General features: G+C 72.8%; 99 protein-coding genes, 2 pseudogenes and 1 riboswitch (1 of these 102 cut by a window edge). Of the genes and pseudogenes, 70 read left to right on the forward strand and 31 right to left on the reverse strand.

Features of this window, described 5'->3' with window-relative positions; translation table 11 throughout:
- Positions 1-156 carry the start of a cobaltochelatase subunit CobN gene (gene cobN / locus ACIBAD_RS19835; RefSeq protein ID WP_398907886.1) on the reverse strand. Its footprint begins 3,456 nt before the window's first position, so 156 of the gene's 3,612 nt are visible here — the first part of the coding sequence; the start codon lies at positions 154-156; its stop codon lies beyond the left edge, outside the window.
- 32 nt (positions 157-188) lie between these two features.
- Positions 189-326, reverse strand: a riboswitch (cobalamin riboswitch).
- A gap of 139 nt (positions 327-465) precedes the next feature.
- Here cobN and ACIBAD_RS19840 point away from each other — a divergent pair.
- Genes ACIBAD_RS19840 through ACIBAD_RS19850 form a run of 3 tightly spaced genes read left to right on the forward strand, consistent with a single transcriptional unit; the run spans position 466 to position 3,988 of the window.
- Positions 466-1,842, forward strand: coding sequence for a cobalamin biosynthesis protein CobG (locus ACIBAD_RS19840; RefSeq protein WP_398907887.1), 1,377 nt, complete (start codon positions 466-468; stop codon positions 1,840-1,842).
- Positions 1,839-2,486 carry a precorrin-8X methylmutase gene (locus ACIBAD_RS19845; protein ID WP_208328960.1) on the forward strand — a complete coding sequence of 216 codons (648 nt, stop codon included), beginning with the start codon at positions 1,839-1,841 and terminating at the stop codon, positions 2,484-2,486. The genes ACIBAD_RS19840 and ACIBAD_RS19845 overlap by 4 nt, the downstream gene beginning before the upstream one ends.
- The gene (locus tag ACIBAD_RS19850; protein ID WP_398907889.1) at positions 2,483-3,988 is read left to right on the forward strand and encodes a precorrin-2 C(20)-methyltransferase; all 1,506 of its coding nucleotides are present in this window, start codon (positions 2,483-2,485) and stop codon (positions 3,986-3,988) included. Before ACIBAD_RS19845 ends, ACIBAD_RS19850 begins: the two co-directional genes overlap by 4 nt.
- 22 nt (positions 3,989-4,010) lie before the next feature.
- Here ACIBAD_RS19850 and ACIBAD_RS19855 read toward each other — a convergent pair whose 3' ends face one another.
- The 4 genes from ACIBAD_RS19855 to cbiE all read right to left on the reverse strand — a co-directional run bounded on the left by ACIBAD_RS19855 (position 4,011) and on the right by cbiE (position 7,602).
- Positions 4,011-4,676, reverse strand: a complete 666-nt coding sequence (locus tag ACIBAD_RS19855) for a hypothetical protein (RefSeq protein WP_134070139.1) — start codon at positions 4,674-4,676, stop codon at positions 4,011-4,013.
- Positions 4,677-4,803: 127 nt separating this feature from the next.
- On the reverse strand, positions 4,804-5,562 hold the full coding sequence (locus tag ACIBAD_RS19860) for a cobalt-precorrin-6A reductase (RefSeq protein WP_134070137.1): 759 nt from the start codon (positions 5,560-5,562) through the stop codon (positions 4,804-4,806).
- A complete protein-coding gene (cobM, locus tag ACIBAD_RS19865) occupies positions 5,552-6,301 on the reverse strand; it encodes a precorrin-4 C(11)-methyltransferase (RefSeq protein ID WP_134070134.1) in 750 nt (249 codons plus the stop codon). Before cobM ends, ACIBAD_RS19860 begins: the two co-directional genes overlap by 11 nt.
- Positions 6,298-7,602, reverse strand: coding sequence for a precorrin-6y C5,15-methyltransferase (decarboxylating) subunit CbiE (gene cbiE, locus ACIBAD_RS19870; protein WP_134070133.1), 1,305 nt, complete (start codon positions 7,600-7,602; stop codon positions 6,298-6,300). Before cbiE ends, cobM begins: the two co-directional genes overlap by 4 nt.
- A 161-nt stretch (positions 7,603-7,763) precedes the next feature.
- Between cbiE and ACIBAD_RS19875 the strand changes: the two genes are divergently transcribed.
- Together ACIBAD_RS19875 and ACIBAD_RS19880 are read left to right on the forward strand one after the other, a co-directional pair.
- The gene (locus ACIBAD_RS19875) at positions 7,764-8,696 is read left to right on the forward strand and encodes an oxidoreductase (protein ID WP_134070130.1); all 933 of its coding nucleotides are present in this window, start codon (positions 7,764-7,766) and stop codon (positions 8,694-8,696) included.
- Between the two features lie 142 nt (positions 8,697-8,838).
- The gene (locus ACIBAD_RS19880) at positions 8,839-10,254 is read left to right on the forward strand and encodes an NAD(P)/FAD-dependent oxidoreductase (protein WP_398907890.1); all 1,416 of its coding nucleotides are present in this window, start codon (positions 8,839-8,841) and stop codon (positions 10,252-10,254) included.
- A gap of 35 nt (positions 10,255-10,289) precedes the next feature.
- Here the strand turns inward: ACIBAD_RS19880 and ACIBAD_RS19885 are convergent, their stop codons facing one another.
- Positions 10,290-11,375 carry a trypsin-like peptidase domain-containing protein gene (locus ACIBAD_RS19885; protein WP_398907891.1) on the reverse strand — a complete coding sequence of 362 codons (1,086 nt, stop codon included), beginning with the start codon at positions 11,373-11,375 and terminating at the stop codon, positions 10,290-10,292.
- 210 nt (positions 11,376-11,585) lie between these two features.
- Between ACIBAD_RS19885 and ACIBAD_RS19890 the strand changes: the two genes are divergently transcribed.
- The 6 genes from ACIBAD_RS19890 to ACIBAD_RS19915 all read left to right on the forward strand — a co-directional run bounded on the left by ACIBAD_RS19890 (position 11,586) and on the right by ACIBAD_RS19915 (position 17,089).
- Positions 11,586-12,668 carry a phosphatidylinositol-specific phospholipase C domain-containing protein gene (locus ACIBAD_RS19890; protein WP_134070128.1) on the forward strand — a complete coding sequence of 361 codons (1,083 nt, stop codon included), beginning with the start codon at positions 11,586-11,588 and terminating at the stop codon, positions 12,666-12,668.
- Positions 12,669-12,710: 42 nt separating this feature from the next.
- Positions 12,711-13,820 carry a tRNA (adenosine(37)-N6)-threonylcarbamoyltransferase complex transferase subunit TsaD gene (tsaD, locus tag ACIBAD_RS19895; protein WP_398907892.1) on the forward strand — a complete coding sequence of 370 codons (1,110 nt, stop codon included), beginning with the start codon at positions 12,711-12,713 and terminating at the stop codon, positions 13,818-13,820.
- Positions 13,821-13,953: 133 nt separating this feature from the next.
- The gene (locus tag ACIBAD_RS19900; protein WP_398907893.1) at positions 13,954-14,622 is read left to right on the forward strand and encodes an O-methyltransferase; all 669 of its coding nucleotides are present in this window, start codon (positions 13,954-13,956) and stop codon (positions 14,620-14,622) included.
- 40 nt (positions 14,623-14,662) lie between these two features.
- On the forward strand, positions 14,663-15,412 hold the full coding sequence (locus ACIBAD_RS19905; protein ID WP_398907894.1) for a tyrosine-protein phosphatase: 750 nt from the start codon (positions 14,663-14,665) through the stop codon (positions 15,410-15,412).
- Positions 15,413-15,538: 126 nt separating this feature from the next.
- Positions 15,539-16,375 (forward strand): serine protease, encoded by an 837-nt coding sequence (locus tag ACIBAD_RS19910; RefSeq protein ID WP_134070122.1) that lies wholly within the window; start codon positions 15,539-15,541, stop codon positions 16,373-16,375.
- A gap of 111 nt (positions 16,376-16,486) precedes the next feature.
- Positions 16,487-17,089: a DUF421 domain-containing protein gene (locus tag ACIBAD_RS19915; RefSeq protein ID WP_398907895.1), complete on the forward strand. Its 603-nt coding sequence runs from the start codon at positions 16,487-16,489 to the stop codon at positions 17,087-17,089.
- Between the two features lie 314 nt (positions 17,090-17,403).
- On the opposite strand, the gene ACIBAD_RS19920 is transcribed toward ACIBAD_RS19915, so the two are convergent.
- Both ACIBAD_RS19920 and ACIBAD_RS19925 read right to left on the reverse strand, forming a co-directional pair.
- The gene (locus ACIBAD_RS19920) at positions 17,404-18,111 is read right to left on the reverse strand and encodes a response regulator (RefSeq protein ID WP_398907896.1); all 708 of its coding nucleotides are present in this window, start codon (positions 18,109-18,111) and stop codon (positions 17,404-17,406) included.
- Positions 18,108-19,358 carry a sensor histidine kinase gene (locus ACIBAD_RS19925; RefSeq protein ID WP_398907897.1) on the reverse strand — a complete coding sequence of 417 codons (1,251 nt, stop codon included), beginning with the start codon at positions 19,356-19,358 and terminating at the stop codon, positions 18,108-18,110. The genes ACIBAD_RS19920 and ACIBAD_RS19925 overlap by 4 nt, the downstream gene beginning before the upstream one ends.
- Positions 19,359-19,497: 139 nt before the next feature.
- On the opposite strand from ACIBAD_RS19925, the pseudogene ACIBAD_RS19930 reads away from it, so the two are divergent.
- Together ACIBAD_RS19930 and ACIBAD_RS19935 are read left to right on the forward strand one after the other, a co-directional pair.
- Positions 19,498-20,569 (forward strand): annotated as a pseudogene (locus tag ACIBAD_RS19930) (serine hydrolase domain-containing protein).
- A 62-nt stretch (positions 20,570-20,631) separates the two neighbouring features.
- Complete coding sequence (locus ACIBAD_RS19935; RefSeq protein WP_398907898.1) at positions 20,632-21,804, forward strand: serine hydrolase domain-containing protein; 1,173 nt, start codon at positions 20,632-20,634, stop codon at positions 21,802-21,804.
- Between the two features lie 187 nt (positions 21,805-21,991).
- Here ACIBAD_RS19935 and ACIBAD_RS19940 read toward each other — a convergent pair whose 3' ends face one another.
- Complete coding sequence (locus ACIBAD_RS19940) at positions 21,992-23,164, reverse strand: magnesium and cobalt transport protein CorA (protein WP_134070109.1); 1,173 nt, start codon at positions 23,162-23,164, stop codon at positions 21,992-21,994.
- A 117-nt stretch (positions 23,165-23,281) separates the two neighbouring features.
- On the opposite strand from ACIBAD_RS19940, the gene ACIBAD_RS19945 reads away from it, so the two are divergent.
- Complete coding sequence (locus tag ACIBAD_RS19945) at positions 23,282-24,391, forward strand: winged helix DNA-binding domain-containing protein (protein WP_398907899.1); 1,110 nt, start codon at positions 23,282-23,284, stop codon at positions 24,389-24,391.
- A gap of 45 nt (positions 24,392-24,436) precedes the next feature.
- The gene (locus ACIBAD_RS19950) at positions 24,437-26,119 is read left to right on the forward strand and encodes an AMP-binding protein (protein WP_398907900.1); all 1,683 of its coding nucleotides are present in this window, start codon (positions 24,437-24,439) and stop codon (positions 26,117-26,119) included.
- 192 nt (positions 26,120-26,311) lie between these two features.
- Here ACIBAD_RS19950 and ACIBAD_RS19955 read toward each other — a convergent pair whose 3' ends face one another.
- A complete protein-coding gene (locus ACIBAD_RS19955) occupies positions 26,312-26,803 on the reverse strand; it encodes a glutathione peroxidase (protein WP_398907901.1) in 492 nt (163 codons plus the stop codon).
- Positions 26,804-26,909: 106 nt separating this feature from the next.
- Positions 26,910-27,716 (reverse strand): hypothetical protein, encoded by an 807-nt coding sequence (locus ACIBAD_RS19960; RefSeq protein ID WP_398907902.1) that lies wholly within the window; start codon positions 27,714-27,716, stop codon positions 26,910-26,912.
- 292 nt (positions 27,717-28,008) lie between these two features.
- Between ACIBAD_RS19960 and gcl the strand changes: the two genes are divergently transcribed.
- Together gcl and ACIBAD_RS19970 are read left to right on the forward strand one after the other, a co-directional pair.
- Positions 28,009-29,796 carry a glyoxylate carboligase gene (gcl, locus tag ACIBAD_RS19965; protein ID WP_078988771.1) on the forward strand — a complete coding sequence of 596 codons (1,788 nt, stop codon included), beginning with the start codon at positions 28,009-28,011 and terminating at the stop codon, positions 29,794-29,796.
- A gap of 286 nt (positions 29,797-30,082) precedes the next feature.
- On the forward strand, positions 30,083-30,427 hold the full coding sequence (locus ACIBAD_RS19970) for a hypothetical protein (RefSeq protein ID WP_398907904.1): 345 nt from the start codon (positions 30,083-30,085) through the stop codon (positions 30,425-30,427).
- Positions 30,428-30,825: 398 nt separating this feature from the next.
- On the opposite strand, the gene ACIBAD_RS19975 is transcribed toward ACIBAD_RS19970, so the two are convergent.
- The 3 genes from ACIBAD_RS19975 to ACIBAD_RS19985 all read right to left on the reverse strand — a co-directional run bounded on the left by ACIBAD_RS19975 (position 30,826) and on the right by ACIBAD_RS19985 (position 34,299).
- A complete protein-coding gene (locus tag ACIBAD_RS19975) occupies positions 30,826-32,283 on the reverse strand; it encodes a catalase (RefSeq protein ID WP_134070099.1) in 1,458 nt (485 codons plus the stop codon).
- 207 nt (positions 32,284-32,490) lie between these two features.
- A complete protein-coding gene (locus ACIBAD_RS19980) occupies positions 32,491-33,390 on the reverse strand; it encodes a 2-hydroxy-3-oxopropionate reductase (protein ID WP_134070097.1) in 900 nt (299 codons plus the stop codon).
- Between the two features lie 75 nt (positions 33,391-33,465).
- The gene (locus ACIBAD_RS19985; protein WP_134070095.1) at positions 33,466-34,299 is read right to left on the reverse strand and encodes a TIM barrel protein; all 834 of its coding nucleotides are present in this window, start codon (positions 34,297-34,299) and stop codon (positions 33,466-33,468) included.
- A 125-nt stretch (positions 34,300-34,424) separates the two neighbouring features.
- On the opposite strand from ACIBAD_RS19985, the gene ACIBAD_RS19990 reads away from it, so the two are divergent.
- The 7 genes from ACIBAD_RS19990 (at position 34,425) to ACIBAD_RS20020 (ending at position 40,322) form a co-directional block, all read left to right on the forward strand.
- Positions 34,425-34,676 (forward strand): thiamine-binding protein, encoded by a 252-nt coding sequence (locus tag ACIBAD_RS19990; protein WP_398907905.1) that lies wholly within the window; start codon positions 34,425-34,427, stop codon positions 34,674-34,676.
- Entirely contained in the window at positions 34,673-35,056 is a 384-nt protein-coding gene (locus ACIBAD_RS19995; protein WP_398907906.1) for a helix-turn-helix domain-containing protein, read from the forward strand. Before ACIBAD_RS19990 ends, ACIBAD_RS19995 begins: the two co-directional genes overlap by 4 nt.
- A gap of 154 nt (positions 35,057-35,210) precedes the next feature.
- Positions 35,211-35,729: a 2-oxo-4-hydroxy-4-carboxy-5-ureidoimidazoline decarboxylase gene (uraD, locus tag ACIBAD_RS20000; RefSeq protein ID WP_134070089.1), complete on the forward strand. Its 519-nt coding sequence runs from the start codon at positions 35,211-35,213 to the stop codon at positions 35,727-35,729.
- A 2-nt stretch (positions 35,730-35,731) separates the two neighbouring features.
- Entirely contained in the window at positions 35,732-36,121 is a 390-nt protein-coding gene (uraH, locus tag ACIBAD_RS20005) for a hydroxyisourate hydrolase (RefSeq protein WP_048478356.1), read from the forward strand.
- Between the two features lies 1 nt (position 36,122).
- Positions 36,123-37,046 (forward strand): factor-independent urate hydroxylase, encoded by a 924-nt coding sequence (gene pucL, locus ACIBAD_RS20010; RefSeq protein ID WP_134070087.1) that lies wholly within the window; start codon positions 36,123-36,125, stop codon positions 37,044-37,046.
- A 191-nt stretch (positions 37,047-37,237) separates the two neighbouring features.
- Positions 37,238-38,641 carry an 8-oxoguanine deaminase gene (locus ACIBAD_RS20015; protein ID WP_119094988.1) on the forward strand — a complete coding sequence of 468 codons (1,404 nt, stop codon included), beginning with the start codon at positions 37,238-37,240 and terminating at the stop codon, positions 38,639-38,641.
- Positions 38,642-38,936: 295 nt separating this feature from the next.
- On the forward strand, positions 38,937-40,322 hold the full coding sequence (locus tag ACIBAD_RS20020) for a nucleobase:cation symporter-2 family protein (protein WP_398907907.1): 1,386 nt from the start codon (positions 38,937-38,939) through the stop codon (positions 40,320-40,322).
- A 148-nt stretch (positions 40,323-40,470) separates the two neighbouring features.
- Here ACIBAD_RS20020 and ACIBAD_RS20025 read toward each other — a convergent pair whose 3' ends face one another.
- Both ACIBAD_RS20025 and ACIBAD_RS20030 read right to left on the reverse strand, forming a co-directional pair.
- Positions 40,471-41,085 carry a 3'-5' exoribonuclease domain-containing protein gene (locus tag ACIBAD_RS20025; RefSeq protein ID WP_398907908.1) on the reverse strand — a complete coding sequence of 205 codons (615 nt, stop codon included), beginning with the start codon at positions 41,083-41,085 and terminating at the stop codon, positions 40,471-40,473.
- A 66-nt stretch (positions 41,086-41,151) separates the two neighbouring features.
- Positions 41,152-41,958: an SDR family NAD(P)-dependent oxidoreductase gene (locus ACIBAD_RS20030; RefSeq protein WP_398907909.1), complete on the reverse strand. Its 807-nt coding sequence runs from the start codon at positions 41,956-41,958 to the stop codon at positions 41,152-41,154.
- 114 nt (positions 41,959-42,072) lie between these two features.
- On the opposite strand from ACIBAD_RS20030, the gene ACIBAD_RS20035 reads away from it, so the two are divergent.
- Positions 42,073-42,675 carry a TetR/AcrR family transcriptional regulator gene (locus ACIBAD_RS20035; protein WP_134070079.1) on the forward strand — a complete coding sequence of 201 codons (603 nt, stop codon included), beginning with the start codon at positions 42,073-42,075 and terminating at the stop codon, positions 42,673-42,675.
- Positions 42,676-42,731: 56 nt separating this feature from the next.
- Here ACIBAD_RS20035 and ACIBAD_RS20040 read toward each other — a convergent pair whose 3' ends face one another.
- From ACIBAD_RS20040 to ACIBAD_RS20050, 3 genes are all read right to left on the reverse strand, one after another.
- On the reverse strand, positions 42,732-43,922 hold the full coding sequence (locus ACIBAD_RS20040) for a hypothetical protein (protein ID WP_398907910.1): 1,191 nt from the start codon (positions 43,920-43,922) through the stop codon (positions 42,732-42,734).
- 328 nt (positions 43,923-44,250) lie between these two features.
- A complete protein-coding gene (gene aceB, locus ACIBAD_RS20045) occupies positions 44,251-45,879 on the reverse strand; it encodes a malate synthase A (RefSeq protein WP_398907911.1) in 1,629 nt (542 codons plus the stop codon).
- 272 nt (positions 45,880-46,151) lie between these two features.
- Positions 46,152-46,808 (reverse strand): NTP transferase domain-containing protein, encoded by a 657-nt coding sequence (locus ACIBAD_RS20050; protein ID WP_398907912.1) that lies wholly within the window; start codon positions 46,806-46,808, stop codon positions 46,152-46,154.
- A 266-nt stretch (positions 46,809-47,074) separates the two neighbouring features.
- Between ACIBAD_RS20050 and ACIBAD_RS20055 the strand changes: the two genes are divergently transcribed.
- Complete coding sequence (locus tag ACIBAD_RS20055) at positions 47,075-48,562, forward strand: PLP-dependent aminotransferase family protein (RefSeq protein ID WP_398907913.1); 1,488 nt, start codon at positions 47,075-47,077, stop codon at positions 48,560-48,562.
- Positions 48,563-48,580: 18 nt separating this feature from the next.
- On the opposite strand, the gene ACIBAD_RS20060 is transcribed toward ACIBAD_RS20055, so the two are convergent.
- Both ACIBAD_RS20060 and ACIBAD_RS20065 read right to left on the reverse strand, forming a co-directional pair.
- Positions 48,581-49,210, reverse strand: coding sequence for a response regulator transcription factor (locus ACIBAD_RS20060; protein WP_134070071.1), 630 nt, complete (start codon positions 49,208-49,210; stop codon positions 48,581-48,583).
- On the reverse strand, positions 49,210-50,523 hold the full coding sequence (locus tag ACIBAD_RS20065; protein ID WP_398907914.1) for a sensor histidine kinase: 1,314 nt from the start codon (positions 50,521-50,523) through the stop codon (positions 49,210-49,212). Before ACIBAD_RS20065 ends, ACIBAD_RS20060 begins: the two co-directional genes overlap by 1 nt.
- A gap of 133 nt (positions 50,524-50,656) precedes the next feature.
- Between ACIBAD_RS20065 and ACIBAD_RS20070 the strand changes: the two genes are divergently transcribed.
- Both ACIBAD_RS20070 and ACIBAD_RS20075 read left to right on the forward strand, forming a co-directional pair.
- The gene (locus ACIBAD_RS20070; protein ID WP_398907915.1) at positions 50,657-51,745 is read left to right on the forward strand and encodes an ABC transporter permease; all 1,089 of its coding nucleotides are present in this window, start codon (positions 50,657-50,659) and stop codon (positions 51,743-51,745) included.
- Entirely contained in the window at positions 51,742-52,437 is a 696-nt protein-coding gene (locus tag ACIBAD_RS20075; protein ID WP_134070067.1) for an ABC transporter ATP-binding protein, read from the forward strand. Before ACIBAD_RS20070 ends, ACIBAD_RS20075 begins: the two co-directional genes overlap by 4 nt.
- 77 nt (positions 52,438-52,514) lie before the next feature.
- Here the strand turns inward: ACIBAD_RS20075 and ACIBAD_RS20080 are convergent, their stop codons facing one another.
- On the reverse strand, positions 52,515-53,318 hold the full coding sequence (locus tag ACIBAD_RS20080; RefSeq protein WP_134070065.1) for an IclR family transcriptional regulator: 804 nt from the start codon (positions 53,316-53,318) through the stop codon (positions 52,515-52,517).
- A gap of 328 nt (positions 53,319-53,646) precedes the next feature.
- On the opposite strand from ACIBAD_RS20080, the gene allB reads away from it, so the two are divergent.
- Positions 53,647-54,987 carry an allantoinase AllB gene (allB, locus tag ACIBAD_RS20085; RefSeq protein ID WP_134070063.1) on the forward strand — a complete coding sequence of 447 codons (1,341 nt, stop codon included), beginning with the start codon at positions 53,647-53,649 and terminating at the stop codon, positions 54,985-54,987.
- A gap of 3 nt (positions 54,988-54,990) precedes the next feature.
- On the forward strand, positions 54,991-56,103 hold the full coding sequence (gene alc, locus ACIBAD_RS20090; RefSeq protein ID WP_398907916.1) for an allantoicase: 1,113 nt from the start codon (positions 54,991-54,993) through the stop codon (positions 56,101-56,103).
- Positions 56,104-56,292: 189 nt separating this feature from the next.
- Here alc and ACIBAD_RS20095 read toward each other — a convergent pair whose 3' ends face one another.
- A complete protein-coding gene (locus ACIBAD_RS20095; protein WP_134070059.1) occupies positions 56,293-57,030 on the reverse strand; it encodes a 3-oxoacyl-ACP reductase family protein in 738 nt (245 codons plus the stop codon).
- 175 nt (positions 57,031-57,205) lie between these two features.
- On the opposite strand from ACIBAD_RS20095, the gene ACIBAD_RS20100 reads away from it, so the two are divergent.
- The 3 genes from ACIBAD_RS20100 (at position 57,206) to ACIBAD_RS20110 (ending at position 60,237) form a co-directional block, all read left to right on the forward strand.
- Positions 57,206-57,826: a dihydrofolate reductase family protein gene (locus tag ACIBAD_RS20100; RefSeq protein ID WP_398907917.1), complete on the forward strand. Its 621-nt coding sequence runs from the start codon at positions 57,206-57,208 to the stop codon at positions 57,824-57,826.
- 207 nt (positions 57,827-58,033) lie between these two features.
- Positions 58,034-58,951 carry a DMT family transporter gene (locus ACIBAD_RS20105; RefSeq protein ID WP_398907918.1) on the forward strand — a complete coding sequence of 306 codons (918 nt, stop codon included), beginning with the start codon at positions 58,034-58,036 and terminating at the stop codon, positions 58,949-58,951.
- Between the two features lie 92 nt (positions 58,952-59,043).
- Positions 59,044-60,237 (forward strand): cytochrome P450, encoded by a 1,194-nt coding sequence (locus ACIBAD_RS20110; RefSeq protein ID WP_134070053.1) that lies wholly within the window; start codon positions 59,044-59,046, stop codon positions 60,235-60,237.
- Positions 60,238-60,288: 51 nt separating this feature from the next.
- Here the strand turns inward: ACIBAD_RS20110 and ACIBAD_RS20115 are convergent, their stop codons facing one another.
- On the reverse strand, positions 60,289-61,293 hold the full coding sequence (locus ACIBAD_RS20115; RefSeq protein ID WP_398907919.1) for a Gfo/Idh/MocA family oxidoreductase: 1,005 nt from the start codon (positions 61,291-61,293) through the stop codon (positions 60,289-60,291).
- 190 nt (positions 61,294-61,483) lie between these two features.
- On the opposite strand from ACIBAD_RS20115, the gene ACIBAD_RS20120 reads away from it, so the two are divergent.
- The 12 genes from ACIBAD_RS20120 to ACIBAD_RS20175 all read left to right on the forward strand — a co-directional run bounded on the left by ACIBAD_RS20120 (position 61,484) and on the right by ACIBAD_RS20175 (position 71,594).
- Positions 61,484-62,503: a sugar ABC transporter substrate-binding protein gene (locus ACIBAD_RS20120; protein WP_398907920.1), complete on the forward strand. Its 1,020-nt coding sequence runs from the start codon at positions 61,484-61,486 to the stop codon at positions 62,501-62,503.
- On the forward strand, positions 62,500-63,531 hold the full coding sequence (locus ACIBAD_RS20125; RefSeq protein ID WP_134070047.1) for an ABC transporter permease: 1,032 nt from the start codon (positions 62,500-62,502) through the stop codon (positions 63,529-63,531). The genes ACIBAD_RS20120 and ACIBAD_RS20125 overlap by 4 nt, the downstream gene beginning before the upstream one ends.
- On the forward strand, positions 63,531-64,409 hold the full coding sequence (locus ACIBAD_RS20130; protein WP_398907921.1) for an ATP-binding cassette domain-containing protein: 879 nt from the start codon (positions 63,531-63,533) through the stop codon (positions 64,407-64,409). Before ACIBAD_RS20125 ends, ACIBAD_RS20130 begins: the two co-directional genes overlap by 1 nt.
- 16 nt (positions 64,410-64,425) lie before the next feature.
- The gene (locus ACIBAD_RS20135) at positions 64,426-65,670 is read left to right on the forward strand and encodes an ROK family glucokinase (RefSeq protein WP_398907922.1); all 1,245 of its coding nucleotides are present in this window, start codon (positions 64,426-64,428) and stop codon (positions 65,668-65,670) included.
- Entirely contained in the window at positions 65,667-66,254 is a 588-nt protein-coding gene (locus tag ACIBAD_RS20140; RefSeq protein WP_134070043.1) for a hypothetical protein, read from the forward strand. Before ACIBAD_RS20135 ends, ACIBAD_RS20140 begins: the two co-directional genes overlap by 4 nt.
- A gap of 48 nt (positions 66,255-66,302) precedes the next feature.
- A complete protein-coding gene (locus ACIBAD_RS20145) occupies positions 66,303-66,935 on the forward strand; it encodes an MBL fold metallo-hydrolase (protein ID WP_134070041.1) in 633 nt (210 codons plus the stop codon).
- A 30-nt stretch (positions 66,936-66,965) separates the two neighbouring features.
- Positions 66,966-67,754 (forward strand): exodeoxyribonuclease III, encoded by a 789-nt coding sequence (locus ACIBAD_RS20150; protein ID WP_398907923.1) that lies wholly within the window; start codon positions 66,966-66,968, stop codon positions 67,752-67,754.
- A gap of 67 nt (positions 67,755-67,821) precedes the next feature.
- Positions 67,822-68,262 (forward strand): DUF6278 family protein, encoded by a 441-nt coding sequence (locus ACIBAD_RS20155; RefSeq protein ID WP_134070037.1) that lies wholly within the window; start codon positions 67,822-67,824, stop codon positions 68,260-68,262.
- Positions 68,263-68,369: 107 nt separating this feature from the next.
- Positions 68,370-69,113: an amino acid ABC transporter ATP-binding protein gene (locus ACIBAD_RS20160; protein WP_134070034.1), complete on the forward strand. Its 744-nt coding sequence runs from the start codon at positions 68,370-68,372 to the stop codon at positions 69,111-69,113.
- A gap of 11 nt (positions 69,114-69,124) precedes the next feature.
- Positions 69,125-70,051, forward strand: coding sequence for a glutamate ABC transporter substrate-binding protein (locus ACIBAD_RS20165; protein WP_166682022.1), 927 nt, complete (start codon positions 69,125-69,127; stop codon positions 70,049-70,051).
- A 17-nt stretch (positions 70,052-70,068) separates the two neighbouring features.
- Positions 70,069-70,713, forward strand: a complete 645-nt coding sequence (locus tag ACIBAD_RS20170) for an amino acid ABC transporter permease (RefSeq protein WP_053693499.1) — start codon at positions 70,069-70,071, stop codon at positions 70,711-70,713.
- Entirely contained in the window at positions 70,710-71,594 is an 885-nt protein-coding gene (locus ACIBAD_RS20175; protein ID WP_398907924.1) for an amino acid ABC transporter permease, read from the forward strand. The genes ACIBAD_RS20170 and ACIBAD_RS20175 overlap by 4 nt, the downstream gene beginning before the upstream one ends.
- A 36-nt stretch (positions 71,595-71,630) precedes the next feature.
- On the opposite strand, the gene ACIBAD_RS20180 is transcribed toward ACIBAD_RS20175, so the two are convergent.
- Positions 71,631-73,238, reverse strand: a complete 1,608-nt coding sequence (locus ACIBAD_RS20180) for a CocE/NonD family hydrolase (protein ID WP_398907925.1) — start codon at positions 73,236-73,238, stop codon at positions 71,631-71,633.
- Positions 73,239-73,359: 121 nt separating this feature from the next.
- Complete coding sequence (locus ACIBAD_RS20185) at positions 73,360-74,589, reverse strand: Ig-like domain-containing protein (protein WP_398907926.1); 1,230 nt, start codon at positions 74,587-74,589, stop codon at positions 73,360-73,362.
- Positions 74,590-74,875: 286 nt separating this feature from the next.
- Between ACIBAD_RS20185 and ACIBAD_RS20190 the strand changes: the two genes are divergently transcribed.
- The 6 genes from ACIBAD_RS20190 to ACIBAD_RS20215 are packed head-to-tail and all read left to right on the forward strand — an operon-like array spanning position 74,876 to position 81,633.
- Positions 74,876-75,976, forward strand: a complete 1,101-nt coding sequence (locus ACIBAD_RS20190) for a lipid II:glycine glycyltransferase FemX (protein ID WP_398907927.1) — start codon at positions 74,876-74,878, stop codon at positions 75,974-75,976.
- The gene (gene murJ, locus ACIBAD_RS20195) at positions 75,973-77,640 is read left to right on the forward strand and encodes a murein biosynthesis integral membrane protein MurJ (protein WP_398907928.1); all 1,668 of its coding nucleotides are present in this window, start codon (positions 75,973-75,975) and stop codon (positions 77,638-77,640) included. The genes ACIBAD_RS20190 and murJ overlap by 4 nt, the downstream gene beginning before the upstream one ends.
- A 51-nt stretch (positions 77,641-77,691) precedes the next feature.
- Complete coding sequence (locus tag ACIBAD_RS20200) at positions 77,692-78,375, forward strand: response regulator transcription factor (RefSeq protein WP_053693505.1); 684 nt, start codon at positions 77,692-77,694, stop codon at positions 78,373-78,375.
- A complete protein-coding gene (locus ACIBAD_RS20205; protein WP_398907929.1) occupies positions 78,372-79,814 on the forward strand; it encodes an ATP-binding protein in 1,443 nt (480 codons plus the stop codon). Before ACIBAD_RS20200 ends, ACIBAD_RS20205 begins: the two co-directional genes overlap by 4 nt.
- Entirely contained in the window at positions 79,811-80,317 is a 507-nt protein-coding gene (locus ACIBAD_RS20210; protein WP_134070020.1) for a hypothetical protein, read from the forward strand. The genes ACIBAD_RS20205 and ACIBAD_RS20210 overlap by 4 nt, the downstream gene beginning before the upstream one ends.
- Positions 80,318-80,361: 44 nt before the next feature.
- Positions 80,362-81,633 carry a cytochrome P450 gene (locus ACIBAD_RS20215; RefSeq protein ID WP_398907930.1) on the forward strand — a complete coding sequence of 424 codons (1,272 nt, stop codon included), beginning with the start codon at positions 80,362-80,364 and terminating at the stop codon, positions 81,631-81,633.
- Here the strand turns inward: ACIBAD_RS20215 and ACIBAD_RS20220 are convergent.
- On the reverse strand, positions 81,593-82,318 hold the full coding sequence (locus ACIBAD_RS20220) for a hypothetical protein (RefSeq protein WP_398907931.1): 726 nt from the start codon (positions 82,316-82,318) through the stop codon (positions 81,593-81,595). The two genes, ACIBAD_RS20215 and ACIBAD_RS20220, sit on opposite strands and share 41 nt — an antisense overlap.
- Before the next feature lie 120 nt (positions 82,319-82,438).
- Between ACIBAD_RS20220 and ggt the strand changes: the two genes are divergently transcribed.
- Positions 82,439-84,253, forward strand: coding sequence for a gamma-glutamyltransferase (gene ggt / locus ACIBAD_RS20225; protein WP_398907932.1), 1,815 nt, complete (start codon positions 82,439-82,441; stop codon positions 84,251-84,253).
- Between the two features lie 184 nt (positions 84,254-84,437).
- Positions 84,438-85,277, forward strand: coding sequence for a glycosyltransferase family 2 protein (locus ACIBAD_RS20230; protein WP_398907994.1), 840 nt, complete (start codon positions 84,438-84,440; stop codon positions 85,275-85,277).
- Positions 85,278-85,369: 92 nt separating this feature from the next.
- Here ACIBAD_RS20230 and map read toward each other — a convergent pair whose 3' ends face one another.
- Complete coding sequence (gene map / locus ACIBAD_RS20235; protein ID WP_398907933.1) at positions 85,370-86,137, reverse strand: type I methionyl aminopeptidase; 768 nt, start codon at positions 86,135-86,137, stop codon at positions 85,370-85,372.
- 64 nt (positions 86,138-86,201) lie between these two features.
- Here map and ACIBAD_RS20240 point away from each other — a divergent pair, with 64 nt between their 5' ends.
- The 15 genes from ACIBAD_RS20240 to ACIBAD_RS20310 all read left to right on the forward strand — a co-directional run bounded on the left by ACIBAD_RS20240 (position 86,202) and on the right by ACIBAD_RS20310 (position 106,030).
- Entirely contained in the window at positions 86,202-86,453 is a 252-nt protein-coding gene (locus ACIBAD_RS20240; RefSeq protein ID WP_134070010.1) for a helix-turn-helix transcriptional regulator, read from the forward strand.
- 338 nt (positions 86,454-86,791) lie between these two features.
- Positions 86,792-87,172, forward strand: coding sequence for a PPOX class F420-dependent oxidoreductase (locus ACIBAD_RS20245; protein ID WP_134070008.1), 381 nt, complete (start codon positions 86,792-86,794; stop codon positions 87,170-87,172).
- Between the two features lie 46 nt (positions 87,173-87,218).
- On the forward strand, positions 87,219-87,581 hold the full coding sequence (locus ACIBAD_RS20250) for a hypothetical protein (RefSeq protein WP_398907934.1): 363 nt from the start codon (positions 87,219-87,221) through the stop codon (positions 87,579-87,581).
- The gene (locus tag ACIBAD_RS20255; RefSeq protein ID WP_398907935.1) at positions 87,485-88,834 is read left to right on the forward strand and encodes a hypothetical protein; all 1,350 of its coding nucleotides are present in this window, start codon (positions 87,485-87,487) and stop codon (positions 88,832-88,834) included. The genes ACIBAD_RS20250 and ACIBAD_RS20255 overlap by 97 nt, the downstream gene beginning before the upstream one ends.
- A 151-nt stretch (positions 88,835-88,985) precedes the next feature.
- On the forward strand, positions 88,986-89,828 hold the full coding sequence (locus ACIBAD_RS20260) for a nitrilase-related carbon-nitrogen hydrolase (RefSeq protein ID WP_366104874.1): 843 nt from the start codon (positions 88,986-88,988) through the stop codon (positions 89,826-89,828).
- Positions 89,825-91,120 (forward strand): aspartate aminotransferase family protein, encoded by a 1,296-nt coding sequence (locus ACIBAD_RS20265; RefSeq protein ID WP_398907936.1) that lies wholly within the window; start codon positions 89,825-89,827, stop codon positions 91,118-91,120. Before ACIBAD_RS20260 ends, ACIBAD_RS20265 begins: the two co-directional genes overlap by 4 nt.
- 16 nt (positions 91,121-91,136) lie before the next feature.
- Positions 91,137-92,537, forward strand: a complete 1,401-nt coding sequence (gene hydA, locus ACIBAD_RS20270) for a dihydropyrimidinase (protein ID WP_398907937.1) — start codon at positions 91,137-91,139, stop codon at positions 92,535-92,537.
- A 9-nt stretch (positions 92,538-92,546) separates the two neighbouring features.
- Positions 92,547-93,548: a TIGR03842 family LLM class F420-dependent oxidoreductase gene (locus tag ACIBAD_RS20275; protein ID WP_398907938.1), complete on the forward strand. Its 1,002-nt coding sequence runs from the start codon at positions 92,547-92,549 to the stop codon at positions 93,546-93,548.
- A 35-nt stretch (positions 93,549-93,583) separates the two neighbouring features.
- Positions 93,584-95,116 carry an NCS1 family nucleobase:cation symporter-1 gene (locus ACIBAD_RS20280; RefSeq protein WP_398907939.1) on the forward strand — a complete coding sequence of 511 codons (1,533 nt, stop codon included), beginning with the start codon at positions 93,584-93,586 and terminating at the stop codon, positions 95,114-95,116.
- 42 nt (positions 95,117-95,158) lie between these two features.
- Positions 95,159-95,983, forward strand: a complete 825-nt coding sequence (locus ACIBAD_RS20285; RefSeq protein ID WP_134070001.1) for an inositol monophosphatase family protein — start codon at positions 95,159-95,161, stop codon at positions 95,981-95,983.
- 97 nt (positions 95,984-96,080) lie between these two features.
- Positions 96,081-97,499: a phytoene desaturase family protein gene (locus ACIBAD_RS20290; protein WP_398907940.1), complete on the forward strand. Its 1,419-nt coding sequence runs from the start codon at positions 96,081-96,083 to the stop codon at positions 97,497-97,499.
- Positions 97,499-98,011, forward strand: coding sequence for an O-acetyl-ADP-ribose deacetylase (locus ACIBAD_RS20295; protein ID WP_134069999.1), 513 nt, complete (start codon positions 97,499-97,501; stop codon positions 98,009-98,011). The genes ACIBAD_RS20290 and ACIBAD_RS20295 overlap by 1 nt, the downstream gene beginning before the upstream one ends.
- A gap of 65 nt (positions 98,012-98,076) precedes the next feature.
- Entirely contained in the window at positions 98,077-100,086 is a 2,010-nt protein-coding gene (recQ, locus tag ACIBAD_RS20300; RefSeq protein WP_398907941.1) for a DNA helicase RecQ, read from the forward strand.
- Positions 100,087-100,652: 566 nt separating this feature from the next.
- The gene (locus ACIBAD_RS20305) at positions 100,653-103,889 is read left to right on the forward strand and encodes a DUF3376 domain-containing protein (protein ID WP_398907942.1); all 3,237 of its coding nucleotides are present in this window, start codon (positions 100,653-100,655) and stop codon (positions 103,887-103,889) included.
- 74 nt (positions 103,890-103,963) lie between these two features.
- On the forward strand, positions 103,964-106,030 hold the full coding sequence (locus ACIBAD_RS20310; RefSeq protein WP_398907943.1) for a SpoIIE family protein phosphatase: 2,067 nt from the start codon (positions 103,964-103,966) through the stop codon (positions 106,028-106,030).
- A gap of 114 nt (positions 106,031-106,144) precedes the next feature.
- On the opposite strand, the gene ACIBAD_RS20315 is transcribed toward ACIBAD_RS20310, so the two are convergent.
- Together ACIBAD_RS20315 and ACIBAD_RS20320 are read right to left on the reverse strand one after the other, a co-directional pair.
- On the reverse strand, positions 106,145-108,946 hold the full coding sequence (locus ACIBAD_RS20315) for a SpoIIE family protein phosphatase (protein WP_398907945.1): 2,802 nt from the start codon (positions 108,944-108,946) through the stop codon (positions 106,145-106,147).
- Positions 108,943-109,941, reverse strand: a complete 999-nt coding sequence (locus ACIBAD_RS20320; RefSeq protein ID WP_398907946.1) for a GlxA family transcriptional regulator — start codon at positions 109,939-109,941, stop codon at positions 108,943-108,945. The genes ACIBAD_RS20315 and ACIBAD_RS20320 overlap by 4 nt, the downstream gene beginning before the upstream one ends.
- Before the next feature lie 82 nt (positions 109,942-110,023).
- Here ACIBAD_RS20320 and ACIBAD_RS20325 point away from each other — a divergent pair, with 82 nt between their 5' ends.
- Entirely contained in the window at positions 110,024-110,635 is a 612-nt protein-coding gene (locus ACIBAD_RS20325; protein ID WP_134069989.1) for a cysteine hydrolase family protein, read from the forward strand.
- 128 nt (positions 110,636-110,763) lie between these two features.
- On the opposite strand, the gene ACIBAD_RS20330 is transcribed toward ACIBAD_RS20325, so the two are convergent.
- On the reverse strand, positions 110,764-111,912 hold the full coding sequence (locus ACIBAD_RS20330; RefSeq protein WP_134069987.1) for a glycerate kinase: 1,149 nt from the start codon (positions 111,910-111,912) through the stop codon (positions 110,764-110,766).
- A 130-nt stretch (positions 111,913-112,042) separates the two neighbouring features.
- Here ACIBAD_RS20330 and ACIBAD_RS20335 point away from each other — a divergent pair.
- Positions 112,043-112,697: pseudogene (locus tag ACIBAD_RS20335) on the forward strand (BCCT family transporter); the annotation flags it as partial.
- Positions 112,698-112,923: the final 226 nt, after the last annotated feature.

Consider the following 112,923-nt stretch of genomic DNA (forward strand, 5'->3'; position numbering starts at 1 on the left):
GAGGCGTACGACGACCAGGTCGACGCCGTCGAGCAGGGCGGGGAGGTCGTCGAGGGGAAGGCGGGAGGGGTTCGCGAACCGGTACGGCACGGGGCCGTCCGCGGCGGCGCGGGCGCTGAGCAGATCGGTGTCGGACGTCGACAGCAGCAGGATCATGCGGCGGCATGCCTTCCTCGGGGTTTCCGCGCCCCGGGCAGTGTGGACAGCGGGAGTTCCTGACTCACCCGGCGGATCGCTCCGCGGGTTCACAGTGGCGGGACCGCGCCGGATTCGCACCGGGCTTCCTCCCAGCGGGCCACGTGGCTCCGCCGGTGGTCATCTTAGGTGGCGTTCCCCCTGGCCGGGAGTGGGGGTGTCCCGCGCCAGGGGAGCGGATCCGGGCAGGTCGGGCGGAGGGCGGGGCGCAGGGGGCGGGTGGTGACGGACACAGCTCGGGGTCGGGGAATCGTGGGTATGCTCGCCGCCATGCCGCCCCAGCCCCCTTCCGCCGCACCGCGGGACGAACCGGTCATACGTGACCGCGGTGACGCCTGCCCCGGCGCGCTGCGGCTGCACGCGGCGGACGACGGGTACTTGGCCCGGATCCGGATACCCGGCGGGATGCTCGACGCGGACGCGGCCCTGCTGCTGGCCGATGCGGCGGACCGGCTCGGCGACGGGCACGTCGACCTCACCTCGCGCGGCAACGCGCAGCTGCGCGGACTCGGCGCGAGCTGCGGCGGCGAGCTGCAGGCCGTGCTCGTGCGCGCCGGGCTGCTGCCCGCGCCCACCCACGAGCGGGTCCGCAACATCGTCGCCTCGCCGCTGACCGGCCTGGACCGGGGCGGTCTGCCCGACGTGGCGCCCTGGGTGGCAGAGCTGGACGGGCTGCTGTGCGGGAGCGCGCCGGCGGCCGGACTGTCCGGGCGCTTCCTGTTCGCCCTCGACGACGGCCGCGGGGACGTGACCTCGCTCGCAGCCGATGTGAACCTGGCCGCCGTCCGGGGCGGAGGCCGGGCCCTGCTGTGGACCGCCGGCGCGGCGGACGCCCTGCTGGTGGCCGCCGCCGATGCGCCGCGGGCCGCGCTCCTCGCCGCCTCGTACTTCCTCGACTCCGTCCGCCGGGCCGGTACCCGGGCCTGGCGGGTCTCCGAGCTGCCTGCCGAACACGCGCTGCGTTCCGATGAGTTGGGTGCGCGGCTGACCGCCGGCGGCATCTCGGCCTCCGTCGTGCGGAGTTCGCCCACCCTGCGCGGGCCGGCCCCCGAACCCGGCGTGGTCGAAGGCCCCGACGGCGCCGCCGCGCTGAGCGTGTTCGCGCCGCTGGGGCGCCTGACCACCGCCCAGTGGCGCCGGCTGGCCGGGCTCACGGGCCGTGTCCGGCTGACCCCGTGGCGCGGGATCGTCGTGCCCGGCCTGCCGGCCCACGCGGCCGACGGCGCGCTCGCCGCGCTCGCCGAGGCCGGTCTGGTGACCGGCGCCGACGATCCCTGGCGGTCCGTCACCGCCTGTACGGGGCGCCCCGGTTGCGCGAAATCCCTGGCGGACGTCCGCGCCGACGCGCGTGCCGCCGTGGCGCAGCAGGCCCAGGCCCAGGCCCAGTCCGCGGCGCACGCAGGCGCCGGCGCACCCGCAGACGCACCCGCGGGGACGAGCCGCCTGCTGCCCGTGCACTGGTCCGGCTGCGAACGCCGGTGCGGGCACCCCCGCGGCACCGCCTGGGCGGACGTGGTCGCCACCGCCGACGGGTACGACCTCTGCGCGGCCGGTCGCGCCCCGCTCCGCGGTGTCCCGGCCTCCGAACTTCCCGCGGCCCTCGCGGCCGTACGCCGCACCACCTCCCACGACGCAGCGAAGAAATGAGCGAGTACACAGTGTTCGAGTACGAGAAGGACGGCGCCGCGATCTACCGCCAGTCCTTTGCCACGATCCGCGCCGAGGCGGACCTCTCCGGGCTGCCCGCCTCCGTCGCCCAGGTCGCGGTGCGCATGATCCACGCCTGCGGAATGACCGACCTGCCCCAGGACCTCGGCTACACCCCGGACGTCGTGCTCCGCGCGCGGGCCGCCCTGAACGCGGGCGCGCCGATCCTCTGCGACGTGCAGATGGTCGCCAGCGGCGTCACCCGCAAGCGGCTGCCCGCCGGCAACGAGGTGATCTGCACCCTCTCCGACCCCGCCGTGCCGGCCCTCGCCGCCGAGATGGGCACCACGCGCAGCGCCGCCGCCCTCGAAGTCTGGCGCGACCGCGGCCTGCTGGAGGGCTCCGTGATCGCCGTCGGCAACGCGCCCACCGCGCTGTTCCGGCTGCTGGAGATGATCGAGGAGGGCGCACCGCGCCCCGCCGCCGTCATCGGCGTCCCGGTCGGCTTCATCGGCGCCGCCGAGTCCAAGGACGCGCTCGCCGCCCATGCCTCCGGGCTCGACCACCTGATCGTGCGCGGCCGGCGGGGCGGCAGCGCCATCGCGGCCGCCGCCGTCAACGCGATCGCGAGCGAGGAAGAATGAGCACGGGAACGACCTCCGGGAAGCTGTACGGCGTCGGGCTCGGCCCCGGCGACCCCTCCCTGATGACGCTGCGGGCCGTCGAGGTGATCGCCGAGGCCCAGGTCGTCGCGTACCACAGCGCCCGCCACGGCCGCTCGATCGCCCGCTCGATCGCCGCGAAGCACCTGCGCGCCGACCACATCGAGGAGCCGCTGGTCTATCCGGTGACCACCGAGACCACGGACCACCCCGGCGGCTACCAGGGGGCGATGGAGGAGTTCTACGAGGCGTCCGCCGCCCGGCTGGCCGCACACCTCGACGCCGGCCGGACCGTCGCCGTGCTCGCCGAGGGGGACCCGCTCTTCTACGGCTCGTACATGCACATGCACAAGCGGCTCGCCGACCGGTACGAGGCCGAGGTGATCCCGGGTGTGACCTCGGTGAGCGCGGCCGCGGCCCGCCTCGGCACCCCGCTCGTCGAGGGCGAGGAGGTGCTGACGATCCTGCCCGGCACCCTGCCGGAGGAGGAGCTCACCGCCCGCCTCGCCGCCACCGACTCGGCGGTCGTGATGAAGCTCGGCCGCACCTTCCCCGCCGTACGCCGGGCCATGGAGGGCAGCGGCCGCCTCGCGGAGGCCCGGTACGTGGAGCGCGCCACCATGGCGGGGGAGCGGACCGGCGTCCTCGCCGACACCGACCCCGACAGCGTCCCGTACTTCGCCGTCGCCGTGGTGCCCAGCCGCATCGGGAACCGGGGCAGCGTGCCGTCCGGCCCCGGCGGGGTCGTGGTCGTCGGCACCGGCCCGGCCGGGCCGCTCTGGCTCACCCCCGAGACGCGGCGGGCGCTGGCCGACGCCGAGGTGCTCGTCGGCTACACCACGTACCTGGACCGGGTCCCCGTGAAGCCGGGCCAGGTCCGGCACGGCTCCGACAACAAGGTCGAGTCGGAGCGGGCCGAGTTCGCGCTCGAACTCGCCCGCCGCGGCAAGCGCGTGGCAGTGGTCTCCGGCGGCGACCCCGGCGTGTTCGCCATGGCCACCGCCGTGCTGGAGGTCGCCGGGCAGCCGGAGTACAAGGACGTGCCCGTACGGGTCCTGCCGGGGGTGACCGCCGCCAACGCGGCGGCCGCCGCGGCCGGGGCCCCGCTCGGCCACGACTACGCCACCATCTCCCTGTCGGACCGGCTCAAGCCGTGGGAGGTCATCGCGGAGCGGCTGCGCGCCGCCGCCGCGGCGGACCTGGTGCTCGCCCTGTACAACCCCGGTTCGCGCAGCCGGACGTGGCAGGTGGCCCAGGCCAAGGAGCTGCTGCTGGAGCTGCGTTCGGAACAGACCCCGGTGGTCGTCGCTCGGGACGTGGGCGGCCCGGAGCAGTCGGTCCGCGTCCTTGCGCTCGGCGAACTGGAGCCCTCCGAGGTGGACATGCGCACGATCCTGCTGATCGGCTCCTCGCAGACCCAGGTCACGGAGCGCCCGGACGGCTCCCGCGTGGCGTGGACCCCGCGCCGCTACCCGGAGGCCTGACCGGCGGGCCGGGCGGCCCCCCTCAGCACTGCCAGAGGAACGCCGCCCGGCCGCAGGGCTCGCAGGCGTGCGCATAGGCGCTGCCGGAGCCGAAGTTGGGGGCGGTGAGGGGATCCGGGCCCTCCTCCAGCCGGGCGACGAACTCCATCGGGCGGCCGCAGCCCGGGCAGTCGGGCGTCTCGTCGTCCTGGAGCCATTCGGGAGTGCCGCCGAGCTGTCCGAGGACGTGGCGCGTCGGGCGCCCGCTCTGCGCGGACCACGCCTCGGCGGCGGCCCGGTACCCCGGCTCGGCCACCGCCACCGGCTCGACGGTACGGACCGCCCCGAGCTGCCGAACGTCCTCGTCCTCGTCGTAGTCCCCCTCGCCCTCGTCCTCGTCCGCGGCGGTGGGGAGTGCGGGCAGCGGCAGCGGTACCAGCCCGGTCGGCGGGAAGAGGTAGGCCCTGTTGCCGCCGGCCGTTGCGCTCCAGTCCTTGCAACTGCCCGGATCGTTCGCGCACATGAAGACGGCGAGGACCCCGCGCCCGCCGCCGAGGACCAGCTGCGCGATGAATCGGAGCGGCCCGGAGCAGCTCGTACAGCCGGGCCACCGCGTGCCGGCGGGCGCCAGCGGGAGGCCGCCGATGCGGGTGACCGGGGCATCGGGCGCGGCAGAGCCGTTATGGATCAGCAGGGTGGCGGTGCTCATGCCGAGGAGAGTAGGAGACCCCTCTGACAGCGGCCGGGCGGGGCGGCGCGGGGTGCGCGGGGGTGCGTGAGGTGAGCGGGGGTGCGTGAGGTGAGCGGGATGCGCCTCGGGTCTGTCCCCGCCCCTCCTACCCCCCGGGTCCCGCGAGCCACTCCACGGCCGACTCCGGGCTCTGCGCCTCCGCGACGCCCTCCGGGACGGGGGGCCTGCGGACCACCAGGACCGGGATGCCTGCCTCGCGGGCCGCGCTGAGCTTGGGGGCGGTCGCGGAGCCGCCGCTGTCCTTGGTCACCAGCACGTCGATCCGGTACCGGGCCAGCAGCTCCCGCTCGCCGTCCAGGGTGAACGGCCCCCGGGCGAGCAGGACTTCGAGCCGCGGCGGCACCGGCGCGTCCGGCGGGTCGACCGAGCGCACCAGGAACCAGGTGTCGGCCAGGTGCGCGAACGTGTGCAGGCCCATGCGGCCGGTGGTCAGGAACGCCCGGCCGCCGAGTTCCGGCAGCCGTACGGCCGCCTCGGCGAGCGTGTCGGCGAAGTGCCAGTCGTCGCCGGGACCGGCGGACCAGCCGGGGCGGCGCAGCGCCAGCAGCGGGACCCCGGTGAGCGCCTGCGCCTCGGCGGCGTGGAAGCTCATCCGCTCCGCGAACGGGTGGGTGGCGTCGACCACGTGCGTCACGCCGTGGCCGGCGATCCAATCCGCGAGCCCGGTGATCCCGCCGAAGCCGCCGATCCGCACTTCGCCGGGTGGCAGCACGGGCGCCGAGACCCGGCCCGCCAGCGAGGTGGTCACGCGGTACGCCGGGTCGGACGCGAGCGACTCCGCGAGCCGCCTGGCCTCCGTCGTACCGCCCAGGACCAGGACGTGCCGGGGCGGATCAGCAGACATGCCGGTCGCGTTCGGGGGAGTACAGGTGGCTGTCGCGGAACTGCTCGGCGCCGAGCGTGCGGCCCACCACGATGACCGCGGTGCGGACCAGGCCCGCCTCCTTCACCTGGGCGGCGATGTCGGCCAGCGTGCCGCGCAGGATCAGCTCGTCGGGGCGGCTGGCCATCGCCACCACCGCCACCGGGCACTCGGCCCCGTAGTGCGGCAGCAGTTCGGCGACGACCCGGTCCACGTAGCGCGTGGCCAGGTGCAGCACCAGCAGCGCGCCGCTGCGGCCGAGCGTGGCCAGGTCCTCGCCGGGCGGCATCGGCGTGGCCTGCTGGGCGATCCGGGTCAGGATCACGGTCTGGCCGACGGTGGGAACGGTCAGCTCCCGCTTCAGGGCGGCGGCCGCCGCGGCGAACGCCGGTACACCGGGCACCACTTCGTACGGGATGCCCGCCGCGTCGAGCCGCCGCATCTGCTCCGCGACCGCACTGAAGATCGACGGGTCGCCCGAGTGGAGCCGCGCGACGTCCTCGCCCGCCGCGTGGGCCCGTACGCATTCGGCGATGATCTCGTCGAGGTTCAGCTGCGAGGTGTCGACCAGGCGGGCGTCCGTCGGGCACTCGGCCAGCAGTTCGCGCGGCACCAGGCTGCCCGCGTACAGGCAGACCGGGGCGGCGGCCAGCGTCCGGGCGCCGCGCACCGTGATCAGGTCGGCGGCGCCGGGGCCCGCGCCGATGAAGTACACGGTCATGTCGTCTCCTGGTCCGTTTCGTTCTGTTCGTGCGCTGCTGCTGCGGGGTGGTCCGTCCGCGGCCAGGGCTTCGTCACCGACCACTGGGTGACCGGCATCGCCTGCCGCCAGCCCGTGAAGCCGCCGACCGCCGCCGCGTGCGCGACGGCCAGCTTGACGAGGTCGCCGCCGTGGCGCCGGTAGCGCTCGGTGAGGACCGCCTCCGACTCCAGGGTCACGGTGTTGACCACCAGCCGGCCGCCGGGGGCCAGCGCGGCCCAGGCCGCGTCCAGCAGGCCCGGCGCGGTCAGCCCGCCGCCGATGAACACCGCGTCGGGGGCGGGGAGCCCGGCCAGGGCCTCGGGTGCGGCGCCCGTGACCACGCGCAGCCCCGGGACGCCGAGCGCCGCCGCGTTGCGGGTGATGCGGCCGGCCCGCTCGGGGACGCGCTCCACGGCCACCGCCCGGCATGAGGGGTGCGTCCGCATCCACTCGATGCCGATGGAGCCGGAGCCGCCGCCGATGTCCCACAGCAGCTCGCCGGGGGCCGGGGCGAGGGCGCACAGGGTCGCGGCCCGCACGTGGCGCTTGGTGAGCTGGCCGTCGTGCTCGTACGCGGTGTCGGGCAGGCCCGGGGTCGCGCCGAGCCGCGGGACGGCGCTGCCCCGGTCCCGGCGGCAGTCCACGGCCACCACGTTGAGGGGATCGCCGGGCGGGTGCTCCCAGCTGTCGGCCACTCCCTCGTACGTGTCCTCGCGCTCGGAGCCGAGCTGTTCCAGCACCCGCATCCGGCTCGGGCCGAAGCCCCGCTCTCGAAGCAGAGCAGCGATCTCGTCCGGGCTCGCTGCTCCGGCGCTGAGCACCAGCACCCGCCGCCCCTCGTACAGCGCGGCCGCGAGCCGGGCCACCGGGCGGCCGACCACCGTGACCACCTCGGTGTCCTCCACCGGCCAGCCCAGACGGGCGCACGCGTACGAGACCGAGGAGGGGTGCGGATGGACCCGCAGGGCGTCCGGCCCGAGCTCCTCGGCCAGGGCCCGGCCGATCCCGTAGAACATGGGGTCGCCGCTGGCGAGCACCGCGACCCGGCGGCCCGCGTGCTCGGCCATCAGCTTCGGCACGGCGGGCCGCAGCGGGCTCGGCCAGGCCACCCGCTCGCCGGCGCAGTCGCCGGCCGGCAGCAGGTCCAGCTGCCGCGGCCCGCCGATCAGCACCTCGGCCCCGGTCAGCGCGGACCGTGCGGCGGCGGTGAGCCCGGCCCAGCCGTCGGCGCCGAGGCCGACGACCGAGACGGGTAGGGGGAGCGGCGGTGCGGAGCTCACTGCGCGGTACCTCGGGAACGGGAAGGGGAGCGGGCGGACGGACCCGCAGCCTACTGGCCCGGTCGACCGGCCCCCGGATCCACCCCCGCGAAGGAAGAGGTCTACCCTCGGTAACCCCAAGGTGACCGCACCGTGCAACCCACCGTCGCGAGGGAGCTCACATGCCTGGCTGGAACGCCGAGAACATCCCCGACCAGAGCGGCCGCACCGCCGTCGTCACGGGCGCCAACAGCGGCATCGGCTACGTCGCCGCCCGCGAGCTCGCCCGGCGCGGGGCCGACGTGGTGCTGGCCTGCCGCAGCTCGGCGCGCGGGCGGGCCGCGGTGGTCCGGCTGCGCGCCGAAGTCCCCGGCGCCGAGGTGGAGTTCCTCCCGCTGGACCTGGCCGACCTGGCCTCCGTACGGGAGTTCGCCCACGTCCACGGGCAGCGCCGCCGCACCCTCGACCTGCTCGTGAACAACGCCGGCGTGATGGCGCTGCCGTACGGGCGGACCGCCGACGGGTTCGAGACCCAGTTCGGGGTCAACCACCTCGGCCACTTCGCGCTGACCGGACTGCTCCTGCCGCAGCTGCTGGCCGCGGCCCCCGGGGCCCGGATCGTCACCGTCTCCAGCGGGTTCCACGCGCTGGGCGACGTGGACCACGACGACCTGAACGGCGAGCACGGCTACCGGCGCTGGATCGCGTACGGCCGCTCCAAGACCGCCAACCTCCTCTTCACGCACGAGCTGGCCCGGCGGCTCGAAGCCGCCGGCTCCGGGATCGTCGCGGCCGCCGCGCACCCCGGCTACGCCTCGACCAACCTGCACGCCGGGGCCTCGCGGCAGGAGGGCCACCGGCCCATGTCGCGGCTGATGGGCCTCGGCGCCGCCGTCCTCGCCCAGTCCGCCGCCTCCGGCGCGCTGCCCACGCTGTACGCGGCCACCGCGCCGGGGGTGCGGCCCGACGCGTTCTTCGGGCCGCGGCTCGGCTGGCGCGGGGCGCCCGTCCGCTCCTGGCGGGCGAAGTGGACCCTGGACGACGCCTCGGGCGAACGGCTCTGGGCGGCCTCCGAGAAGCTGACCTCCGTCTCGTACGGGTTCCCCGCGCACTGAGCCGACCGCGGGAGCGGACCCCCTCCGCGGGCGTCCCGGTACGGGCGCCCCTCCGTGAGCCCCCCGTCCGCCCCCGGGGTGCCTCGGGGCGCCCCGGGCGGGACCTGATCCGGCGCGCGGCCGTCGCGGGAGACTCGGCGCCATGGACGACGACACGGACAACCACCCAGAAGCCCACGAAGCCCACGATCACGCGGTGGTCCTCGGCGCAGGCCTGGCGGGGCTGCTGGCGGCGCGGGCACTCGCCCAGCGGTTCGCGCGCGTGACCGTGGTGGAACGGGACGAACTGCCGGACGCCGGACCGGCCTTCCGGCCCGGTGTGCCGCAGTCCCGGCACGTGCACGTGCTGTGGTCGCGCGGCCTGGACCTCATGGAGGGGCTGCTGCCCGGGGTCACCCGCGAGCTGCTGGCGGCCGGGGCGGCCCTGATGGAGACGCCGCGGGACTTCCTGTGGCTGAGCCCGGCCGACTGGTTCCACCCGGTTCCCGGTTCCCGGATCCTGATCGGCAGCCGGGAGCTGATCGACTGGACGGTCCGCCGGGAGGTGCTGCGGGACGAGCGCATCCGGGTCCGCTCCGGCTCGACGGCGACCGGGCTCGTCGCCGGGCCCGACGGCCGCTCGGTCACCGGCGTACGGCTGCGCGACGGGGACCCGCTGCCGGCCCGCTTCGTGGTCGACGCGACCGGGCGGACCTCCCGGGCCCCGGCCTGGCTCGCCGCCCTCGGCCACCCGGCCCCGGCGACCACCCGCTACGACTCCCACCTGTGCTACTCCAGCCGCTACTACGAGATCCCGCCCGATCCGGCGCGCCGCTGGCAGGGGATCTACGTCCAGGGCCGCCCCGAGAACCCGCGCGGCGGCGTGCTGGTGCCCCTGGACGACGGCCGATGGCTGGTGACGCTGACCGGCAACGGCGAACACGCCCCGCCGACCGGGGAGGAGGAGTTCCTCGAATTCACCCGGACCCTGCGCAGCCCGGTGCTGTACGACGCCATCCGCGACGCCAAGCCCCTCTCCACGCCGACGGGTTACCGCAACACCGCCAACGAATGGCGCCACTTCGAGCGCCTCGACCGCTGGCCGGCCGGATTCGTCGTCCTCGGCGACGCCGTCTGCCGGGTCAACCCCGTGTACGGGCAGGGGATGACGGTGGCCGCCCTCGCGGCGGACGCACTGGCCGGCGCCATCCGGGGCCTGGCCCCCCGGGAGATCGCCGCGGCCGCGCGCCGGATCCAGCGGCGCACGGCCGCCGCCTCCGACGTGGCCTGGCAGATCGCCACCAGCGAGGACATGCGCTACCCGGAGACCGAGGGGCCGCCGCCCGACCGGGCGACCAAGGTGCTGCAGGCCTACATGTCCCGGGTGATCGTGGGCGCCAACGCCGACCCGGAGATCTCGCGGCCCTTCTTCGGCGTGCTGTCGCTGGCGGTCTCGCCGAACGTCCTGCTGAGTCCGGGCACGGTGGTCCGGGTCCTGTCCAAATGGCGGCTGCCGACGGCCCCGAAGACCGCCGACTACCCGCCGCACCACAAGGCCCCGGCAGATTCCGGGTCGTAGGGTCTGACGGGGTACGAGCCGCGCTCGCGACCGCGCTAGCGGGCCGCCACGGCGCGCTCGTACACGGCGCGTACCCCGTCGCCGAACAGGCTGCTGTACGAGGTCGTCTCGTCGCCGCCCCCGTCGCGGCCGCCGACCACCCCGATCAGGGTGTGCGCGTCGGTCAGCACCGGACCACCGCTCGTGCCGTCGGGTACGTCCGCGCAATCCAGCCGCAGCTGCGCGGGCCCGTCGGCACGGGCGGTGTTGAAGCACTCCACGGGGTACTCGGTGGCGTTCGGGTAGCCCACGACCCGGGCCGGCGCGGGCAGTTCGGTCCCGAACCGGATCGTCTGCGCCCCGGTGGCGCCCTCCAGCCGCTCGCCGGGGTGGCCCGGCCGGCGCATGCGGAGGAAGGCCACGTCGTAGTCGGGGTCCTGGTCCTCGATCCAGCGGGGGTCCACGTCGATCCGGGTGGGCACCCACACCCCGTAGGGGGCCTCGCCGTCCCGGTAGCCGGGGGCGAAGGCGAGGTTCGTACGGAAGCCGAAGACGCCGCGGTACACGCAGTGGGCGGCGGTGGCGATGAGGTCTCCGCCGGGGGAGTGGACCACGCTCGCCGAGCAGTGGTGGTCCTGGTCCGCGTCATCCCCGGGCGAGAACAGCGCGCCGATCGCGGGCTCCGCGGCGGCGGGCCGCGCGACCAGCGGGTCGGAGGGCCGCCAGCCGCCCGACTGCCAGGGCAGGCCGGCCGGGGGGCCGACCGTGCCCGGTGCGGCCGTGCCTTGCGCGACCGTGCCCGGTGCGGCCGTTCCCGGTGCGGCGGGATCCGGGGAGGCCTGGGACGCCGGGGACGTCGGGGACGTCGGGGGTGTCGGGGGCGCCGTGGTCACCGGGGCCACCGGAGACGCCGGGGCCACCGGTGGGACCTCCCGCGCCGGTCCCTCCAGTACGGCCGCCGCCGCGCGGTCGGCCTGCTCGGCGTCCTGTACGTAGCTCCCCTCGCCGGGATCCCCGTCCGCCAGGTACGCCGCCACGCCGTGCAGCTTCCACAGGAGCCCGGCGCACCCCATCAGCACGGCGCAGCCGACGCCGACGAGCAGGGAGACCCGTACGACCCGCCCGCGAACCCTGGTGAACATGTGGTCCTCCCCGCCCGGAAAAGCCGGTCGCGCCCCGATCGGCTCCCTGTCCGACGGACGGCGTGGCGGCGCCGGTTCCGGGTCGGAACGTGTCCGTCCTCACAGCCGGGACGCCCGTCATCCGCCGTCCTTCCGTCCGTCACCCAACTCGCCTACTCTCCCGCCGAGTTGTGACATGGCGCACCGACTGGGCGGACAGGAGCCGAAAGCATGGGATTGCGGAACCGGATGGCGGGCGCGGTGACGGCGGGCCTGGCGGCCCTCACCCTGGCCCTCGTACTGGGCACGGCCCCGGCGGGGGCGGCCGGCAAGGCGGCAGCGGCAGGGGCTGGGGCGGGGGCCGCCGATCTCCCGTACGCGGGATCGACCGGCGTCGGCGTGCACAACGCGTACGAGAAGGCCAAGTACCCGTACTTCGCGGACGCGCTCGACTCGGGCGCAGCGATGCTGGAACTCGACGTGTGGACCAACTTCTTCGGCAGCTCCTGGCGGGTCTCCCACGACAACCCCTTCGGCAACGACAACAACTGCGAGAACGCCACCAGCCCCGCCCAGCTGCGCACCAAGTCCCGCAACCAGAACCTCGCGGGCTGCCTCTCCGACATCCGCAGCTGGCACGACGCCCACCCCGGCCACCGCCCGGTCGTCCTCAAGCTGGAGCTCAAGGACGGCTTCGCAGCCAACCTCGGGCGCGGCCCGGCCGAGCTCGACGCGCTGCTGAACTCGAAGCTCGGCGACGCCGTCTACCGCCCCGGCCGGCTCGCCGCCGGCCACCCCGACCTGGACACGGCCGCCCGGGCCGGCGCCTGGCCGAGCCGCGCCGCGATGGCCGGGAAGTTCCTGGTGGAGCTGATCCCCGGCACGCTGGAGGAGGGCAACGCCGGCGACACCCTGTGGACCGACCGCGAGTACGCCGAGCACCTGCGCTCCCTCGCCGCCGCCGGCCGGCTCGACCAGGCCGCCGCCTTCCCCGCCGTGCACCGGGCCGAGGCCGGGGACCCGCGGGCCCGGTACGCCGACGCCTCGCTGCGCCCCTGGTTCGTGGTCTTCGACGGGGACGCGAGCGCGTACGCGGGCGGCTCGATCGACACCGCCTGGTACGACCGCAACCACTACCTGCTGATCGCCACCGACGCGCACGGCGTGGCGCCCGCCATCGACGGGGTGCACCCGACCGAGGCCCAGGCCCGGGACCGGGTCGCCCTGATGGCGGCGCACCACGCGTCCATCGCCTCGGCGGACTGGTACCCGCTGCCGTCGGTGCTGGCGACGGTGGTCCCGCGCGGCCAGTAACCTTATTGCGAACTATTCGCAATAAGGGTGGGTGCGGGTCTGATGGCTGCTTCTCCGGTGGTGCTCGGCATCGAGTCCTCCTGCGACGAGACGGGCGCGGGCATCGTGCAGGGCGGCCGGCTCCTCGCGCACGTCGTCGCGTCGAGCATGGACGAGCACGCCCGGTTCGGCGGTGTCGTCCCCGAGATCGCGGCCCGCGCCCACCTGCACGCCTTCAACCCGGTGGTCCGCCAGGCCCTCGACCGGGCCGGACTGCGCGCCGAACAGCTCGACGCGGTGGCCGTCACCACCGGCCCCGGCCTCTCCGGCGCGCTCCAGGTCGGACTGGCCGGGGCGAAGACCCTCGCGTACTCGCTGGGCGTACCGCTCTACGGGGTCCACCACCTGGCCGGGCACGTCGCCGCCGACACCCTGGAGCACGGGCCGCTGCCCGAACCCTGCGTGGTGCTGATCGTCTCGGGCGGGCACACCTCGCTGCTGCTCGTACGGGACCTCGTGCGCGCGCCGATCCTGCACCTCGGGGACACCCTGGACGACGCGGCGGGGGAGTGCTTCGACAAGGTGGCCCGGGTGTTCGGCCTGCCGTACCCGGGCGGGCCGGCCATCGACCGGGCGGCGCGGGGCGGTGACCCGGAGGCGGTCCCGTTCCCGCGTCCGCTGACCGGCGGCCCGCGCGCGAACGACCCGTACGCGTACTCGTTCTCCTTCTCGGGGCTGAAGACGGCCGCGGCCCGCTGGGCCGAGGGGCACCGGCAGCGCGGGGAGCGGCTGCCGGTCGCCGACGGCGCGGCCTCGCTCCAGGAGGCGGTGGCCGACGTACTGACCCGCAAGGCGGTCGCGGCCTGCGCGGAGTACGGCGTGAAGACGCTGGTGGTGGTCGGCGGGGTGGCGGCCAACTCGCGCGTCCGGGCCCTGGCGGAACGGCGCTGCGCCTCGGCGGGCATCGAACTGCGGGTGCCGCCGATGACGTTGTGCACGGACAACGGCGCGATGATCGCGGCGATCGGCGACCTCCTGGTCCGCGCCGACGCGGCCCCCGCCCCGCTCACCGTCACGATCGACCCTTCGGCCCCGCTGGAGTACGCGGCCCTCCACCCGACTCCCCTCCACCCGAGGCCCCTCCGCCCGACGCCCCTCCACCCGACGGCCTGACGGTCCTCACCTCCTCGGCGGTCGGCCGAGGGGGCCGGGCCGTTGCCGACCGGGGGCGGATTCGTTGGGCAGCGGGGTGGTCCCGGGCCGGGGCCGTCCCGGAGCACACGGGACTCGCGAAGGGACGTGCGACATGGACAGGGCCGCCGGCGACGTGAAGACGGTGCACCTCACCCCCGAGGTGTACGGGTACCTGGTCGCGCAGGCCGAGCCGCCGAGCCGCGTCCAGGAGGAGCTCGTCGAGCGGACCCGCGCGCTCGGCGGCCCGGCGCGGATGCAGGTCCCGCACGAGCAGGGGGTCTTTCTCACCCTCCTGGGCAAGATGGTGGGCGCCCGCCGGATCGTCGAGGTCGGCACCTTCACCGGTTACTCCACGCTCGCCCTGGCCGCGGGACTGGCCGCCGGCGGGCGGGTCATGACCTGCGACGTCTCCGAGGAGTGGACGTCGATCGCACAGGAGGCCTGGAAGGCAGCCGGGGTCGACGACCGGATCGAGCTCGTGATCGCCCCGGCGCTGGAGACGCTCCGCGCACTCCCGCAGGACCCGGTGATCGACCTGGTCTTCCTGGACGCCGACAAGCCCGGCTACCGCGCGTACTGGGACGAGCTCGTGCCGCGCCTGCGTCCCGGCGGGCTGATCCTCGCCGACAACGTCCTCTACGGGGGAGAGGCGGTGGACGCCGGTGCCCGGGGGAACGCCCTGGCCATCCGGGAGTTCAACGCGCACGTGCGCGCGGACGGGCGCACGGAGTCGGTGATGCTCCCGATCGCGGACGGGCTCACGCTCGCGCGCAAGCGCTGAGGCATCCTGGGCCACTCAACCGCATTCCGAGGAGCCCCAGTTGCCCGACCAGACCGTGCACCCGCACCGCCGCCACGTCGACTTCGACCGCCTGCACAACTTCCGCGACCTGGGCGGCTACCGCTCCGCCGACGGCCGTACCGTCGCCTGGGGCGCGCTCTACCGGTCCGATTCCCTGGGCAAGCTCACGGGAGCCGACTGGGACCGCTTCCTCGGCCTCGGCATACGTACGGTCATCGACCTGCGCTACCCCTGGGAGATCGAGGCCAAGGGGCGGATCCCGGAGCCCGAGCGGTTCACGTACGCCAACCTCAGCATCGAGCACCGCCCGTACGACCAGGCCGCGATCGACCCCGACATCGACCCCTGGCGGTACCTGGCCGACCGGTTCGCCGAGGTGACCGAGGACGGCGTGGAGGAGATCCGCGGGGCCATCGAGCTCATCGCCGCCGGTCCCGGACCGGCGGTCTTCCACTGCACCTCCGGCAAGGACCGCACCGGCCTGATCGCCGCTTTCGTCCTGACCCTCCTCGACGTGTCCGAGGAGGAGATCCTGGCCGATTTCGCGCTCACCGAGCTGGCCACCGCCCGCCTCACGGCCGACTGGCACGCCGCCAACCCGGGCCGCACCATGCGCTGGCCCTCGTACGGCCGCGCTCCGGCCGAGATCCTGTCCCTCGTCCTCGCCGACCTGGCCACGCGCTACGGCTCCACGGCCGACTACCTCGCCACGCGCGTCGGGATCACGCCGGCGACGGCGGCCCGCCTCCGGGACCGCCTCCTGCACTGACGGGCCTCCTGGACCCGAAAACCGCCAACTCTGGCCACATCCTTGCCTGTTGATGCGCGTGTCCCAACAATGCACATGACAACCGGAGGATCTTCGGTTGCATCGTCATCAGAGGGGAACCCCCACATGCGCAAGCCTCTCGTCGGCGCCGTGCTCTCGCTGCTCCTGATAGGAGCGGCGGCAGCACCGGCCGTGGCCTCGACACCCCGGGACGAGGCCGCCGCGGCCGTCGCCGTGAACTACGCGGGGACGGTCGCGCTCAGCAACTGCTCCGGCTCCGTCGTCCGCGCCCCCGGCTCCCAGCCGAACGACCCCGCGCTCGTGCTCTCCAACGGGCACTGCATCGAGACCGGCTTCCCGGGGCCGGGCGAGGTCGTCAAGGACCAGTCGTCCAGCCGCTCGTTCTCGCTGCTCAACGCGTCGGGCTCGCGGGTGGCGACGCTGCGGGCCAGCAAGATCGCGTACGCGACGATGACCGACACGGACATCTCGGTCTACCAGCTGACCAAGACGTACGCGCAGATCCAGAGCCAGTACGGCATATCCGCGCTCACCCTGAACGACGCCCGCCCGGTGCAGGGCACGGCGATCAAGGTCGTGTCGGGGTACTGGAAGCGGACCTACAGCTGCAACGTGGACGGGTTCGCGTACCGCCTCAAGGAGGGCGAGTGGACCTGGAAGGACTCGGTCCGCTACACCTCGTCCTGCAACACGATCGGCGGCACCTCGGGCTCCCCGGTGATCGACACGACGACGGGCAAGGTCGTCGCGGTCAACAACACGGGCAACGAGGACGGGCAGCGCTGCACGGAGAACAACCCGTGCGAGGTGGACGAGGCCGGCAACGTCACGGTCCGCCAGGGCATCAACTACGCCCAGGAGACGTACATCATCGTCCCGTGCATCGGCGCCGGCAACAAGATCGACCTGAACCGCGCGGGCTGCACCCTGCCGAAGCCGTAGCGCAGGAGGCCGCCCGCCCCACCCCGGCCCCGCCGCGGCCGGGGCGGGCGGCCGCCCCCACGCGGTGACGCGGCGGGTCGGTGACACCGGACACGCGCCGGATGTGCCAGCGTGGACGGGGTGTATTGCGCCCACGACGCCCTCACCCCGTTCCTGCACGGTGACATCCCGTACCCGGAGAAGGCGCTCCGCACCATCGGGGTCTACGTGCTGATTCTGGCGCTGCTGCGGATCGTCGGGAAGCGCCAGCTCGCGCAGCTCAGCACCTTCGACCTGGTGGTGATGCTGCTGCTGGCCAACGTCGTGCAGAACGCCGTGATCGGCCCGGACGACTCCGTCATCGGTGCGGCCTTCGGGGCCGCCGTACTGCTCGGGGTGAACTCCGTGGTGGTCCGGACGGCCGCCCGCTACGAATGGCTGGGCCGCCTCCTGGAGGGCAGCCCCACCACCCTGGCCCGCGACGGCCACTGGCTCAGCCGGGTGATCCGCCGCAACGGCCTGCGCCGCGCAGACCTGGACGCGGCGGTCCGCCACCAGGGCGGCGACGACGTCACGGAAACCACGGAGGTCACCCTGGAACCGGGCGGCGCCCTGGTGGTCCAGCTGGCAGAGGCGAACCAATCCGCGGACAAGTCCGACATCGCCGCCCTGAAGGCCGCGCTGGCCACCCTGACCCGCAAGGTCGACGCCCTGACCCCCCGCAACGCCCCCTGACGAACCGGCCGCCGGACCTCTCCCCGCCAGGGCCCCGGCGGTGGGGAGCCAGGACTCCTCCCCGGCCGTCCGGCGCTACAGCGGAATGCCCTTGCTCCGCTCCAGCAGTCGGTTCGCCTTCGGCTCGAACTCGTCGGCGATACGCATGAATTCATGGTTGTCCTTGCAGAAGCGCCGGCCGGTTTCGGCTACTGCGAGGATTCGACGGAGGGTGTCGTCGACCTGGCCCGCGGACAGCGATACTTCGCACGCCTCCAGAGGCGCCGCCGTGGACCGCAAGGCGGAGCCGCGTCGTGGCCCGTACTGAAGCCGGTTCAGCCGGCGAAGCCCGGGACCACCAGGCCGGACTCGTACGCGATCACCACCGCATGGGTCCGGTTCTGTGCGGCGAGCTTGGTCAGCACATTTCCGACGTGGGTCTTGACCGTCTCCAGGCTCACCGTGAGGGACTCCGCGATCTCCGGATTGGAGAGCCCTGTGGCCATCAGGCGCAGTACCTCCTCCTCCCGGCCGGTGAGGGCGGCCCGCGGCAGGGCCTGTGCGGAGCCCAGCGGGCGGGGGGCGACCATGCGGCCCAGTGCGGCCGGGAAGAGGACCGCTTCGCCCGCCGCCACCACCCGGACCGCCTCGGCGATCCGGCGGACCGGGAGGCGCTTGAGGACGAAGCCGCTGGCGCCCGCGCTGAGGGCGGCTGTGACGTAGCCGTCGTTCTCGAACGTGGTGATCACCACGACCTTCGGCGGTCCGGCCGCTTCGGCGACGAGTTGGCGGGTGGCCTCGATCCCGTTGAGACGCGGCATCCGGACGTCCATCAGGACCACGTCCGGTCGCAGGATCCTCGCCCGTTCGACCGCCTCGACGCCGTCGGCGGCCTCGCCGACCACCGTGATCCCCGGCTGTGCGGCGAGCAGCAGGCGCAGGCCGCTGCGGGTGACCTCGTCATCGTCCGCGATCAGGAGGGTGACGCAGGGGCTGGTGACGGCGGGCAGGGCCGTGCTCTCGCCCGCCTCGGATCCGTTCACGCCGACGCCCGTGCCGGCAGCCGACAGGCCAGCCGCCAGTGCTGCGTCCCGTCCGGGCCGGCCTGGAAGTCACCGTGCAGCAGCCTGACGCGCTCGGCCAGTCCGGGCAGACCGTGGCCGGAGGTCGGGAAGGTACCCGGGCCCGGGCCCGGGCCCGTCCCTGCCCCGGTCCGATTGACCACCGCGAGGTCCAGTCCGGCCGGCCCGGCCGCCACGCGGACCTCGATCGGGCCGCCCGCCCCGTGGCGCAGCGCGTTCGTCAGCCCCTCTTGGAGAATCCGGTACGCCGCCCGGGAGAGCGTCCCCTGCACCTGCGCCAGAGCGCCCGACAGGTCCGGCTCCACCACCGCCCCCGCGTGCCGCAGGCGGTCCAGCAGCTCGGGCAGGTCGGCCAGGGTCCGGGTCGGCGCCGTCCCCGACTGTTCCTCGCGCAGCACTCCGAGCACGTAGTCCAGGTCCTCCAGCGCGGCCCGCGTCGACTCCTCGATGCTGCGCATGGCGGCCCGCGCCGCCGCCGGGTCGGCGGAGAGCACCTCGCCGGCCACCGCCGCCTGGATGGTGGCCGCCGTCAGCGTGTGCCCGATCGAATCGTGCAACTCGTGGGCGATCCGGTTGCGTTCGGCCAGCAGCAGTTCCCGCTCGGCAGCCAGTGCGAGGCGTTCGGCTGCCGACGGTCCCAACAACCGTGGCGCCGACCATCGCAGGGTCTTCGTCACCAGTACGCAGACGGCCGCCGCCAGCAGGACGCACACGGCCGCCACCACCCAGCTGCTCCACCCGCCCGACACCCGGACCGACGTGCCGAACAGACTCGCCCGCGCCTCGCCTCCGAGCCAGTTCCCCGGCAGGGCGACGCCCATGAGGAACAGCACCCCGCTCGCCAGCGCCCCCGCCCACCCGACGGCCACGTGCAGAAGCAGCCAGAGCGGGGTCCGCCAGTCGCCGAGGCCGGGGGAACCAGAAGTGCGGCGACCGGCCACGGGCATCGGCAACGGCACGTGCAGCAGCCGGCGGGCGGACACGACCAGCGCGCGTCGGACGGGGCGCGCCAGTCCGACCAGTCCGACCAGGACGGCCCAGACGAGCAGGACCAGGACGAGCTGCACGCTTTCGGGAGCGGATCGCCACGACAGCGCCGGCAACAGGGCGAAGGGCAGCAGCGGAAGGCTGGCCAGCGCGCCGCAATAGGCGAACAGCACACCTGAATACGTGGAGCCGCGCAACAGCGGCCGGATTCCCCTGATCATGATCGCCAGTATCGCCGCGCAGCCCACCGGCGGCCTCCCCCGATCGGGGGAGCGAATTCTCCCGCCTTCCCGCGATGCGGTGACAGGGCCCTGGAAACCAGGATCGTGCTCCACCGAACGATTCCCCAGGAGTTGACCCATGCGAGCTCAGACCCGGCAGGGCCTACCTTCCTCGACCCGGCCGCATCGCGGCGGGAGGCGGCGACGGGCCGCGTCGGCCACGGTCGCGGTGGCCATCGGCGCCATGACAGTGGGCGCCCTCGCCCCGCCCTCCGTTTCCGCCGCCGCCAGTGCGGACGCCGTGCAGCAGAGCATGAACGCGCTGGTGCGCGACGACGGCATGCCCGCCGGGACCCAGGGACGGCCAGGTACGGATCGGCAACAACACCAAGGCGTTCACCGCGGGGGTGGTCCCGCAGCTGGTCGGCGAGGGGGAGATCGGCCTCGACACCATGGTGGACACCTACCTGCCCGGCCTCGTCCGCGGAGAGGGGATCGACGGACGCCACATCACGGTCCGCCAGCTCCTCCAGCACACCAGCGGACTCCCCGACTACGGCGTCCCGGTACCCCGAACCCCGCGAGCTGCTCGACATCGCCCTCCGGTACGAGGCCGACGCGGAGCCGGGAAAAACGTGGGGATGCAGCAACACCCACTACGTCCTGGCCGGCCTGATCGTCCAGAAGGTCACGGGCCGCCCCCTGGCCGAGGAGATGGACCGGCGCATCATCAAGCGCATCGGGCTGCGCCACACTACTTCCCCGCCCCCGGAGAGATGACCATCCGAGAGCCGCACCCCCAGGGCTACCACCGCAACCCGGCGGACGGACCGCTGCGCGACTTCACGGAGACGGACCCCTCCTGGGGCTGGGCGGCAGGCCAGTTGATCTCCACCAACTCCGACCTCAACCGCTTCTTCACCGCACTCCTCGCCGGCCGCCTCCTCCCGGCGGCCCAGCTCGCCCAGAGGCGCACGACGGTCCCCGCCGGGACCTCAGGCTTCCGCTACGGGCTGGGGCTCACGAGCAGGCCGCTGTCGTGCGGCGGCGTCTACTGGGGCCACGGCGGCGGCATCGCGGGATACGAGACCCGGGGCGGTGTCACCGACGACGGTCGGCGCGCCGCCAACGTCACGGTCACCAGCATCCCGACCGAGGAGGCGGCCGTGCAGCACGTCAAGGACGCCGTGGACAAGGCCCTGTCCGGATGAACCAGGCACCCGGCAAGCCGACAGCCCGAGCAAGAATCCACAAATAGCTCAGGAGTTGACTCATGCGTGAACAGAACCGCCAGGGCCTTCGTTCCTCGGCCCGGCACCAGGGCGCCAGGCGGCGCCGGGCCCTGCACGCCGCAGCCGGGGTGGCCGTCGGCGTCATGACACTGGCCGCCCTCGCCCCGCCCGCCGCCTCCGCCTCCTCCAGGCCGGACGCCGTGCAGCAGAGCATGAACGCGTTGGTGCGCGACGACGGGATGCCCGCCGCACTGGCGAGCGTCAAGGACCGTGACGGCCGAACCCGGACCTACACCGCAGGGCTCGGCAACCTGGCCACCGTCGCACCGGTGCCCGTCGACGGGCAGGTGCGGATCGGCAGCAACACCAAGACCTTCGTCGCGGTCGTCGTCCTCCAGCTCGTCGCCGAGGGGAGGATGGATCTGGACGCCGACGTCGACACCTACCTGCCCGGCCTCGTCCGCGGGGAGGGGATCGACGGACGCCACATCAGGGTCCGCCACCTTCTCCAGCAGACCAGCGGGCTCCCCAACTACAGCAACTACCTCGGGGACGACGTCAGGTACTACACCCCCCGCGAACTACTCGGTACAGCCCTCAAGCACCCGGCCGAGTTCGCCCCCGGGAAGAGTTGGAAGTACAGCAACACCAACTACGTGCTCGCCGGCCTGATCGTCCAGAAGGTCACCGGCCGCCCCCTGGCCGAACAGATCGACCGGCGCATCATCAAGCCCATCGGCCTGCGCCACACCTACTTCCCCGCCCCCGGTGACGCGGGCATCCGGGAGCCCCACCCCCACGGCTACTACCGGGAATCGGCGGACGCGCCGCTGCGCGACATCACGGAGATCGACCCCTCCTGGGGCTGGGCGGCAGGCCAGATGATCTCCACCAACTCCGACCTCAACCGCTTCTTCACCGCACTCCTGGCCGGCCGTCTCCTGCCCTCCGCCCAGCTCGCCCAGATGCGCTCCACCGTCCCCGCCGAAGCGACCTTCGGCCCCGGCTCCCGCTACGGACTCGGACTGGTCAGCAGGCCGCTGCCGTGCGGCGGTCTCTCCTGGGGCCACGGCGGCAGCTTCCCGGGGTACGAGACCCGGGGCGGCGCCACCGACGACGGCCGCGCCGCCAGCGTCGCGGTCACCCTGCAGCTGACCGACGAGGCGGGCCGGAGGAATCTCGAACGCGTCGTGGACACCGCCCTGTGCCGCTGAACCCCGCCGAGGGAATCCCGTGAAGACGACCGACGGGCCCGACACGAAATCGGGTCCGTCGGCCTCATGCGTGCGCGCACCCGCCACATGGACACCGCCCACGAGATCGGCCGGGGCGACCTGGCGGGCCGCCGCCCGGTCCCGCTCCTCGGCGCTGCGCATCCTCCCGCTCAGGAGCAGCGCTCCCCTACAACCAGTCGCGCTTCTTGAAGATGACGTACAGGCTCGTGCAGACCACTGCCATCAGCAGGATCGCGAAGGGGTAGCCCGCCGCCCAGTGGAGTTCTGGCATGGTCTCGAAGTTCATGCCGTAGATCGTTCCCACCAACGTGGGTGCAAAGAGGATGGCAGCCCATGAGGAGATCTTCTTGATCTCCTCGTTCTGTTCGAAGCCGGCTTCGGCCAGGGCTCGCATTTCGGCGTTCTGTTGTTGGGAGACCAGGGTGGCGTTGACCGTCAGGATTTCGGTCAGGGCCTGGCGGAAGCCGTCCACGCGTTCGCTGGTGTGGGTGACGTGGTCGGCCACGTCGCGGAGGTAGCGCTGGAGTTCCTCGTCCGTGCCGTACTTCGCGAAGCCGGCCATCAGGGCGTGGAGCATGCCGACCAAGGGGCGGGTGGCGCGCTGGAACTCGACCATCTCGCGGGAGAGTTCGTAGATGCGGCGGGAGACCTCCGGGTCGCCGCGGAAGACCTCCGTCTCGATCTCGTCCATGTCGTTCTGGACGCCCGCGACGACCGGGGCGTAGCCGTCGACCACCGCGTCGAGGATCGCGTACAGGGCGGCCTCGGGGCCGAGGGTCAGGAGTTCCGGGGTCGCCTCCATGCGGCGGCGGACCGCGGAGAGGTCGGGGGCGGCGCCGTGGCGGACCGTGATCAGGAAGTCCGGGCCGACGAAGACGTGCAGCTCGCCGAACTCGACCTCCTCCGGGGCGTCGAGGTAGCGCGCCGCGCGCAGGACGACGAAGAGCGTGTCGCCGTAGCGTTCCAGCTTGGGGCGCTGGTGGGCCTCCAGGGCGTCCTCGACGGCGAGCTCATGGAGGTTGAACTCGGCGGCCAGGGAGTGGAGCTCCGCCTCGGTGGGGCGGTGCAGGCCGATCCAGGCCATGCCGTCGGGCTGGTCGCGCAGTCGGCGGAAGGTCTCCGCGAGGGTCGCGGGGGAGGCGATGCGCCGGCCGTCGCGGTACACGGCGGAGTCGATCACGCTGCGGTGGTCCGGGGGAGTCGGCGGAGCCGGCGCGGGCTCCGGGCCGGCCGACGGGGAGGCGGGGGGCGTGGCCGGCGGAGGCGCGGGGCGGCGCCATCCGGTGCGCTTCCCGGACGGTGAGGGACGGCGGTGGCGGTGGTCCGGGCGCTCCGGCATCGCAGGTCAGCTCCACGTCGAACGTACATTTCGGGCGAGAGGCAAGAATAGCGGTCATCCCTCTCCGCCCCTGATCGCGGACCGTTTCTGTCCGGAAGTGCGGGTAGCTTGCCTGGTATGGCCTCCGTACTCGACACCCGTTCACTGAACCGTGCCACGCTCGCGCGCCAGCTGCTTCTGAGCCGCGCCGCGCTGTCCGCCGAGGAGGCCGTCGCGCACCTGCTCGGACTCCAGGCGCAGAACGTGAAGCCGCCGTACTTCCAGCTGCACGCCCGGCTCGCCGGATTCCGGCCCGCGGCGCTCGCGGAGCTGATGGAGTCCCGGAAGGTGGTCCGGATGGTCACCATGCGGTCCACCATCCACACCCACACCGCACACGACGCGCTGACCTTGCGCCCGCTGGTCCAGGCCGCCCGCGACCGCGAGGTCAACGCCTTCCGCAAGGGCCTCGTCGGGGTCGATCCGGAGCGGCTCGGCGAGGTCGCCCGGGCCTTCGTCGAGGCCGAGCCCCGCACGATGGGGGAGATCCGCGAGGAGCTGCTGGGGCACTGGCCGGACGCCGATCCGCAGTCCCTGTCCGTCGCCGCGCGGTGCCGGCTGCCGCTCGTCCAGGTCACGCCGCGCGGGGTGTGGGGCCGCAGCGGGCAGGTGCGGCTGACCACCCTGGAGCAGTGGATCGGCGGGCCGGCGGCGGGCGCAGCAGCGCCGCAGGGCGACGTCGGCGACATCGACGACGTCGTCCTGCGCTACCTCGGTGCCTTCGGACCCGCCTCCGTCAAGGACATGCAGACCTGGGCCGGGCTCACCCGGCTGCGGGAGGCGTTCGAGCGGCTGCGCCCGCGGCTGGACGTCTTCCGCGACGAGAACGGCGTCGAGCTGTTCGACCTGCCCGACGCGCCCCGGCCCGACGCCGGCACCCCGGCCCCGCCCCGCTTCCTCCCGGAGTTCGACAACCTGCTGCTCTCCCACGCCGACCGGTCCCGCGTGATCGCCCCCGAACTCAAGGGGCGCACCTGGACGGGGAACCAGTCCCACCGCACCCTCCTCGTGGACGGCTTCGTCGCCGGGCTGTGGCACTGGGAGGAGGCATCGCTCACCGTCGAGCTCTTCGGCAAGGTGTCGAAGGCGGAGAAGGAGCACATCGTCGTCGAAGGGGAGCGCGTCATCACCGAGATGGCCGAGTCCGGCGGCCCCCGACGCGTGCGCTTCGGGTCAATCCACGGCTGACGCCGCTCTGGTGGGGCGTACCGGCGGCACGGCACGATGCCTTCCATGACGCACAACACCGGCGCCTCCGCCGAGTTCCTGGCCGCACGCGACTACCTGCTCGAACGCCGCGGGGACTACGAAGCCGCCCACGCCGGATTCACCTGGCCCCGCCCCCAGAGCTTCAACTGGGCCCTGGACTGGTTCGACCACCTCGCCACCGGCAACGCCGCCGATGCCCTGCGCATCGTCGAGGAGGACGGCACCAGCCGGTCCGTCTCCTTCGGCGAGCTGTCCGTACGGTCGTCCTCCGCCGCCAACTGGCTGCGCGACCAGGGCGTCGCCGCCGGAGACCGGATCCTGGTCATGCTCGGCAACCAGCGCGAGCTGTGGGAGGTCATGCTCGGCGCGATGAAGCTGCGCGCCGTCGTCATCCCCGCCACCCCCCTCCTCGGCGCGGCGGACCTGCGCGACCGCATCGAGCGGGGCAACGTCCGGCACGTCATCGTGCGCGCCGACGACACCGGCAAGTTCGACGAGGTACCCGGCACCTACACCCGGATCGCCGCCGGAACGGACGTACCCACCGGATGGCGGCGGCTGGAGGGCATGTACGCGGCCGACGGCCACTTCACCCCGGACGGCGAGACCCTGGCCACCGACCCATTGATGCTGTACTTCACCTCCGGCACCACGGCCCGGCCCAAGCTCGTCGAGCACACGCACGCCTCGTACCCCATCGGGCACCTCTCCACCATGTACTGGCTCGGGCTGCGCCCCGGCGACGTCCACCTCAACATCGCCTCGCCCGGCTGGGCCAAGCACGCCTGGTCCAACCTGTTCGCCCCGTGGAACGCAGGCGCCACCGTCTTCGTCCACAACTACACCCGCTTCGACGCCGAGCGCCTGATGGCGGAGATGGACCGGCACGGCGTGACCACCTTCTGCGCACCGCCCACCGTGTGGCGGATGCTGATCCAGTCCGACCTCACCAAGCTCCGCACCCCTCCCCGCGAGGCCGTCGCTGCGGGCGAGCCGCTCAACCCCGAGGTGATCGAGAAGGTCCGCGAGGCCTGGGGCGTCACCATCCGCGACGGCTTCGGCCAGACCGAGACCACCCTCCAGGTCGGCAATTTCCCCGGGGTACCGGTCAAGCCCGGCTCGATGGGGCGTCCGGCGCCCGGGTACGAGATCGTGCTGCTGGACCCCGTCACCGGCAAGGAGTCCCCGGACGAGGGCGAGCTCTGCGTGGATCTGCGCACCCGGCCCGCCGGGGTGATGACCGGCTACCGGGACGACCCCGAGCGCACCGCCGAGGCCATGGCGGACGGGCTGTACCGCACCGGCGACATCGCCTCGCGCGACGAAGCGGGGTACCTCACCTACGTGGGGCGCTCGGACGACGTCTTCAAGGCCTCCGACTACAAGATCAGCCCGTTCGAGCTGGAGAGCGCCCTGCTCGAACACGAGGCCGTCGCCGAGGCCGCCGTGGTCCCGGCACCCGACCCGCTGCGCCTCGCCGTGCCGAAGGCGTACATCGCGCTCGCCGCCGGCTGGGAGCCCGGGCCGGAGACGGCCCGGGCGCTGTTCGCGCACTCCCGCGCGGTGCTCTCCCCGTACAAGCGGATCCGCCGCATCGAGTTCGCGGAGCTCCCGAAGACCGTGTCCGGCAAGATCCGGCGCGTGGAGCTGCGGGAGCTCACCGCGGCCGGGTCGGGCGCCGAGTACGACGAGGCCGAGCTCGGCTGAGCGGCTCCTGCGGACGCCGCCTGGGCGGGCCGCCCACCGTGGGCCGGCCCGCCCAGGCCCGTACGGTCAGGCCCGACCCCGTACGGCAGGCCCGCCCCGGCCCGTACGGTCAGGCCCGACCCCGTACGGCAGGCCCGCCCCGGCCCGTACGGTCAGGCCCGACCCCGTACGGTCAGGCCCCGGCCCGTACGGTCAGGCCGGCAGCTGCGCCTCGATCGCGGCGACGACCTCGGGGGCCTCGGGCTCGACGCTCGGGCGGAAGCGCGCCACGACCTCACCGGCGGGGGAGATGAGGAACTTCTCGAAGTTCCACTGGATGTCGTCGCCGGCCTCGCCGTCGGTGTACGAGGTCTTCACCAGCTCCGAGTAGAGCGGGTGCCGGTTCTCGCCGTTGACCTCGGTCTTCTCCAGCATCGGGAAGGTCACGCCGAAGCCGGCGGCGCAGAAGGTCGCGATGTCGTCGGCGGTGCCGGGCTCCTGCCCGCCGAACTGGTTGCAGGGCACGCCGATGACGGTGAAGCCCTTCTCCTCGTACTTGAACTGCAGCCGCGCCAGTCCCGAGTACTGCGGGGTGAGACCGCACTGCGAGGCGGTGTTCACCAGCAGGATCGCCTTGCCCTTGTGGGCCGCCAGGCTGGTGGGCTCGTCGGACAGGGTGGTCAGCGGGATGTCGTACAGGCTCATCGGGCTCTCCTCGGCACAGATACGGATACGTGTTCCGCCAGGTGCTCCGAGCCTACGTCCTGTCCCGGCGGCCTGATCGCAGCGGTCGGCCCGGCCCCCGACGGCCCTACGCCCCCGCGCCCACCAGGGCGTCCGCCGGGTCGTTGACCGGCTGCGGCATGCCGGTGAGGTCCATGACGAACAGCGGTATCCCGAGGTCGTCCGCGCGGGAGCGGGCGTCCTGGGTGTACCCGGCCAACGAGAAGTAGACGCTGGTCGCGGAGGCCGTCAGCCCGTTCAGCCAGACGCACTCCACGGCCCGCACCCCGGCCGGCGCGGTGGTCGGGTCCACCTGCGCCACCAGCCCGGGGGCCCGCAGGTCCACGGCCTCCGAGGGGATGGTCCGCCCGTCGGGCTGGCGGACGTCCTCGAATCCGAGCCACCGCAGGTACAGCGCGGCCGTGGCCACCGCGTCCCGGGCGGTACGGATGGTCACCGGGCGGAACGCGGGCCGCTGCGCGGGAGCCGCCGGAGGCCGGCCGGGAGCGCCGGATCCGCCCGGCCCGCGGCCGCCGGAACCGTCCGACCCCGACCGCGACCGCGCCCGCCCCCGTACGTCCCGCACATCCAGTACTCCGCTCCCCGGCGCGGACTCGGGCTCCACCGGATCCACCGGATGCACCGGAATCCGCACGACCGTCCCGCACGACGCGCAGCCCAGCTCCGGATGCGGCCACTCGCCCACCCGCCCGCAGGCCGCGCAGCGCACCGCCACCCAGGCCTCCGACCAGGTCCGGTGCGTCAGCGGCAGGGGAGGGGCCGCCAGATCCAGCGGCGGGGCCACCGGGCTCCCGCAGGCGCACGGGAAGACCGGGGCGGCGTAGTCGTTCTCGCGCAGGCACGCCGGGCAGCGCACCGGTACCGCTTCCGCCATGAGTACCGCCCCTCCGTCGCTCTGCGTAGGCCCATGTTCCACCACCGGCCACCGACGGGGCGAGCGTGCCCTCGATTTTCCGCGGATATTCCGCCCCGTCCCGGTCGTTCGTACAAGTCGCTTGCGCGACACGCGGCTTTTGGTGGGTTCCGGGGTCCTGAAGCTCCTTGACGTGCCGGGACTCGCCGCTTAGTTTGTTCCGTATAGCAGAACAAAACTTCCGGATTGTGGAAACGCTCCGGAATCCGGAAGCAGCCTGACCGCCTGACCGCCTGACCCGCAGGAGAACTCGATGCCTCGTATGACAGCCGCCGCCGCTGCAGTGGAGATCCTCAAGCGCGAGGGCGTGTCGCAAGCGTTCGGCGTGCCCGGCGCCGCGATCAACCCGTTCTACCGCGAGCTCAAGAACGTCGGCGGGATCAGCCACACCCTCGCCCGCCACGTCGAGGGCGCCTCGCACATGGCGGAGGGCTACACCCGCACCAACCCGGGCAACATCGGCGTCTGCATCGGTACCTCCGGCCCCGCCGGCACCGACATGATCACCGGCCTGTACTCGGCCATCGCGGACTCCATCCCGATCCTGTGCATCACCGGTCAGGCTCCGGTCGCGAAGCTCCACAAGGAGGACTTCCAGGCCGTCGACATCGCCTCGATCGCCAAGCCGGTCACCAAGGCCGCGACCACCGTCCTGGAGGCCGCGCAGGTCCCCGGCGTCTTCCAGCAGGCCTTCCACCTGATGCGCTCCGGCCGCCCCGGCCCGGTCCTCATCGACCTGCCGATCGACGTCCAGCTGACCGAGATCGAGTTCGACCCCGAGACCTACGAGCCGCTGCCCGTCTACAAGCCGCGCGCGACCCGCGCCCAGGCCGAGAAGGCCATCCGGTTCCTGCTGGACTCCGAGCGGCCCCTGATCGTCGCCGGCGGCGGCATCATCAACGCCGACGCCTCCGACCTGCTGGTCGAGTTCGCCGAGCTGACCGGCGTCCCGGTCATCTCCACCCTCATGGGCTGGGGCGTCATCCCGGACGACCACGAGCTCGCCGCCGGCATGGTCGGCGTCCAGACCTCGCACCGCTACGGCAACGCGACGTTCCTGGAGTCGGACTTCGTCCTCGGCATCGGCAACCGCTGGGCCAACCGCCACACCGGTTACAACCTGGACGCGTACCTCGGCGACCGCAAGTTCGTCCACGTCGACATCGAGCCCACCCAGATCGGCAAGATCTTCGCCCCGGACTTCGGCATCGCCTCCGACGCCAAGGCCGCGCTCGAACTCTTCATCGAGGTCGCGAAGGAGCTCAAGGCCGAGGGCAAGCTGCCCGACTACAGCGCCTGGGTCGCCTCGCACCTGGAGCGCAAGGGCTCGCTGCAGCGCCGTACGCACTTCGACAACGTCCCGATGAAGCCGCAGCGCGTCTACGAGGAGATGAACAAGGCCTTCGGCCCGGAGACGCGCTACGTCACCACCATCGGCCTCTCCCAGATCGCCGGCGCGCAGATGCTGCACGTCTACAAGCCGCGCCACTGGATCAACTGCGGCCAGGCCGGCCCGCTCGGCTGGACCATCCCGGCCGCGCTGGGTGTCGCCACCGCCGACCCGCAGACCCCCGTCGTCGCCCTCTCCGGCGACTATGACTTCCAGTTCATGCTGGAGGAGCTGGCGGTCGGCGCGCAGCACAAGATCCCGTACGTCCACGTCCTCGTGAACAACGCGTACCTCGGCCTGATCCGCCAGGCGCAGGGCGGTCTCGGCATCAACTTCGAGGTCAACCTCGAATTCGAGAACATCAACGCCCCGGAGCTGGGCGTCTACGGCGTCGACCACGTCAAGGTCGTCGAGGGCCTGGGCTGCAAGGCCATCCGGGTCACCGACCCGAACGAGCTGGGCGCCGCTTTCGAGGAGGCCAAGAAGCTCGCCGCCGAGTACAGCGTCCCGGTGGTCGTCGAGGCCATCCTGGAGCGCGTCACCAACATCTCGATGAGCAAGACCGTCGACATGAGCGACGTCACCGAGTTCGAGGAGCTCGCGACCGAGCCCGGCCACGCCCCGACCGCGATCCGCCCGCTGTCCGCCTGATCGCTGTCCGCCTGAGTGCTGATCGCATGCGCCATCGCCTGATCGCCTGACGACTGCGGTACGAAGCGGCCCCCGTCCCTCCACGAGGAGGAACGGGGGCCGCTTCTGCGTTGTCCGGCACCGGGGCCGCCGGGCCACCGGCGGCGGGCGTCGCACCCGGCACGCTCCACGCCGACGGCCCGGTGCCGGTGCCGGTGGCGGGCGAGGGCCGGGGCACCGGCACCCGCCTCGACGGCCGCGGCCGGCCGGTGAAGAGCCGATCACGGCGACGAAGGACCTCCGGTTCTTGGACCACCAACCCGAGGCGCAGATCCCTCCCCACGGCCAACCGCGGCGCGGCATGCCCGTCGTGGCGGCGCTGAGCGAGGGGCTCGTCCCGTCCGCACCGGCCGCCGCGCGGGCGGAGCCCGGGTCCCAGCGCGACGAACACGGCGTTCCCACGACCGACCTGACACCGGTCGAGGTCGCCGGCCCGACCTGCACGCCCCGTGCGACCGGCATCACGGTCGACGTACGCCCCGCCGAGTCCCTGCGCGCAGCGGGCGCCGCCCCGACCGCCGAGGAACTGGTCCCCCTCCCGAACGTGGGGCCGTGCCCGTCCGTGGAGATCGGCGGCCGCCGCGCCGTCTGATCGCGGGCACGACAAAGCGCCGAGTCACGGGACCGTCCGTGACTCGGCGCTTTGAGTGTGACCGCCCGACGGTGCGAGGCTGGCGCGACAGGACTTTCGCGCCGCCGGGCGGAGCCTGGCGGCTCATATGCAGGGGGGCCTCTGTGCGTGGCCCCCCTGTATATAAGGAGTAGGTGGGAGGAGCGGCTGGGACCGCGACGGGCGGTGACGAGAGCTCCGGCGTCGTCTCCCTCAGGTCAAGAGACGGGCCTCGGCACCCATTACCACCGCACTGGCTCACACGCCCGTCGCGGCCCTCGTCCGGCCCTTACCGCGTACCACCCCTCATCCGGGTCCGCGGTTCGGGCTCGGCACCCGGGACCTGACCTCCCGCCAGGTCCCCGGTGCAGCTGTGAGGCTCAGGCGTCGCGCAGGGCGCGGACGGCCTCCTCGACGCGGCGGCCGTAGTCGGCGTCCGCGGCGTGGAAGTGAGCCAGGTTCTTCTCGATGACGTCCTCCAGGGTGACCTGGGACAGGCCGCCGGCGATGTTCGCCACCAGGCGCTGCTTCTCGGCCTCCGACATCAGGCGGTAGAGCTCACCGGCCTGGAAGAAGTCGTCGTCCTTGGTGTGGGCCGGCGCCTCGTGGGTGCCCGTGTAGCCGGAGACGGCCTTCGGGGCGCCGAGCGCGAGACCGGTCTCGGCGGGGCCCTGGTACGAGTTGGGCTCGTAGTTCTTGTCGTGGCGCGAGCCGTTGCGCAGTGCCATGACGCCGTCGCGGCCGTAGTTGTCTGCCTTCGTCGCCTTCGGGGCGTTGACCGGCAGCACGGTGTGGTTCACGCCGAGGCGGTAGCGCTGGGCGTCGGCGTACGCGAAGAGGCGGCCCTGGAGCATCTTGTCCGGCGAGGCGGTGATGCCGGGGACGAAGTTGTTCGGGGAGAAGGCGGACTGCTCGACCTCGGCGAAGACGTTGTCCGGGTTGCGGTCGAGGACCAGGCGGCCCACGCGCTGCAGCGGGTAGTCGCTGTGCGGCCACACCTTGGTGAGGTCGAACGGGTTGAAGCGGTAGTCCGCGGCCTCGGCGGCCGGCATGATCTGGACGTACAGGGTCCAGCTCGGGTGCACGCCGCGCTCGATCGCCTGGAGCAGGTCGGTCTGGTGCGAGTTGGCGTCCTTGCCGACGAGCTCGGCGGCCTGCTCGCCCGACAGGCAGCGTATGCCCTGGTTCGTCTTGAAGTGGTACTTGACGAAGAAGGCCTCGCCCTGCGCGTTCGTCCACTGGTAGGTGTGCGAGCCGTAGCCGTTCATGTGGCGGTACGAGGCCGGGATGCCGCGGTCACCCATCAGCCAGGTGATCTGGTGCGTCGCCTCGGGGGCGTGCGCCCAGAAGTCCCAGACGTTGTCCGGCTCCTGCTTGCCCGTGAAGGGGTCGCGCTTCTGGGAGTGGATGAAGTCGGGGAACTTGATCGGGTCCTTGATGAAGAACACCGGGGTGTTGTTGCCGACGAGGTCGTAGTTGCCCTCTTCGGTGTAGAACTTCAGCGCGAAGCCGCGCGGGTCGCGGACCGCGTCCGCGCCGCCGAGGGAGTCGGCGACGGTGGAGAAGCGCAGGAAGGTCTCGGTCTTCTTGCCGACCGTGTTCAGGAACGCGGCGCTGGTGTACGCGGTGACGTCGTCGGTCACCTCGAAGTGGCCGTACGCGGCCGAGCCGCGGGCGTGCACCACGCGCTCCGGGATGCGCTCCCGGTTGAAGCGGGCCAGCTTCTCCAGGAGCTGCTGGTCCTGGATCAGGAGCGGGCCACCGACGCCGGCGGTGGCGGAGTTCTGGTTGTCGGCGACCGGGGCGCCGGACTCGGTCGTCAGCGTGCGCTTCGACATGGTGACCTTCCGTACGGGAAACCTGCTGACGGAAAGCGTCTTCCGTCATGCGGAACAGCCTAATTTCAGGCCGAACGCAGCGTCAACAGTTTGTTGAACAAAGATGGAGAGAGGGGATCCGGACGGTGCCGGCGCTTGGGCGCGACAGGACAGGTGTCAGCACCGGCACCATCCGGAAACTCAGAGCCCCTGCGAGAGGGGAAGCGCTCAGATCTGGGCGCCGGAGAGGCGCTCGACCGCGCGGAGCAGGGCGGAGTGGTCCAGGCCGCCGTCACCCTGGGCGCGCAGCGAGGCGACCAGCTGGGCGACGACCGCGCCGACCGGGAGGGCCGCACCGACGTTGCGGGCGGCGTCGGTGACGATGCCCATGTCCTTGTGGTGCAGGTCGATCCGGAAGCCGGGCTTGAAGTCGCGGTTCAGGAAGTTGTCCTTCTTGCGGGTCAGGACCGTGGAGCCGGCCAGACCGCCGTTGAGGACGTCGAGGGCGGCGTTCAGGTCCACGCCGGACTTCTCCAGGAAGACCACGGCCTCGGCGCACGCCTGGATGTTCACCGCGACGATGAGCTGGTTGGCGGCCTTCACCGTCTGGCCGGAGCCGTGCGGACCGCAGAGCACGATGGTCTTGCCGAGGGCCTCAAGGATCGGCAGGGCGGCGTCGAAGTCGGCCTGCTCGCCACCCACCATGATCGACAGGACGGCCTCGATGGCGCCGGCCTCGCCGCCGGACACCGGGGCGTCGATGACGCGGATGCCCTTCGCGGCGGCGTTCTTCGCGAGGTCGATCGAGGTCTGCGGGGTGATCGACGACATGTCGATGATCAGCGCGCCGGACTTCGCGTTCTCCAGGATGCCGTTCTCGCCGTACGAGATGGCCTCGACCTGCGGGGAGGCCGGCACCATCGTAATGATGACGTCGGCGTCCTTGACGGCCTCGGCGATCGAGCCGGCGGCGGAGCCGCCGGCGGCGGCCAGGCGGTCGAGCTTGTCCTGCTCCAGCGTGAAGCCGGTGACCGGGTAGCCGGCCTTCAGGAGGTTCTCGGCCATGGGGGAGCCCATGATTCCGAGCCCGATCCAGGCGATCGACGGGAGCGCAGTGGGGTTGCTCATGATGAGGGTCCTTCTCTTAATGCTTTGTACGAAAAGTTCGTGAGGTGCCTGGCTGATCGCCCGGACTTGGTCCGCCTACTTCGCGGCGCGGGCCTCGGCCGGCAGCCACGCGAAGGAGGCGGCGGCGTCGGCGGCCTTGTACTCCAGGCCTACGTAGCCCTCGTATCCGGCCTTCTTCAGCTGGTCGAGCAGCTGCTCGAGCGGCAGCCCGCCGGTGCCGGGGGCACCGCGTCCCGGCTTGTCCGCGATCTGGACGTGCCCGGTCTTGGCGGCGTACTTTTCGATGACCTCGGAGAGGTCCTCATCGTTCATCGCCAGGTGGTACAGGTCGAGCAGGAACTTGGCGTTGCCGAGGCCGGTGGCCTCGTTCACCTTGTCCACGACCTCGATGCCGGCCGGGGCGCTCACCAGCGGGTAGAGCGGCGACTCGGGCTTGTTGAGGGTCTCGATCAGCAGGATCGCGCCGACGCGGTCCGCGGCCCGGGCCGCCGCGACCAGGTTCTCCAGGGCGAGCTCGTCCTGGACGGCCGGGTCCACACCTTCGACCCGGTTGCCGTAGAGGGCGTTGAGCGCCTTGCAGCCCACCGAGGCGGCGAAGTCCGCGGCCACGTTGATGTTGGCGTTGAAGCGGTCCGACTCCTCGCCGGGTACCGAGACCGCACCGCGGTCCGGGCCCGGGAGCTGTCCGGCGTAGAAGTTCAGGCCCACCAGCTGGGTGCCGGCGTCCTCAAGAGCCTGCTTGAGGGCGTCGAGCTCCTCCTGGGCGGGGGTGGGGGTCTCGATCCAGGGCCACCACAGCTCGACCGCGGTGAAGCCCGCCGCGGCGGCGGCCGCGGGACGCTCCAGAAGCGGGAGTTCCGTGAAGAGGATCGAAAGGTTCACATCGAAGCGCTGGTCCGTGTATCCCATGAGGGGTGTGCGCTCCTTCCGTATTGCGGAAGTTAGTTTCTGCTTGATGGAAGACTGCATGGGCTTCTGCGTGGATGTCAAGCCCGGGCTGCCGAAAAAACCTGACCGGGAGGTAGCTTGACCACGTGCGATTGAGAGTGGAGTTCACGACCGAGCCCTTCGATCTCGAAGAGGCCCCCGCCCACGCCGTGGCCGCTCGCGAGGTCATCCAGAAGGCCCAGCTGGACGCCGTCGACGTGGGTCCGTTCGGCAATACCGCCGAGGGTGACGTCGACGCGGTGCTGACCGCGGTGGCCGCGCTGCTGCGCGACTCCCTGGAGTCCGGGGCCACCCGCGTCTCGCTCCAGATCAACGTGATCGGGGAGGACAGCCCATGACCGAGCCCCGCGACCACCCGTTCGTCACCGCGGTCAAGCCGCTGGTCGACGCGATGGGCGGTGAGCTGATGGATCCGGCCCTGGCGCAGCCCGACGACGTCGTGCTCAGCTGGGAGGGCCAGGAACTGCTGGCCGTACGGCTGCCGCAGCTGTCCGACTCGCTGGACCACATCCTGGCGGCGCTGGAGCGGCGGCACGGCGTACCGTTGTCACAGCTCGACCGGAAGTCCAAGCAGGACGTCGTGCGGATACTGGAGGCGCGGGGCGCCTTCTCCGTGCGGCACGGCGTGGAGACGGTCGCGAGCGCCCTGGGGGTAAGCCGTTTCACGGTCTACAACTACTTGAACAGGGAAAACGCCAGTAAAGGCAACCAGACGTGAAGCCCGCCTGACTCACGGTGACGAGCCGCCGCCCAATTCATCCGGGCGGCGGCTTTTGTGTACGGGAAGTTTCAACAAAGTGTTGACGCCGTGTTGTCGAGGGCGTTAGCTATGCGCAGCCCGTCAAAGCAACAACAGGCCACGGAGGCCTACCGTGACTTCGAGTCCGACCCCGGGTCTCACCCGGTTCAACGCCTTGGACGACAGTGCGGCCGCGGCCGAGCTGCACGAGGTGTGCGCCAGCTCGGCGTGGGGGAGCAAGCTGCTCGCCCAGCGCCCCTTCGCCGGCGCCGACTCCCTGTTCTCCGCGAACGAGGCGGCCATGGCCGAGCTCACCGCCGAGGACCTGGCCGAAGCGATGGCAGGCCACGCGCCGATCGGCCGGCCGAAGCCGGGCGACCCGACCTCCGCCCGCGAGCAGCGCGGCATGGCCGGTGCGTCGGAGGAGCTCAAGAACGAGCTCCTCGAACTGAACCTGGCGTACCAGGAGAAGTTCGGCCACGTCTTCCTCATCTGCGCCACCGGTGCGACCGGTGAGTTCATGCGGGACGCGGTCAGGGTCCGGATCGAGAACTCGCCGGAGCAGGAGCGGGAAATCGCCCGCGGCGAGCTCGTCAAGATCAACAAGATCCGTCTGACCCGCCTCGTCGAACTCGCAGAAGAAGGAGCGTGAGCATGAGCACCGCGACCACCGCGTCGGTGTCCACGCACATCCTGGACACCAGCATCGGACGCCCCGCCGAGGGCGTCGCCATCTCCCTGTCCGCCCGTACGGGCCTGGACGGCGAGTGGGCGGCCCTGGGCGGCTCCGCCACCGATGCGGACGGGCGATGCAAGGACCTGCCGGCGCTGCCGGAGGGCACCACCCACGTGCGTCTCGACTTCGAGACCGAGACGTACTTCTCCAAGAAGCAAGCCGAGGCGCAGCAGGACGCCCCCCGCGTAAGGGACAGCGGTGCGTTCTTCCCCGAGGTAACGATCACCTTCGCGGTGAACCCGGGCGAGCACTACCACGTACCGCTGCTGCTCAACCCGTTCGGCTACTCCGTTTACCGAGGGAGCTAGCATGGCCACGATTCTGGGCCAGAACCAGTACGGCAAAGCAGAGAACCGCGTCGTCAAGATCACGCGGGACGGCGACACCCACCACATCAAGGACCTGAACGTCTCGGTCGCCCTCTCCGGCGACATGGACGACGTCCACTACTCCGGCTCGAACGCCAACGTCCTTCCGACGGACACCACCAAGAACACGGTGTACGCGTTCGCCAAGGAGTACGGCATCGAGTCCGCCGAGCAGTTCGGCATCCACCTGGCGCGCTGGTTCGTGAACAGCCAGGAGCCGATCCAGAAGGCGCGCATCCGGATCGAGGAGTACGCCTGGGACCGGATCGCCACCTCGGACGCCAACTCCAAGTTCATCGGCTCCGACGAGGTGAACCACTCCTTCGTCCGCAAGGGCATGGAGACCCGCGTCACCCAGATCACGTACGACGGCCAGAACTGGGAGGTCATCTCCGGCCTCAAGGACCTGATCGTCATGAACTCCACGAACTCCGAGTTCTGGGGTTACGTGAAGGACAAGTACACGACCCTGCAGGAGGCGTACGACCGCATCCTGGCCACCCAGGTGTCGGGCCGCTGGCGCTTCAACTGGACCGACGACGAGCAGCGGATGCCCAACTGGGAGAAGTCCTACGCCGAGACCAAGAAGCACATGCTTCAGGCCTTCGCCGAGACCTACTCCCTGTCGCTGCAGCAGACCCTGTACCAGATGGGTTCGCGCATCATCAACCACCGTTCGGAGATCGACGAGGTCCGCTTCTCGCTCCCGAACAAGCACCACTTCCTCGTCGACCTGGAGCCCTTCGGCCTCAAGAACGACAACGAGGTCTACTTCGCCGCGGACCGTCCGTACGGCCTGATCGAGGCCACGGTCCTGCGGGACGGCGTTGACGCCCGCATCCCCGTGGACATGACCAACCTCTGAGCGCGGCACGCGCGTCCCGGGGCCCCGCAGTGGCCCCGGGACCGCACGACACGCCCTCCACTTCCTGAATCGGCACCCGGACGCAACACACGGGGCGACAGTACTGTCAGCTGTCAGACCCCCGGCTCCGGCACTCAAATCCCCTGGGTTTTGCCGTGCCCGCACCGCCACTGAAAGCACGAGGAAGTCCCATGGCAGCATCGGCAGCCCAGGACGGCGCAGTAGAGCGCATCGTCATCGAGAACTGCGCGATCGCAACGGTCGATGCGAACGACACCGAGTACGCCTCGGGTCACATCGTCATCGCCGGCAACAAGATCGAGTCCATCGGTGCGGGCAGGGCCCCCGAGAACCTCGACAACGTCGTCCGCCGCATCGACGGCACCGGGCACCTCGTGACTCCCGGTCTGGTCAACACGCACCACCACTTCTACCAGTGGATCACGCGCGGCCTGGCCACCGACCACAACCTCTTCAACTGGCTCGTCGCGCTGTACCCGACGTGGGCGCGCATCGACGAGCAGATGGCCTACTCGGCCGCCCAGGGCTCCCTCGCCGCGATGGCCCGCGGTGGTGTCACCACCGCCATGGACCACCACTACGTGTACCCCAAGGGCGCCGGCGACCTCTCCGGCTCGATCATCCGCGCCGCGTCCGAGATGGGCGTCCGCTTCACCCTCGCCCGCGGTTCGATGGACCGCAGCGAGAAGGACGGCGGCCTGCCGCCGGACCACGCCGTCGAGACCCTTGAGGGTGCGCTCGCCGACACCGAGGCGACGGTGAAGAAGTACCACGACGCCTCCTTCGACGCGATGACCCAGGTCGCCGTCGCCCCCTGCTCGCCCTTCTCGGTCTCCACCGAGCTGCTGAAGCAGGGCGCCGAGCTGGCCCGCCGCCTCGGTGTGCGCATGCACACCCACGGCTCGGAGACCGTCGAGGAAGAGAAGTTCTGCCACGAGCTCTTCGGCATGGGTCCGACGGACTACTTCGAGTCGACCGGCTGGCTCGGCGAGGACGTGTGGATGGCGCACAGCGTCCACATGAACGACTCCGACATCGCCGCGTTCGCCCGTACCAAGACGGGTGTCGCGCACTGCCCGTCCTCCAACGCCCGTCTGGCCGCCGGCATCGCCCGCGTCCCGGACATGCTGGCCGCCGGCGTACCGGTCGGCCTCGGCGTGGACGGCACCGCCTCCAACGAGTCCGGTGAGCTGCACACCGAGCTGCGCAACGCGCTGCTGATCAACCGTCTGAACCCGGTCCACCGCGAGGCCGCGCTCAACGCCCGCCAGGCCCTGCGCCTCGGTACGTACGGTGGCGCGCAGGTCCTCGGCCGCGCCGACAACATCGGTTCGCTGGAGGCCGGCAAGTGCGCCGACCTGGTGCTCTGGAACATCAGCACCTTCCTGCACTCCTCGATCGCCGACCCGGTCACCGCGCTGGTCTTCGGCGCGGCCGCCCCGGTGACCGCGTCGTTCGTCAACGGCAAGCAGATCGTCGAGAACAACCGACTCCTCTTCGCCGACGAGGACGCCATCGCGGTGTCCACCCGCGAAGAGGCCCAGCGCCTCGCGCGCATCACCGCGCAGGGCTGATCCCACGGAGTCCGGCCGGGGGGGACGGCCCCCGGCCGGTCGTCGCGGACCCGAGCGGGGTCCGCGGCAGCCGTTCCGGGAAGCGCCCGAGGTTTTCCGCGGGCGTTCCCGGGGCGGTGACTCGTGCCACTGCTTGGCTGGAACGGTTTGGGCGAATCGTTTCTGCGCCTCTTGGGACAAGAACCAGCACCACCCGCACCACCCACAACTCCATACAGGCTCGACTTGCACAGCTTTCGCACCACCTCCAAGACACCCACGTCCCTGCCGACGTGTTACCCGACCGGAGGAAGCCGTGGCACTCACGCCCAGGTTTCGCAAAGATGCAGTCGCAGTACCGGAGGAGAAGCACCCGGTCGACGAGACCCTGCCTCCTCTGAAGATGTTCACGAGCGGCCTCCAGCACGTGGCCGCCATGTACGCGGGTGTCGTCGCCCCGCCCATGATCGTCGGACCCGCCGTCGGCCTCTCCGCCACCGAGACCGCCTTCCTGATGGGCGCCTCGCTCTTCACCGCCGGCCTCGCCACCCTCCTGCAGACCCTCGGTTTCTGGAAGATCGGCGCCAAACTCCCGTTCGTCAACGGCGTTTCGTTCGCCGGTGTGACCCCGATGATCGCCATAGGCAAGGGGGAGGGCGCGGACGCCATCCCCGTCGTCTTCGGCGCGATCATCGTCGCCGGGGTCGTCGGCTTCTTCGCCGCCCCGTACTTCGGGAAGCTCGTCCGCTTCTTCCCGCCGGTCGTCACCGGTACGGTCATCACCCTGATCGGCGTGTCCCTGCTGCCGGTCGCCTTCAACTGGTCGCAGGGCGGCAACCGCACCGCAGCCGACTACGGCTCGATGCAGAACATCGGCATGGCCGCCGTCACCCTCGTCATCGTGCTGCTGATGCGCAAGTTCCTGCGCGGCTTCCTCCAGCAGATCTCGATCCTGCTCGGCCTCGTGGCGGGCACGCTCATCGCGCTGCCGCTGGGGATGACCAACTTCGACGCCGTCAAGAACGCCCCGCTGGTGGGCTTCCCGACCCCGTTCCACTTCGGCGCCCCGCAGTTCCAGGTCGCCGCCGTCATCTCCATGTGCATCGTGATGCTGGTGTGCATGACCGAGTCCACCGCCGACATCCTGGCGCTGGGCAAGATCGTCGGACGTCCGGCGGACGCGAAGACCATCGAGGGCGGACTGCGCGCGGACACGCTCGGCAGCGCGCTCAGCCCGCTGTTCAACGGCTTCATGTGCAGTGCGTTCGCGCAGAACATCGGACTCGTGGCGATGACCAAGGTGCGCAGCCGGTTCGTCGTCGCCGCGGGCGGCGGCATCCTGATCCTGCTGGGCCTGTGTCCGATGGCGGCCTCCGTCATCGGCGTGGTCCCGCTGCCGGTGCTCGGCGGGGCCGGCATCGTCCTCTTCGGCTCGGTCGCGGCCAGCGGGATCCAGACCCTGGCGGGCGCGGCCATGGAGAAGGGCGAGAACGCCCTGATCGTCGCCGCGTCGGTCGGCATCGGCCTGATCCCGATCGCGGCGCCGGATTTCTACCACGCGTTCCCGAAGGACCTGCTGGTCGTCCTGGACTCCGGCATCAGCACCGGCTGCGTGGTGGCCATCGTGCTCAACCTGGCCTTCAACCACTTCGGCACCCGGCGCGCCCCGGCGGGGGCGCCGGAACCGGTCCCGGTGCACTGACCCGGCCGTCCGGCCGCTCACGGCGGTGCGTACGCCACCCACTGCGGGCGTGGCGTACGCACCGGCCGTCGACGGTGCCGGACGTGCGCCATGCCGGTACCGCCGATCTCCTCGCCGCCGTCGGGCCGGAGTCGGTCACCGGGGACGTCTAGGAGGCGTCGGCAGCGGGTGGAGGTGTCCAGAGCATGAGGTTGCTCATCAGCTCCGCCTGCTCGACGGCGTCGTCGAGGGCGTGGTGGGTGTGCGGGCGGGCGGAGAGGAGTCCGCGGGGCATCCGGCCCTTGACCGCCGCGCGCAGCGGGACGCGCGCCTTGGTGGCGTACAGGGTCTTCATGTCGAGGCAGCCGGAGTGGCCGAAGGGGCTGTCGCCGCCGAAGCGGATCAAGTACCAGTACAGGAAGGTCCAGTCGAAGGAGGCCGGGTAGCCGCACATCACGGGCTGTGCCCCGGCCTCGGCGGAGACCTCCCGTACCCACGCCCGGAACTCGGCCATGGCCGACGCCGGTTCGGCGCCCTCCCGGAGCAGCCGGTCCCGGTCGAGCCCGCTGACGGCGAGCGCCTCGGGTACGTACTGGTCGCTGATCGGGCGGAGTTCGCGGTAGAAGGTGTGCCGCTCGGGGTCCGCGGCCGTATACGATGCGCCGTCCTGGCGCCCCGCGACGGCGGCCCCGAAGCTGATCATCGAGTACGGGCCGGGGATCGGGCCGTCGGCCTCGATGTCGACGGAGATGTAGAGGCTGGGGCGTGCGCTGCGGGCCGGCATGAGCGGGATCATGCCAGCCCGCGCCGCCCCGATCACCCGAATTCCCGGCGCGGGAAGGGACAGCCCTTAAGCGGGGGTCCGGGGGGAGGAAATGCGGTCCACCATCCGTACGACCGTGCGGCGGCTCGCGAGCCGTCCGCCGAAGGCCATGATGCGGTTCATGGAGCCGGAGATCACGCTCGGCGCCGGGTTCCTGCGGTCCAGCGCCTTCAGCGCGGTGCGCACGACCTCCTCGGAGGTCTGCATCCTGGTGCCGCCGGCGGCGTCCTCCGTGCCGACCACGTCGAAGAACTCCGTCTTCGTCGCGCCCGGCGACAGCGCCAGGACGCGCAGCCCGGTGCCCCGGGACTCCTGCCAGAGGGCCTCGGTGAAACTGAGGACGAAGGCCTTGCTGGCGCCGTAGACCGCCATGTTCGGGACGGGCTGGTAGCCGGCCACGCTGGCGACGTTGACCAGGACGCCGTCGCCGCGGCTGCGCAGCGGGCCGATGAAGGTGCGGCTGATGTCGACGACGGCCATCACGTCGAGGGCCACCTCCTGGCGGAGCCGCTGCGGATCCTCCTCGTGGAAGCGCCCGTACGTGCCGAAGCCGGCGTTGTTGACGACGCTGGAGACCGTGATCCCGCGCCGCTCGACCTCGGCGGCCAGCAGGTCGCCGCACCCCTCGACGGACAGGTCCATGGCGAGCGGCTCGGCCTTGACGCCGTGCGCCGCCGACAGCTGCCCGGCGAGCTCCTCCAGGCGGTCCTCCCGGCGCGCGACGAGCACGAGGTCGGAGCCCCGCGCGGCGAGCTGACGCGCGAACTCGGCGCCCAGGCCGGAGCTCGCGCCGGTGATCAGGGTGGTCCTGCCTCGGTAGTCGACCGCGTTCACAGTGGCTCTCCTGCCATGGGGTGACATCGTCTGGCATCACTGTATGCCTGCCTGGCAGTGACTGCCAAGCGGGCAGTGACAGCACGGTTGGCGGCCCGCCTATATGCTGGCCGGATGGGGACAACCGCAACGCAGCCGAGCCTGTGGGACCGCTCCCGGCAGGCCGTGGTCGCGAGCATCTTCGACACGGCCATGCGGCTCTTCGCCGAGCAGGGGTACGAGGCCACGACCATCGCGCAGATCGCCAAGGAGGCGGGCATCTCCCAGCGGTCGCTGTTCCGGTACTTCGGTACCAAGGAGGACATCGTCTGCGGTGAGCAGGAAGAGCTCGGCGCGCTGCTGCGCGCGACGGTGGAGGCACAGCCCGCAGCCGCCACTCCGTGGGAGGCCCTGCGCGCCGGTTTCGAGGCGCTCATGGAGGCGCACGGCGACCGGGGGCAGCTGCTGGAGATCACGGCGCTGATCTTCGACACCCCGCCGCTGCGGGCCCGCTACACGCAGAAGCGGCTGCGCTGGCAGGAGATGGTCCTGCCCGCCGTCACGGCCCGCATGGCCGCCGGCGAGGGCCCGGGCGCGGTCCCCGAGCTGCGCGCCGCGGCGGTGACCGCCACCGTCTTCGCCTGCGTGGACGCCGCGACCGAGGCCTGGGTCCGCGGCGGCGGCAGCGCCGACCTGGCGGCCCTCTACGACGAGGCCCTGGCCGCCGTACGCGGCTGACGCGAAGGGGCGCCCGCGGAAGGCTCCGCGGGCGCCCCGAACGCGGTGCGTACGGATCAGGGGGCGGATGTCAGGAACATGCCCGTGTGGTCGGCTCCGGCGGTGTTCTTGCAGCTGGACGCCGAGTTCGCGGGCTGGGCCACGGCGAGGTTCAGGCAGCGCCCGACCGCCAGCTGGCCGAAGTAGTTCGGGTGCATGGACTCCTGGACCAGCCCCTGCGTCTCGCTGCTGTCGATCCAGCGTGCCCACTCGCTCGTCGTCGCCGACGCGGGCGCCGAGCTGCTCACCAGCCTGCTGGCCTTCGCGCACACCTCACGGCCCTGCATCATGTCCCGCAGGTCCAGGAACTGCACGCCCTTGGCGGCGGCAACCGCCTTGAGGCGATTGGCGATCTGCGGCACGAGCGAGTCGCGCGCCCAGTCCGAGTCCCGGTTCCAGAACGGGCAGCCGCCGGTGTTGAGGCGGCTCCAGTCGCTCTGCGTGTACCGGTTCTCGGCGGCGCGCGGGATCGGCGACGGGTAGGACTGCAGCACGATCCGGTACGAGGAGTCGGTGTACCCGGCGGTCCGCATCACGGCGCGGATCTCGTCCACCGACTTGCCGACGTCGGCCATGACTCCGTCCATCTTCTGGTCGACCGCGTACTGCTGGTCGTCGTAGCAGTACGAGCCCCACAGGACGAAGTCGAGGGCGCAGTCCTTGATGATGTCGGCGAAGCCGAGGTCGTTGCCGCCGAGGGACAGGGCGATGACCTTGACGTTGTCGGCGGCGGCCACGGCGGCGAGCTGATCGGCCTGCGGGGCCTCGCCCTTGAAGGCCACGCCGCCGTTGGAGGCGCGGAAGACGTTCTGGGAAATCGCCCCGGAGCAGGCCAGGTTCACGGCCACCTCCGCGACGGCCCCGGCGCTCTTGACCTCGGCGGAGTCTGAGCGGTGGCACCCCCCGGCGGTGCTCCCGTACACCTTGGCGGGATCGTAGGTGCTCCCGGAGACCCAGGCGCGGTCGGTTCCGGTGCGATTCCCGCTGTTGGTCAGGCTGTTGCCCTTCCAGCGGCCGCCCTCGCCGGAGATGTAGCTGTCGCCCATGGACACCACGGCGGTGGGCCCGGTCCCGGGACCGGCCACGGCGGTCCCGGCGGAGCCGGCGACCAGGGCGCTGACGGCGAGCGGCAGAACCATCCCGGCCCCGGCGAGCCGTCGCACTCGGCTACGGGCCCGGTCCTTGCTGGCGTTGCGGAATCCGATCACGGCGGAACTCCTGCGGTCGGCCATGCCCAAGCCGAAGTGAACTCCGGTGCATGGCTGGGAAAGTGGGGGTACCGCCGGCCGGTGGCATCGGAAAGGTGACATGCAGCACGTTGTTACCGCTAGGTAGCCGCAGATTACGATGACGTAACGACCGACCGGTCGTTCGGGCCGCCGACGTTCCGCTTGCGCGGCCGGGTTCCGCCGTTCGCGCCGAGGCGCGCCGCTCGAAGGCCCCGCGCCCGCATGCGGAAACACCTCCGCCCCCGAGGCCTGGGGCCTGGGGGCGGAGGTGGGGTCGGCCGCTGTGCGGGCGGGTGGAAACCGGGGGTCAGCCGACCAGTTGGTCGTAGGCGGGGAGGGTGAGGAAGTCCGCGTAGTCCGCGTCCAGGGAGACCTGGAGGAGGAGGTCGTGGGCCTGCTGCCACTTTCCGGCCGCGAAGGCCTCCTCGCCGATCTCGGCGCGGATCGCGGCCAGTTCACCGGCGGCGATCTCGCGGGTGAGGTCGGCGGTGGCCGTCACCGGTTCGCCGTCGTGCTCGAAGACGACCCCGGCATTGATCCACTGCCAGATCTGCGAACGGGAGATCTCGGCGGTGGCCGCGTCCTCCATGAGGCCGAAGATGCCGACCGCGCCCAGGCCGCGCAGCCAGGCCTCGATGTAGCGGATGCCGACCTGGACGGCGTTGCGCAGGCCCTCGTACGTCGGCTTCGCGTCCAGCGAGTCGATCGCGATGAGCTCGCCCGGAGCCACCGAGACGTCCTCGCGCAGCCGGTCCTTCTGGTTCGGCTTCTCGCCGAGGACCGCGTCGAAGGAGGCCATCGCGATCGGCACCAGGTCGGGGTGGGCGACCCAGGAGCCGTCGAAGCCGTCGCCCGCCTCGCGGTCCTTGTCGGCCTTGACCTTCTCGAACGCGATCCGGTTGGCCTCGGCGTCCTTGCGGGACGGGATGAAGGCCGCCATGCCGCCGATGGCGTGCGCGCCGCGCTTGTGGCAGGTGCGCACCAGGAGCTCGGTGTACGCCCGCATGAACGGGGCGGTCATCGTCACCGCGTTGCGGTCCGGGAGGACGAACTTCTCGCCGCCGTCACGGAAGTTCTTCACGATCGAGAACAGGTAGTCCCAGCGGCCCGCGTTCAGGCCCGCCGCGTGGTCGCGCAGCTCGTAGAGGATCTCCTCCATCTCGTACGCGGCCGTGATGGTCTCGATCAGGACGGTCGCGCGGACCGTGCCCTGCGGGATGCCGACGTAGTCCTGCGAGAAGACGAAGATCTCGTTCCAGAGGCGCGCCTCCAGGTGCGACTCCGTCTTCGGCAGGTAGAAGTACGGGCCCTTGCCGAGCTCGATGAGGCGCTTGGCGTTGTGGAAGAAGTACAGGCCGAAGTCGACCAGCGCACCGGGGACCGGGCGGCCCTCGACTTGGAGGTGGCGCTCCTCCAGGTGCCAGCCGCGCGGGCGCATCACGACGGTCGCCAGCTGCTCGGCCGGCTTCAGGGCGTACGACTTGCCCGTGCGCGGGTCCGTGAAGTCGATGCGGCGCTCGTAGGCGTCGATGAGGTTGAGCTGACCGAGGACGACGTTCTCCCAGGTGGGGGCGGAGGCGTCCTCGAAGTCGGCGAGCCAGACCTTGGCGCCCGAGTTCAGGGCGTTGACGGTCATCTTGCGGTCGGTCGGACCGGTGATCTCCACACGGCGGTCGTTCAGCGCGGCCGGCGCCGGCGCGACCTTCCACTCGCCCTCGCGGACCTGTGCGGTGTCCGGGAGGAAGTCGAGGTGGGAGGTGCGGGCGATTTCGGCGCGGCGCTCGGCGCGGCGGGCGAGGAGCTCGTCACGGCGGGGCGTGAACCGCCGGTGGAGCTCGGCCACGAACGCGAGGGCCGCCTCGGTCAGGACTTCGTCCTGCCGGGGCAGGGGCTCGGCGTCGACGATGGCCAGCGATGACGGCGCTGGTGCGGACATATCTGTCACTCCTTCAGCGGCGGTGCCTGGCGGCCGCGGGGAATGCTCGCGCAGGACGGCACGCAGTGCCGTCGGGTGTGGAGAGTTCCGGGATACGGTCGCGGGCGCCGTCTGGGGTTCAGGGCGCTTCTGACCAGTGGATAGTAATTTCCTTATGGTGGAAGTTCAATGGTTTGTTGATGTCGAGATTCTCTGAGTCGACAGAGTCCTGCGCCTGGTGGCCCTCAGTGCCACCTTCGTCACTGCCCGCTCAACCGTCCCTGGGCCGCCGCTCAAGCGAGTCGTGCCAGGTCGGGCGGGGTGTCGATGTCGAAGGCCTCGGCGATGTCCCCGCACTCCACCAGCGTGAGCTCGTCCGCGTGATCTGTCAGGTGCACCCGTGCGCCCTTGTCCCCCGTCGCCGTCGCCGCGATGTCCGCCCAGCGGTCCGCGCCGAAGAGCACCGGATGCCCGCGCTCCCCGCCGTACGCCGCCGCCACCAGGCTCGCCGGCGAGCGGTACGCCTCCCGGACCCGGGCCACGGCCGCCGGCCCGATCCCCGGCTGGTCCACGAGCGACACGAGGGCCGCGCGGGCGCCCGTACCGGCGAGCGAGGCGAGGCCCACCCGCAGGGACGAGCCCATGCCCTCCGCCCAGTCGGGGTTGTCCACGACCACGCAGCCCGTCAGGTCCGCCCGCTCGCGGACCTCGGCCGCGGAGGCGCCGAGCACCACGTGGAGCGGCCCGCAGCCGGCCTCGCGCAGCACCCGCACCGCGTTCTCGACCAGCGGGCGGCCGCGGTACGGGAGCAGGGCCTTGGGGCGGCCGCCCAGGCGGCGGCCGCCGCCGGCGGCGAGGAGCAGGCCCGCGATCACCGGGCTCGCGCTCGGGCTCGGGCTCACGCTCGGGGTGGGGGTGGGAGTGGGGCTTGGGTTCGCGTTGGCCGGCATGCCAGCGATTCTCGCTCCTGCGGGCCGGTGCGCGGCCGACGCGCCAGGAGGCGCCGTAAGGCGGCCACGGCGGGCCCGAGCCGCAGCGGCTCTGAGATCCGGTTCTCGGCGGCGGCCGCCAAGGCGCGTTCGTCGCGGTCGGTCAGGCGGATCTGCGGCTGGGCCGGCGGGGTCGCCACGGGCGGTCTCCTTGCCAATCGGGGGCCAATACCGCGAGTCTGGACCCCGATTGGTCTGGTCGGCAGAGCCAATCAGGGGAGGTTGGCATGGCAAACGGGCGAGTTGTCCAGACGGCGGACAGAACCCTCGGCAGCCGCCAGCTCGCGGCACTGCTGCCCTCCGAGGTGCTGGCCCGCCCCGGCTACCGGTCCCTCGCCGACGCCGTGCGCACGCTGATCCTCGACGGCCGGATCGCCCTGCACGTGAGGCTGCCCGCCGAGCGCGAGCTCGCCGAGGCGCTCGCCGCGAGCCGGGCCACCGTCACCGGGGCCTACGACCTGCTGCGCGAGAGCGGCTACGTCCGCAGCCGGCGCGGCTCCGGCACCTGGACCGAGCTCCCCGAGGGCCACGGCCCGGTCGGCGCGCACCTGCTGGCCGGCTCCGGCGGGTACCTGTCCGACGGCGAACCCGGGATCGACCTGGCCATCGCCGCCCTCGGCGCCCCGCAGGACAGCCTCACCGACGCCCTCGCCTGGGCCGCGCCCCGGCTGCCCGCGCTCGCCCGGACCCCCGGCTACCACCCCTTCGGCCTGCCCGACCTGCGCGGTGCCATCGCCGAGCGGTTCACCCGGCGCGGGCTCGCGACCCGCCCCGGGCAGATCCTGGTCACGGCCGGCGCGCAGCAGGCGTTCTCGCTGGTCGTGAGCCTGCTGTGCAGGTCCGGGGACCGGGTGGTGACCGAGAGCCCCACGTACGCGAACGCCCTCGACGCGCTGCGGCGGGCGCGGCTGCGCACCGGGTCGATCGCCGTCTCCGACGCGGGCTGGGACATGGAGATCGCCGAGTCCACGCTGCGGCAGACCGTGCCGAGGCTGGCGTACGTGATCCCGGACTTCCACAATCCGACGGGCCTGCTGATGCCGCGGGAGCAGCGGCTGCGGCTGCTGGCGGCGACCCGGCGGACCGGGACGTGGCTGGTGGTCGACGAGACCATCGCCGACATCGCCCTGGACGTACCCGCGCCTGCGCCGCTGGCCTCGCTGGCGCCGAGGGGCGGGGCGGAGCACGTGGTGACGATCGGTTCGCTCAGCAAGACGCACTGGGGTGGTCTGCGGGTGGGCTGGGTCCGGGCCACCGCGAAGATGATCACGGAGCTGGCGGCGGTGAAGGTGGCCGCGGACATGACGGGGTCGGTCCTGGACCAGCTGGTGGCGCTGCCGCTGCTGGAGGGGCTGGAGCGGACGCTGCCGGCGCGGCTCGCCCAGTTGCGGGGGCAGCGGGAGGCGTTGGAGCGGGCGCTGGAGCGGCACACGCCGGAGTGGTCGTGGTCGCGCGGGCCGGGCGGGCTCTCGCTGTGGGTGGATCTGGGGGAGCCGGTCAGCTCGGCACTGGCGGAGCGGGCCGCCGCCTGCGGCGTGCACATCGGGCGGGGGGCGCGGTTCGGGGTGGATCCGGGGACTTTCGAGCACCGGCTGCGGATTCCGTACACGCTGGCAGCCGATCACCTGGACGAGGCGGTGCGGCGCCTCGCGGCGGCCTTCCACGACGGGGTTCCGCTGGCTCCGGCGGTGGAGCGGCCGCACTGGGTGGCGTGAGCCCGGACCCCGTAGCGGCTACGGGGTGCGGATGAGGCGGCGGGTGGCGGCCGCGGCCACCGCCGAGGTGCGGGAGTCGACGCCGAGCTTGGCGTAGATGTGGACCAGGTGGGATTTGACCGTGGCCTGGCTCAGGAAGAGCTTCTTCGAGATCTGCTGGTTCGACAGGCCGTCCGCGACCAGCTGGAGGACCTCCAGCTCCCGCTTCGTCAGCGCCTCCGCAGGCGTCCGCATGCGGTCCATCAGGCGCAGGGCCACCGCGGGGGCCAGCGCCGACTGCCCCGCCGCCGCCGTGCGGACCGCCGCCGCCAGCTCTTCCGGAGGGGCGTCCTTCAGCAGGTAGCCCGAGGCGCCCGCCTCCACCGCCGCCAGGATGTCCGCGTCCGTGTCGTACGTGGTCAGCACCAGGACCCGGGGCGCCCCGGGCCGGGCCGTGATCGCCGCCGTCGCAGCCGAGCCGTGCATGCCCGTACCGAACTGGAGGTCCATCAGGACCACGTCCACCGGCTCGGAGGCGGCCAGTTCCACCGCCCGCTCGGCGGTGGCGGCCTCCGCGACCACCGCGAAGTCCGGCTCGGTGTCCAGCACCGCGCGCAGGCCGGCCCGGACCACCGGGTGGTCATCGGCCAGCAGCAGGCGGATCGTCATCAGGTGGCCTCCAGGGGCAGCGGCAGGGTGACGGCCACGGCGGTGCCCTGGCCCGGCGCGGACTCCACGGTGAACAGCCCGCCCAGCGTCTCGGCCCGCGAGCGCATCGCGGGCAGCCCGAACCCGCCCTCGCCGGAGGGGGCCGAGGAGGGGTCGAAGCCGGTCCCGTCGTCGACGACGTCCAGTGTCACCGAGGCGTCCATGAAGGTCAGGGTGATCTCGGCGCGGTCCGCGCGGGCGTGCCGGACGACGTTGGCCAGTGCCGACTGGGCGATGCGGAGCAGCGCGACCTCGTACGGGGTGGGCAGGACCCGGGGCGCGCCGCTCAGGCAGAACCGGACGCGCGGCCCGGGCGCGGCCGTGCACAGCCGCTCCAGGGCGGCGGCGAGGGAACCGTGCTCCAGGTCGGGCGGGGTGAGCGCCCGTACGAACCGCCGCGCCTCGGCGAGGTTCTCCTGCGCGGCCTCCCGGGCCTGCGCGATGTGCGCGAGGGCTGCCGCGCGGGAGTCGGCCAGGCCGCCCGGGTCCGGGCGCGCGGCGTCAGGGCCGTACGGGTTCGACGAGTCCGGGTTCGGCCACTGCGGGGAGTCCGGTGCGTCCGGTGCGGGCGCCGCGGCCTCGGCGAGCGAGCGTTCCGCCGCGCGGAGCAGGAGCTGGATCGAGGACAGGCCCTGGGCCAGGGTGTCGTGGATCTCGCGGGCCAGGCGTTCCCGCTCCGCGAGGATCCCGGCGTTCCGCTCGGCCGCGGCCAGTTCGGCCCGGGTGGCGATGAGCTCCTCGATCAGCTCGCGGCGGCGCTCGCTCTCGCGGTACAGCGCCTGGTAGCCCAGTACGGTCGCCACCGCCACGGCCCCGCCGAGCAGCGGTCCGAGGAAGGCCCCCGGCGAGACCGCGCCGCTCTGCGCGTGCGCCAGGAAGCCGCCGATCGCCGCGCACGCCGTCACCGCGACGGCCGCGATGCCCCAGCGCAGCCGCAGCAGGTGCAGCTCCAGGAAGTACAGCGGGAACGCGATCCACAGCCCGTCGGGGGAGACCGCCAGCAGCCCCGCCCAGGCCGCGCCCAGCCCGGCCAGCCACACCGCCCCGGCGCGCGGCGAGCGGTGCACCGAGGGCGCCAGTACGCCCCCCGCGTACACCGCGGCCAGCACCGCGCAGGCGGCCACCACCCAGCCGGCCTCCGGCGCGGAGTCGGTGACGGCCCGCCCGGCGGCCAGCGCGAGCAGCCCGAACAGCAGCGCGTGCAGGCACAGGCGCAGTACGCGCGAGACGGGGGTGAGGGGGCGCGGAGCGGGGGATCGCGAAGCAGTGGCCATGGCTCGACCAGCCTAAGCGGGCGTCGGCGGCGCCCGGTCAATCGAAAGTTTGATGTCCGGATGCGTCGTTCGATACCAGGATCGCTACCGTGGCGCGATGCCGTGTGCCCCCGCCGAAGACCAGGGTGGGGACATGTTCGTCGCATGGAGAGATCTACGGTTCGCCAAGGGCCGCTTCGCCCTCATGGGCTCGGTCGTACTGCTGATCACGCTGCTGGTCGGCCTGCTGTCCGGGCTCACCGCCGGCCTGGCCCGGGAGAACGTCTCGGCCGTCACCGGACTGCCCGCCGGCCACCTCGCCTTCGCCGCGCCCGCCGGGGACCAGAAGGTGTCCTTCACCAACTCCCAGGTGTCCGAGAAGGCCTGGCAGGCCTGGCGGGCGCAGCCCGGAGTGAAGTCGGCCGAGCCGCTCGGCATCCGCACCACCAACGCGTCGGCGGGCGCCCGCACCGCCGCGGTCTCCGTCTTCGGCGTCGACCCGGCCGGCCCCCTCCCGCCGCGCGGCAGCGGCCTCGCCCAGGGGCAGGTGGTCCTCACCGAGAAGGCCGCCAAGGAGCTCGGCGGCCTGACGCCGGGCGCCAAGCTGAGGACCGGTCCGCTGGAACTGACCGTGGCCGCCGTCTCCGGCACCGCCGCCTACAGCCACACCCCGGTCGTCTGGATGGACCTGCGGGACTGGCAGCGCATCGGCAACCCGGGCAACTCCACCGCCACCCTCGCCACCGTGATCGCACTCGACACGGCCGGGTCGGCGGACCTCGCCGCCGGCGACAAGGCGGCCGGCACCTCGGCCCGGACCATCGACGAGGCACTCGGCGCCATAGGGTCCTACCAGGCCGAGAACGGCTCGCTCCAGCTCATGCGCGGCTTCCTCTTCGCCATCTCCGCCCTGGTCATAGGGGCCTTCTTCACCGTGTGGACGATCCAGCGCAGCGGCGACATCGCCGTGCTGAAGGCACTGGGCGCCTCCACCCCGTACCTGCTGAAGGACGCCCTCGGCCAGGCCGTCGTCATGCTCGCCATCGGCACCGGGCTCGGTACGGCGCTCGCCGCCGGCTTCGGCGTGCTGATCAGCGGGGGCGACGTCCCCTTCGTCCTCGACGCGGCGACCGTGCTGGCGCCCGCCGCGATCATGATCGCGCTCGGCGCGCTGGGCGCGGCCCTGTCCATCCGGCGGATCACCGCCGTCGACCCCCTGACCGCCCTCGGGAGCGCCCGATGACCCTGCTCGTGCACGACGTCACGCTCACCTATCCGGACGGCGAGAGCCGGCTCACCGCTCTCGACCGGGTCGGCCTGGAGGTGCCCGCGGGCACCCTGACCGCGGTCATCGGACCCTCCGGATCCGGCAAGTCCAGCCTGCTGGCCGTCGCCGCCACCCTGGTCACCCCGGATTCCGGGCAGGTGGTGGTGGCCGGCCGGGACACCGCCAGGCTGAGCGCGGCCGAGAAGTCGGCCCTGCGCCGCGAGAAGATCGGCATCGTCTTCCAGCAGCCGAACCTGCCGGCCTCGCTGACCGCCGCCGAGCAGCTCCAGGTGATGGCCCACCTCTCGGGCCGCCCCCCGCGGGCGCTGCGCCGCCGGGCGCTGGACCTGCTGGACGCGGTGGGGCTGGCCGACAAGGCCGACAAGCGGCCCCACCAGCTCTCCGGCGGCCAGCGCCAGCGGGTCAACATCGCCCGCGCCCTGATGAACGAGCCGGCCGTCCTGCTGGTCGACGAACCCACGAGCGCCCTGGACCACGAGCGCGGGGCGGCCGTCCTCGACCTGCTGGTGACCCTGACCCGCGAGCGCTCCACCGCGACCGTGCTGGTCACCCATGACCACGCCCACCTGGAGCGGATGGACCGGACGGCGACGATGGCGGACGGCCGTCTGACGGACTCCGCGTCCGAGACGGTCCCGGCCGCCTGAGCGCCCGTACGTGCGTGAAGGCCCCGGCCCCCTCGCAGCGGAGGGGGGGCCGGGGCCTTCACGTACGGGCGGCGGACCTACGCGGGGCTCTGGCTCTGCAGCGCCACCGACAGTTCGGCCGCGACGTTCTGCAGGATCGGCACGAAGGACTCGGCCACGGCCTCGGTCACCCGGCCCGCCGGACCCGAGATGGAGATCGCGGCGGCGGTCGGCGAGTTCGGCACCGACACGGCCAGGCAGCGGACCCCTATCTCCTGCTCGTTGTCGTCGACCGCGTAGCCCGACCTGCGCACCTGCTCCAGGGCCTCCAGGAAGCCCTCGGGCGTGGTGATGGTCTTCTCGGTCGCGGCCGGCATGCCGGTGCGCGCCAGCAGCGCCCGTACCTCGTCGGCGGGCGTGTACGCGAGCAGCGCCTTGCCCACGCCGGTGGAGTGCGGCAGCACCCGGCGGCCGACCTCGGTGAACATGCGCATGGAGTGCTTGGACGGCACCTGGGCGACGTAGACGATCTCGTCCCCGTCGAGCAGGGCCATGTTGGCCGTCTCGCCGGTCTCCTCGACCAGGCGGGCGAGGTACGGCCGCGCCCAGGTCCCCAGCAGCCGCGACGCGGACTCGCCGAGGCGGATCAGCCGGGGGCCGAGGGAGTACCGTCGATTGGGCTGCTGCCGGACGTAGCCGCATGCCACCAGGGTGCGCATGAGGCGGTGGATGGTGGGCAGCGGCAGACCGCTGGCGGTGGAGAGCTCGCTGAGGCCGACCTCGCCCCCGGCATCGGCCATGCGTTCAAGCAGATCGAAGGCGCGCTCAAGGGACTGAACGCCACCGCTGGCGGCGGTGGGCTTCGCGGAAGCGTCGGTGGTGCTGGCGCTGGACGTCGGCACGGCGCGGTCCTTTCGGTGCTGGCAGGCAAGGAAGCAGCCTACCGGTCGGTCGGCGTCGGCCCTAGAGCCGGGTCGAAGCCGTCCCCGCCGGTCAGAGGGGGTTTGTCCGGGTCGCGGACCTCCTCGGGAAGTTACCCGTCCGCCCCCGGTAGTGGTAGCTACATTCTGGATAGTGAAATCTTAATTCCATCCTGTGGAAACATCCAATTGCGGCGCCGGTGTGTCGGTGGTCCGTCCGGCCGCTCTTGACGGGCCCCGGATCGGCGGCGAGACTCCGTCAACAGAACGTTGAATTTCGCTCTGTGGAAGTAGATGGGGAGGTTCCGGCGTGTCCGACGACGTGGAACTGGTACTGCGCTCGACTCGCGTCATCACCCCCGAGGGGACGCGCGCCGCTTCGGTCGCCGTCGCCGCCGGGAAGATCGTCGCCGTACTGCCGCACGACGCCGAGGTACCGGCCGGCGCCCGGTTCGAGGACTTCGGCGACGACGTCCTGCTCCCCGGCCTGGTCGACACCCACGTGCACGTGAACGACCCGGGCCGCACCGAGTGGGAGGGCTTCTGGACGGCCACCCGCGCCGCCGCGGCCGGGGGCGTCACGACGATCCTCGACATGCCCCTCAACTCCCTGCCGCCGACCACCACGGTCGACCACCTCCGCGTCAAGCAGGAGGTCGCCCGGACCAAGGCGCACGTGGACGTCGGCTTCTGGGGCGGCGCCCTGCCGGACAACGTCAAGGACCTGCGCCCCCTGCACGACGCCGGCGTCTACGGCTTCAAGTGCTTCCTGTCGCCCTCCGGCGTCGAGGAGTTCCCCGAGCTCGACCAGGAGCGGCTGGCCACCTCCCTCGCCGAGATCACCGGCTTCGGCGGCCTGATGATCGTGCACGCCGAGGACCCGCACCACCTGGACTCCGCCCCGGCCGTCCCGGGACCCAAGTACGCCGACTTCCTGGCCTCCCGCCCGCGCGACGCCGAGAACACCGCGATCGGCAACCTGATCGCCCAGGCGAAGCGGCTGGACGCGCGCGTCCACGTACTGCACCTGTCCTCCTCCGACGCGCTGCCGCTGATCGCCGCCGCCAAGGCCGAGGGCGTCCGGATCACCGTCGAGTCCTGCCCGCACTACCTCACCCTGACCGCCGAGGAAGTGCCGGACGGCGCGAGCGAGTTCAAGTGCTGCCCGCCCATCCGCGAGGCCGCCAACCAGGACCTCCTGTGGGACGCGCTGGCCGACGGCACCATCGACTGCATCGTCTCCGACCACTCGCCCTCCACGGCGGACCTGAAGACGGACGACTTCGCCACCGCGTGGGGCGGCATCTCCTCGCTCCAGCTCGGCCTGCCCGCCATCTGGACCGAGGCCCGGCGCCGCGGACGCACCCTTGAGGACGTCGTGCGCTGGATGTCGGCCGCCCCGGCCGCGCTCGCGGGCCTCGCCGACAAGGGCGCGATCGAGGCCGGCCGCGACGCCGACTTCGCCGTGCTGGCCCCCGAAGAGACCTTCACCGTGGATCCCGCGGAACTGCACCACCGCAACCGGGTCACGGCGTACGCGGGCAAGACCCTGCACGGCGTCGTGAAGTCCACCTGGCTGCGCGGCAGGCAGATCGCCGACCACGGCACCCCGACCGAGCCCACGGGCCGACTCCTCGAAAGGCAGAACTGACCAGTGGCGATTCCCTCCTTCACCGGTAACGCGAACCCGTACGGAGGCGGCGACCCGTACGCCGACTACCGCACCGCGGACTTCCCGTTCACCCAGCACGCGAACCTCGCCGCGCGTCAGCTCGGCGCGGGCGTCCTCGCCGCCAACGACGAGTTCTTCGCCCAGCGCGAGAACCTGCTCGTCGAGGAGGCCGCGCACTTCGACCCCGAGCACTTCGGCCACAAGGGCAAGGTCATGGACGGCTGGGAGACCCGCCGCCGGCGCGGAGTCTCGGCCGGGCAGCCCTGGCCGACCGCCGAGGACCACGACTGGGCGCTGATCCGCCTCGGCGCTCCCGGCGTCATCCGCGGCATCGTCGTCGACACCGCCCACTTCCGCGGCAACATGCCGCAGGCCGTCTCGGTGGAGGCCACCTCCGTCGAGGGCTCCCCGACCGCGCAGGAGCTCCTCTCCGACGACGTGAAGTGGACGACCCTCGTACCGCGCACCCCCGTCGGCGGCCACGCGGCCAACGGCTTCGAGGTCGACGTGGAGCAGCGCTTCACGCACCTGCGGCTGAACCAGCACCCGGACGGCGGCATCGCCCGCCTGCGCGTCTACGGCGAGGTACGCCCCGACCCTGAGTGGCTCGCCGCGCTCGGCACCTTCGACGTCGTCGCCCTGGAGAACGGCGGCTCCGTCCAGGACGCCTCCAACCGCTTCTACTCCCCGCCGACCAACACCATCAACCCGGGCCGCTCCCGCAAGATGGACGACGGCTGGGAGACCGCCCGCCGCCGTGACAACGGCAATGACTGGATCCGCTACCAGCTGGTGGCCGACTCCGAGATCCGCGCCGTCGAGATCGACACCGCCTACCTCAAGGGCAACTCGGCCGGCTGGGCCTCGCTGTCCGTCAAGTCCGGCGAGGAGGGCGAGTGGACGGAGTTCCTGCCGCGCACCCGCCTGCAGCCCGACACCAACCACCGCTTCGTACTGGACGCCCCGGCGGTCGGCACCCACGTGCGGATCGACATCTTCCCGGACGGCGGCTTCTCCCGCCTGCGCCTGTACGGCTCGCTGACGGAGGCCGGCGCGGCCGCGCTGACCGCCCGACACCAGGAGCTGGGCGGCTGACGCCGCCCCGTGACTGCCCCGGGGGCCGACACCCCCGGGGCCCGCACGGCCCGACGGGGCGCACCGCCGCAGCGGCGCGCCCCGTCGGCGTGTCCGGGCCCCGGCCGCGCCCCCGGGACCCGTGCCCTGGGGCCCCGCGCACCTTGGCCCCGCGCACCCGCCGCCTGCCGGCCCCCGGCCCCCGGCGCGCTACGCCGCGTGGCCGCCGTCCACCGCGAACTCGGCGCCCGTGACGTAGGCGGCGTCCGGGCCCGCGAGGAAGGACACCAGGCCCGCCACCTCCTGTGCGGTGCCGAAGCGCCCGAGGGCCGTCAGCGCGCTCTGCGCGGCGGCGTGGGGCCCGTCCGCCGGGTTCATGTCGGTGTCCACCGGGCCCGGGTGCACGAGGTTCGCGGTGATGCCGCGCCCGCCGAGCTCCCGCGCCAGCGCCTTGTTCAGCCCGGTCAGCGCGGCCTTGCTCATCGCGTACAGGGTGCCGCCCGGGCCGGGGACCCGCGCCACCATGCAGCTGCCGATGGTGACGATCCGGCCGCCGGAGCCCATCCGCGCGGCCGCGGCCCGGGTGGTCAGGAACACGCCGCGCACGTTGACCGCCAGTACCCGGTCCACATCGGCCGGGGTCAGGGCGTCCAGCGGGCCGAGTACGCCGATGCCGGCGTTGTTGACCAGGGTGTCGATCCGCCCCAGGCCCCGTACGGTCTCCTCCACCGCGGCGACCGCCTGCGCCGGGTCGCCCACGTCGGCCCGGACCGCCAGGGCGCGCCGGCCGAGCGCCTCGATCCTGCCCACGACCTCGGCCGCGGCCTGCGCGCCGTGGACGTACGTGACGGCGACGTCGGTCCCGTCCTGCGCCAGGCGCAGGGCGGTGGCAGCCCCGATGCCGCGGCTGCCGCCGGTCACCAGTGCCACCGTGCCGATGCTGCTCATGGTCTTCTCCCCGCTCTCGTCCGACAAGTCGTTGCGGGTTCAATGAAACGGGCGTCAAGGGACCGGCGCTGGCGGGAATCGGACCTCGCGTTCGTGCGCGTCGCGCCGATGAGTTCCGGGGCGCCCGGGAGTCTGAACACGTGCAGCAGACACCGGACGCAAGGAGCGCAGAGCCATGGGCAAGCTGACCCTCACCACCTTCCTGACCCTCGACGGCGTCATGCAGGCCCCCGGCGGGCCGGAGGAGGACCCCAGCGGCGGGTTCGCGTACGGCGGCTGGCTGGTGCCGTTCAGCGACGAGGGCATGGGGGTGTTCATGAACGAGGTGTTCGACCGGGCCGGGGCCTTCCTGCTCGGGCGCCGGACGTACGAGATCTTCGCCGACTACTGGCCGAAGGTGACCGACCCCGCGCACCCGATCGCGAGCCGGCTCAACGGGCTGCCGAAGTACGTCGCCTCGACCACGCTCAGGGAACCGGCCTGGGCCGGGACCACGGTCATCGACGGCGAACACCTCCAGGCCGAGATCGTGCGGGTCAAGGACGCGCTGGAGGGGAGCCGGGAACTCCAGGTGCACGGCAGCGGGGCGCTGGCGCAGTGGCTGCTGGCGCGGGACCTCGTGGACGAGCTGAACCTGCTGGTGTTCCCCGTCTTCCTGGGCGCCGGGCAGCGGCTGTTCCCCACGGGCGGGCTGCCGACGGCCTGCGAGCTGGCCGCGTCGCGCACGACGCCGAACGGCACGGCCATCCTCACCCACCGCCCGACGGGCCGCGCCACCTTCGGCACCTTCGTCTGACCCGGCCGCCGTCCACCGGGGCCCGGCCGCCGTCCACCGGGGCCCGGGCCGGCGGCCCCCGGAGGCGGCCCCGGAGGGCGGCCGCCGGCCGGTGGCTCCGGGCGGCGGTGAAACCGCTCGACCGCCCTGATCGGCTCGGGTACGGTGAGCCGCACCCGAGGGAGCCGCCGAAGTCTCCACCCGCTTCACGCCGATGGAGAGTCCCCGGTGAGCTCGCCCGCCCTGCTCGCACGCACCGCCGCCCCCCGCCGCGCCTGGCTCGCCGACCTGCCGGTCCTGGCCGTCGCCGTCGTCTGGGGCGGCAGCTACCTCGCGGCCAAGGGCATCACCGCGGCCCACACCGTGATCGCCGTCCTCGTCCTGCGCTTCGCGCTCGTCCTGCCCGTACTCATCGTCGCCGGACGGCAGCGGCTGCGGGCACTCACCGCCCGGCAGCTGCGCGGCGCGGGTCTGCTGGGCCTCGTACTCGGCGGGATCTTCCTGCTGGAGACGTACGGGGTCGTCCACACCTCCGCCACCAACGCCGGGCTGATCATCAGCCTGACCATGATCTTCACCCCGCTCGCCGAGGCAGCCGTACGGCGCGAGGCCCCCTCGGCCGCCTTCCTCGCGGGCGCCGCGGCCTCCGTCGCCGGCGTCGTCCTGCTCACCCAGGGCGCCGGGTTCACCGTCCCCGGCGCCGGAGACCTGCTCATCCTCGGCGCGGCCCTCGCCCGCACCCTGCACGTCCTGCTGATGGCGCGGATCAAGGCCGTGCGGGACGCCGACTCGCTGTCGCTGACCACCGTGCAACTCGGCGGCGCCGTCCTCGTCTTCGCCGTACTGGCCGCCGTGCCGGGCACGGGCGACAGCCCCTGGGCGGCGGCCGCCGCCTTCGGGGCCGCCGAGTGGGCGGGACTCGCCTTCCTCTCCGTCTTCTGCACGCTCTTCGCGTTCTTCGTGCAGATGTGGGCCGTACGCCGCTCCTCGCCCTCCCGCGTCAGCCTGCTGCTCGGCACCGAACCCCTGTGGGCGGCCGCCGCCGGCATCGCCATCGGCGGCGAACACCTCGGCCCGGCCGGGTTCGCGGGCGCCGCACTCGTCCTCGGCGGCACCGCCTGGGGCCGCCGCGCCGTGGCCGGCTGACCCGGCGCGCATCCGACAGGTGGCCGGAGGGCGCTGACGAGTGACCGGAAATCGCCGGGTCCCGTACTGAGCGGTCACATTAATGTGACCGCATGCCCTTACCGGACATCAGCGCGAACGACGCCGACTTCCGCACCGATCCCTACTCCTTCTACGCCCGGCTCCGCGCGACGGGCCCGGTGCACCACGTGGAGGTCACGGCCACCGAGTACGCGCCCACCTTCCTGGTGGTCGGCTACGACGAGGCCCGCCGGGCCCTCAGCCACCCCGGTCTGGCGAAGGACTGGAGCAGCGGCGCCATCCTGCCGGGCATCACGACCACCGCGGCCAACAGCAACATGCTGGAGGCCGACCCGCCGCACCACACCCGGCTCCGCCGCCTGGTGGCCCGAGAGTTCACCGCCCGCCGCGTGCAGGACATGCGCCCCCGCGTCCAGCAGGTCACCGACGACCTGCTCGACGCGATGGCCGCCCGCCCGCAGCGCACCGCCGACCTGGTCAAGGCCCTCGCCTTCCCGCTCCCGATGACCGTCATCGCCGAACTCCTCGGCGTCCCCGACCTGGACCGCGAGCGCTTCGGCCACTGGTCCAAGGAGGTCGTCGCCCCCACCTCCGCCACCCCGAGCACCACCGCGCACCGGAAGCTCGGGGAGTACCTCGCCGAACTCGTCGAGGCCAAGGCCGAGGATCCCGGCGAGGACCTGCTCAGCGCCCTCATCCGGACCCGCGACGAGGACGGCGACGCACTGTCCTCCACGGAGCTGATCGGGATGGCGTTCCTGCTGCTGGTCGCCGGCCACGAGACCACCGTCAACCTCATATCCAACGCCGCGCGCGCCCTGCTGGCCCACCCGGACCAACTGGCCGCCCTGCGCGCCGACTACGACGGCCTCCTCGACGGAGCCGTCGAGGAGGTGCTCCGCTACGACGGCCCGGTGCAGAACACCACCTACCGATACGCCCGCGAGGACATGGAGCTCGGCGGCACCGCCATCCCGGCCGGGGCCACCGTCCTCGTCTCGCTGGCCGGAGCCGACCGCGACCCCGGGCGCTACGGGGACCCCGACGCGTTCGACATCCGGCGCGCGCCGCAGGGCCACCTCGCCTTCGGGCACGGACTGCACTTCTGCCTCGGCGCCCCGCTCGCCCGGATGGAGGGCCGCATCGCGATCCGCGGCCTGCTGGAGCGGTTCCCGGACCTGGCCGAGGACCCGGACGAGGAGGCGCCGACGTACATCGGGGGCAGCCTGATCCGCGGCGTGACCCGGCTCCCGGTGCGCTGGTAGCCGCCGCCCGTGGCCGATTCCCCACCGCCCCCGCCCGCTTCCCCGGCGCCCCTACAGGTCCGGGAGCTCCGCCATGCGCACCGGGCGCCGCTCCCGCCGCGACGCCTCGCACGCCTCCGCGATCCGCAGCGCGGCCAGCGCCTCCCGGCCGTCGCACGGGTTGGGGCCCTCGCCGCGCACCAGCCGGACGAAGGCCGCCAGCTCCGCCTCGTACGCGGGGGCGAACCGCTCCAGGAAGCCCGCCCAGGGCTTGCTCGCCGGGGGCGGGCCGTGCGGTTCGGTCGAGGCGATCGGCGTACGGTCGTCCAGCCCGGAGGAGACCTGGTCGAGCTCACCGGCCAGCTCCATGCGCACGTCGTACCCGGCGCCGTTGCAGCGGGTGCCCGTACAGGTGGCCAGGGTCCCGTCGTCCAGGGTGAGGACGGCGACGGCGGTGTCCACGTCGCCGAGCTCGCGGAAGACCGCCGGACCCGCGTCGGAGCCGGTCGCGAACACCTCGGTCACCTCGCGGCCGGTCACCCAGCGGACCATGTCGAAGTCGTGCACCAGGCAGTCCCGGTACAGCCCCCCCGACGTCGCCAGGTAGGCGGCGGGCGGTGGCGCCGGATCGGCGGTCATCGTCCGTACGGTGTGCAGCCGGCCCAGGGCTCCGGAGCGCACCAGCTCCCGCGCGGTGCGGCAGCCCGCGTCGAAGCGGCGCATGAAGCCCAGCTGGAGCACCCCGTCCGCGGCGACCACCTCGCGCAGTACGGCCAGTGTCCGGGCGAGGTCGGGGGCCAGGGGCTTCTCGCAGAACACCGGGAGCCCGCCGCGGACCGCCCGCAGGACCAGCTCGGCGTGCCCGTCGGTGGCGCAGGCCACGACCACGGCGTCCACGCCCCAGGTGAAGACCTGCTCCACGGACGGGGCGGCGGTCGCCCCCAGCCGGTCGGCGAGGCGAGCCGCCCGCACGGGATCGGCGTCGGCGAGGAGCAGCGAGCCGGCGTCCGGGTGGCGGGCCAGTGCCGCCGCGTGGAAGGAGCCGATCCGGCCCGTTCCGATCACCCCGATGCGCATGCAATCAACCTGACCCCCTCACCGGGGGCTGTCAATCCGCCCGACAGTACCCGTATGGCCCAGATGGGCTCGAAGGACCCGATGACCGCACATGGTCCACTGTGGCGGATACTGAGCGGCTGGAACCGTAATGACCGCTTTGACAGCAGCGGACCGCACAAGACGCAGGACGAGGGAAGGGCACGCAGACGTGGCTAGGGTTCGGACAGGGGTGCGCGTCGCGGGCGCCGTGCTCGCGGCGGTACTGGGGGCCTCCCTCGTGGGCTGCAGCAGTACGGGCGGCAAGCGTGCCGAGGAGCGGGCGAAGGCCGCCCAGGCGGGCCGGCCCGCCGTGTCCACCCCGCGCTGGACCTTCGCGATGGTCACGCACGCGGGAGACGGCGACACCTTCTGGGACATCGTCCAGAAGGGTGCCAAGGAGGCCGCGGCGAAGGACAACATCAACTTCGTCTACGCCCACGACGACCAGGCTCAGCAGCAGGCCCAGTTCGTGCAGAACGCCATCGACCAGAAGGTCGACGGGATCGTGGTGAGCCTGGCCAAGCCCGAGGCGCTCAAGGACGTCATCGGCAAGGCGGTCAAGGCCGGGATCCCGGTGATCACCGTCAATTCCGGATCCGCGCAGTCGGCCGAGTACGGCGCCCTCACCCACATCGGCCAGGACGAGCAGATCGCCGGCGAGGCGGTGGGTGCCGAGCTGGGCAAGCGCGGAAGGAAGAAGGCCGTCTGCGTCCTGCACGAGCAGGGCAACGTCGGCCACGAGCAGCGCTGCGCCGGGGCGAAGAAGACTTTCGGTGAGTCCGGCGGAATCATGGAGAACCTGTACGTCGAGGGCACCAACATGCCCTCCGTCCAGGCGGCCATCCAGGCGAAGCTCCAGGCCGACCCCTCCGTCGACGCCATCGTCACCCTCGGCGCGCCCTTCGCCCCGACGGCGATCAAGGCGAAGGACGCGGCGGGCAGCAAGGCCGAGGTCGACACCTTCGACCTCAACGCGTCCGTCGCCCGCGACCTCAAGTCCGGCGCCCTCGGCTTCGCCGTCGACCAGCAGCCCTACCTCCAGGGCTACGAGGCCATCGACCTGCTCTGGCTGTACCGCTACAACGCGAACGTCCTCGGCGGCGGCCGCCCGGTGCTCACCGGACCGCAGATCGTGACGGCCGACGAAGCCGGCAAGCTGGAGGAGTTCATCAAGCGGGGCAGCCGATGAGCACGGCAACGGCCGTCGACGAACGGCTCGCCCCCACCTCGCTGGTGCGCAAGCTGCTCGGCCGCCCCGAGCTCGGCGCGGTCGTCGGCGCGGCCGCCGTCTTCGTCTTCTTCTCCATCGCCGCGCCCAGCTTCCTGCAGGCCTCCAGCCTGAGCACGATCCTGTACTCGGCCTCCACCATCGGGATCATGGCCTGCCCGGTGGCCCTGCTGATGATCGGCGGCGAGTTCGACCTCTCCGCCGGCGTCATGGTCACCACCTCGGCGCTGGTCAGCTCGATGTTCAGCTACCAGATGACCGCCAACGTGTGGGTGGGCGTCGCGGTGTCCCTGCTGGTCACCCTGGCCATCGGCTTCTTCAACGGGTTCATGCTGACCCGTACCAAGCTGCCCAGCTTCATCATCACGCTCGGCACCTTCCTGATGCTGACGGGCCTGAACCTCGGCTTCACCAAGCTGATCAGCGGATCCGTCTCGACGAAGACCATCGCCGACATGGAGGGCTTCGACTCCGCCCGCGCGCTCTTCGCCTCGCAGTGGAACGTCGGCTCGGTCACGCTCAAGGTCACCATCCTGTGGTGGCTGGCCCTGGTCGCCGTCGCCACCTGGATCCTGCTGCGCACCCGCGCCGGCAACTGGATCTTCGCGGTCGGCGGCGGGGCGGACGCGGCCCGCGCGACCGGCGTCCCCGTCGTCAAGACCCGGATCGGCCTGTACATGGGCGTCGCCCTGTGCGCCTGGATCTCCGGGCAGCACATCCTCTTCTCGTTCGACGTGGTCCAGTCGGGCGAGGGCGTCGGCAACGAGTTCCTCTACATCATCGCGGCCGTCATCGGCGGCTGCCTGATGACCGGCGGCTACGGCTCCGCGATCGGCTCGGCCGTCGGCGCCTTCATCTTCGGCATGACCAGCAACGGCATCGTGTACGCCCAGTGGAACCCGGACTGGTTCAAGTTCTTCCTCGGCGCGATGCTCCTGCTGGCGACGCTGCTCAACGCATGGGTCCGCAAGCGGGCGGAGGCGAAGTGATGACCGAGACCGTGTCCGCCACCCCGTACGAGAAGTCCTCCTCGCCGGCGCTCGTGAAGATGACGGACGTCAGCAAGTTCTACGGCAACATCCGGGCCCTCCAGGGGGTCTCCCTGGAGGTGCACGCCGGCGAGATCACCTGTGTCCTCGGCGACAACGGCGCCGGCAAGTCCACCCTCATCAAGATCATCGCGGGGCTGCACCGGCACGACGCCGGCCGCTTCGAGATCGAGGGCGAGGAGGCCGTGCTCGCCAACCCGCGCGCCGCCCTCGACCACGGCATCGCCACCGTCTACCAGGACCTCGCCGTCGTCCCGCTCATGCCCGTCTGGCGGAACTTCTTCCTCGGCTCCGAGCCCACCAGGGGCCGCGGCCCCTTCCGCCGCCTCGACGTGGAGTTCATGCGCGAGACCACCCGCGCCGAGCTGCTGCGCATGGGCATCGACCTGCGCGACGTGGACCAGCCGATCGGCACCCTGTCCGGCGGCGAGCGGCAGTGCGTGGCCATCGCCCGCGCCGTCTACTTCGGGGCGAAGGTCCTCGTCCTCGACGAGCCGACCGCCGCCCTCGGCGTCAAGCAGTCCGGCGTCGTCCTCAAGTACGTCGCCGCGGCCCGGGACGCGGGCCTGGGCGTGGTCCTGATCACCCACAACCCGCACCACGCCTACCTGGTCGGCGACCGGTTCGTGCTGCTCAAGCGCGGCACGATGGCCGGCAGCCACACCCGTGACTCGATCACTCTGGACGAGCTCACCCGGCAGATGGCGGGCGGCTCCGAGCTGGACGAGCTGAGCCACGAACTGGAGCGGGTGGCAGAATCAGGACCGGACCACCCGTCCGGAGCAGCCGATCCGGCGTCCGGCACCACCGCACCCTGAGGGACGACACGACTCGATGAGCACGTACCGGGACTTCACGCTCACCCACCGGGGGTCGGCGCGAGGCACCGTCCTGCGGACCATCGGGACCCGTGAGCGCCGGTCGCACCTGACCGCCCCGCGCGTCCCGACCGTCGGCATCGACATCGGCGGCACCAAGGTGATGGCCGGCGTCGTCGACGCCGACGGGGTCATCCTGGAGAAGATCCGCACCGAGACCCCCGACAAGTCCAAGAGCCCCAAGGTCGTCGAGGACACCATCGTCGAGCTGGTGCTCGACCTGTCCGACCGGCACGACGTCCACGCCGTGGGCATCGGCGCCGCCGGCTGGGTCGACGCCGACCGCTCCCGGGTGCTCTTCGCACCCCACCTGGCCTGGCGCGACGAGCCCCTGCGCGACGCGCTCCAGTCCCGGCTCGCGGTCCCGGTCATGGTGGACAACGACGCCAACACCGCCGCCTGGGCGGAATGGCGCTTCGGCGCGGGGCGCGGCGAGGACCACCTCGTCATGATCACGCTCGGCACCGGCATCGGCGGCGCGATCCTCGAAGGCGGCCAGGTCAAGCGCGGCCGCTTCGGGGTCGCCGGCGAGTTCGGCCACATGCAGGTCGTCCCCGGCGGCCACCGCTGCCCCTGCGGCAACCGAGGCTGCTGGGAGCAGTACAGCTCCGGCAACGCCCTGGTCCGCGAGGCCCGCGAGCTGGCCGCCGCCGACTCCCCGGTCGCGCACGAGATCATCGCCCGGGTCGGCGGCAACGTCTCGGAGATCACCGGGCCGCTCATCACCGAGCTGGCCCGCGAGGGCGACGCCATGTGCGTCGAGCTGCTGGATGACATCGGCCAGTGGCTGGGCGTCGGCATCGCCAACCTCGCAGCCGCCCTCGACCCCTCCTGCTTCGTCATCGGCGGCGGCGTCAGCGCCGCCGACGACCTGCTGATCGGCCCGGCCCGGGACGCTTTCCGGCGCCACCTCACCGGCCGCGGCTACCGGCCCGAGGCCCGCATCGCCAAGGCCCAGCTCGGCCCCGAGGCCGGCATGGTCGGCGCCGCCGACCTGGCCCGGCTCGTCGCCCGCCGCTTCCGCCGCGCCACGCGCCGGCGCGTCGAGCGGTACGAGCGCTACGCGCAGTGGGGCCTGATCGACTCCCCGGCCGCCGCCGGGCGCAAGGCCGCGGACCTCAAGGCCGCGGAGCTCAAGGCCGGCGAGGCCGAGGCCGCGGACACGAAGCCCGCGGACCTCAAGGACGGTGAGACGCAGTGACACCGCCCTCGGTGCCCCACCAGGCGCCCGCCCCCGACGAGGGCGGCACGCCCGCCCCGGCCGAGGACCGCAAGCACGTCGTCCGGCGCCGCTGGATCACCGCGATCATCATCCTGCTGCTGGTCGGCGTGCCCGCGGGCTACCTCGCCGTATCCGCCCAGCAGAGCCGCGAGAGCGGCCGGGACAAGGCCGCCAAGGTCGGCGCGACCAAGGTCCGCCCCGGCTGGCCCTCCAAGGTGCAGCGCAGCATCTACGAGGTGCCGATCCCGCCGAAGGCCTGGCGGGTGGGGTTCCTGGAGACCAACAACTGGCGCACCAGCCGGCTGTACGTGCAGTTCGCGGTCACCCCCGCCGACCTGGACACCTTCCTGGCCGACGTCGGCACCAGCCGCTCCGAACTGACCCGCGAGGTCTCCGTCGGGGCGCACGACGCCGCGATCGCGGGCTGGAGCTGGGGCCCGCAGAACGCCTGGTACGGCACCACGCTGGAGCAGCCGAACCCGCGCCCCACCCGGGACGTCACGGTCGACCTCACGGACCCGGCCAAGCCGAGGGTCTACGTGGTCTCCACCGCGACCCCGTAGCCGGGGGCGTTCGGCGGATCACGGCCGGGCACCCCCTAGCCTTCTGCCATGAAGCTCACCAAGCGGCTGCACTCCTGTGTCCAACTGGAGAAGGACGGGCGCGTGCTCGTCATCGACCCGGGCGTCTTCAGCGAGCCCGACGCGGGGCTCGGGGCGGACGCCCTGCTCGTCACCCACGAGCACCCCGACCACTTCGACGAGGGCCGGCTGCGCGCCGCCCTCGACGCCGACCCCGCGGCCGCGCTCTGGACGCTGCGCAGCGTCGCGGAGCGGCTGGCACCCGCCTACCCGGGCCGGGTGCACACGGTCGGCCACGGGGACGCCTTCAGCGCCGCCGGCTTCGAGGTCCAGGTCCACGGAGAGCTGCACGCCGTGATCCACCCGGACCTCCCGCGGGTCACCAATGTCGGCTTCCTCGTGGAGGGTTCGCTCTTCCACCCCGGTGACGCGCTGACCGTCCCCGAGGTGCCCGTGGACACCCTGATGCTCCCGGTGCACGCGCCCTGGAACAAGGTCGCCGAGGTGATCGACTACCTGCGCGAGGTCAAGCCGCGCCGGGCCATCGACATCCACGACGCCTACCTCTCGGACATCGCCCGGCCGATCTACGACAACGCCCTCGCGGCCCTCGGCGGCACCGACCACGGGCGGCTCGCCGCCGGGGAGGCCGCCCAGCTGTGACTGTCGGTGCCGGGCGGTAGGTTGGACGGCATGCGTATCGCCACGTTCAACGTCAACTCGATCACCGCCCGGCTGCCCCGTCTGCTGGCCTGGCTGGAGAGCTCCGGCACCGATGTCGTGTGCATCCAGGAGACCAAGTGCTCCGAGGAGCAGTTCCCGCGCGAGCAGCTGCGCGAGCTGGGGTACGAGTCGGCCGTCAACGCCACCGGCAGGTGGAACGGGGTGGCCCTGATCTCCAAGGTCGGCCTGGAGGACGTGGTCAGGGGCCTGCCCGGCGGGCCCGACTACGAGGGCGTCGAGGAGCCGCGGGCGATCTCCGCCACCTGCGGCGGGGTGCGCCTGTGGTCGGTGTACGTGCCGAACGGGCGCGAGGTCGAGCACGACCACTACGGGTACAAGCTGGACTGGTTCCGCGCGCTGACCGCCGCCGTCGCCGAAGACGCGGCCGGCCCGCGCCCGTTCGCGGTGCTCGGCGACTACAACGTGGCCCCGACCGACGAGGACGTGTACGACCCTTCGGTCTTCGCGGGCCTGACCCACGTGACCCCCGCCGAGCGCGCCGCCCTGGAGGCACTGCGTGCCGCGGGGCTCTCCGACGTGGTGCCGCGCCCGCTCAAGTACGACCGGCCGTACACGTACTGGGACTACCGCCAGCTCGCCTTCCCCAAGAACCGGGGCATGCGCATCGACCTGGTCTACGGGAACGAGTCCTTCACCAAGGCCGTCACCGACGCGTACGTGGACCGCGAGGAGCGCAAGGGCAAGGGCGCCTCGGACCACGCGCCGGTGGTCGTGGACCTGGCGCTCGACACCCCCTGACCGGCCGGGGCGGACGGATCCCGCGCGCCCTGTGGCCAGCGCGGGATCCTGGTGCCAGGCTGGCGGTATGAACATCCCCTTCCTGGACAACTGGCTGAACCGGCACGAAACGGAACGGGGTGCGGGACTCGCCGCCGCCCTCGCGGACGACCCCGAGGGCGTCAACGAGTTGTTCTCGGAATGCGAGATGCTGCGCGTCCACGCGCGCGCGGCCGGGCTGGAACTCGACGAGAGCCCGGCCTCGTTGGAGGCGCTCGACCAGCTGATGCCCCGCTGGCGCCGGGACCCCGAGGTCGTGCCCTGGCTCGGCAACGACGCGGGCTTCTACCTCGGCACGGTGATCATCCGGACCAAGCTGGGCGCCGCCTGGCAGGTCTGGCCCAACGGCCAGCCGGTGATCCGGCTGGCCTCGGGCCGCGAGCTGAACGTGGTGGAGTCGGGGGTGTCGTGGGCGATGACCGGCTCCCCGGAACTCTCCCAGGCGTACGCCGAAGCCTCCGAAGGCTGACCCGATTGAGCTTTATGTCGCCTTTAGGCGTGTCGAGCGGAAGTGCCCTTCCGTCGCTGGATAGTTTGCGCTGACCTCGACACTCCGACAGGTGGGCAGGGCAGCGCATGGCCGTCGATCCGTTGATCGAGCTGAGGGACGTCAACAAGCATTACGGGGCGTTGCACGTCCTCCAGGACATCAACCTCACCGTCGGCCGCGGCGAGGTGGTGGTGGTCATCGGCCCGTCCGGTTCCGGGAAGTCGACCCTGTGCCGGACCATCAACCGCCTGGAGACCATCGAGTCGGGCACGATCCTGCTCGACGGCAAGCCGCTGCCCGACGAGGGCAAGGAGCTGGCGGCCCTCCGAGCCGACGTGGGCATGGTCTTCCAGTCCTTCAACCTCTTCGCGCACAAGACCGTCCTCGCCAACGTCTCGCTCGCGCAGGTCAAGGTCAGGAAGCGCAAGAGGGACGAGGCCGACAAGCGCTCCCGCGAGCTGCTCGGCCGCGTGGGCCTCGCCGACCAGGCGCCGAAGTACCCCGCCCAGCTCTCCGGCGGCCAGCAGCAGCGCGTCGCGATCGCCCGGGCCCTCGCCATGAACCCCAAGGCCCTGCTCTTCGACGAGCCCACCTCGGCCCTCGACCCGGAGATGATCAACGAGGTGCTGGAGGTCATGCGCCAGCTCGCCGCCGACGGCATGACGATGGTCGTGGTCACGCACGAGATGGGCTTCGCCCGGTCCGCGGCCAACCGCGTCGTGTTCATGGCCGACGGCAGGATCGTCGAGGACCGCACGCCGGAGGAGTTCTTCACCGCCCCGGAGAGCGAGCGGGCCAGGGACTTCCTCTCCAAGATCCTCAAGCACTGAGGGGCGGCCCGATGAAGCGCACCCCCGGCGCGCGCCCGCGCGCCCGCCTCCTTCTCCTCGCCGCCGCCCTGCTGGTCCTCCTCGCCGGCTGCGGCAAGGAGGGCAGCCCTCCGGTCAAGGGGCCGCAGCCCGAGGACCTGCCGGTCTACAAGGTCGCGACCGGCTTCGAGCTGCCGCAGTCCCGTACCTGGGAGCGCGCCAAGCGGCGCGGCCGCCTCGTGGTCGGCGTCAAGGAGGACCAGCCGTACCTGGGCGAGAAGGACCCCGCGAGCGGCCGCTACTCCGGTTTCGACGTCGAGATCGCCAAGATGATGGCGGCCTCGCTCGGCTTCGACCCCAAGACGACCGAGTTCAAGACAATCGCCTCCGCCAACCGCGAGACGGCCCTCCAGAACGGCCAGATCGACTACTACGTCGGCACCTACACGATCAACGACAACCGCAAGAAGCAGGTCGGCTTCGCCGGCCCGTACTTCATGGCCGGCCAGTCCCTGCTCGTGCGCAAGAACGAGAAGGACATCAAGGGGCCCGAGGACCTCGCGGGCAAGAAGGTCTGCTCCGCCGCCGGATCCACCCCCTACCAGCGGCTCCAGCGGGAGTACCCGCAGGCGGTCCTGGTCGCGTACGACACCTACTCGGCCTGCGTGGACAACCTCCTGACCTACCAGGTCGACGCCGTCTCCACCGACGACTCCATCCTCCTCGGCTACGCGGCCAAGGTCCCCGACGAGCTCAAGGTCGTCGGCGCGCCCTTCTCCAAGGAGCCCTACGGCGTCGGCGTACCGCGCAGCGACAACGCCCTGCGCTTCGCCCTCGACGACGCCTTGGCGGAGCAGGAGGCGAACGGGAACTGGAAGAAGGCGTACGAGGCCACGCTCGGCCTGTCCGGCGTACCCGCCCCGAAGCCGCCCGCCATCGACCGCTACCCGGCGAGCTGAGGGGAGAGCCCACCACCATGGACGTACTCACGCAGAACTTCCCGCTCTACTGGAAGGGCTTCCTCGGGACCGTCGAACTCACCGTCTACGCCTCGCTGCTCGCCCTGGTCCTCGGCTTCGTCATGGCCTCCTTCCGCGTCGCGCCCGTCGGCTCCTTCCGGGTCTTCGGCACGGTCTGGGTCACCGTGCTCCGCAACACCCCGCTCACCCTGCTCTTCTTCGCCGTGCTGCTGGGCCTGCCGCGCTTCGGGCTGGTCCTGCCCTTCCAGGTGTTCGCGGTCCTCACGCTGGGCTGCTACACCTCCGCCTTCATCTGCGAGGTCCTGCGCTCGGGCATCAACACCGTGCCCAAGGGCCAGGGCGAGGCCTCCCGCAGCCTGGGCATGAGCTTCACCCAGACCCTGGGCTCGGTGGTGCTGCCGCAGGCCTTCCGCAGCGTCATCCCGCCCATCGGCTCCACGCTGATCGCCCTCGCCAAGAACTCGGCGATCGCCGGCGCCTTCAGCGTCACCGAGCTGCTGGGCACGTACAAGACGCTCAGCGAGCTGGGCTACAACATCATCTGGACCTTCGTCTGGATCGCCGTCGGCTACCTGATCATCACCTTGTCCATCAGCGCGCTCTTCAACGTGCTGGAGAAGCGCTGGGGGATCGCCCGATGACCGCGCACGCGCTCCGCGGGGACCCGGAGTCCACCGCCCTCTACGACCTGCCCGGCCCGCGGGCGCGGCGCCGGCACTTCCTCTACGGGGTCGCCTCCACGGTGGTGATCCTCGGACTGCTCGCGTGGATCCTCTACCTCCTCTTCGACACCGACCAGTTCACCTCCGCCAAGTGGAGCCCCTTCGCGTACAAGGGCATCCAGGAACTGCTGCTCAAGGGGCTGGGGAACACCCTCAAGGCCTTCCTGTACGCCTCGGCGTTCTCGCTCGTCCTCGGCGCGGTGCTCGCGGCCGGGCGGCTCTCCGTCCACCGGCCCCTGCACTGGGCGGCCACCCTGTGCGTGGAGTTCTTCCGGGCCATGCCCGTGCTGGTGATGATCTTCTTCATCTTCGTCGCGCTGAAGGTCCAGCCGCTGCCGGCGCTGGTGGCGGGACTGACCCTGTACAACGGCTCGGTGCTCGCCGAGGTCTTCCGTACGGGCATCAACTCCGTGGACCGGGGCCAGCGCGAGGCGGCGTACGCGCTCGGCATGCGCAAGACCCAGGTGATGACGTTCGTGCTCGCCCCGCAGGCGGTCCGGGCGATGCTGCCCACCATCATCAGCCAGCTGGTGGTGGCCCTGAAGGACACCTCGCTCGGCTACCTGATCACGTACGAGGAGTTCCTGCACGCGGGCAAGCTGATCGCCTCGAACCTCGACTACGACCTGCCGTTCATCCCCGTCGTGATGATCATCTCCCCGATCTACATCGGGATGTGCATGCTGCTCTCCTGGTTCGCCGGCTGGGTGGCGCGGTTCGAGCGGCGCAGTGTGAAGACCGAGGCGGTCGAGGTCGTCGAGCCCGATCCCGGAACGGTGCTGCCGGGCACGCAACGGTAGCTCCGAAGAGCCGCCCCGCCCGGCAGCAGCCGCAGATCACTGCTCGCGCAGCGGCACCGAGACGTACGAGGGATCGGTGCGCGGCGAGGAGAAGGTCAGCTGTGCGCCGGTGGGGTTGTGCTCGATGTAGAGGGGGTCGACGGTGTCGATCACGAGGGCGATCCGGTGGCCCTCGGGCACGTCGTAGGCGGTGGAGAACAGCTCCAGGTCCACGCCGAAGGAGCGGCCCCGGGGCTTGCCGTGAAAGGTGTACGGGGCGTGGCTCACCAGCTTGCCGATGCCGAGCGGCCCGACGTCGTAGAGGTACGCGACGAACGTGCCGTCCTCGGCGGTGGGGGTGACGGTGGTGTGCAGCTTCACCGTGCCGCGGATGCGGCGGTCGCCGTCCTGGCGCGGGGACTGCCAGACGGCCGCGAAGGCGCGGGGGAGGAGCGGGACGGAGGCGGTCGGGGGCGCCTTGGCGAACTGGTCGAGGATGCTGGAGAGGAAGACGACGCCGCCGTCGGCGCCCGAGTCGATGCCGGTGAGGAGGCGCTCGCTGTCGGGGAGCGGGATCCTCTCGGTGCCCGCGGAGCCGACCGACTTCCAGTCGGCGTAGCCCTCGTAGACCTCGTCCCCGCCGTTGCTGCGGGACTTGATCTGCACCGGGGCCTCGGTGTCCACGCCGTTGCGCTCGCCCTTGAGGTAGCGGTCGAACCAGCGGTGGGCGTTCGCCCAGGTGTCGTTGGGCAGCCCGAGCAGGCCGGTGCCCTCGGCGGTGGCGTGGTCGCCGGGCCGGAACTCCAGGCGCTTGGGGCCGGTCAGCTTCTCGAAGAAGGCCGCGTACTGGTTGGGAGGGAAGATGCTGTCTCCCCAGGCGTTGCCCAGCATGATCGCGGCGCCGTTGGCGTTGATCCCGTCGAGCTGCTCCGCGGCCGAGCGCTCCCGGCCCCACTCGATCATCTGCGGCTCCCGGTCCAGCCGGGAGCCCAGGAAGTCGCCCAGGACCTGCTGGAGTTCGGGGCCGGGACGGCCGGTGAGGTAGCCGGCGCCGCCGAGCAGCGCGGCGGCCTGGAGGTGCTGGGTGCGGCCCGAGTAGATCGACTCGATGACGTCGGCCCAGCCGCTGAGCGCTACGACGGCTTTGATCCGGGGGTCGTGCGCCGAGGCCAGCAGGCTGATGCCCGCGCCGTAGGAGACCCCGCCCAGGCCGATGTGGCCGGCGTCGGCGGGGGTGTTGGCCAGCGCCCAGTCGATGACGGCGGAGACGTCGGCGGTGTCGGGCGGGCCGGCCACCTCGATGCGGCCGCCCGAGAGCCAGAAGCCGCGGGAGGTGTAGCTGACGACGACGTAGCCGTCGTCGGCGAGCTTCTCGGCCTGCGCGACGTATTCGATCTGCGGCATGCCCCAGCTGGTGGGCAGCACGATGAGCGGGTACTTCCGGCCGGTCTGCGCGTCGGCCGGGGTGAAGACGTTGCCCTTGAGGGTGATGCCGCCGGAGCCGGGGATGTCGTGGAAGCGGAGGTCGGACGGCGCCGACGGAGCCCCCGCCGCGGCGGGGGCGGGCGCCGCCTGGGCCTGGTGGGGGGCCAGGCCCAGAGCGGTCGCCGCCAGTACGGCCGCCACGGCGGCCGCGGTGCTGGTGGTGCGGGCGGTGCGGACCATCGATCGCTCCTCGCGTGCGCCGGTGTCAAAGCGACCCGACGGTAGTGCGAGGGACTTACCGGTGGTAACCCGCCGGTGAGTTACGCGGTGGTAACGATTGAACGAGTGTCAAGTGCGCGGATCAGCCGTTCTGGGGTGTGGCGCCCGCGCCGCCCGCCAGGGCGCTCTTGGCCTTCCACTCGTCCCAGGAGAGGTTCCACTCGCCGTAGCCGTTGCCGATGTCGGCCTTGCCCTTGGAGCCGTCGCCGGTGACCTCCACCAGGTCGCCCACCTGGGCCTCGGCGAACAGTTCCTTCGCGTTGGAGTCGCTCATGCCCACGCAGCCGGAGCTGGTGTTGGCCCGGCCGAAGTTGCCCGTGTTCCACGGGGCGGCGTGGATGTACATGCCCGACCAGGTCACCCGCATCGAGTAGTCGACCATCTTGTCGTAGGAGTCGCCCAGGCCCACCGTCTGGGAGTCCATCCGGATGGTGCCCTCCTTGGACATCAGCACCATCTTCCCGGACCAGGAGGCCTTCTGGCCGCCGGGCGTGCCCGCCGAGACCGGGATGGTCTTCACGGCCTGGCCGTCCTCGGTCACCGTCATCTTGTGGGTGTCGAGGTCCACCTGGAGCCGGCGGTCCTTGCCGATCTTGAACTCGGTGTTGTAGTCCTTGACGAACATCCCGCCGCCCTGGCCCGAGTCCACCCCGTTGAGGTTCATCTCGACCTTCACGTCGGTGCCGGACTTCCAGTACTCCTTCGGCCGCCAGTCCACCCGGTCGTTGCCGGTGTAGTCCTTGAACCAGCCCCAGGAGCCCTCGGTGTTGTTCGAGGTGGTGACCTTCAGGTGCTTCTCGACCTCGGCCTTGTTCTTCACCGGGTTGTCGAAGACGATCGAGACCGGCTGGGCGATGCCCACCACCGGGTTGGCCTTGCCCGGGTTGATCGTGACCTTGTTCACCTTGTCCGCGGCGACCGTCTTGAACTGGGCGCTCGCGCTCTGGCTGTCGGTGTTCTGCGCCTCGACCTTGTAGTCCGTGCCCGGTGAGGCGTTGCGCTCGGAGGTCCACGTCTTGCCGTCGTCGGCTATCTTCCCGGGCAGCTCGCCGCCCTTGCCGTCGGACACCTTCACCAGGGCCAGCTTCCCCGCGGCGAGGGTCACCTTCACCGGCTCGCCGGGCTTGGCCTGGTCGCCCGTGAGGTTCACGGATATCGCCATGTCCGGCTTCTTCTTCGCGTCCGCAGTGCCGGAAGCGCCCGCGCTCCCGTTTCCGCCCGAGCCGCCGCAGGCGGTCAGCGCGGCGGCCATGAGTGCGGTCCCGGCCAGCATGGCGTGGCGACTGCGTGCGGTACGGCGTGTGCGGCTCAACGAAAACCCCTCCAAGTAATGATCGTTCGCAGATGGAGATGCGGACGGCACGACTTTAGGTTGCACAATCCGCCGAAAGAATCCGACTTTCGGTTGTGACGTGGACCGCAGCGAAACGGTCATCGTCCGGTCACAAACGCCGCGCACGCCGGTCACGGACTCCTGTGAGAGTCAGGTGTGTCCCGCATCCCCGGATGTACAGGAAGGCCGATTCGCCGTGTGCGCACTGCTCGTGACCCCTGCCCAGCGACACCAGTCCCCGGAGCGGGAGCTGAGTGTGCGTGCGATGTCCGTACCGGAATACCAGGGCTTCCTTTCGGGTAACCGGAACGCCAGCTTTCTCCAGTACCCGTCCTGGGCCGAGGTAAAGGACCTCTGGCGCTCGGAAAGGGTCGGATGGCACTACCCCGACGGGCAAATAGCCGGTGCCGGACTGGTCCTCTACCGCCAATTCCCCGGCACCCGCAAATACTTCGCCTACCTCCCCGAAGGCCCGGTCGCCGACTGGTGCGACCCGCACCTCGACCGGTGGCTGGACCCCCTCAAGCGGCATCTGCGCGCGGCCGGCGCCTTCGCCGTCCGGATGGGGCCCACGCCCGCCTACCGCCGCTGGGACGCCGCCGCCGTCAAAGCCGCCACCGGAGCGGGCCGGCAGATCTCCGACGTACTCGCCACCGAGGTCGACCCGGTCGGCGCCGCCCTCGCCGACCGGCTGCGCACCCGCGGCTGGAAGCGCTGCGGCGGCGAGGACGACGGCGACGCCCAGCCCCGCCACGTCTTCCGCGTGCCGCTCGCCGGCCGCTCCCGCGAGGAGCTGTGGTCCGGCCTCAACCAGGAGTGGCGGCGCAACGTCCGCAAGGCCGAGAAGGCGGGCGTGCAGACCGTCCTCGGCAGCGCCGCCGACCTGCCCGAGTTCTACCGGCTGCTGCGCATCACCGAGGAGCGCGACGGCTTCCGCCTCGGCCGCTCGCTCGCCTACTACGAGCAGCAGTACGAGGTCCTCAACGCCGAGGCGCCCGGCCGGATGCGGCTCTACCTGGGCGTCCACCAGGGCGAGATCCTCGCCGCGCACACCATGATCGTGGCCGGGAAGCGGGTCTGGTACCAGACCGGCGCCTCCGCCGACCACCGCCGCGAGGTCCGCCCCAGCAATGCGCTCCAGTGGCGGATGATGTGCGACGCCCACGACCTCGGAGCCGAGGAGTACGACATGCGCGGGGTACCCTCCACCCTTGACCCCGACGAACGTTCTTTCGGGCTGCTGCGCTGGAAGCTCGGCACCGGCGGGCAGGTCGTCGAAACGCTCGGCGAGTGGGAGACCCCCATGGACGGATACGCCAACACGGCGCTCTACAAGGCATTCCAGGCCTACCTGGCCCGCCGGTGACCACCACCGACACCAGACCGGCCACCGGCCCCTCCGCCGAAGCTGCACCGGGGAAGAGCTCGGTGCTACGCAGCGGCGCCCTCATGGCGGCCGGCTCGATCGTCTCCCGCGCCACCGGGTTCGTCCGCTCCGCCGTCGTCGTCGCCGCGCTCGGCACCGGGCTGCTCGGCGACAGCTACGCCGTCTCCAACACCGTCCCGAACATCCTGTACATGCTGCTCATCGGTGGCGCGCTCAACGCGGTCTTCGTCCCCGAGCTGGTCCGGGCCGCGAAGGAGCACCAGGACGGCGGGGCCGCCTACACCGACCGGCTGCTCACCGCCTGCACCGCGGCGCTCGTCGTACTGACGGCCGTCGCCGTGCTGGCCGCGCCGCTGATCGTCGCCGCGTACACCCCGTACACCGGCGGCCAGGCGAGCACCACCGTCGCGCTGGCCCGGTACTGCCTGCCGCAGATCCTCTTCTACGGGCTGTTCACCCTGCTCGGCCAGGTACTCAATGCCCGCGGCCGGTTCGGCGCGATGATGTGGACCCCCGTCCTCAACAACTTCGTGATCATCGGCGTCTTCGGGCTCTTCCTGTACCTCTCCCACGGCGCCCCGGACGGCCTGACGGCCGGCGAGACCCGCCTGCTCGGCCTCGGCACCACCGCCGGCATCGTCATCCAGGCCCTCGCGCTCGTCCCCTCGCTGCGCGCCGCCCGCTTCCGCTGGCGCCCCCGCTTCGACTGGCGCGGCCAGGGCCTCGCCCGCCCGCTGCGCAACGCGGGCTGGCTGGTCATGCTCGTCTTCACCAACCAGATCGGCTACTGGGTCGTCACCCGGCTCTCCACCGCCACCGGGCACCGGGCCGTTGAGGCCGGCCTCGTCGGCGGCGCCGGCTACACCGCCTACAGCAACGCCTACCAGCTGTGGATCGTCCCGCAGGGCATCATCACCGTCTCCCTGGTGACGGCCCTGATGCCCCGGATGAGTTCCGCGGCCTCCGACGGCGACCTCGGCGCGGTCCGGCGGGACGTGTCGTACGCGCTGCGCTCCAGCGCCGCCCTCGTCGTCCCCGCCGCCGCGCTCTTCGCCGCCCTCGCCCCCTGGGTGATGGGCAGCGTCTTCGGGTACGGGCGCACCGGCGCCGCCGACACCGAGGCCATGGCCGGGATGCTGGCGGCCTTCGCCCCCGGCCTGATCGCCTTCTCCGGCCAGTACGTCCTCTCGCGGGCCTTCTACGCCCTCTCCGACACCCGGACCCCGTTCTTCCTGAACCTGGTCATCGCCGGCCTGAACGCCGGGCTTTCGGCCGCCGCCTACCTGCTGCTGCCCCCGCGCTGGGCGGTCACCGGCATGGCCGGCGCCTACTCCGCGGCCCTGTTCGCGGGCCTCGCGGTGACCGCGTACACCCTCGCGCGGCGACTCGGCCCGCGCACCGGGACCCGAACGCAGCGCCGCGCCACCGCCGTCCGCACCCACCTGCGGCTGCTGACCGCCTGCCTGCCCGGTGCCGCCGCGGCCTACGCGGCCGCCCGGGCCGCCGACGGCCTCGGCGACTTCGCCTCCGTCGGTGCGGGAACCGCGGCGCTCGCGCTGGTCGTCGTCCTCCTCGCCAGGCCGCTCGGCCTCACGGAAATCACCGACCTGCTGGACTCCCTGCGGCGCAAGACCAGCCGTTAGCGGGAGACGAGAGCGAGAGCGAGCCTTCGAGCCGTCTTGGATAATGACCGGATGCCACGCGTACTGCTGATCGAGGACGACCCTTCCATCCGGGAAGGAGTGGGCCTCGGCCTGCGCCGCCGCGGCCACGAGGTGGCCGCCGCCGAAACCGGCGAGGCGGGCCTCGCGCTGATGGGGACCTTCCTCCCGGAGCTGGTCCTGCTCGACCTCATGCTGCCCGGGATGAACGGCGTCCAGGTCTGCCGCCGCATCCGCGAGACCAGCCAGCTCCCGATCATCATGCTGACCGCCCGCGGCGACGACTTCGACATAGTCGTGGGCCTCGAAGCCGGCGCCGACGACTACATCGTCAAACCCGCCCGCACCGAGGTCATCGAGGCCCGCATCAAGGCCGTGCTGCGCCGCCTCGGAGCGCCGGCGGGCAGCCGCCCCGAAGTCGAGTTCCACGGCGAGCTCGCCATCGACCGGGCCGGACTGACCGTCGCCAAGAACGGCGAGCGCGTCCCCCTCGCCCCCAGCGAGATCAAACTCCTGCTGCACCTGTCCGCCTCGCCCGAGCAGGTCTTCTCCCGCCAGCAACTCCTCGAGTACGTATGGGACCACAGCTACCACGCCGACGCCCGGCTCGTGGACGCCTGCGTACGCCGCCTGCGCACCAAGGTCGAGGACCCCGCCGGCAGCCCCCGCTACATCCAGACCGTGCGCGGCTTCGGCTACCGCTTCGGCCCGCTGTGAGGCGCATCGCGCCGCTCGGGCTGCGCACCCGCCTGATCGCGGCCTTCCTGCTCGTCGCCGCGATCAGCGCGGTGACCACGGCCACGCTGACCTACCAGCAGGCCCGCACGGCGGTGCTCAAGCAGAGCCAGGACACCGCGGTCAGCACGCTGCGCGACCAGATCGAGACCCAGCCCCTCGATCTGCCGCTGGACCAGGCACAGCTCCAGCGGATCGTCACCGAGCTGGGAAAGAGGGGCAAGCCGAACCCCTGGAACGTCTTCGGCGAGTACGGCACCCTGCGCGCCTCCAGCACCAGCGCGCCCACCTCCACCGTGGTCACCGAAGAGCTCCGCCGCCAGGTGACGGCCCATCCGCACGGCGCCTTCCAACGGGTGACCGATCCTGCGGGCCGACCGTACCTCGCCGTCGGCATGCCGGCCGTCTGGCTCCACCACGACGCCCGGGAACCCACCGGCCTGGTCCTCTTCGCGACGATGCCGCTGACCACCGAGGGCAAGACGGTCGAGGCCATGGTCGAAGCCGCCAAGCGCGGCGCCGTCCCGGGTCTCGCCATCGCCGTCATCCCCGCCCTGCTCGCCGCGCGCAGCGTGCTGCGCCCCGTGCGGGACATGCGTCGAGCCGCCCAGCGGCTCGGCAGCGGCCGTCTCGACACGCGGATCGAGGTCCGCGGCTCCGACGAGCTCGCCGGACTGGCCCGCACCTTCAACGAGACCGCCGTCGCCCTCGAACAGTCGGTGGACGAACTGCGGGAGGCCGAGGCCCGGGCCCGCCGCTTCGCCTCCGACGTCTCCCACGAACTGCGCACCCCGCTGGCCGGGATGCTCGCCGTCACCGAGGTCCTGGACGAGGAGGCCGAGAACCTCGACCCCGACACGGCCGCCGCCCTGCGGCTGGTCAGCGCCGAGACCGGAAAGCTCGCCGTCCTCGTCGAGGACCTGATGGAGGTATCCCGCTTCGACGCCCGCGCGGCCGAGCTCAACCTCGACGACGTGGACGTGGCCGAGGCGGTGCGGAAGACCCTTGAGCGCCGCCACTGGGACGACGAGCGGGTGCTCACCGACCTGCCGTCGCAGGTCCGCGCCCGTCTCGACCCGCGCCGCTTCGACGTGGTCCTCGCCAACCTCGTCGGCAACGCCCTCCGGCACGGCGGAGCCCCGGTCCGCGTCGGCGTGCGCACGCAGCCGCGGCCCGACGGCCCCCGGCTGCTGATCGAAGTCGCCGACAGCGGCCCCGGCATCGCCCCCGAGGTGCTGCCGCACATCTTCGACCGCTTCTTCAAGGCCGACGCCGCCCGCACCCGCTCCGCGGGCAGCGGCCTCGGGCTCGCCATCACCCTGGAGAACGTCCGGCTGCACGGCGGCACCCTGCGCGCCGCGAACGCCGCCGCCGGGGGAGCGGTGTTCACCCTCGACATGCCCCTGGAGGCCGACGCGTGATCCGGACACGGGCGGCCGCGGCCGCCGCCGCCCTGCTGCTGGGAGGACCGCTGCTCACCGGCTGCGGGATCAAGCCCACCGGGGTCATCGAGAGCGGGGCCGCCGGGAAGGTCGTCGTGCCCGGGCCCGGGACCAAGGGGACGGTGTACCTCGTGTCGTCCGACGGGCGGCTCTTCCCCATACCCGACAAGGAGCAGCCCTCGGTGTCGGAGACTCCGCTCCTCGTACGGCTGCTCGTCGGCCCCACCGAAGCCCAGAAGGCCGCGGGCCTGGAGACCCGGCTGCCCGTGCTGGACATCAAGAATCAGGGCGCCAGCGCCGGGACCAGCATGTTGTCGGCCGACACCATCGGGGTCGGCGTGCCGTTCAAGGTCGCCACCCTGTCCGAGACGGCCCGCCAGCAGCTGGTGTGCACGGTGGCCTCCACCGACCCGCGCTACCAGGTGGTCCTGCTCGGCCCGGACGCCGACATCGGCCCCGCCCGCTGCGAACTCGGCAGCTGACCCTCCCCTTGCGGCGGGGCCGGTGCGCCCGCCACCGTGGCCCCATGGACCCCGCCGCGTACGTGCCCGACGTGTTCGACCCCCGGATCTACGGGGCCGGGATCCCGTACGAGAGCTACCGGCTGCTGCGCGAGCACCACCCGGTCGCCTGGCAGGAGGAGCCGGAGATCGCCGGCTGGCCCGCCGGCCCCGGTTTCCGGGCGGTCACCCGGCACGCCGACGTGGTCCGGGTGCTGCGCGACCACGCCACGTACTCCTCCTGGCTGGGCGCGACCCAGATCCGCGACCCCGACCCCGCCGACCTGCCGTTCCTGCGGCGCACCATGCTCAACCAGGACCCGCGCCGCGCCGCGGGCGACCACGGGCGGCTGCGCCGGCTGGTCTCCCGCGCCTTCACCCCTGCCCGCGTCGACGCCTTCGCCGGCCGGGTCCGCGAGCGGGCCCGTACGCTGCTGGCCGCCGCCCGGGACGGGGCCGAGGACGGCGCCGCCGACCTGGTCGCCGCGGTCACCGACGAGTACGCGCTGCTCAACCTGACCGACCTGCTGGGCGTTCCGGAAGCCGACCGGGGCCTGCTGCTGGAGTGGACCGTACGGATCATCGGCTACCAGGACCCCGAGGACGCGCCCGCGCCCCTGCTCGGCCCCGACGGCAAGCCCCTGAACCCGCGCTCCCCGGCCCTGCTCGGTGAGATGTTCGCGTACGCCCGGGAACTGGCCGCCCACAAGCGGGCCCACCCCGGCGACGACGTGATGACCGCGCTCGCCGGGGCCGGACTGGACCCGGCCGAACTGGAGATGTTCTTCTTCCTGCTCACCGTCGCGGGCAACGACACCGTGCGCAGCGCGGCCCCCGGCGGCCTGCTGGCCCTGGCCGGGGATCCGGACGCGTACCGGCCGCTCGCCGAGGGGCGGGTGGCGATGCACACGGCGGTGGACGAACTGCTGCGCGTCCACCCGCCGGTGCTCAGCTTCCGCCGCACCGCCGCCGTCGACACCGAGCTCGCCGGGCACCCGATCCGCGCCGGGGACAAGGTGGTGGTCTTCCACGCCTCCGCCAACCGCGACGAGCGCGTCTTCACCGACCCCGGGCGCCTCGACCTCGGCCGGACGCCCAACCCGCACGTCTCCTTCGGCGACGGGCCGCACGTCTGCCTCGGCGCCCACTTCGCCCGGCTCCAGCTGCGCGTGCTCTACGAGGAGTGGCGCGCGGCCATGCCTGCCCCCGAACTCGCGGGCCCGCCGCGCCGGTTGGTGTCGAACTTCATCAACGGGATCACGCGTCTGCCGCTGCGGGTGTCCGGGCCTGCCGGGTGACGTCCGCCAACAGGTCGACCACGTCCGGGCCGTAGGCGTCGGAGTTGTTGACCTTCAGCACCACGCAGAAGGAGTCACCGCGGTAGCGGCGGGCCAACTCCTCGTGGTGGCGGGCCAGGTAGCGGGCGCCCGCCTGGTTGCTGATCGCGGTCTGCCCGGAGACGAGGAACACCGGGCGGCTGCCCGGCCCGGTCGTCAGCCGGGCCAGCAGCACGTGGTCGATCTGGCCCTTCTGCCAGCGGTACGCCTCCCCGCCGACGTGGATCGCCCCGCGGTCCGGACCCGGCTCGCGGGAGAGGTCGACCCGCACCCCCGGCAGCATGGAGGCCAGGTGCGCCGCCGTCCGGGCGTTGGACACCGGCCCGCCCACGCAGAACTCGGCGCGCTCGCCGAAGCCCTGGCGGACGGAGTCGTGGGAGACGATCTGGAGATTGGCCCCGCAGTCCTTGATCAGGGCGGATATCTCCAGCAGCGCGAAGGCGTCGTTGCGGTGCACCGACCCCTCCGTGCCGCCCATCTGCCGGTTGACCACGAACAGGCAGTCGGAGCCGGTGGGCAGGCCGAAGAAGGCCTGCTTGCGGCGCAGCGTACGGCGCCACAGGTAGGTCCGGGTGAACCAGCCGAAACCGCCGCTGATCGCGGTGGCCACCACCCCGAGCACGATGTTGCGCACGTCGTCGTTCATGCGCCGGATGCTAGCCCGCAGGGCGTCTTCCTGACGCGGGGGGTGCGGTGAAGTTACAGTGCCGAGTCAGGGTTCAGGCCTGTCCGGTGGGGTGCGGCAGGCCGTCGACTGGAGGTTCGGATGCGTCGTTCCGCCACACGTCAGTTAGCGCTCGTCGCACTCGCCGGAGCGCTGGTGTCCACCGGCGCGGCCGCCCCGCCGTCAGCGGCGCCCGGCGGCGCTTTTGGCGCTCCCGCGAAGGTACCGGTCGCCGCCGGGTACGGCGGTGCCGTCGCCAGCGTCGACGCCGACGCCTCGGCGGCAGGCATCGCGGTCCTGCGTTCCGGCGGCAACGCCGTGGACGCCGCCGTCGCGACGGCCGCCGCGCTCGGGGTGACCGAACCGTACTCGGCCGGCATCGGCGGCGGCGGCTACTTCGTCTACTACGACGCCGGGTCCCGCCGGGTGCAGACCCTCGACGGCCGCGAGACCGCGCCCGCCACGGCGACGGAAGGCCTGTTCCAGGAGAACGGCGTCCCCATCCCCTTCGAGCAGGGCCAGACCAGCGGCCGCAGCGTCGGCGTCCCCGGCACCCCGGCCACCTGGAAGAGCGCGCTGGACGCCTGGGGCACCCGCTCGCTCGGCCAACTCCTCAAGCCCGCCGAGAAACTGGCGCGCGACGGTTTCACCGTCGATACGACGTTCCGGGCCCAGACCGAGCTCAACCGGGACCGCTTCAAGGACTTCCCGGACACCGCGAAGCTGTTCCTGCCGGGCGGGGAGCTCCCGGTGGTCGGCTCCACCTTCAAGAACCCCGACCTGGCGGCCACGTACGCCGAGTTGGGCCGCAAGGGCACCGGCGCGCTCTACCGGGGCCCGATCGGCGAGGACATCGTCCGGGCCGTCCGCAAGCCCCCCGTGGACCCGGCCGCCACCCGGATCGTCCGCTCCGGCGACCTGACCACCGGGGACCTGCGCGCGTACGGGACCAAGCGGCAGGCGCCGACGCAGGTGGGCTACCGGGGACTCGACGTGTACAGCATGGCGCCCTCCTCCTCGGGCGGCACCACCGTCGGCGAGGCGCTCAACATCCTGGAGCGCACCGACCTTTCGAAGCTCTCCGAGACCCAGTACCTGCACCGGTACATCGAGGCCTCGCGGATCTCCTTCGCCGACCGCGGACGCTGGGTCGGCGACCCGGCCGCCGAGAACGTGCCGACGCGGGAGCTGCTCTCGCAGCGCTTCGCCGACTCGCGCGGCTGCCTGATCTCCCCGGACCGTACTCTGACCAGCCCGCTGGCCCCCGGCGATCCGCGCCACCCGGCTGCCTGCGGCGGCTCCGGCCAGGCCGCCCCGACCACGTACGAGGGGGAGAACACCACGCACCTGACGGTCGCCGACCGCTGGGGCAACGTCGTCTCGTACACCCTGACCATCGAATCCACCGGCGGCAGCGCGATCACCGTCCCGGGCCGCGGGTTCCTCCTCAACAACGAGCTGACCGACTTCTCCTTCGCCCCGGCGGCCCCCGGGGTACCGGACCCGAACCTGCCCGGCCCCGGCAAGCGGCCGCGCTCGTCCATGTCCCCGACCATCGTGCTGGAGCACGGGCGTCCGGTGCTCGCGGTGGGCTCGCCGGGCGGCGCCACCATCATCACCACCGTCCTGCAGACCCTGATCGGGCACCTGGACCGGGGCCTGCCGCTGGTCGACGCCATCGCGGCGCCGCGGGCCAGCCAGCGCAACCAGACCACCACCGAGCTGGAGCCGGGCCTGTGGAACAGCCCGCTGCGGGCACAACTGGAGGCGCTGGGCCAGGGCTTCCGGCAGAACCCGGAGATCGGCGCGGCGACCGGGGTCCAGCGGCTCCCGGACGGCCGCTGGCTGGCCGCGGCCGAGACGACCCGGCGCGGCGGGGGCTCGGCGATGGTGGTCCACCCGTACGGGAAGCCGTAGGGTTCCGCGGGTCCGCAGCGGGCGGCGAAGGCCGGTGGTCACCGGCTGAAGATCAGCGTGCGAACGCGCGCCGCCGGTGGCGGACGCCGGACTCGGCGACGGTACGCTCGTCGTCCACCTGGCCCGGAAGGAAGTGGTGGTGGTGGTCGTGACCCGGCCGCGTGTGGGTGTCGCCGTGCTGACGATGGGCGACCGGATGCCTGAACTGCTGGCTCTGCTCGCCTCGGTGGCGAAGCAGGACGAGCCGGCGGCCCGGGTCGTGGTGGTCGGGAACGGGACGGCCCTGCCCGGCCTGCCCGAGGGCGTGACCGTGGTGGAGCTGGAGGAGAACCTGGGGGTGTCCGGCGGCCGGAACGCCGCCTGGCGCCGCCTGCGGGACTTCGGGGACGTCGATGTCCTGGTGGATCTGGACGACGACGGCCTGTTGGTCGAGGCTGACGTGTTCCGGCGGATCGCCGACCTGTACGCGGCGGAGAGCCGGCTGGGCATCGTCTCGTTCCGGATCGCGGACGAGACCGGGACCACGCAGCGGCGGCACGTGCCCCGGCTTCGGGCGGGTGACCCGATGCGGCGGGGCCCGGTGACGACGTTCCTGGGCGGCGGGCACGCCCTGTCGATGCCGATGCTGGAAGAGACCGGCGGCTGGCCGGACGCCTTCTTCTTCACGCACGAGGAAACGGACCTGGCCTGGCGGGCCGTCGACCGCGGCTGGGACATCCTCTACGAACCGCAGCTGGTCCTCCGGCACCCGAAGACGTCCCCGGCCAGGCACGCGGTCTACTACCGGATGACGGCCCGCAACCGGGTCTGGCTGGCCAAGCGCCACCTGCCCGCCGTCCTGGTCCCGGTGTACCTCGCCTCGTGGGCGGCCTACACCCTCGTCCAACGCCCCACGCCGGCAGGACTCAAGTCGTGGTGGGCCGGGTTCTTCGAGGGCGTGCGGACCGCGTGCCCGCCGCGTCGACCCATGCGGTGGCGCACGGTGTGGCACATGACCCGACTGGGTCGCCCACCGGTGATCTAGGGAGTGTCTTACGGATCACGCCGTGAGCCCGGCCTGATCCGTAGGACACCCCTGGCCCCGCGGCGCCGTTTCGAAGGCCGTTCCCCTGCGGCTCAGAGGGCGGTGAGGATCCTCGGGCCGTCGGCGGTGATCGCGACCGTGTGCTCCGTGTGCGCGGCGCGGCTGCCGTCGACGGTGCGCAGGGTCCAGCCGTCCGGGTCGCAGCGGTAGTCGTCCCCGCCGCCCGCGATCAGCATCGGCTCGATCGCGAGGACCATGCCGGGGCGCAGCTGCATGCCGCGCCCCGGCCGGCCCTCGTTGGGCACGCCCGGATCCTCGTGCATGCTGCGGCCCACGCCGTGGCCGCCGAAGTCCTCCATGATCCCGTACCCGGCGGAGCGGCAGACCGTGCCGATGGCGTACGCGATGTCGCCGATCCGGTTGCCCGGCCGCGCGGCGGCGATGCCGGCCGCGAGGGCCGCCTCGGCGGTCTCGATCAGCCGCAGGTCGGCGGGGCGGGGGCGGCCGACGGTGAAGCTGACCGCCGCGTCCCCGACCCAGCCGCCCAGCTTCGCCCCGCAGTCGATGCTGACCAGGTCCCCGTCGCGGAGCCGGTAGCCGTCGGGGATGCCGTGCACGATCGCGTCGTTGACCGAGGCGCAGATCACCCCGGGGAAGGGCACCGGCGCGAAGTGCGGCCGGTAGCCGAGGAACGGCGAGCTCGCGCCGGCCTCGGCCAGTACCGCGCGGGCCGCCTCGTCCAGGTCCAGCAGGGACGCCCCGACCCGCGCCGCCTCCCGCGCGGCGGCCAGGGCGTGGGCGACGACCCGGCCCGGCGCGCGCATTGCGTTGATCGATTCTTCCGTCTTCAGTTCCACCATTCCAATAACTATACCGGTATAACTTTAACGGGATAGTTATTGGGTGAGGCGGTAGGATGGGGGCATGGTCCGTACCCCCCTCACCCCCGAAGAGCGCGAGCGCGGCGAACGCCTCGGCGCGTTGCTGCGCGAGGCCCGCGGCGGCCGCAGCATGGTCGAGGTCGCGGCGAGCGCGGGGCTGTCCGCCGAAACCCTCCGCAAGATCGAGACCGGCCGCGCGCCGACCCCGGCCTTCTTCACCGTGGCCGCCCTCACCGAGGCGCTCGGGCTGTCCCTGGACGACGTGCTGCGCCGCTGCGCGTTCGTGCCGGTCTGACGTTCGGCCACATCCGGGCCGGCCTCCGGGCCCGGCCTTCGGCATGGGACTCCGTCGAGGTGGCCCGAGGTCCCGCCGGGGCCGCGGACCTGCGGTTTCTTTCGGGCGGGCCCGGCGGGCCGAACGGCCCAATCGGCGGTGGGGGCGGGCCGGAGCGGGGCAAGCGTGAAGGCGTGTCGACCTCGAACGCTTCCCAACGACTCGGTTTCGCACTCCTCGGCGCCCTGCTGGCGGCCGGTCTGCTGCTTGCCGCGTGCCCGGCACCGGAGGGCCGGGCGTCCGCCCGGGATCCGGCTGCGCGGCCGGCCGCGCCCCGGGGGCCGTCGTAGGCTCCGGGGATGACTCTCGATGAGCTGAACCAGGGCAAGTACGTCAGCCTCACCACCTTCCGCAAGGACGGCACGCCCGTCGCGACGCCGGTGTGGGCCGTGGCCGACGGGGGCGAGCTGTACGTGTGGACGCGCAGCGACTCCTGGAAGGTGAAGCGGATCCGCAACAACGGGCGGGTCACGGTCCGCGCCTGCGACGTGCGGGGGCGGGTCGCGGAGGGTGCGGCCGTGCTGGAGGGCGAGGCGCGGCTGCTGGACGAGGCGGGGCTGACGCGGGTGCGGAAGCTGATGTCGCGGAAGTACACGTGGCAGTTCTGGGCCGTGGACCTGCCGGCCGCGCTGGTCCGGCGCGGGAAGCGCCCGCACACCGCGATCGCCGTCAAGCTTTGAGATTCCCGTAGCCCGCCCGTAACACCGGTGGGGTCCAATGCGGGGCATGGAGACCGCGACTTCGCAGGCGATCGGTCAACTCTCGGGCTACTTGCGCGGGTTGACGCAGAGACTCGATCCGGGGACGGGCTGGTACGGAGAATTCCTGCGCCGGGATCCGCAGGGTCTGCGGGCCTGCCTGGACGGAGCCGCGATGCCCCCGTGGGACGTGGTGGAGTCGCTGCTCGGCGACCTCGCGGCGATCAGGGGCGCGCAGTTCGCGGCGCGGGAGCGGGAGCACGCCGCCCGGCTGCGGGCCGCGGCGGTCGCGGTGTGGGACAGGCTGCCGGGCGGCGCGGAGGAGCTGCGACCCTGCTGGCGGCGGCCGCCGACCAGCGCTCCGTCTCGGAGGCGGCGAACCGCACCCTGACGGCCCGCCTGGCCGCGGCTCGGGACCCGGCGGAGGCGGAGGCCCTGACCCGGGAACTGGCCTGGATCCAGGACGACACCGCCAGGGCGGCCTCCCGCCACGAAGACCTCGCGTCCCGCCTCGGGGCCCTGGAGGCACCGGCCGCCCCGCCCTCGTTACACCCGGACCCCGCCCCGCCCGAGCCGGGGTGGCCCGCAGGCCCCTGGCCCGCCGAGGCCGAACCGCCGGCCGGCGCCGGGGCCGTGGTGGGCGAGGCCGGGCCGGTGTCCGGGGTGCCGCGGCAGCGGGAGGCGGGGGAGGAGCGGACCGAGCCGCCCGTCGGGCGGGCCGAAGCCCGGTGGCTGCGCGGGGCGCGGCGGGCCGGCGGGGCCCGGTACGCGGGCGCCGCGGCCCCGGCCCCCGAGCCCTTCACCCCACCGCCCGGCCACCCGGACGGGCCCGCGGCCGCACCGCGCGGCGCCCGCTTCGCCCACGCCGAGCCGCGCACCGAGCCGCGCACGGAGCCGGCCCCCGGGCCCGACCCCGGGTCGGGCACCGCGGCCGGGCCCACCGCTCCCCGCCGGTCCCGCTCCGGAACGGCGATCGGCCGCCCCCGCTTCGCCCCGCCCGAGCCGGAGCACTTCAGCCCACCCCAGCCGGAGCACGCCGCCCCGGCGGAGCCGGAGAGCCGGTCCGACGCCCCGGGGTGGGACGGACCGGCCGCCGCGCCCGCGGTGGAGGGGCCGGGGCCCGGCGGGATCGCCGCGGTGATCGGGGAGTTGCTCGGACTGCGGGCCCGGGGGCGGGGCGGGGAGGCCCACGCGCTGCTGTGCGAGGCCGCCGCATGGCCCGCCGCGTGGCTGCCCGGGTTCGCCGACGAGCTGGTCCGCGCCGGGCTCGGGGCGGACTGGGCCACGCTGCTGTGGGAGGCGGCCTCGCTCCCGCCCGAGCGGCTCGCCGCGGCGGCCGCCGCCCTCGGCGAAGCCGGCCGGCACGCCGACTGCGAGGCCCTGCTGCGCCAGGGCGCGGCCCGCCCCGCCGCCGAGATCGCCGACGCCGCCCTGGCCCTGGCCGGGACCGGCCGGACCCGCGAGGCCGACGCCCTGCTCGGCGCCTTCGTCAAGGTCCGCACCGCAGAGGAGGCGGTCCGCCTCGCCCGCCGTGATCCGCAGTGGTTCACGCCCCGGCTGCTCCGGGCCGCGGAGGCCCTCTCCGACGCGCACCACCGTGACCTCGTACACGCCCTGCGGGTTGCGAAACCGCCCGTCCATTGAGCGGATTCGACCATCCGCTGTCATTACTTGATCGACTCACCCAACCGCGCACGGCGGTCTTGCCCCGCGGTGTGACGCGGCCTACGTTCTACTCCCTACGCACACCGTCTACGTGCGTAGAACTCGGCGTTCCCGTCGCGAGGAGCAGCTCATGGCCCAAGTCGTCCGCGCCGCACTCGTCCAGGCCACCTGGACCGGAGACACCGAGTCGATGATCGCCAAGCACGAGGAGCACGCCCGGCGGGCAGCCGCCGACGGCGCGCAGATCATCGGCTTCCAAGAGGTGTTCAACGCCCCCTACTTCTGCCAGGTCCAGGAACCCGAGCACTACCGCTGGGCCGAGGCCGTCCCCGACGGCCCCACCGTCCAGCGGATGCAGGCCCTCGCCCGCGAGACCGGCATGGTCATCGTCGTACCGGTCTTCGAGCTCGAATCCGAGGGCTTCTACTACAACACCGCCGCCGTCATCGACGCCGACGGCAGCTACCTCGGCAAGTACCGCAAACACCACATCCCCCAGGTCAAGGGCTTCTGGGAGAAGTACTACTTCCGCCCTGGCAACCTCGGCTGGCCCGTCTTCGACACCGCCGTCGGCCGGGTCGGCGTCTACATCTGCTACGACCGCCACTTCCCCGAGGGCTGGCGCGCCCTGGGCCTGGCCGGGGCCCAGCTGGTATACAACCCCTCCGCCACCCACCGGGGCCTGTCCTCCTACCTGTGGCAGCTGGAGCAGCCCGCCGCGGCCGTCGCCAACGAGTACTTCGTCGCCGCGATCAACCGCGTCGGCCAGGAGGAGTACGGCGACAACGACTTCTACGGCACCAGCTACTTCGTCGACCCCCGCGGCCAGTTCGTCGGGGAGGTCGCCAGCGGAAAGGACGAGGAACTCCTCGTCCGGGACCTCGACTTCGACCTGATCAAGCAGGTCCGCGACCAGTGGGCCTTCTACCGCGACCGCCGCCCCGACGCCTACGGAGGGCTCGTTCAGCCGTGACCAACCCGATTCCCCTGCACAGCCGCCACCAGGCCGTACTGCCCGACTGGCTCGCGCTCTACTACGACCGCCCCATCGAGCTCACGCACGGCGAGGGCCGCCACGTCTGGGACGCCGACGGCAACCGCTACCTCGACTTCTTCGGCGGCATCCTCACCACGATGACCGCCCACGCGCTGCCCGAGGTCACCAAGGCCGTCGCCGAACAGGCCGGCCGGCTGATCCACTCCTCCACCCTGTACCTCAACCGCCCGATGATCGAGCTGGCCGAGCGGATCGCCGCCCTGTCCGGCATTCCCGAGGCGCGGGTCTTCTTCACCACCTCCGGAACCGAGGCCAACGACACCGCCCTGCTGCTGGCGACCGCGTACCGCCGCTCCAACCAGATCCTGGCGATGCGCAACAGCTACCACGGCCGGTCCTTCTCGACCGTCTCCATCACCGGCAACCGCGGCTGGTCCCCGACGAGCCTCTCGCCGCTCCAGACGTACTACGTCCACGGCGCCGTCCGCACCCGAGGCCCCTTCGCGCACCTGGACGACGCCGCCTTCACCGCGGCCGCCGTCGCCGACCTCGAAGACGTGCTCGGCCAGGCCCGCGGCGGGGTCGCCGCCCTCATCGCCGAGCCGATCCAGGGCGTCGGCGGGTTCACCGCCCCGCCCGACGGGCTGTACGGGGCCTTCCGCGAGGTGCTCGACCGGCACGGCATCCTGTGGATCAGCGACGAGGTGCAGACCGGCTGGGGCCGTACGGGAGACAACTTCTGGGGCTGGCAGGCGCACGGGCGGAGCGGCCCGCCGGACATCCTCACCTTCGCCAAGGGCATCGGCAACGGCATGTCCATCGGCGGGGTCGTGGCCCGCGCCGAGGTGATGAACTGCATCGACACCAACTCCATCTCCACCTTCGGCGGTTCCCCGGTCACCATGGCGGCCGGCGTCGCCAACCTCGCGTACCTGCTGGAGCACGACCTCCAGGGCAACGCCCGCCGCGTCGGCGGCCTGCTCCTGGAGCGGCTGCGCGCCGTCTCCGCCGCCGTGCCCGCCGTACGGGAGGTCCGCGGCCGGGGCCTGATGGCCGGCCTGGAGCTGACGAAGCCCGGTACCGACGAGGCCGACCCGGCCGCGGCCGCCGCCGTACTGGAGGCCGCCCGCGAGGGAGGCCTGCTGCTCGGCAAGGGCGGCGGGCACGACACCAGCGTGCTGCGCATCGCGCCGCCGCTCTCCCTCACCGTCGCCGAGGCGGAAGAGGGCGCCGAGATCCTCGAACGGGCCCTGCACAGCATCGTGTGACCGGAAGGCGCCGCACATGTCCATCCGCACCCTCATCCGCGGCGGCCTCGTCATCACGGCCGCCGACGAGCTCCACGCCGACGTCCTCATCGAGGACGGCCGCGTCGCCGCCCTCGCGGCCCACGGCTCGGCGGCCGCCGACGCCTGGACGGCCGACCGCACGATCGACGCGAGCGGGAAGTACGTCATCCCCGGCGGCGTCGACGCCCACACCCACATGGAGCTGCCCTTCGGCGGGACCGCGGCCTCGGACACCTTCGAGACCGGAACCCGGGCCGCCGCCTGGGGCGGCACCACCACCATCGTCGACTTCGCCGTGCAGAGCATGGGCCAGGCCCTGCGCCAGGGACTCGACACCTGGTACGACAAGGCCGACGGCAAGTGCTCCATCGACTACGCCTTCCACATGATCCTCTCGGACGTCAACGAGGGGACCCTGAAGGAGATGGACCACCTGATCGGGGAGGGCGTCACCTCCTTCAAGCTGTTCATGGCCTACCCCGGGGTCTTCTACAGCGACGACGGGCAGATCCTGCGCGCCATGCAGCGGGCCTCCGGAAACGGCGGGCTGATCATGATGCACGCCGAGAACGGCATCGCGATCGACGTGCTCGTCGAACAGGCCCTGGCCCGGGGCGAGACCGACCCGCGCCACCACGGCGAGGTCCGCAAGGTCCTCCTCGAAGCGGAGGCCACCCACCGGGCGATCCAGCTCGCGCGCGTCGCCGGATCCCCGCTGTACGTGGTCCACGTCTCGGCGCAGGAGGCGCTTGCCGAGCTCGCGGCCGCCCGCGACAAGGGCCTGCCGGTGTTCGGCGAGACCTGCCCGCAGTACCTGTTCCTGTCCACCGACCATCTCGAAGAGCCCGATTTCCAGGGCGCCAAGTACGTCTGCTCCACCCCGCTGCGGCCGAAGGAGCACCAGGCCGCCCTCTGGCGGGGTCTGCGGACCAACGACCTCCAAGTGGTCTCCACCGACCACTGCCCGTTCTGCTTCCGCGGCCAGAAGGAACTCGGCCGCGGCGACTTCTCCAAGATCCCGAACGGGCTGCCGGGGGTGGAGAACCGGATGGACCTCCTCCACCAGGCCGTCCTGGACGGCCACATCAGCCGTCGGCGCTGGATCGAGATCGCCTGCGCGAGCCCGGCCCGGATGTTCGGCCTCTACCCGCAGAAGGGCACGATCGCGCCGGGCTCCGACGCCGACATCGTCCTCTACGATCCGCACGCCGAGCAGGTCATCTCCGCCGAGACGCACCACATGAACGTGGACTACTCGGCGTACGAGGGCAGGCGGATCACCGGACGCGTCGACACCGTGCTCTCCCGCGGCGAACTCGTCATCGACCGGCGCGAATACACGGGCCGGGCCGGCCACGGGGTGTTCATCCCCCGCTCCACCTGCCAGTACCTCTAAGGAGCCGTGATGGACTTCGGCCTCGTCCTCCAGACCGACCCGCCCGCCTCCCGGGTCATCAGCCTCATGAAGCGCGCCGAGCGCAACGGCTTCCGCTACGGCTGGACCTTCGACTCGGCGGTCCTGTGGCAGGAACCCTTCGTCATCTACAGCCAGATCCTCGCGAACACGCAGAAGCTGCACATCGGGCCGATGGTCACCAACCCCGGCACCCGCACCTGGGAGGTCACCGCCTCCACCTTCGCCACACTCAACGACATGTACGGCAACCGCACGGTGTGCGGGATCGGCCGCGGAGACTCGGCGATGCGGGTCGCCGGACGCAAACCGAACACCCTGGCCCGGCTGGGAGAGGCCATCGACGTCATCCGGGACCTCGCCGAGGGCCGGGAGGCCGAGGTCGACGGCAATGCGCTGCGGCTCCCGTGGGTCCGCGACGGGAAGCTCCCCGTCTGGATGGCCGCGTACGGGCCGAAGGCGCTCGCCCTGGCCGGCGAGAAGGCGGACGGGTTCATCCTCCAGCTCGCCGACCCCTACCTCACCGAGTGGATGGTCGGCTCCGTCCGGCAGGCCGCCGAACGGGCCGGGCGCGACCCGGACGCGGTCACCATCTGCGTCGCGGCGCCGGCGTACGTGGGCGACGACCTGGCCCACGCCCGCGACCAGTGCCGCTGGTTCGGCGGGATGGTCGGCAACCACGTGGCCGATCTCGTCGGCCGCTACGGCGAACACTCCGGCATGGTGCCGGACGCCCTCACCGAGTACATCAAGGCCCGCGAGGGCTACGACTACAGCCACCACGGCCGCGCCGGGAACCCGTCCGCCGACTTCGTGCCCGACGAGATCGTGGACCGCTTCTGCCTGCTGGGGCCGCCCGAGGCCCACATCGAGAAGCTGCGGACCCTGCGCGACCTGGGCGTCGACCAGTTCGCCGTGTACGACATGCACGACGCGCAGGAGGCCACCATCGACGCCTACGGACAGCACGTCATCCCGGAGCTCAGAGCCTGATCCCATCCCGACCGACCCGAAGGGGCGTGCGCACCATGCCGGACCACCCGATCGGCGACACCGGGGACCGCGTCGAGCTCGCCCCCGGCTCGGTCCCCTCCGACGGCCGCTTCACCAACCCCGACCTGCTCCCCGTACCGGTCGCGGACCGGCGCTGGACCACGTACAACTTCACGGCCCTGTGGGTCGGCATGGCGCACAACATCCCCTCCTGGCTGCTCGCCTCCGGGCTGGTGGCCCTGGGGATGGACTGGAAGCAGGCCGTCTTCACCATCGCGCTGGCCAACGTCATCGTGCTGGGGCCGATGCTGCTCACCGGGCACGCGGGCCCCAAGTACGGGATCCCGTTCCCGGTACTGGCCCGGGCCTCGTTCGGGGTGCGCGGGGCCAATCTGGCCGCGCTGATCCGGGCGGCCGTGGCCTGCGCCTGGTTCGGGATCCAGACCTGGATCGGCGGATCCGGGATCTACGTGCTGCTCGGCGAGATCTTCGGCGGCTGGGCGGGAGCCGCGGAGATCGGCGGCGAGCCGTGGCCGCTGTGGCTGTGCTTCGCCCTCTTCTGGGCCCTCGAACTCGCCATCATCTACCGGGGGATGGAGACCCTGCGGCGGTTCGAGAACTGGGCCGCGCCCTTCGTCATCGTCGGCGCGCTGGCCCTGCTGGTGTGGATCGGGGTGAAGGCGGGGGGCTTCGGCGAACTGCTCGACCAGCCCTCCCGGCTCGGCTGGGGCGCGGAGTTCTGGACGGTCTTCTTCCCCGCCCTCATGGGGATGATCGCCTTCTGGTCCACCCTCTCGCTCAACATCCCGGACTTCACGCGCTTCGGCGCCGGACAGCGCTCCCAGATCCTCGGACAGACGCTCGGGCTGCCGACGACGATGACCCTCTTCGCGCTGCTTTCGGTGTTCGTCACCTCCGGCTCGGAGGCGGTGTACGGGGCCCCGATCTGGGACCCGGTGGAGCTCGTCGCCAAGGCCGACAGCGTCTTCGGCCTGCTCTACGCCCTGGTCACCGTACTGGTGGCGACGATCTCGGTGAACATCGCGGCCAACGTCGTCTCCCCGGCGTACGACCTGTCCAACCTGGCCCCCCGCCTGATCGACTTCCGCAGGGGCGCCCTGATCACGGGTGTCGTCGGCGTGCTGATCATGCCGTGGAAGCTGACCTCCACCCCCGAGCTGTACATCTTCACCTGGCTCGGCCTGGTCGGCGGACTGCTCGGCACGGTCGCCGGCATCCTCATCGCGGACTACTGGATCGTGCGGCGCACCCGGCTGTCGCTGGCCGACCTCTACCGGGCGGGCGGGCCGTACTGGTACACGGGCGGCTGGAACGTCCGGGCCCTGGTGGCCTTCGCGGTCGGCGGGGTGCTGGCCATCGGCGGCTCGCACTCGGCCCCCGGCAAGGGCCCCTTCCCCGAGGACGGCCTGATCCCCCTCCTGAAGCCGCTGGCGGACTACGGCTGGGCGGTCGGGCTGACCGCGTCCCTGCTGCTCTACACGGCGCTCATGCACGGGGCGCGCCCCGGTTCACCGGGGGGCCGTCCCGGGTACGGCAGACCGACATGACGACCAGTGGGGTTTGTCAGCCCGGCATGGTGTGATGGGGGCATGATCGAAGAGTTCCTGGCCCGAGACCTGTCCGCAGTGGAAGAAGCCGTCCGCAAGGCGGCGGCGGTCGAGATCATGCCGAGATTCCGGCAGCTCGCCGACCACGAGGTCGACCAGAAGAGCGGCCCGCACGATCTGGTGACCGTCGCCGACCGCAAGGCCGAGGAGCACCTCACGGCCTCCCTGACGCGCCTGCTGCCCGGCTCCGCCGTCGTCGGCGAGGAGGCGGTCCACGCCGACCCGACCGTGTACGGGGCGCTGCGCGCCGACGCGCCGGTCTGGATCGTCGACCCGGTGGACGGCACCCGGCAGTTCGTCGCCGGCGACCCGGCGTTCTGCACCCTGGTGGCCCTGGCCCACCGCGGCGAGATCCTCGCCTCCTGGACCTTCGCCCCGGCGCTGGAGGAGCTGGCGACCGCCGTCCGAGGGCAGGGCGCCTACGTCAACGGCGAGCGGATCCACAGCGGTTCGCCGGAGCAGGGCGCCGACCTGCGGATCGCCATGGCCCACCCGCTGTACACCTCCGAAGCGGACAAGGCCGCCCTGTCCCGGCTCGACGTCCCCGGGGTCGCCGCCCGGCCCTGCGGCTCCGCGGGCCTGGAGTACCTGAAGGTGGCCCGCGGGGAGATGGACGGCCTCGCCTTCACCTGGCCCTCGGCGTGGGACCACGCGGCCGGCCTGCTGCTGGTCGCCGAGGCGGGCGGCGCGCAGAGCACCGTCGCCGGGGTCCCGTTCCGGGTGGACCGGGACAACGAGCTGCCGTTCGCCGTGGGCCGCGACGAGGCCACCGCCGTCCGGATCCGCGAGCTGCTGCGCGGCGCGTGAGCCGCCGGCCCGCGCCCGGCCGGGCGCGGGCGGGTCCCCGTATGGACGGGGCGAATATCCTGGGAGCGCAGCCGCCGCCGGACGAAGGAGTCTCAAGGTGCCGTCGATTCTCGATGCCGTCGTGGTGGGGGCGGGGCCCAACGGGCTGACGGCCGCCGTCGAGCTGGCCCGGCGCGGCTTCTCGGTGGCCGTGTTCGAGGCCGCGGAGACGGTCGGCGGCGGGGCCCGCACCGAGGAGCTCACCCTCCCGGGCTTCCGGCACGACCCCTGCTCGGCCGTGCACCCGCTCGGCATCGGCTCGCCGGTGTTCTCCACCATGCCGCTGAAGCGGTACGGGCTGGAGTGGCTGCACGCCCCGCTGCCCATGGCGCACCCCTTCGACGACGGCACGGCCGCCGTGCTCTCCCGCTCCGTCTCCGAGACGGCCGCCTCCCTCGGAGCGCGGGACGCGGGCACGTACCGGAGGCTGGTGCAGCCCTTCCTCGGCAAATGGGACACCCTGGCCCGGGACTTCATGTCCCTGCCCTCGACCGCCCTGCCCCGGGACCCGCTCACTCTGGCCCGCTTCGGGCTCGCCGGACTGCCGCCCTCCACCTGGCTGCTGAGCCGTTTCCGCGAGGAGCGGGCGCGGGCGCTGTTCGCCGGGCTCGTCGGGCACGTCATCGCCCCGCTGGGCGGGATCGGGACGAGCGCCGTCGGCCTGGTCTTCGCCCTCGCCGCGCACGCCGGCGGCTGGCCCCTGCCGCGCGGCGGCTCCCAGTCGATCTCGGACGCCCTCGCCGGGTACCTGCGCGACCTCGGCGCCGCGGTCCACACCGGCTTCGAGGTCAAGCGCCTCGACGACCTGCCGCCGGCCCGGGCGTACGTCTTCGACACCTCGCCGACCGCGCTGGCCCGGATCGCCCGGCTGGGGCGCGCGTACGACGGCTACAAGTACGGCGCCGCCGCGTTCAAGCTCGACTACGCCCTCTCCGGCCCCGTGCCCTGGACCGCCGAGGCGCCGCGCCGGGCCGGCACCGTCCAGATCGGCCCCCGCGCCCGCGACATCGACGCCGCACTCCAGCTGGCCACCGGCGGGCGGGCCCCCCGCAACCCCTTCCTGATCACCGCCCAGCCCAGCCTGGTCGACTCCGGCCGGGCGCCCGAGGGCAAGCACGTGTTCTGGGCGTACGGGCACGTCCCCGCGGGCTGGGGCGGCGACCTCACCGACGCCGTCGAGCGGCAGATCGAGCGCTTCGCCCCCGGATTCCGCGACCTGGTGCTGGCCCGCGCCACCGCCGGCCCGCCGGAACTGGCCGCCCGCAACCCCAACTACGTCGGCGGCGACATCGCCTGCGGCGCGGCCTCCGGGCTCCAGCTGCTGCTGCGCCCCAAGCTGTCCCTGTTCCCGTACACGACGGCCCACCCGGCCGTGTTCCTCTGCTCCTCCGCCACCCCGCCCGGCCCCGGAGTGCACGGCATGTCCGGGCACAACGCGGCCAAGGCGGTCTGGCGCCACCTGCGAAGGGCCCGCTGATGGTGCGCATCACCCTGGTCCGGGGCGACATCACCGCAGAGCACGCGGACGCGATCGTCAACGCGGCGAACTCCTCGCTGCTGGGCGGCGGGGGAGTGGACGGCGCCATCCACCGGCGCGGCGGCCCCGAGATCCTGGACGCCTGCCGGGCGCTGCGCGCCTCCCGGTACGGCAAGGGCCTGCCGACGGGCCGGGCCGTGGCCACGACGGCGGGCCGGCTCCCGGCCGACTGGGTGATCCACACGGTGGGCCCGGTCTGGTCCCGGGACGAGGACCGCTCGGAGCTGCTGGCCTCCTGCTACCGCGAGTCCCTGCGGGTCGCGGCCGAGCTGGGGGCCCGTACGGTCGCCTTCCCGGCGATCTCCACCGGCATCTTCGGCTGGCCGATGGACGACGGAGCCCGCATCGCCGTCGAAACGGCCCGGGCGGCTGCCGCGGCGCCCGTCGAAGAGGTCCGCTTCGTCCTCTTCGACGAGAAGGCGTACGCGGCCTTCGAGGCGGCGCTGGGGTAGCCCCGGGCCGGGGCGATCCGGCCGATGTGGGCGGGGGTGTCGGTGGGGGTCGCTAGGCTTCTGGGATGAGCCTTGTCGACGCCCCCACCGAGACCCCCGATGCCCTTGAGGTGCTGCACCGCGTCTTCGGATACGACTCCTTCCGCGGCGAGCAGCAGCAGATCATCGAGCACGTGGCCGGCGGTGGCGACGCACTGGTCCTGATGCCCACGGGCGGCGGCAAATCGCTCTGCTACCAGATTCCGGCGCTGGTCAGAGCCGGTACGGGCGTGGTGATCTCGCCGCTGATCGCGCTCATGCAGGACCAGGTGGACGCCCTGACCGCCCTCGGGGTGCGGGCCGGGTTCCTGAACTCGACCCAGGACCCGTACGAGCGGCAGGCCGTCGAGCAGGCCTTCCTCGCCGGCGAGCTGGACCTGCTCTACCTGGCGCCGGAGCGGCTGCGCACCGAGGGCACCCAGCGGCTGCTCGACCGGGGCACGGTATCGCTCTTCGCGATCGACGAGGCGCACTGCGTCGCCCAGTGGGGCCACGACTTCCGGCCCGACTACCTGGCGCTGTCGATGCTGCACGAGCGCTGGCCCAAGGTGCCGCGGATCGCGCTGACGGCGACGGCCACCGAGGCCACGCACGCCGAGATCGCCGCCCGGCTGGGCCTGGCGGAGGGCGAGGCCCGGCACTTCGTGGCCAGCTTCGACCGGCCCAACATCCAGTACCGGATCGCCCCGAAGAACAACCCGACCCGCCAGCTGCTGGAGCTGATCCGCACCGAGCACGACGGGGACGCCGGAGTCGTCTACTGCCTGTCGCGGGCCTCCGTGGAGAAGACGGCCGCCTTCCTGGTGGAGCACGGCATCGACGCGGTCGCCTACCACGCCGGCATGGACTCCCGTACACGCGCGGCGAACCAGGCGCGCTTCCTGCGGGAGGACGGGGTCGTGGTCGTGGCCACGATCGCGTTCGGCATGGGCATCGACAAGCCGGACGTGCGGTTCGTGGCGCACCTGGACCTGCCGAAGTCGGTCGAGGGCTACTACCAGGAGACCGGCCGTGCCGGGCGCGACGGGGAGCCGGCCACGGCCTGGCTCGCGTACGGGCTCCAGGACGTGGTGCAGCAGCGCAAGATGATCGAGGGCTCCGAGGGCGACGAGGCGCACCGCCGCTCCCTGGCCGCGCACCTCGACGCGATGCTCGCGCTCTGCGAGACGGTCGAATGCCGCCGGGTGCGGCTGCTGGCGTACTTCGGGCAGGCGGCCGCCGGGCCGTGCGGCAACTGCGACACCTGCCTGGCCCCGGCCGAGTCCTGGGACGGCACGGTCGCCGCGCAGAAGCTGATGTCCACCGTGTGGCGGCTGGCGAAGGAGCGGCGGCAGAAGTTCGGCGCCGGCCAGATCATCGACATCCTCCAGGGCAAGAAGACGGCCAAGGTCATCCAGTTCGACCACGACGCGCTGTCGGTCTTCGGGATCGGCACGGACCTGAGCACCGCGGAATGGCGCGGAGTCGTACGGCAGCTGCTGGCCTCGGGACTGCTGGCGGTCGAGGGGGACTACGGGACGCTGGTCCTCACGGACGCCAGCGGCGAGGTGCTGGGCGGGCGCCGCAGCGTGCCGATGCGCAAGGAGGCCGCGCCGGCCCCCGCGGCCCGCAGGTCCTCCGGCTCGGGGTCCGGGTCCGGGAAGGCCGGGCGGGTCCCGGTCGACCTGCCGGAGGCGGCCGTGCCGGTGTTCGAGGCCCTGCGCGCCTGGCGGGCCGCGACGGCGAAGGAGCAGGGCGTGCCGGCGTACGTGGTCTTCCACGACGCGACGCTGCGGGAGGTCGCGACCCGGCTGCCCGGCACGGTGGAGGAGCTGGGCACGATCAGCGGCGTCGGCGAGGCCAAGCTGGCCAAGTACGCCGAGGGGATCCTGGCGGCGCTGGCCGGGACGGACGCCGCCGCGGCCCCGTCGACCGGGGCCCCGTCGATCCCGGCCCCGGCCCGGGCTGCGGCGCCGGAGCCCCCGGCCCCGCACGCCGAGGAGGAACCGCCCTTCGACTTCGACGACACGGACCCGCCCTGGGACGACTGGGAGTAGGCCGGGCCGCGGGGGTCCGGTCGCTGCTGGGCCGGCAGGTGCAGCTGAGGTACTGCTCCTGCGCGCTCGCCGATGTCGCCCCCGGGCCGCGGGGAACCAGGAGTTCCCCACGACCGGTTACGCGTCCCCGGGCAGGGGGAGCCGCGCGGATACGGCGCACCGACGCGCTCGACCCGCTGCCCGGCCGGTACGACGACCGGGTGCCGGGGGAGCGCGGACGGGTCCGCCGGCGGCTGCCGCACGCGCCGGAGGCGCTGGGCCGCGGGCCGGCCCCGGGTCGGCCGGCACGCCGGGGCGGTGGAGTCGGCCCTGCCCGCGGTCGGCACCGAACCAGCGCGCGGGAGCGCCCAGCGGGCCCTGCCCCAGGCCCACTTGGCGGCGGGCGGCCTGAGGGAGGCCAGGCGCGCCCACGACACGTACCGCGACCCCCTCACACGCGGACCCGGGGTGGCGCCGGGAAGTGAACTCTCCGGACCGATACGGAACTTCCGCCACTCGGCCACCCGCTCCCGCGAGGTGGCCGCCGCCCGGGTGCGGCGCGCCTGATCCGGGGCCAAGCTGGTGGCATGAGCGACGACCGGCCTCGGCGCAGCACCGAACTGCGCCTGGCCCTCGCGATGCGCGGCGGGGTCAGTCTCGCCGTATGGATGGGCGGGGCCTGTTGCGAGACGGCGGCGCTGCGCATGGCGGCCCAGGAGCCCGCCCCGGACGCCGGGGAACCCGCCCCGGACGCCGGCCTCTACCCGGGGCTGCTGAACGTGTGCGGATACGAGGACGTCGACATCGACGTCCTCGTCGGGACCAGTGCCGGGGGGCTCAACGGCGTACTGCTGGCCTGCCACCTCGTCTACGGGATGCCCTTCGGGCCGGGCGTACGGGACGTGTGGCTGCGCCTGGGCGACCTGGAAGGACTGCTGCGCCGCTCGACGCCGTTCCACGTGCCCGCCTCGCTGATGCGCGGGGACGAGGTCTTCTACGCGGAGCTGCGCGGCGCGCTGGGCCGGCTCATCAACGAGGCCCCGCCCGACTGGCGGCGCCCCTCCTCGCTGCGGCTGATCCTGACGGCCACCCGGCTGCGCCCGCGCCGGGACCGGGTGCGGCCCACCCTCGGCCTGCCGCTGCCGGTCGGCCGCTCCAACGCCTACTTCCGCTTCCGCCACCGCACCTCGCTGACGGACTTCCCCGTCGACGCCACCGGCGTGGCCCGGGAGGCGGCGCTGAACCGGCTGGCCTACGCGGCCCGTACCTCCTCCTCGTTCCCGGGCGCCTTCGAACCGGCCCGGGTGTACCTCGGGAACGGCGCGCAGCCCGTCGAGGAGCCGCCCCGGGTGGACATGCGCGGGGTCAGCAGCGAGACCGGCTACCCCGACGAGAACCTGAACGGCTGCGCCGAACTCATGGACGGCGGGCTCCTCGACAACATCCCCGTCGCCTGGGCCGTACGGGCCGTCGCCGGGGCCCCGGTGGCCCGCAAGGCCGACCGCTGGCTGCTGTTCCTCCAGCCGGTGCCGCCCTTCCCGCCGCCTTCCGAGCCGGGGACCAGCCGGCGCGTCACCCGGCTGGTGCGGATGGCGGTGAAGTCCTTGGCGGTGAAGACCGGTTCGGAGTCCCTGCGCGACGACGCCCTCGAACTGCGCGCCGCAGAGGCCGCGGCCCAGCAGAGGCGGGCCGCCACCGGGGTGCTGCCCCCGACCCTCGCCGAGCTCCAGGACACGGCGACGATCCGGCGGGACGGGTACGCCGACAGGGTCGGCGCGGCGGAGGCGCTGCGCCTCATCAGGCTCCTGGAGGACCCGGCGGACGTGACCGGCCCCGACGCGTTGCCGCTGCCCGCCGGTCCGGGGCCGCTGGAGGTGCTGGACGAGAACGCGGGGGACGGCTCGACCGCACTGTTCGCCCGGCTGCGCGCGGCCTCGCACGAGCTGGCGGTGGGGCCCGCCGAGCTGCCCGGGCCGGGGTACTCGCCGCTGGCCCTGGCGCGTACCGTACGGCTGCTCATGGACTGGCTGGGCGCCTACGAGGACCGCCCCGGGCCGGAGGAGGCGGAGCCGGAGGACGCGGAGCTGGTCGAGGGGTACCGGACGCGGCTGTTCGCGTGCCGCGCCGCCATCGCCACGCTGACCGCCGCCCGGGACCGGCTGCTGCTCGACCGCTACCGGGCCGCCCTCGCCCAGGGGCTGCTCCCCACCGACGTCACGGCCCCGTTCCACGAGGCGACCCGGCTGCTGGGCGCCCTCATGCCGCCGGCGCCCCCGCCCGATGCCGCCCCCGCGCAGTGGGAGACCTGGGCCGCGAACCTCGCGACGGCCGTCACCGGCGGATCCCTGCCGCCGGCCCCCGCGCCGGACCCCGGCCCGCCGCCCGTACCGGGGGGCTTCGAGCACCTGTGGTCGCGGCTGGCGGAACTGGGCCGCAACATCGGCCTGGACCTGGTCCCCGACGTCGAGGGCCACGAGGCGCTCCACGCGGCCGCCCGCGGGGCCGGCCCGATGACCTCCGCGCTCGCGTACGCCGAGGTGCTGCTCGGCCCGCTGCGCCCGGACCCGCTGGCCGAGGCCCCCGACATCGACTTCCACACCGTCTCGGCGGCGAACACCAGCTGGGCCACCCGCAGGGTGCTGCCGGCGGTGGTCCAGGACTCCCCGAAGGAGATGGTCAGGGCCAAGCTCAGCGGCAACCAGCTCAACAACTTCGCCGCGTTCCTCAGCGCCCGCTGGCGGATGAGCGACTGGACCTGGGGCCGCCTCGACGGGGCCGCCTCCCTCGTGTCGGTCGTCGCCACCGACGACCGCCTCCAGGACGCGTTCGGCACCACCACCGACCTCACGGCGCTCGGCGAGGCGGTCGCCGGGGCGACGGGACTCGGCCCGGCGTTCATGGAGCTCTGGGCGCAGGAGGTCGCCGCCCACCCGGGCGCGGACCGCTGGGACCGGGTACGGGACGTGCTCACCGCCGTACGCCAGCACGAGATCCTGCGCGAGGAGCTGCCGTTCCTCGCCGCACTGAACCGCAAGGGCTTCCGGGGCGGCAACAGGCCCCCGGACCCCCCGCTGAACCCGCCCGCCCTGACCTCACCGGCCGAGTTCGACGCCGCGCTGGAGTCCTTCGGCAGGATCGGGGAGGAGGAGGCCGGACAGCTGATCCGGGCGCGGGACCCGCGCCGGGCGGCCCTGCGGACCGGGCTCCTCGCCTGGCCGGCGCTCCAGCCCTCCGGCAAGGCCCGGGCCCGCCTGGTGCAGGGCGTCCTCGGCGCGCTGAAGCCCCTCGTCTACGTCCCGCCCCTGGTCGGCGTGGTGGCCCCGCTGTGGGCGCTGCTCGCGGCCGTGCTGATGTGGACGGGCATCGCCTTCTCCACCGGCCACTGGTCCTCGCTGCTCGCCGACGTCCCGGTCTGCCTGTACGCCATGGTCGCCCTGGCCGCGCTGGCCCGGCAGCGGATCCGGCCGGCCCGGCTGCGCCTTCCCCTCCTCCTGCTCGCCGTGGCCGGGCCGCCGATCGCCCTGTGGCAGCTGCGCGGGCTGCATCCCCCGGACACCGGCCACGGCTACGGCACGGCCCTGATCGTCGGCGCCTGCTTCGCCCTCGCCGCAGCGGCCATGCTGTACGTCGGCACCGACCGGTGGTGGTGGCTGCCGTGGGCCGCCGCGGCCGCGGGAGTGATCGCCGCCCTGATCCAGATCGGCCAGTTCGGCGGAAGCGAACCCAGCGGATGGTGGGCCGCCCTCACCCTCTACGCCGTCCTGTTCTGGACCACCTTCGTCCTGCCCTGGCTGTATCCGAAGCCGCGGACCGGTCCGACCTGACGCAGCGCCCCGTGCCGATGGCTCGGATAGGGTGAATCGGTAGGAATCGGACCCCGCGGGGTGAGGTCGGTGCGGTGGACACATACCAGTCGACGAGCGAAGTCCCGGACCAGCCGGCCGCGGCCGTCGGGTACGCCGGCGTGCTCAGCGAGCTGCTGCCGATCGCGCTGTGGCGGGAGGACGCAGACGGGATCATCGTCGAGTGGTCGCTCGCGGCCCAGGACCTGCTCGGACACCGCCCCGAGGACATCCTCGGCCTCCCCGGCGCCTCCGTACTCGTCCCCGAGCCCAACCACGCGCTCGCCGACGACCTGACGCGGCGGGTCCAGGCGGGGGAGACGGTGGTCGGCACCCTCCCCGTACGCCACCGCGACGGGCACCGCGTCCCCATGGAGATGTGGATCGTCCCCGCCGCCGACCCGCAGGGCCGCACCGGGGCCATGCTGATCGCCGTGGAGACCTCCGAGGTCCTGCGCATGCGGGACTCCCTCGCCGCCCTCCAGAGCCTGTTCACCCAGTCGCCCATCGGCCTCGCCACCCTCGGCACCGACCTGCGCTTCCTGCGCGTCAACGACGCCCTGGCCCGGATGAACGGCGTGTCGGCCGCCGCGCACGTCGGCAAACGGCTCACCGAGGTCGTCCCCGGCGTCAACGCCGCCGCGCTCGAAGCGACGATGCGGCAGGTCCTGGACCGGGGCACCGCCGTCGTCGACGTCCGCCGCACCGGCCGGACCCCGGCCGACCCCGAGCACGACCACACCTGGTCCTGCTCGTACGCACCCCTCCTCGACGGCTCCGGCCGCCCGCTCGGCGTGATCGCCTCCCTCATCGACATCACCGAGAGCCAGCAGGCCCAGGGCGAGGCCGAGCGGGCCCGCCGCCGCTTCGCCGTCCTCGCCGAGGCCGGGACCCGCATCGGCACCACCCTCGACCTCAGCCAGACCGCCCGGGAGATCGTCGAGGTCCTCGTGCCCCAGCTGGCCGACTCGGCCGACGTCCAGCTGCTGGAGACCGTCCTCGCCCCCGACGACGCGGCGGCCACCCACGAGGGCGTGCTCCGCCGCATCGCCGTCGAGTTCCCCGACCCCGAGGCCCCCACCGCCCGGCTGGCACCCGGCCAGACCTTCCAGATCCCGCCCGACTCCGTCTACGAACGGGTCATCGCCGAGGGCCGGCCCATGAACCTGTACCGGTCCGACGTCCATGCGCTGCTCCCCGACCCGCGCGCCGCCGAGCTGCGCGCGTACCTCGCCACCCTCGGCTCGGCCCGGCTGATCCCGCTCCTCGCCCGCGGCACCGTCCTCGGCGCGGTCACCGTGACCCGGACGAGTGACCGCGAGCCCTTCGACGAGCAGGACGGCGTCCTCATCGACGAGGTGGTCGCCCGCGCGGCGCTCAACATCGACAACGCCCGGATGTACACCAACCAGCGGCGGGCCGCCCTGACCCTCCAGCGCAGCCTCAGCAACAGCGCCCTCCCCGAGGTCACCGGCCTGGAGCTGACCGGCCGCTACCTGCCCGCCAGCGACCACGACGTCGGCGGCGACTGGTACGACGTCATCCAGCTGCCCGGCGGCCGCACCGGCCTGGTCATCGGCGACGTCATGGGCCACGGCATCCACGCCGCCGCCGTCATGGGACAGCTGCGCACCGCCGTACGCACCCTCGCCCGTCAGGACGTCTCCCCGACCAGGCTGCTCCGCTCGCTCGACGAGGCCGTCGCCGACCTGGGCGAGGACGAGATGGCGACCTGCGTGTACGCCGTCCACGATCCGGCCACGGGCGGCTGCGTCATCGCCCGCGCCGGCCACCCGCCGCCGGCCGTGGCCACGGCCGGCGGGGAGGTCACCTTCCTCGACGGCCCGCCCGGCACTCCGCTGGGCACGGGCGGGCAGGAGTTCCGCACCGAGGAGGTCGACCTGCCGCCCGGGAGCCTGCTCGTCCTGTACACCGACGGGCTCATCGAGTCCCGCGACCGCGACCTCGACCAGGGCATGGCCCAGCTCGGGTGGGCGCTGCGCGACCCCGGGCAGCCGCTGGACGCGCTGTGCGACGACATCCTGGCGCGGCTGCTGCCCGGGGCCCCGCAGGACGACGTGGCGGTCCTGCTGGCCCGTACGGCGGCCGCCCGGGAGCGCTGACCCCCTGGGCGGTCCCGGACCGGTGGGGCGGGGCTCGTGGGGCGGGGCCCGGCAGGCCCGGCGGGGCCCGGTCCCGGTCCCGGTCCCGGGTGAATCGTTACGCCGCAGGCCCGGTCACCAGGCCAGGTCCTCCAGCGCCGCCAGGTCCGGTTCGGGCAGGGTCGGCTCGGGGCCTCCCGTCAGGGGCAGCTCGGCCCAGATGACCTTGCCGCGCTGCGTGTACCGGGTGCCCCAGCGCTCGGCGTACTGCGCGACCAGGAACAGGCCGCGGCCGCCCTCGTCGGTCGTGGCCGCGTACCGCAGGTGCGGCGAGGTGCTGCTGCCGTCGGAGACCTCGCAGATGAGGCTGCGGTCGCGCAGCATCCGCACCCGGATGGGCGCGTTCCCGTACCGGATGGCGTTGGTGACGAGCTCGCTGAGGATGAGCTCGGCCGTGAACGCGATGTCCCCCAGTCCCCAGGCGGCCAGCTGCGCCGAGCCCGCGTTGCGCACCCGGGAGACCGCCGCCGGGTCGGGCGGCACCTCCCACTCGGCGATGCGGTCCGCCTCCAGCCGCCGGGTGTCGGCGATCAGCAGGGCGATGTCGTCGCTCGGCGCCGGGAACAGCAGTGCGGCCAGTACGTCGGCACAGGCCTGCTCGGGGCTGCGGCCGGGGTGGGAGAGCGTTTCGGCCAGCAGGCCGAGGCCGGTGTCAAAATCCCGGTCGCGGTCCTCCAGCAGGCCGTCCGTGAACAGCACGAGACGGCTCGACTCCGGCAGCCGCAGCTCCATCGCCTCGAAGGGCATGCCGCCCACCCCGAGCGGCAGCCCGGTGGGCAGCTGGAGGAACTCCACGGAGCCGTCCGGCCGGACCAGAGCCGGCCCGGGGTGCCCGGCGCTCGCCATCGCACAGACCCCGGACACCGGGTCGTACAGCGCGTACAGGCAGGTGGCGCCGGTGACGCCGGCCGCCTCGCCCGCCCCCTCCGAGGGGTCCCCGGCGCCCGCGGACTCGTTCTGGTCGATCCGGTGGATCAGCTCGTCCAGGTGCCCGAGCAGTTCGTCCGGCGGCATGTCCAGGGAGGAGAAGTTGTGCACGGCGGTCCGCAGCCGGCCCATCGTCGCCGCCGCGTGCACCCCGTGCCCGACCACGTCGCCGACGACCAGTGCCACCCGGGCGCCGGCGAGCGGGATCACGTCGAACCAGTCCCCGCCCACCCCGGCCTTCGCGGGCAGGTACCGGAAGGCCACGTCCACGGCGGTCTGGTCCGGCAGCACCCGGGGCAGCAGGCTCCGCTGGAGGGCCACCGCCGTCGCGTGCTCCCGGGTGTACCGGCGGGCGTTGTCGATGGACACCGCCGCCCGGGTCCCCAGCTCCTCCGCGAACGACAGGTCCTCCTCCTCGAAGGCCTCCGGGGTGTCGGCCGCCCGCCAGAAGTTCGCCATGCCGAGGACCACCCCGCGGGCCTGCAGCGGCACCGAGATCAGCGAGTGCAGCCCGTACTCCAGGGCCTGGCGGGTCCCGGCCTCGTCCTGGGCCCGCCAGCCCATCGCCGCGTTGAGATCGGGCGCGAGCACCGCGTGCCCGGCATCCAGGGCCGCCGCCATCGGCGCCGTCGGCACCACGAACCGGATGATGTCGCCGACCGGCTGCAGCGGCTGGTCGGTGCGCACCCCACCCATCGCCGCCCGGCGCATCTCCGTGTACGTGCCGGCTGCCCGCGAGGGGGGCTCCTCGCCCTTCAGCACCGGCTCCAGCAGTTCCACGGTCACGAAGTCCGCGAACCGGGGGACGGCCACCTCCGAGAGCTCCTCGGCGGTCCGCACGACGTCCAGCGTGGTCCCGATCCGCACCCCCGCGTCGTACAGCAGCTGGAGCCGCTCCCGGGCCACCTCGGCGCGGCCGGAGAGCGCGGCGAGCTCGGTGGTGTCGCGCAGGGTCATGACGCTGCCGGACGGGTGCCCCCCGTACGGTTTGGTCGGGCGGACGTTGACCGCCAGGAGCCGGTCGCCGGCCAGGTGCACCTCGTCCGTGGCGACCCGCCCGGACACCAGCAGCGAGGTGGTTCGCGCATCGAGGCCGAGTTCGCTCACGTGACGCTGCTCGGCATCGGGCGGCAGGTTCAGCAGCCGCCGGGCCTCGTCGTTGGCGAGCAGCAGCCGCTGGTCGTCGCTGATGATCAGGACGCCCTCGCGGACCGCGTGCAGGACCGCCTCGTGGTGCTCGTTCATCCGGGCCATGTCGGCCTCGCCGAGGCCCCGGGTCTGGCGCCGCAGCCGCCGGCTGACCAGGGCGGCGCCGCCCGTGCCGAGCAGCAGCGCGCCGGCCGCCGCGCCGAGCAGCAGCGGCAGCTGGGCGGCGACCGTGTCGGAGACGGTGGCGACCTCGATGCCGGTGCCGACCAGGCCGACGACCTTGCCGCTCGCGTCCCGTACGGGCACCACGGCGCGGACCGCGTCGCTCGGCGAGCCCGTGTACACCTCGGTGAAGGAGTGCCCGGCCGCGGCGCGCGAGAGGTCCCCGGTGGCCCGTTGGCCGATCAGGTCCGGCCGGGAGTCGGTGTAGCGCAGCCCGTCCGGCGTCATCACGGCGATGAAGTCGACGCCCGCGGCCTGCCGCGCGGCCTCGGCCAGCGGTTGCAGCACGGCCGTCGGATCAGGGGACTTCAGGGCCGCGGGGAGCCCGGGCGCGTGGGCGAAGGCCTCGGCGGCCGCCAGCGAGCGGTGGCGCGCGTCGCGCTGCGTGCCGTACCGCTCCTGGAACACGAGGGCCAGCGCGGCCGCGGTGATCAGCAGGACGACGATGAACGCCATGAGCGCGAAGACCTGACCGGCGACACTGCGGGCGCTCCGGGAGCGGCGCGCGAGCAGGCCCGGGTCGCGCCCGGTCGGCTGCCGGGGCGGCGATCCCCTGGGTCGACCCAAACGTCCGGTCATGAGCCATTTCTAACACTGTCACCGCGATTTGGCGGGGCTGCCGATGTGGCGCCCGCCGTACTGCGGTACGCACGGGGGCTGAGGCCGACGTACGAGGTGAAATGCTGGCGGAAGGTGACCTCGCTGGCGAAGCCCGCCCGCCGGGCCACCTCCGGCACCGGGTGGTCGGTGCGCTCCAGCAGTCTGCGGGCCGCGTCCAGGCGGTGGCCGAGGAGCCAGCGGTGCGGGGTGGTGCCGGTCGCGGCGACGAAATGGCGGGCGAAGGAGCGCGGCGACATCCCGGCCCAGCGGGCCAGTACGGCCACGGACAGCGGCTCGTGCAGATGGCGCAGGGCCCGCTCCCGTACGGCCGCCAGGGCCTCGGCGGTCCGGTCCGCCGACGGGGTGGGCCGGTCCAGGTACTGGGCGTGGTCACCGGTGCGGAACGGACCCGTCACCATGGACCGGGCGACGGCGGCGGCGGCCTCCGCGCCGTGGGCCCGCCGTACGAGGTGCAGGCAGAGGTCGATCCCGGAGGCCACCCCGGCGGAGGTCCACAGCCCTGCGTCCTCCACGTACAGCGGGGCGTCCTCGACCAGTACCGACGGGTGGCGCTCGGCGAGCCGCGGTGCCAGCGACCAGTGGGTCACGGCCCGGCGGCCCGCCAGCAGCCCCGCCTCGGCGAGGATGAACGCCCCGGCGCACAGCGCGGCCACCGGAACGCCCCGGGCGTGCGCCTCCCGCAGGGCGGCGAGGACCGGCTCGGGCGTCGGGTCGGAGGGCTCGGCCAGCGCCGGTACCACGACGAGGTCGGCCTCGGCGAGCCAGTCGAGCCCCCGGTCGGGGGCCAGGGTGAGCCCCCCGGGCAGCGTGATGGGGTCGGCGTCGATGGCGCACCGGCGCAGCTCGAAGCGGGGGACGCCCAGTCGGCTGCGGTCGGGGCCCCAGACCTCGGTGATGACGGCGAGGTCGAAGCTGCGGATACCGGGCTGGACGACGATGGCGACACGATGCATGCTGCCATCCTGGCAGGATCCCATCGGTTCGGGTCCCGGTTGCCGCTGTCGGCGGGCCCGTCCCGCGGAAGACCATGGACCCATGACGAAGAACGAGATCGAACTCGCCCCGAACGCTGCGCTGCTGGTCATCGACGTACAGAAGGGCTTCGACGACCCGTCGTACTGGGGCCCGCGCAACAACCCGGCCGCCGAGGCCAACATCGCCGCCCTGATGGACGCCTGGCAGCACTCCGGCCGCCCGGTGGTCCTGGTCCAGCACGCCTCGCGGACCGCGGGCTCGGTCCTGGCCGCCGACCAGCCCGGCCACGCCTTCAAGGACTTCGTGGCGGACCGGGCGGGGAAGGAGTCCCTGCTGGTCACCAAGACGGTGAACTCCTCCTTCTACGGCACCCCCGACCTGGCCGCGTGGCTCACCGCCGAGGGCATCGGCCAGCTGGTGGTGTCCGGGATCCAGACCAACATGTGCGTCGAGACCACCGCGCGGATGGCCGGCAACCTCGGCTACGACGTCCTCGTCCCGCTGGACGCCACCCACACCTTCGACCTCGCCGGTCCGGAGGGGCTCAGCCTGACGGCCGACGAGCTGGCCACCGCCACCGCCGTCAACCTCCAGGGCGGCGGCTTCGCCCGCGTGGTCAGCACGGCGCAGCTGCTCGCCGCCTCAGGGTCCGCGGCCCAGGCCACCCACTAGGGGGTGTCGTCGAAGGAGCGCCGGCCGCCCGTCCTCCCCGACGAGCCGCCTGCGCGTCCCGGCCGGGAAACGCCGGGGCCCGGCACCCCCGCTCGGGGGGGGCCGGGCCTCGTACGGCCGATCGGAGGTCAGAGGACGTCGGCGGCGATGTTCTGGGCGACCCGCTCCAGCAGGGGACCCGCGTTCGGGATGGACTTGGCCGGGTCGGGCTCCAGGTCCGTCAGCGGGTACGCCTTGCGGATGCCGGCCGCCTCCAGCGCCTCCTGGCCCAGCAGCAGACGGCCGCAGACTGCCACGACCGGCTTGCCCGCCGCGCGGGCAGCGGCCGCCACACCGGCCGGGGCCTTGCCGTGCAGGGTCTGCTCGTCCAGCGAGCCCTCACCGGTGATCACCAGCGTGGCACGCTCCAGCGCCGGGGCGAAGCCCAGCACCTCCAGCATCAGCTCGATCCCGGGCCGGAACGACGCGCCGAGCAGCAGCGCCCCGTACCCGATGCCGCCCGCGCCGCCCGCGCCCGGGGCGGCGGCCAGCCGGCCGGCCTTCTCGCCGATCGACTTCTCCAGCACCACCGCGAAGTGCGCCAGCGCCGCGTCCAGCGCCGCCACGTCCTCGGGCGACGCCCCCTTCTGCGGGCCGTAGACCGCGGGCGCGCCCTTCGGGCCCGTCAGCGGGTTGTCCACGTCGCTGGCCAGGACGAGGTCGACCTCCGCGAAGCGCGGGTCGATCCCGGACAGGTCCGCGGACGCCAGCGCGGCGAGCGCGCCGCCGCCCGGACCGACCGGTTCACCGTTCGCGTCCAGGAACACCGCACCCAGCGCGGCCAGCATCCCCGCACCGCCGTCGGTGGTCGCGCTGCCGCCCACGCCGAAGACGATCGAGCGCGCGCCCGCGTCCAGCGCGGCCTTCAGCAGCTCGCCCGAGCCGTACGTGGTCGCCGTCAGCGGGGCGAACACACCCGCCGGCAGCAGCTGGAGCCCGGAGGCCTCCGCCATCTCGACCACGGCGGTGCCGTCGCGCAGCGCGAAAGCGGCCGTGACCTGCTCGCCGAGCGGTCCGGTGACCCGTACCTCCCGGCGCTCGAACCCGGCCGCCACGGCGGCCGCGACCGTACCGTCGCCGCCGTCCGCGACGGGGAGGGTCTCGATGTCCACGCCCGGTACGGCCTTGCGAAGGCCGGCCGTCACCCGCTCCGCGACCTGAACGGCCGTGAGCGAGCCCTTGAATTTGTCCGCGGCGATGAGCACGCGCGCGGTCTCAGTTACTGCTCCGTCCGTCACCTTGCTAATCCCTTGCTATCGAACAGTGCAGTCGCGCCTCCATGAGCCTATCCGGAGGATCCTCCTATGCCCATGGGTGGCCTGGGTCACACGCGGCGCGCCATCCCCTTAAAGGGGGATATACGCCTGCATGGCGTGGCCGCATGAGCGCGGATTCACTGGAAGAGGCACGTCCGGAGGGCCCAGCCCCGAACCGGACCGTGCCGTCGTCGCCATCGGGGTGATCGCCGTGCTGGCCGTCGTCGCATGGGCGGCGCTCGGCAAGGACTCCTTCGACACGGCGTCGAGCACCGCGCTGGCCTGGGTCCTGGCCAACGTCGCCTGGCTGTTCGCGATCGCCGCCGCCCCCGGCTCGGGCGCCGCCGCCCGCATGGCCCTCGACTACTCCTTCTTCCACTGGACGCTCACCCCCCGGGCGATCTACGGCATCGCCGGCCTCGCCCTCGCCACCTTCCGCAAGCGCCGGGGCAACCGGCTCAGCGCCGCCTTCGTCCCGCTGACGGGGGAGGAGCGCGCGGGCGGCCGGCCCGGCAAGGCCATCGACCTGCTCGCCGTCTTCGCCACCGTCTTCGGCACGGCGACCAGCCTCGGCCTCGGCGCGCTCCAGATCGCCGAAGGGCTCAACATCACGACCGGGATCGAGGACTCCACCGGCGTCGAGCTGATCATCACGCCTCGCTCACCTCGGGCCGACCGTACACATCCTCGACGTGATCCCGGCCAGTGCCGGCAGCTACCTGGGCGAACTGCTGCCCATGGCCACCGGCACAGGCGCCTTCACCGACAGGTCGAGCAGAGCTCCGCGAGGACCCCGGCGCCGGCCCCGCCCGGCACCACGCCCCGCACGGGATGCTCGACGCGGTCACGGCGATCGTCGGCGACGCCCTCACCGAAGCGGGCCCGGTCCGCCACCCGCGCCTGCGCCGACTGGCCGACTCCACCCGCCGCGGCCGCGGCGACCCGCCCCCGCCGGACAGCCCGGAGACGTGATCCCGTCCGGTCGGGCGGCTG

The organism is Streptomyces sp. NPDC051109, from assembly GCF_044455885.1.
Classification (GTDB): Bacteria; Actinomycetota; Actinomycetes; order Streptomycetales; family Streptomycetaceae; genus Streptomyces.

Excerpts from the sequence above, each read along its gene's own strand:
- ACIBAD_RS19840 (WP_398907887.1), top strand. The coding sequence starts at position 466 with ATGCCGCCCCAGCCCCCTTCCGCCGCACCGCGGGACGAACCGGTCATA.
- ACIBAD_RS19845 (WP_208328960.1), top strand. The coding sequence starts at position 1,839 with ATGAGCGAGTACACAGTGTTCGAGTACGAGAAGGACGGCGCCGCGATC.
- ACIBAD_RS19850 (WP_398907889.1), top strand. The coding sequence starts at position 2,483 with ATGAGCACGGGAACGACCTCCGGGAAGCTGTACGGCGTCGGGCTCGGC.
- ACIBAD_RS19855 (WP_134070139.1), bottom strand. The coding sequence starts at position 4,676 with ATGAGCACCGCCACCCTGCTGATCCATAACGGCTCTGCCGCGCCCGAT.
- ACIBAD_RS19860 (WP_134070137.1), bottom strand. The coding sequence starts at position 5,562 with ATGTCTGCTGATCCGCCCCGGCACGTCCTGGTCCTGGGCGGTACGACG.
- cobM (WP_134070134.1), bottom strand. The coding sequence starts at position 6,301 with ATGACCGTGTACTTCATCGGCGCGGGCCCCGGCGCCGCCGACCTGATC.
- ACIBAD_RS19875 (WP_134070130.1), top strand. The coding sequence starts at position 7,764 with ATGCCTGGCTGGAACGCCGAGAACATCCCCGACCAGAGCGGCCGCACC.
- ACIBAD_RS19880 (WP_398907890.1), top strand. The coding sequence starts at position 8,839 with ATGGACGACGACACGGACAACCACCCAGAAGCCCACGAAGCCCACGAT.
- ACIBAD_RS19885 (WP_398907891.1), bottom strand. The coding sequence starts at position 11,375 with ATGTTCACCAGGGTTCGCGGGCGGGTCGTACGGGTCTCCCTGCTCGTC.
- ACIBAD_RS19890 (WP_134070128.1), top strand. The coding sequence starts at position 11,586 with ATGGGATTGCGGAACCGGATGGCGGGCGCGGTGACGGCGGGCCTGGCG.
- tsaD (WP_398907892.1), top strand. The coding sequence starts at position 12,711 with ATGGCTGCTTCTCCGGTGGTGCTCGGCATCGAGTCCTCCTGCGACGAG.
- ACIBAD_RS19900 (WP_398907893.1), top strand. The coding sequence starts at position 13,954 with ATGGACAGGGCCGCCGGCGACGTGAAGACGGTGCACCTCACCCCCGAG.
- ACIBAD_RS19910 (WP_134070122.1), top strand. The coding sequence starts at position 15,539 with ATGCGCAAGCCTCTCGTCGGCGCCGTGCTCTCGCTGCTCCTGATAGGA.
- ACIBAD_RS19925 (WP_398907897.1), bottom strand. The coding sequence starts at position 19,358 with ATGATCAGGGGAATCCGGCCGCTGTTGCGCGGCTCCACGTATTCAGGT.
- ACIBAD_RS19935 (WP_398907898.1), top strand. The coding sequence starts at position 20,632 with ATGCGTGAACAGAACCGCCAGGGCCTTCGTTCCTCGGCCCGGCACCAG.
- ACIBAD_RS19940 (WP_134070109.1), bottom strand. The coding sequence starts at position 23,164 with ATGCCGGAGCGCCCGGACCACCGCCACCGCCGTCCCTCACCGTCCGGG.
- ACIBAD_RS19945 (WP_398907899.1), top strand. The coding sequence starts at position 23,282 with ATGGCCTCCGTACTCGACACCCGTTCACTGAACCGTGCCACGCTCGCG.
- ACIBAD_RS19950 (WP_398907900.1), top strand. The coding sequence starts at position 24,437 with ATGACGCACAACACCGGCGCCTCCGCCGAGTTCCTGGCCGCACGCGAC.
- ACIBAD_RS19955 (WP_398907901.1), bottom strand. The coding sequence starts at position 26,803 with ATGAGCCTGTACGACATCCCGCTGACCACCCTGTCCGACGAGCCCACC.
- ACIBAD_RS19960 (WP_398907902.1), bottom strand. The coding sequence starts at position 27,716 with ATGGCGGAAGCGGTACCGGTGCGCTGCCCGGCGTGCCTGCGCGAGAAC.
- gcl (WP_078988771.1), top strand. The coding sequence starts at position 28,009 with ATGCCTCGTATGACAGCCGCCGCCGCTGCAGTGGAGATCCTCAAGCGC.
- ACIBAD_RS19975 (WP_134070099.1), bottom strand. The coding sequence starts at position 32,283 with ATGTCGAAGCGCACGCTGACGACCGAGTCCGGCGCCCCGGTCGCCGAC.
- ACIBAD_RS19980 (WP_134070097.1), bottom strand. The coding sequence starts at position 33,390 with ATGAGCAACCCCACTGCGCTCCCGTCGATCGCCTGGATCGGGCTCGGA.
- ACIBAD_RS19985 (WP_134070095.1), bottom strand. The coding sequence starts at position 34,299 with ATGGGATACACGGACCAGCGCTTCGATGTGAACCTTTCGATCCTCTTC.
- ACIBAD_RS19995 (WP_398907906.1), top strand. The coding sequence starts at position 34,673 with ATGACCGAGCCCCGCGACCACCCGTTCGTCACCGCGGTCAAGCCGCTG.
- uraH (WP_048478356.1), top strand. The coding sequence starts at position 35,732 with ATGAGCACCGCGACCACCGCGTCGGTGTCCACGCACATCCTGGACACC.
- pucL (WP_134070087.1), top strand. The coding sequence starts at position 36,123 with ATGGCCACGATTCTGGGCCAGAACCAGTACGGCAAAGCAGAGAACCGC.
- ACIBAD_RS20015 (WP_119094988.1), top strand. The coding sequence starts at position 37,238 with ATGGCAGCATCGGCAGCCCAGGACGGCGCAGTAGAGCGCATCGTCATC.
- ACIBAD_RS20025 (WP_398907908.1), bottom strand. The coding sequence starts at position 41,085 with ATGCCGGCCCGCAGCGCACGCCCCAGCCTCTACATCTCCGTCGACATC.
- ACIBAD_RS20035 (WP_134070079.1), top strand. The coding sequence starts at position 42,073 with ATGGGGACAACCGCAACGCAGCCGAGCCTGTGGGACCGCTCCCGGCAG.
- aceB (WP_398907911.1), bottom strand. The coding sequence starts at position 45,879 with ATGTCCGCACCAGCGCCGTCATCGCTGGCCATCGTCGACGCCGAGCCC.
- ACIBAD_RS20050 (WP_398907912.1), bottom strand. The coding sequence starts at position 46,808 with ATGCCGGCCAACGCGAACCCAAGCCCCACTCCCACCCCCACCCCGAGC.
- ACIBAD_RS20055 (WP_398907913.1), top strand. The coding sequence starts at position 47,075 with ATGGCAAACGGGCGAGTTGTCCAGACGGCGGACAGAACCCTCGGCAGC.
- ACIBAD_RS20060 (WP_134070071.1), bottom strand. The coding sequence starts at position 49,210 with ATGACGATCCGCCTGCTGCTGGCCGATGACCACCCGGTGGTCCGGGCC.
- ACIBAD_RS20065 (WP_398907914.1), bottom strand. The coding sequence starts at position 50,523 with ATGGCCACTGCTTCGCGATCCCCCGCTCCGCGCCCCCTCACCCCCGTC.
- ACIBAD_RS20070 (WP_398907915.1), top strand. The coding sequence starts at position 50,657 with ATGTTCGTCGCATGGAGAGATCTACGGTTCGCCAAGGGCCGCTTCGCC.
- ACIBAD_RS20075 (WP_134070067.1), top strand. The coding sequence starts at position 51,742 with ATGACCCTGCTCGTGCACGACGTCACGCTCACCTATCCGGACGGCGAG.
- ACIBAD_RS20095 (WP_134070059.1), bottom strand. The coding sequence starts at position 57,030 with ATGAGCAGCATCGGCACGGTGGCACTGGTGACCGGCGGCAGCCGCGGC.
- ACIBAD_RS20100 (WP_398907917.1), top strand. The coding sequence starts at position 57,206 with ATGGGCAAGCTGACCCTCACCACCTTCCTGACCCTCGACGGCGTCATG.
- ACIBAD_RS20110 (WP_134070053.1), top strand. The coding sequence starts at position 59,044 with ATGCCCTTACCGGACATCAGCGCGAACGACGCCGACTTCCGCACCGAT.
- ACIBAD_RS20115 (WP_398907919.1), bottom strand. The coding sequence starts at position 61,293 with ATGCGCATCGGGGTGATCGGAACGGGCCGGATCGGCTCCTTCCACGCG.
- ACIBAD_RS20125 (WP_134070047.1), top strand. The coding sequence starts at position 62,500 with ATGAGCACGGCAACGGCCGTCGACGAACGGCTCGCCCCCACCTCGCTG.
- ACIBAD_RS20130 (WP_398907921.1), top strand. The coding sequence starts at position 63,531 with ATGACCGAGACCGTGTCCGCCACCCCGTACGAGAAGTCCTCCTCGCCG.
- ACIBAD_RS20135 (WP_398907922.1), top strand. The coding sequence starts at position 64,426 with ATGAGCACGTACCGGGACTTCACGCTCACCCACCGGGGGTCGGCGCGA.
- ACIBAD_RS20145 (WP_134070041.1), top strand. The coding sequence starts at position 66,303 with ATGAAGCTCACCAAGCGGCTGCACTCCTGTGTCCAACTGGAGAAGGAC.
- ACIBAD_RS20150 (WP_398907923.1), top strand. The coding sequence starts at position 66,966 with ATGCGTATCGCCACGTTCAACGTCAACTCGATCACCGCCCGGCTGCCC.
- ACIBAD_RS20155 (WP_134070037.1), top strand. The coding sequence starts at position 67,822 with ATGAACATCCCCTTCCTGGACAACTGGCTGAACCGGCACGAAACGGAA.
- ACIBAD_RS20160 (WP_134070034.1), top strand. The coding sequence starts at position 68,370 with ATGGCCGTCGATCCGTTGATCGAGCTGAGGGACGTCAACAAGCATTAC.
- ACIBAD_RS20165 (WP_166682022.1), top strand. The coding sequence starts at position 69,125 with ATGAAGCGCACCCCCGGCGCGCGCCCGCGCGCCCGCCTCCTTCTCCTC.
- ACIBAD_RS20170 (WP_053693499.1), top strand. The coding sequence starts at position 70,069 with ATGGACGTACTCACGCAGAACTTCCCGCTCTACTGGAAGGGCTTCCTC.
- ACIBAD_RS20175 (WP_398907924.1), top strand. The coding sequence starts at position 70,710 with ATGACCGCGCACGCGCTCCGCGGGGACCCGGAGTCCACCGCCCTCTAC.
- ACIBAD_RS20180 (WP_398907925.1), bottom strand. The coding sequence starts at position 73,238 with ATGGTCCGCACCGCCCGCACCACCAGCACCGCGGCCGCCGTGGCGGCC.
- ACIBAD_RS20190 (WP_398907927.1), top strand. The coding sequence starts at position 74,876 with ATGTCCGTACCGGAATACCAGGGCTTCCTTTCGGGTAACCGGAACGCC.
- ACIBAD_RS20200 (WP_053693505.1), top strand. The coding sequence starts at position 77,692 with ATGCCACGCGTACTGCTGATCGAGGACGACCCTTCCATCCGGGAAGGA.
- ACIBAD_RS20215 (WP_398907930.1), top strand. The coding sequence starts at position 80,362 with ATGGACCCCGCCGCGTACGTGCCCGACGTGTTCGACCCCCGGATCTAC.
- ACIBAD_RS20220 (WP_398907931.1), bottom strand. The coding sequence starts at position 82,318 with ATGAACGACGACGTGCGCAACATCGTGCTCGGGGTGGTGGCCACCGCG.
- ggt (WP_398907932.1), top strand. The coding sequence starts at position 82,439 with ATGCGTCGTTCCGCCACACGTCAGTTAGCGCTCGTCGCACTCGCCGGA.
- ACIBAD_RS20230 (WP_398907994.1), top strand. The coding sequence starts at position 84,438 with ATGGGCGACCGGATGCCTGAACTGCTGGCTCTGCTCGCCTCGGTGGCG.
- map (WP_398907933.1), bottom strand. The coding sequence starts at position 86,137 with ATGGTGGAACTGAAGACGGAAGAATCGATCAACGCAATGCGCGCGCCG.
- ACIBAD_RS20240 (WP_134070010.1), top strand. The coding sequence starts at position 86,202 with ATGGTCCGTACCCCCCTCACCCCCGAAGAGCGCGAGCGCGGCGAACGC.
- ACIBAD_RS20245 (WP_134070008.1), top strand. The coding sequence starts at position 86,792 with ATGACTCTCGATGAGCTGAACCAGGGCAAGTACGTCAGCCTCACCACC.
- ACIBAD_RS20250 (WP_398907934.1), top strand. The coding sequence starts at position 87,219 with ATGGAGACCGCGACTTCGCAGGCGATCGGTCAACTCTCGGGCTACTTG.
- ACIBAD_RS20260 (WP_366104874.1), top strand. The coding sequence starts at position 88,986 with ATGGCCCAAGTCGTCCGCGCCGCACTCGTCCAGGCCACCTGGACCGGA.
- hydA (WP_398907937.1), top strand. The coding sequence starts at position 91,137 with ATGTCCATCCGCACCCTCATCCGCGGCGGCCTCGTCATCACGGCCGCC.
- ACIBAD_RS20275 (WP_398907938.1), top strand. The coding sequence starts at position 92,547 with ATGGACTTCGGCCTCGTCCTCCAGACCGACCCGCCCGCCTCCCGGGTC.
- ACIBAD_RS20280 (WP_398907939.1), top strand. The coding sequence starts at position 93,584 with ATGCCGGACCACCCGATCGGCGACACCGGGGACCGCGTCGAGCTCGCC.
- ACIBAD_RS20285 (WP_134070001.1), top strand. The coding sequence starts at position 95,159 with ATGATCGAAGAGTTCCTGGCCCGAGACCTGTCCGCAGTGGAAGAAGCC.
- ACIBAD_RS20295 (WP_134069999.1), top strand. The coding sequence starts at position 97,499 with ATGGTGCGCATCACCCTGGTCCGGGGCGACATCACCGCAGAGCACGCG.
- recQ (WP_398907941.1), top strand. The coding sequence starts at position 98,077 with ATGAGCCTTGTCGACGCCCCCACCGAGACCCCCGATGCCCTTGAGGTG.
- ACIBAD_RS20305 (WP_398907942.1), top strand. The coding sequence starts at position 100,653 with ATGAGCGACGACCGGCCTCGGCGCAGCACCGAACTGCGCCTGGCCCTC.
- ACIBAD_RS20315 (WP_398907945.1), bottom strand. The coding sequence starts at position 108,946 with ATGACCGGACGTTTGGGTCGACCCAGGGGATCGCCGCCCCGGCAGCCG.
- ACIBAD_RS20320 (WP_398907946.1), bottom strand. The coding sequence starts at position 109,941 with ATGCATCGTGTCGCCATCGTCGTCCAGCCCGGTATCCGCAGCTTCGAC.
- ACIBAD_RS20325 (WP_134069989.1), top strand. The coding sequence starts at position 110,024 with ATGACGAAGAACGAGATCGAACTCGCCCCGAACGCTGCGCTGCTGGTC.